Origin of the sequence: Phyllobacterium brassicacearum (assembly GCF_003010955.1) — a bacterium.
GTDB lineage: Bacteria > Pseudomonadota > Alphaproteobacteria > Rhizobiales > Rhizobiaceae > Phyllobacterium > Phyllobacterium brassicacearum.
Genome location: NZ_PGGO01000011.1, coordinates 1 through 114,248, shown reverse-complemented (window position 1 = coordinate 114,248; position 114,248 = coordinate 1). Strand labels below are relative to the sequence as shown.

Annotated in this window: 116 protein-coding genes and 2 pseudogenes (1 of these 118 running past the window's edge); 60 read left to right on the top strand and 58 right to left on the bottom strand. The window is 57.3% G+C overall.

Features of this window, described 5'->3' with window-relative positions; translation table 11 throughout:
- From uvrC to CU102_RS15790, 5 genes are all read left to right on the top strand, one after another.
- Positions 1-346: the end of an excinuclease ABC subunit UvrC gene (gene uvrC / locus CU102_RS15810; protein WP_245425367.1), read on the top strand. Its footprint begins 1,676 nt before the window's first position; the window shows 346 of its 2,022 coding nt (coding positions 1,677-2,022); its start codon lies beyond the left edge, outside the window; it ends in the stop codon at positions 344-346.
- Between the two features lie 99 nt (positions 347-445).
- A complete protein-coding gene (gene pgsA, locus CU102_RS15805; protein ID WP_106712063.1) occupies positions 446-1,030 on the top strand; it encodes a CDP-diacylglycerol--glycerol-3-phosphate 3-phosphatidyltransferase in 585 nt (194 codons plus the stop codon).
- A gap of 19 nt (positions 1,031-1,049) precedes the next feature.
- Entirely contained in the window at positions 1,050-1,304 is a 255-nt protein-coding gene (gene moaD / locus CU102_RS15800; protein WP_106712062.1) for a molybdopterin converting factor subunit 1, read from the top strand.
- A 3-nt stretch (positions 1,305-1,307) separates the two neighbouring features.
- The gene (locus CU102_RS15795; protein ID WP_106712061.1) at positions 1,308-1,781 is read left to right on the top strand and encodes a molybdenum cofactor biosynthesis protein MoaE; all 474 of its coding nucleotides are present in this window, start codon (positions 1,308-1,310) and stop codon (positions 1,779-1,781) included.
- Positions 1,778-2,203 carry an META domain-containing protein gene (locus tag CU102_RS15790; protein ID WP_106712060.1) on the top strand — a complete coding sequence of 142 codons (426 nt, stop codon included), beginning with the start codon at positions 1,778-1,780 and terminating at the stop codon, positions 2,201-2,203. Before CU102_RS15795 ends, CU102_RS15790 begins: the two co-directional genes overlap by 4 nt.
- Positions 2,204-2,260: 57 nt before the next feature.
- On the opposite strand, the gene ndk is transcribed toward CU102_RS15790, so the two are convergent.
- Both ndk and CU102_RS15780 read right to left on the bottom strand, forming a co-directional pair.
- Positions 2,261-2,683, bottom strand: a complete 423-nt coding sequence (gene ndk, locus CU102_RS15785; RefSeq protein WP_106712059.1) for a nucleoside-diphosphate kinase — start codon at positions 2,681-2,683, stop codon at positions 2,261-2,263.
- A 104-nt stretch (positions 2,684-2,787) separates the two neighbouring features.
- Positions 2,788-3,483, bottom strand: a complete 696-nt coding sequence (locus tag CU102_RS15780) for a glutathione S-transferase family protein (RefSeq protein ID WP_106712058.1) — start codon at positions 3,481-3,483, stop codon at positions 2,788-2,790.
- 66 nt (positions 3,484-3,549) lie between these two features.
- Here CU102_RS15780 and CU102_RS15775 point away from each other — a divergent pair, with 66 nt between their 5' ends.
- Positions 3,550-4,062: a DinB family protein gene (locus CU102_RS15775; RefSeq protein ID WP_106712057.1), complete on the top strand. Its 513-nt coding sequence runs from the start codon at positions 3,550-3,552 to the stop codon at positions 4,060-4,062.
- 81 nt (positions 4,063-4,143) lie between these two features.
- Entirely contained in the window at positions 4,144-6,042 is a 1,899-nt protein-coding gene (locus CU102_RS15770; protein ID WP_106712056.1) for an ABC-F family ATP-binding cassette domain-containing protein, read from the top strand.
- A gap of 17 nt (positions 6,043-6,059) precedes the next feature.
- Here CU102_RS15770 and CU102_RS15765 read toward each other — a convergent pair whose 3' ends face one another.
- Positions 6,060-7,487, bottom strand: a complete 1,428-nt coding sequence (locus CU102_RS15765) for an MFS transporter (protein ID WP_106712055.1) — start codon at positions 7,485-7,487, stop codon at positions 6,060-6,062.
- 117 nt (positions 7,488-7,604) lie between these two features.
- Here CU102_RS15765 and CU102_RS15760 point away from each other — a divergent pair, with 117 nt between their 5' ends.
- Positions 7,605-8,240, top strand: coding sequence for a helix-turn-helix transcriptional regulator (locus CU102_RS15760; RefSeq protein WP_245425361.1), 636 nt, complete (start codon positions 7,605-7,607; stop codon positions 8,238-8,240).
- On the opposite strand, the gene CU102_RS15755 is transcribed toward CU102_RS15760, so the two are convergent.
- From CU102_RS15755 to CU102_RS15735, 5 genes are read right to left on the bottom strand one after another with little or no spacing between them, the layout of a single operon-like run.
- A complete protein-coding gene (locus CU102_RS15755; RefSeq protein WP_106712054.1) occupies positions 8,219-8,779 on the bottom strand; it encodes a GNAT family N-acetyltransferase in 561 nt (186 codons plus the stop codon). The genes CU102_RS15760 and CU102_RS15755 overlap by 22 nt on opposite strands.
- Positions 8,767-9,357: a hypothetical protein gene (locus tag CU102_RS15750; protein WP_106712053.1), complete on the bottom strand. Its 591-nt coding sequence runs from the start codon at positions 9,355-9,357 to the stop codon at positions 8,767-8,769. The genes CU102_RS15755 and CU102_RS15750 overlap by 13 nt, the downstream gene beginning before the upstream one ends.
- A 1-nt stretch (position 9,358) precedes the next feature.
- Positions 9,359-9,808, bottom strand: coding sequence for a DNA polymerase III subunit chi (locus tag CU102_RS15745; RefSeq protein ID WP_106712052.1), 450 nt, complete (start codon positions 9,806-9,808; stop codon positions 9,359-9,361).
- Between the two features lie 12 nt (positions 9,809-9,820).
- A complete protein-coding gene (locus CU102_RS15740; protein WP_166648449.1) occupies positions 9,821-10,444 on the bottom strand; it encodes a glutathione S-transferase family protein in 624 nt (207 codons plus the stop codon).
- Positions 10,445-10,449: 5 nt separating this feature from the next.
- Positions 10,450-11,949, bottom strand: a complete 1,500-nt coding sequence (locus CU102_RS15735) for a leucyl aminopeptidase (protein ID WP_106712050.1) — start codon at positions 11,947-11,949, stop codon at positions 10,450-10,452.
- Between the two features lie 271 nt (positions 11,950-12,220).
- Between CU102_RS15735 and CU102_RS15730 the strand changes: the two genes are divergently transcribed.
- The 6 genes from CU102_RS15730 to rsmA all read left to right on the top strand — a co-directional run bounded on the left by CU102_RS15730 (position 12,221) and on the right by rsmA (position 19,816).
- Positions 12,221-13,423 (top strand): LptF/LptG family permease, encoded by a 1,203-nt coding sequence (locus CU102_RS15730; protein ID WP_106712049.1) that lies wholly within the window; start codon positions 12,221-12,223, stop codon positions 13,421-13,423.
- Positions 13,423-14,511: an LPS export ABC transporter permease LptG gene (lptG, locus tag CU102_RS15725; RefSeq protein ID WP_106712138.1), complete on the top strand. Its 1,089-nt coding sequence runs from the start codon at positions 13,423-13,425 to the stop codon at positions 14,509-14,511. The genes CU102_RS15730 and lptG overlap by 1 nt, the downstream gene beginning before the upstream one ends.
- A gap of 1 nt (position 14,512) precedes the next feature.
- Positions 14,513-16,855, top strand: coding sequence for an LPS-assembly protein LptD (locus CU102_RS15720; RefSeq protein ID WP_106712048.1), 2,343 nt, complete (start codon positions 14,513-14,515; stop codon positions 16,853-16,855).
- Positions 16,856-16,994: 139 nt separating this feature from the next.
- Positions 16,995-17,948 (top strand): peptidylprolyl isomerase, encoded by a 954-nt coding sequence (locus tag CU102_RS15715; RefSeq protein ID WP_106712047.1) that lies wholly within the window; start codon positions 16,995-16,997, stop codon positions 17,946-17,948.
- A 24-nt stretch (positions 17,949-17,972) separates the two neighbouring features.
- Positions 17,973-18,998: a 4-hydroxythreonine-4-phosphate dehydrogenase PdxA gene (gene pdxA / locus CU102_RS15710; protein WP_106712046.1), complete on the top strand. Its 1,026-nt coding sequence runs from the start codon at positions 17,973-17,975 to the stop codon at positions 18,996-18,998.
- A complete protein-coding gene (gene rsmA, locus CU102_RS15705; protein WP_106712045.1) occupies positions 18,995-19,816 on the top strand; it encodes a 16S rRNA (adenine(1518)-N(6)/adenine(1519)-N(6))-dimethyltransferase RsmA in 822 nt (273 codons plus the stop codon). Before pdxA ends, rsmA begins: the two co-directional genes overlap by 4 nt.
- On the opposite strand, the gene gmk is transcribed toward rsmA, so the two are convergent.
- The 7 genes from gmk to fabD all read right to left on the bottom strand — a co-directional run bounded on the left by gmk (position 19,813) and on the right by fabD (position 26,305).
- Complete coding sequence (gene gmk / locus CU102_RS15700; RefSeq protein WP_106712044.1) at positions 19,813-20,469, bottom strand: guanylate kinase; 657 nt, start codon at positions 20,467-20,469, stop codon at positions 19,813-19,815. The two genes, rsmA and gmk, sit on opposite strands and share 4 nt — an antisense overlap.
- 2 nt (positions 20,470-20,471) lie before the next feature.
- Positions 20,472-21,359, bottom strand: a complete 888-nt coding sequence (locus tag CU102_RS15695; protein ID WP_106712043.1) for a YicC/YloC family endoribonuclease — start codon at positions 21,357-21,359, stop codon at positions 20,472-20,474.
- A gap of 46 nt (positions 21,360-21,405) precedes the next feature.
- Positions 21,406-22,617, bottom strand: coding sequence for an endolytic transglycosylase MltG (mltG, locus tag CU102_RS15690; protein ID WP_106712042.1), 1,212 nt, complete (start codon positions 22,615-22,617; stop codon positions 21,406-21,408).
- Between the two features lie 103 nt (positions 22,618-22,720).
- A complete protein-coding gene (gene fabF / locus CU102_RS15685) occupies positions 22,721-23,983 on the bottom strand; it encodes a beta-ketoacyl-ACP synthase II (RefSeq protein ID WP_106712137.1) in 1,263 nt (420 codons plus the stop codon).
- A 110-nt stretch (positions 23,984-24,093) separates the two neighbouring features.
- On the bottom strand, positions 24,094-24,330 hold the full coding sequence (locus CU102_RS15680; protein WP_091880344.1) for an acyl carrier protein: 237 nt from the start codon (positions 24,328-24,330) through the stop codon (positions 24,094-24,096).
- Between the two features lie 279 nt (positions 24,331-24,609).
- A complete protein-coding gene (gene fabG / locus CU102_RS15675; protein WP_106712041.1) occupies positions 24,610-25,347 on the bottom strand; it encodes a 3-oxoacyl-[acyl-carrier-protein] reductase in 738 nt (245 codons plus the stop codon).
- Positions 25,348-25,360: 13 nt separating this feature from the next.
- Entirely contained in the window at positions 25,361-26,305 is a 945-nt protein-coding gene (gene fabD, locus CU102_RS15670) for an ACP S-malonyltransferase (protein WP_106712040.1), read from the bottom strand.
- Between the two features lie 414 nt (positions 26,306-26,719).
- On the opposite strand from fabD, the gene rpsF reads away from it, so the two are divergent.
- The 11 genes from rpsF (at position 26,720) to CU102_RS15610 (ending at position 38,131) form a co-directional block, all read left to right on the top strand.
- Positions 26,720-27,148 (top strand): 30S ribosomal protein S6, encoded by a 429-nt coding sequence (gene rpsF / locus CU102_RS15665; RefSeq protein WP_106712039.1) that lies wholly within the window; start codon positions 26,720-26,722, stop codon positions 27,146-27,148.
- Positions 27,148-27,396 carry a 30S ribosomal protein S18 gene (gene rpsR / locus CU102_RS15660; RefSeq protein ID WP_027229803.1) on the top strand — a complete coding sequence of 83 codons (249 nt, stop codon included), beginning with the start codon at positions 27,148-27,150 and terminating at the stop codon, positions 27,394-27,396. Before rpsF ends, rpsR begins: the two co-directional genes overlap by 1 nt.
- Before the next feature lie 200 nt (positions 27,397-27,596).
- Positions 27,597-28,568 (top strand): DUF2232 domain-containing protein, encoded by a 972-nt coding sequence (locus CU102_RS15655; protein WP_106712038.1) that lies wholly within the window; start codon positions 27,597-27,599, stop codon positions 28,566-28,568.
- A gap of 27 nt (positions 28,569-28,595) precedes the next feature.
- The gene (rplI, locus tag CU102_RS15650; RefSeq protein ID WP_106712037.1) at positions 28,596-29,165 is read left to right on the top strand and encodes a 50S ribosomal protein L9; all 570 of its coding nucleotides are present in this window, start codon (positions 28,596-28,598) and stop codon (positions 29,163-29,165) included.
- A gap of 190 nt (positions 29,166-29,355) precedes the next feature.
- Positions 29,356-30,636: a cyclopropane fatty acid synthase gene (locus tag CU102_RS15645; RefSeq protein WP_106712036.1), complete on the top strand. Its 1,281-nt coding sequence runs from the start codon at positions 29,356-29,358 to the stop codon at positions 30,634-30,636.
- Between the two features lie 268 nt (positions 30,637-30,904).
- Positions 30,905-32,398, top strand: a complete 1,494-nt coding sequence (locus CU102_RS15635; protein WP_106712034.1) for a replicative DNA helicase — start codon at positions 30,905-30,907, stop codon at positions 32,396-32,398.
- 118 nt (positions 32,399-32,516) lie between these two features.
- Positions 32,517-33,683, top strand: coding sequence for an alanine racemase (gene alr / locus CU102_RS15630; RefSeq protein WP_106712033.1), 1,167 nt, complete (start codon positions 32,517-32,519; stop codon positions 33,681-33,683).
- Positions 33,683-35,083 (top strand): DNA repair protein RadA, encoded by a 1,401-nt coding sequence (gene radA / locus CU102_RS15625; RefSeq protein WP_106712032.1) that lies wholly within the window; start codon positions 33,683-33,685, stop codon positions 35,081-35,083. The genes alr and radA overlap by 1 nt, the downstream gene beginning before the upstream one ends.
- 59 nt (positions 35,084-35,142) lie before the next feature.
- Entirely contained in the window at positions 35,143-35,742 is a 600-nt protein-coding gene (locus tag CU102_RS15620) for a CvpA family protein (RefSeq protein ID WP_106712031.1), read from the top strand.
- Positions 35,743-35,908: 166 nt separating this feature from the next.
- Positions 35,909-37,369 (top strand): amidophosphoribosyltransferase, encoded by a 1,461-nt coding sequence (purF, locus tag CU102_RS15615; protein ID WP_106712136.1) that lies wholly within the window; start codon positions 35,909-35,911, stop codon positions 37,367-37,369.
- Between the two features lie 9 nt (positions 37,370-37,378).
- Positions 37,379-38,131, top strand: coding sequence for an SDR family NAD(P)-dependent oxidoreductase (locus CU102_RS15610; RefSeq protein WP_106712030.1), 753 nt, complete (start codon positions 37,379-37,381; stop codon positions 38,129-38,131).
- Here CU102_RS15610 and CU102_RS30430 read toward each other — a convergent pair.
- Both CU102_RS30430 and CU102_RS30425 read right to left on the bottom strand, forming a co-directional pair.
- Positions 38,128-38,361, bottom strand: a complete 234-nt coding sequence (locus tag CU102_RS30430) for a helix-turn-helix domain-containing protein (protein WP_245425359.1) — start codon at positions 38,359-38,361, stop codon at positions 38,128-38,130. The two genes, CU102_RS15610 and CU102_RS30430, sit on opposite strands and share 4 nt — an antisense overlap.
- Positions 38,362-38,590: 229 nt before the next feature.
- Positions 38,591-39,091: a hypothetical protein gene (locus CU102_RS30425; protein WP_133624557.1), complete on the bottom strand. Its 501-nt coding sequence runs from the start codon at positions 39,089-39,091 to the stop codon at positions 38,591-38,593.
- A gap of 183 nt (positions 39,092-39,274) precedes the next feature.
- Between CU102_RS30425 and CU102_RS15595 the strand changes: the two genes are divergently transcribed.
- Together CU102_RS15595 and CU102_RS15590 are read left to right on the top strand one after the other, a co-directional pair.
- Positions 39,275-40,270 carry an alpha/beta hydrolase family protein gene (locus CU102_RS15595; RefSeq protein ID WP_166648448.1) on the top strand — a complete coding sequence of 332 codons (996 nt, stop codon included), beginning with the start codon at positions 39,275-39,277 and terminating at the stop codon, positions 40,268-40,270.
- A 56-nt stretch (positions 40,271-40,326) separates the two neighbouring features.
- Positions 40,327-41,370 (top strand): alpha/beta hydrolase family protein, encoded by a 1,044-nt coding sequence (locus CU102_RS15590; protein ID WP_106712135.1) that lies wholly within the window; start codon positions 40,327-40,329, stop codon positions 41,368-41,370.
- A gap of 19 nt (positions 41,371-41,389) precedes the next feature.
- On the opposite strand, the gene pssA is transcribed toward CU102_RS15590, so the two are convergent.
- The 5 genes from pssA to CU102_RS15565 form a co-directional block, all read right to left on the bottom strand.
- Positions 41,390-42,232: a CDP-diacylglycerol--serine O-phosphatidyltransferase gene (gene pssA / locus CU102_RS15585; RefSeq protein WP_106712026.1), complete on the bottom strand. Its 843-nt coding sequence runs from the start codon at positions 42,230-42,232 to the stop codon at positions 41,390-41,392.
- Positions 42,233-42,242: 10 nt separating this feature from the next.
- The gene (locus tag CU102_RS15580) at positions 42,243-42,941 is read right to left on the bottom strand and encodes a phosphatidylserine decarboxylase (RefSeq protein ID WP_106712025.1); all 699 of its coding nucleotides are present in this window, start codon (positions 42,939-42,941) and stop codon (positions 42,243-42,245) included.
- A 153-nt stretch (positions 42,942-43,094) separates the two neighbouring features.
- A complete protein-coding gene (locus CU102_RS15575; RefSeq protein ID WP_425351560.1) occupies positions 43,095-44,981 on the bottom strand; it encodes an ABCB family ABC transporter ATP-binding protein/permease in 1,887 nt (628 codons plus the stop codon).
- A gap of 2 nt (positions 44,982-44,983) precedes the next feature.
- The gene (locus CU102_RS15570; RefSeq protein ID WP_245425358.1) at positions 44,984-45,325 is read right to left on the bottom strand and encodes an ArsR/SmtB family transcription factor; all 342 of its coding nucleotides are present in this window, start codon (positions 45,323-45,325) and stop codon (positions 44,984-44,986) included.
- Between the two features lie 120 nt (positions 45,326-45,445).
- Entirely contained in the window at positions 45,446-46,726 is a 1,281-nt protein-coding gene (locus CU102_RS15565) for a LysM peptidoglycan-binding domain-containing protein (protein WP_106712023.1), read from the bottom strand.
- 174 nt (positions 46,727-46,900) lie between these two features.
- Here CU102_RS15565 and CU102_RS15560 point away from each other — a divergent pair, with 174 nt between their 5' ends.
- Positions 46,901-47,506: an LOG family protein gene (locus CU102_RS15560; protein WP_106712022.1), complete on the top strand. Its 606-nt coding sequence runs from the start codon at positions 46,901-46,903 to the stop codon at positions 47,504-47,506.
- 18 nt (positions 47,507-47,524) lie between these two features.
- A complete protein-coding gene (locus CU102_RS15555) occupies positions 47,525-48,535 on the top strand; it encodes a CorA family divalent cation transporter (RefSeq protein ID WP_106712021.1) in 1,011 nt (336 codons plus the stop codon).
- Here CU102_RS15555 and rarD read toward each other — a convergent pair.
- The 4 genes from rarD to cysS form a co-directional block, all read right to left on the bottom strand.
- Positions 48,532-49,497: an EamA family transporter RarD gene (rarD, locus tag CU102_RS15550; RefSeq protein WP_166648447.1), complete on the bottom strand. Its 966-nt coding sequence runs from the start codon at positions 49,495-49,497 to the stop codon at positions 48,532-48,534. The two genes, CU102_RS15555 and rarD, sit on opposite strands and share 4 nt — an antisense overlap.
- Positions 49,498-49,621: 124 nt before the next feature.
- A complete protein-coding gene (gene cimA, locus CU102_RS15545) occupies positions 49,622-51,235 on the bottom strand; it encodes a citramalate synthase (protein WP_106712020.1) in 1,614 nt (537 codons plus the stop codon).
- On the bottom strand, positions 51,232-51,738 hold the full coding sequence (locus CU102_RS15540; protein WP_106712019.1) for a GFA family protein: 507 nt from the start codon (positions 51,736-51,738) through the stop codon (positions 51,232-51,234). Before CU102_RS15540 ends, cimA begins: the two co-directional genes overlap by 4 nt.
- Positions 51,735-53,183, bottom strand: coding sequence for a cysteine--tRNA ligase (cysS, locus tag CU102_RS15535; RefSeq protein WP_106712018.1), 1,449 nt, complete (start codon positions 53,181-53,183; stop codon positions 51,735-51,737). Before cysS ends, CU102_RS15540 begins: the two co-directional genes overlap by 4 nt.
- Positions 53,184-53,628: 445 nt before the next feature.
- Between cysS and CU102_RS29910 the strand changes: the two genes are divergently transcribed.
- On the top strand, positions 53,629-53,796 hold the full coding sequence (locus tag CU102_RS29910) for a hypothetical protein (RefSeq protein ID WP_166648446.1): 168 nt from the start codon (positions 53,629-53,631) through the stop codon (positions 53,794-53,796).
- Here CU102_RS29910 and CU102_RS15525 read toward each other — a convergent pair.
- Positions 53,773-54,387 (bottom strand): LysE/ArgO family amino acid transporter, encoded by a 615-nt coding sequence (locus tag CU102_RS15525; RefSeq protein WP_106712016.1) that lies wholly within the window; start codon positions 54,385-54,387, stop codon positions 53,773-53,775. The genes CU102_RS29910 and CU102_RS15525 overlap by 24 nt on opposite strands.
- A 36-nt stretch (positions 54,388-54,423) precedes the next feature.
- Positions 54,424-55,188, bottom strand: coding sequence for an SOS response-associated peptidase (locus CU102_RS15520; RefSeq protein WP_106712015.1), 765 nt, complete (start codon positions 55,186-55,188; stop codon positions 54,424-54,426).
- A gap of 108 nt (positions 55,189-55,296) precedes the next feature.
- On the opposite strand from CU102_RS15520, the gene CU102_RS15515 reads away from it, so the two are divergent.
- The 7 genes from CU102_RS15515 (at position 55,297) to CU102_RS15485 (ending at position 59,904) form a co-directional block, all read left to right on the top strand.
- Positions 55,297-55,728 carry an NUDIX hydrolase gene (locus tag CU102_RS15515; RefSeq protein ID WP_106712014.1) on the top strand — a complete coding sequence of 144 codons (432 nt, stop codon included), beginning with the start codon at positions 55,297-55,299 and terminating at the stop codon, positions 55,726-55,728.
- A gap of 99 nt (positions 55,729-55,827) precedes the next feature.
- Entirely contained in the window at positions 55,828-56,181 is a 354-nt protein-coding gene (locus CU102_RS15510) for a TIGR02301 family protein (protein ID WP_425351559.1), read from the top strand.
- Positions 56,182-56,283: 102 nt separating this feature from the next.
- Positions 56,284-56,541: a hypothetical protein gene (locus CU102_RS15505; protein WP_106712012.1), complete on the top strand. Its 258-nt coding sequence runs from the start codon at positions 56,284-56,286 to the stop codon at positions 56,539-56,541.
- Positions 56,542-56,563: 22 nt separating this feature from the next.
- Positions 56,564-57,361 (top strand): hypothetical protein, encoded by a 798-nt coding sequence (locus CU102_RS15500; RefSeq protein WP_106712011.1) that lies wholly within the window; start codon positions 56,564-56,566, stop codon positions 57,359-57,361.
- A gap of 61 nt (positions 57,362-57,422) precedes the next feature.
- Positions 57,423-58,475, top strand: a complete 1,053-nt coding sequence (locus CU102_RS15495; protein WP_106712010.1) for a D-alanine--D-alanine ligase family protein — start codon at positions 57,423-57,425, stop codon at positions 58,473-58,475.
- Between the two features lie 96 nt (positions 58,476-58,571).
- Positions 58,572-59,027 (top strand): carboxymuconolactone decarboxylase family protein, encoded by a 456-nt coding sequence (locus CU102_RS15490; protein ID WP_106712009.1) that lies wholly within the window; start codon positions 58,572-58,574, stop codon positions 59,025-59,027.
- A 58-nt stretch (positions 59,028-59,085) separates the two neighbouring features.
- Positions 59,086-59,904 (top strand): sigma-70 family RNA polymerase sigma factor, encoded by an 819-nt coding sequence (locus CU102_RS15485; RefSeq protein ID WP_425351561.1) that lies wholly within the window; start codon positions 59,086-59,088, stop codon positions 59,902-59,904.
- An 11-nt stretch (positions 59,905-59,915) separates the two neighbouring features.
- Here CU102_RS15485 and CU102_RS15480 read toward each other — a convergent pair whose 3' ends face one another.
- A complete protein-coding gene (locus tag CU102_RS15480) occupies positions 59,916-61,253 on the bottom strand; it encodes a dihydroorotase (protein ID WP_106712007.1) in 1,338 nt (445 codons plus the stop codon).
- 81 nt (positions 61,254-61,334) lie between these two features.
- On the opposite strand from CU102_RS15480, the gene ygfZ reads away from it, so the two are divergent.
- From ygfZ to CU102_RS15455, 5 genes are read left to right on the top strand one after another with little or no spacing between them, the layout of a single operon-like run.
- Entirely contained in the window at positions 61,335-62,186 is an 852-nt protein-coding gene (gene ygfZ, locus CU102_RS15475) for a CAF17-like 4Fe-4S cluster assembly/insertion protein YgfZ (RefSeq protein WP_106712006.1), read from the top strand.
- A 28-nt stretch (positions 62,187-62,214) separates the two neighbouring features.
- Positions 62,215-62,853, top strand: a complete 639-nt coding sequence (locus CU102_RS15470; protein ID WP_106712005.1) for a YfbR-like 5'-deoxynucleotidase — start codon at positions 62,215-62,217, stop codon at positions 62,851-62,853.
- A 4-nt stretch (positions 62,854-62,857) separates the two neighbouring features.
- Positions 62,858-63,373 (top strand): tyrosine phosphatase family protein, encoded by a 516-nt coding sequence (locus tag CU102_RS15465; RefSeq protein ID WP_106712004.1) that lies wholly within the window; start codon positions 62,858-62,860, stop codon positions 63,371-63,373.
- A 2-nt stretch (positions 63,374-63,375) separates the two neighbouring features.
- Complete coding sequence (locus CU102_RS15460; protein ID WP_106712003.1) at positions 63,376-64,332, top strand: NUDIX hydrolase; 957 nt, start codon at positions 63,376-63,378, stop codon at positions 64,330-64,332.
- 10 nt (positions 64,333-64,342) lie between these two features.
- Entirely contained in the window at positions 64,343-64,855 is a 513-nt protein-coding gene (locus CU102_RS15455; RefSeq protein WP_106712002.1) for a cupin domain-containing protein, read from the top strand.
- Between the two features lie 9 nt (positions 64,856-64,864).
- Here CU102_RS15455 and panB read toward each other — a convergent pair whose 3' ends face one another.
- From panB to CU102_RS30110, 6 genes are all read right to left on the bottom strand, one after another.
- Positions 64,865-65,680, bottom strand: a complete 816-nt coding sequence (gene panB, locus CU102_RS15450) for a 3-methyl-2-oxobutanoate hydroxymethyltransferase (RefSeq protein WP_106712001.1) — start codon at positions 65,678-65,680, stop codon at positions 64,865-64,867.
- A 20-nt stretch (positions 65,681-65,700) separates the two neighbouring features.
- Entirely contained in the window at positions 65,701-66,546 is an 846-nt protein-coding gene (panC, locus tag CU102_RS15445) for a pantoate--beta-alanine ligase (protein ID WP_106712000.1), read from the bottom strand.
- A complete protein-coding gene (nadC, locus tag CU102_RS15440) occupies positions 66,543-67,430 on the bottom strand; it encodes a carboxylating nicotinate-nucleotide diphosphorylase (protein ID WP_166648445.1) in 888 nt (295 codons plus the stop codon). Before nadC ends, panC begins: the two co-directional genes overlap by 4 nt.
- Positions 67,427-68,986 (bottom strand): L-aspartate oxidase, encoded by a 1,560-nt coding sequence (locus CU102_RS15435; RefSeq protein WP_106711999.1) that lies wholly within the window; start codon positions 68,984-68,986, stop codon positions 67,427-67,429. The genes nadC and CU102_RS15435 overlap by 4 nt, the downstream gene beginning before the upstream one ends.
- A gap of 18 nt (positions 68,987-69,004) precedes the next feature.
- Positions 69,005-70,084, bottom strand: coding sequence for a quinolinate synthase NadA (nadA, locus tag CU102_RS15430; protein WP_106711998.1), 1,080 nt, complete (start codon positions 70,082-70,084; stop codon positions 69,005-69,007).
- Between the two features lie 223 nt (positions 70,085-70,307).
- Positions 70,308-70,541: a hypothetical protein gene (locus CU102_RS30110; RefSeq protein WP_146146470.1), complete on the bottom strand. Its 234-nt coding sequence runs from the start codon at positions 70,539-70,541 to the stop codon at positions 70,308-70,310.
- 145 nt (positions 70,542-70,686) lie between these two features.
- Between CU102_RS30110 and CU102_RS15420 the strand changes: the two genes are divergently transcribed.
- On the top strand, positions 70,687-71,925 hold the full coding sequence (locus tag CU102_RS15420) for an MFS transporter (RefSeq protein WP_106712131.1): 1,239 nt from the start codon (positions 70,687-70,689) through the stop codon (positions 71,923-71,925).
- Here the strand turns inward: CU102_RS15420 and CU102_RS15415 are convergent, their stop codons facing one another.
- The 11 genes from CU102_RS15415 to rpoZ all read right to left on the bottom strand — a co-directional run bounded on the left by CU102_RS15415 (position 71,926) and on the right by rpoZ (position 81,439).
- On the bottom strand, positions 71,926-73,104 hold the full coding sequence (locus CU102_RS15415) for a glycoside hydrolase family 5 protein (protein ID WP_106711996.1): 1,179 nt from the start codon (positions 73,102-73,104) through the stop codon (positions 71,926-71,928).
- Between the two features lie 67 nt (positions 73,105-73,171).
- Complete coding sequence (locus tag CU102_RS15410) at positions 73,172-73,690, bottom strand: PaaI family thioesterase (RefSeq protein WP_106711995.1); 519 nt, start codon at positions 73,688-73,690, stop codon at positions 73,172-73,174.
- On the bottom strand, positions 73,687-74,463 hold the full coding sequence (recO, locus tag CU102_RS15405) for a DNA repair protein RecO (protein ID WP_106711994.1): 777 nt from the start codon (positions 74,461-74,463) through the stop codon (positions 73,687-73,689). Before recO ends, CU102_RS15410 begins: the two co-directional genes overlap by 4 nt.
- Positions 74,464-74,481: 18 nt before the next feature.
- Positions 74,482-75,384 (bottom strand): GTPase Era, encoded by a 903-nt coding sequence (era, locus tag CU102_RS15400; protein ID WP_106712130.1) that lies wholly within the window; start codon positions 75,382-75,384, stop codon positions 74,482-74,484.
- 32 nt (positions 75,385-75,416) lie between these two features.
- Positions 75,417-76,130, bottom strand: coding sequence for a ribonuclease III (gene rnc / locus CU102_RS15395; protein ID WP_106711993.1), 714 nt, complete (start codon positions 76,128-76,130; stop codon positions 75,417-75,419).
- A 7-nt stretch (positions 76,131-76,137) separates the two neighbouring features.
- The gene (gene lepB, locus CU102_RS15390; RefSeq protein ID WP_106711992.1) at positions 76,138-76,920 is read right to left on the bottom strand and encodes a signal peptidase I; all 783 of its coding nucleotides are present in this window, start codon (positions 76,918-76,920) and stop codon (positions 76,138-76,140) included.
- Between the two features lie 90 nt (positions 76,921-77,010).
- Positions 77,011-77,415, bottom strand: a complete 405-nt coding sequence (acpS, locus tag CU102_RS15385; protein ID WP_106711991.1) for a holo-ACP synthase — start codon at positions 77,413-77,415, stop codon at positions 77,011-77,013.
- On the bottom strand, positions 77,412-77,972 hold the full coding sequence (locus tag CU102_RS15380) for a DUF2062 domain-containing protein (RefSeq protein WP_106711990.1): 561 nt from the start codon (positions 77,970-77,972) through the stop codon (positions 77,412-77,414). Before CU102_RS15380 ends, acpS begins: the two co-directional genes overlap by 4 nt.
- Positions 77,973-78,034: 62 nt before the next feature.
- Entirely contained in the window at positions 78,035-78,613 is a 579-nt protein-coding gene (pyrE, locus tag CU102_RS15375; protein WP_106711989.1) for an orotate phosphoribosyltransferase, read from the bottom strand.
- Positions 78,614-78,622: 9 nt separating this feature from the next.
- On the bottom strand, positions 78,623-80,842 hold the full coding sequence (locus CU102_RS15370; RefSeq protein WP_106711988.1) for a RelA/SpoT family protein: 2,220 nt from the start codon (positions 80,840-80,842) through the stop codon (positions 78,623-78,625).
- A 195-nt stretch (positions 80,843-81,037) separates the two neighbouring features.
- Complete coding sequence (gene rpoZ, locus CU102_RS15365; protein WP_106711987.1) at positions 81,038-81,439, bottom strand: DNA-directed RNA polymerase subunit omega; 402 nt, start codon at positions 81,437-81,439, stop codon at positions 81,038-81,040.
- A gap of 299 nt (positions 81,440-81,738) precedes the next feature.
- Here rpoZ and CU102_RS15360 point away from each other — a divergent pair, with 299 nt between their 5' ends.
- Entirely contained in the window at positions 81,739-82,311 is a 573-nt protein-coding gene (locus tag CU102_RS15360) for a LabA-like NYN domain-containing protein (RefSeq protein ID WP_106711986.1), read from the top strand.
- Between the two features lie 18 nt (positions 82,312-82,329).
- Positions 82,330-82,983: a uracil-DNA glycosylase gene (locus tag CU102_RS15355; RefSeq protein ID WP_106711985.1), complete on the top strand. Its 654-nt coding sequence runs from the start codon at positions 82,330-82,332 to the stop codon at positions 82,981-82,983.
- Positions 82,984-82,986: 3 nt separating this feature from the next.
- Here CU102_RS15355 and smpB read toward each other — a convergent pair whose 3' ends face one another.
- Both smpB and dapA read right to left on the bottom strand, forming a co-directional pair.
- The gene (smpB, locus tag CU102_RS15350; protein ID WP_106711984.1) at positions 82,987-83,475 is read right to left on the bottom strand and encodes an SsrA-binding protein SmpB; all 489 of its coding nucleotides are present in this window, start codon (positions 83,473-83,475) and stop codon (positions 82,987-82,989) included.
- A gap of 24 nt (positions 83,476-83,499) precedes the next feature.
- Complete coding sequence (gene dapA / locus CU102_RS15345) at positions 83,500-84,381, bottom strand: 4-hydroxy-tetrahydrodipicolinate synthase (protein WP_106711983.1); 882 nt, start codon at positions 84,379-84,381, stop codon at positions 83,500-83,502.
- Positions 84,382-85,993: 1,612 nt separating this feature from the next.
- Here dapA and CU102_RS15335 point away from each other — a divergent pair.
- Together CU102_RS15335 and CU102_RS15330 are read left to right on the top strand one after the other, a co-directional pair.
- Positions 85,994-88,054, top strand: a complete 2,061-nt coding sequence (locus tag CU102_RS15335) for a lytic transglycosylase domain-containing protein (protein WP_245425364.1) — start codon at positions 85,994-85,996, stop codon at positions 88,052-88,054.
- 5 nt (positions 88,055-88,059) lie between these two features.
- On the top strand, positions 88,060-88,950 hold the full coding sequence (locus tag CU102_RS15330; RefSeq protein WP_106712129.1) for an alpha/beta fold hydrolase: 891 nt from the start codon (positions 88,060-88,062) through the stop codon (positions 88,948-88,950).
- Here CU102_RS15330 and CU102_RS15325 read toward each other — a convergent pair.
- The 3 genes from CU102_RS15325 to CU102_RS15310 all read right to left on the bottom strand — a co-directional run bounded on the left by CU102_RS15325 (position 88,947) and on the right by CU102_RS15310 (position 91,860).
- Positions 88,947-89,594, bottom strand: a complete 648-nt coding sequence (locus tag CU102_RS15325) for an NADH-quinone oxidoreductase subunit E (protein WP_106711980.1) — start codon at positions 89,592-89,594, stop codon at positions 88,947-88,949. The two genes, CU102_RS15330 and CU102_RS15325, sit on opposite strands and share 4 nt — an antisense overlap.
- 227 nt (positions 89,595-89,821) lie before the next feature.
- Positions 89,822-90,487, bottom strand: a complete 666-nt coding sequence (locus CU102_RS15320; RefSeq protein ID WP_106711979.1) for a BON domain-containing protein — start codon at positions 90,485-90,487, stop codon at positions 89,822-89,824.
- Positions 90,488-90,789: 302 nt separating this feature from the next.
- Positions 90,790-91,860 (bottom strand): porin, encoded by a 1,071-nt coding sequence (locus tag CU102_RS15310; RefSeq protein WP_106711977.1) that lies wholly within the window; start codon positions 91,858-91,860, stop codon positions 90,790-90,792.
- Between the two features lie 404 nt (positions 91,861-92,264).
- Between CU102_RS15310 and CU102_RS15305 the strand changes: the two genes are divergently transcribed.
- From CU102_RS15305 to CU102_RS15295, 3 genes and pseudogenes are all read left to right on the top strand, one after another.
- On the top strand, positions 92,265-92,594 hold the full coding sequence (locus tag CU102_RS15305; RefSeq protein WP_106711976.1) for a DMT family transporter: 330 nt from the start codon (positions 92,265-92,267) through the stop codon (positions 92,592-92,594).
- Positions 92,595-92,699: 105 nt separating this feature from the next.
- The gene (locus CU102_RS15300; RefSeq protein ID WP_106711975.1) at positions 92,700-93,746 is read left to right on the top strand and encodes a porin; all 1,047 of its coding nucleotides are present in this window, start codon (positions 92,700-92,702) and stop codon (positions 93,744-93,746) included.
- A 385-nt stretch (positions 93,747-94,131) separates the two neighbouring features.
- Positions 94,132-95,017, top strand: a pseudogene (locus CU102_RS15295) (tyrosine-type recombinase/integrase).
- A gap of 62 nt (positions 95,018-95,079) precedes the next feature.
- On the opposite strand, the gene CU102_RS15290 reads toward CU102_RS15295, so the two are convergent.
- The gene (locus tag CU102_RS15290) at positions 95,080-95,706 is read right to left on the bottom strand and encodes a DUF2380 domain-containing protein (protein WP_133624555.1); all 627 of its coding nucleotides are present in this window, start codon (positions 95,704-95,706) and stop codon (positions 95,080-95,082) included.
- 204 nt (positions 95,707-95,910) lie between these two features.
- Here CU102_RS15290 and CU102_RS30860 point away from each other — a divergent pair, with 204 nt between their 5' ends.
- Complete coding sequence (locus CU102_RS30860) at positions 95,911-96,033, top strand: hypothetical protein (protein ID WP_280951905.1); 123 nt, start codon at positions 95,911-95,913, stop codon at positions 96,031-96,033.
- Positions 96,034-96,162: 129 nt separating this feature from the next.
- On the opposite strand, the gene CU102_RS15285 is transcribed toward CU102_RS30860, so the two are convergent.
- Positions 96,163-96,516, bottom strand: a complete 354-nt coding sequence (locus CU102_RS15285; protein ID WP_106711973.1) for a hypothetical protein — start codon at positions 96,514-96,516, stop codon at positions 96,163-96,165.
- A 145-nt stretch (positions 96,517-96,661) separates the two neighbouring features.
- On the opposite strand from CU102_RS15285, the gene CU102_RS15280 reads away from it, so the two are divergent.
- The 3 genes from CU102_RS15280 to CU102_RS15270 all read left to right on the top strand — a co-directional run bounded on the left by CU102_RS15280 (position 96,662) and on the right by CU102_RS15270 (position 99,357).
- On the top strand, positions 96,662-96,952 hold the full coding sequence (locus CU102_RS15280; RefSeq protein ID WP_106711972.1) for a DUF1236 domain-containing protein: 291 nt from the start codon (positions 96,662-96,664) through the stop codon (positions 96,950-96,952).
- Positions 96,953-97,380: 428 nt separating this feature from the next.
- Positions 97,381-98,478 (top strand): porin, encoded by a 1,098-nt coding sequence (locus tag CU102_RS15275; RefSeq protein WP_106712128.1) that lies wholly within the window; start codon positions 97,381-97,383, stop codon positions 98,476-98,478.
- Between the two features lie 189 nt (positions 98,479-98,667).
- On the top strand, positions 98,668-99,357 hold the full coding sequence (locus CU102_RS15270; RefSeq protein WP_106711971.1) for a MarC family protein: 690 nt from the start codon (positions 98,668-98,670) through the stop codon (positions 99,355-99,357).
- Between the two features lie 22 nt (positions 99,358-99,379).
- On the opposite strand, the gene aspT (CU102_RS15265) is transcribed toward CU102_RS15270, so the two are convergent.
- From aspT (CU102_RS15265) to aspT (CU102_RS15255), 3 genes are all read right to left on the bottom strand, one after another.
- Positions 99,380-101,077, bottom strand: coding sequence for an aspartate-alanine antiporter (aspT, locus tag CU102_RS15265; protein ID WP_245425357.1), 1,698 nt, complete (start codon positions 101,075-101,077; stop codon positions 99,380-99,382).
- 73 nt (positions 101,078-101,150) lie between these two features.
- Positions 101,151-103,862: an aminotransferase class I/II-fold pyridoxal phosphate-dependent enzyme gene (locus CU102_RS15260; protein ID WP_106712127.1), complete on the bottom strand. Its 2,712-nt coding sequence runs from the start codon at positions 103,860-103,862 to the stop codon at positions 101,151-101,153.
- Positions 103,863-103,989: 127 nt separating this feature from the next.
- Positions 103,990-105,681 (bottom strand): aspartate-alanine antiporter, encoded by a 1,692-nt coding sequence (gene aspT / locus CU102_RS15255; protein ID WP_106711969.1) that lies wholly within the window; start codon positions 105,679-105,681, stop codon positions 103,990-103,992.
- A 403-nt stretch (positions 105,682-106,084) separates the two neighbouring features.
- Between aspT (CU102_RS15255) and CU102_RS15250 the strand changes: the two genes are divergently transcribed.
- The 4 genes from CU102_RS15250 to CU102_RS15235 all read left to right on the top strand — a co-directional run bounded on the left by CU102_RS15250 (position 106,085) and on the right by CU102_RS15235 (position 110,062).
- The gene (locus CU102_RS15250; protein WP_106711968.1) at positions 106,085-107,695 is read left to right on the top strand and encodes a bifunctional aspartate transaminase/aspartate 4-decarboxylase; all 1,611 of its coding nucleotides are present in this window, start codon (positions 106,085-106,087) and stop codon (positions 107,693-107,695) included.
- 69 nt (positions 107,696-107,764) lie between these two features.
- Positions 107,765-108,856: an AI-2E family transporter YdiK gene (gene ydiK, locus CU102_RS15245; protein WP_106711967.1), complete on the top strand. Its 1,092-nt coding sequence runs from the start codon at positions 107,765-107,767 to the stop codon at positions 108,854-108,856.
- A gap of 230 nt (positions 108,857-109,086) precedes the next feature.
- A complete protein-coding gene (locus tag CU102_RS15240) occupies positions 109,087-109,791 on the top strand; it encodes a DUF1194 domain-containing protein (RefSeq protein WP_170115304.1) in 705 nt (234 codons plus the stop codon).
- Between the two features lie 31 nt (positions 109,792-109,822).
- A complete protein-coding gene (locus CU102_RS15235; protein ID WP_106711965.1) occupies positions 109,823-110,062 on the top strand; it encodes a hypothetical protein in 240 nt (79 codons plus the stop codon).
- Positions 110,063-110,076: 14 nt separating this feature from the next.
- Here CU102_RS15235 and CU102_RS15230 read toward each other — a convergent pair whose 3' ends face one another.
- Positions 110,077-110,724 carry a tetratricopeptide repeat protein gene (locus tag CU102_RS15230; protein ID WP_280951906.1) on the bottom strand — a complete coding sequence of 216 codons (648 nt, stop codon included), beginning with the start codon at positions 110,722-110,724 and terminating at the stop codon, positions 110,077-110,079.
- A gap of 766 nt (positions 110,725-111,490) precedes the next feature.
- Between CU102_RS15230 and CU102_RS29430 the strand changes: the two genes are divergently transcribed.
- Entirely contained in the window at positions 111,491-113,263 is a 1,773-nt protein-coding gene (locus CU102_RS29430) for a calcium-binding protein (protein WP_133624553.1), read from the top strand.
- Between the two features lie 520 nt (positions 113,264-113,783).
- Positions 113,784-114,101 (top strand): nuclear transport factor 2 family protein, encoded by a 318-nt coding sequence (locus tag CU102_RS15215; RefSeq protein ID WP_106711961.1) that lies wholly within the window; start codon positions 113,784-113,786, stop codon positions 114,099-114,101.
- Here CU102_RS15215 and CU102_RS15210 read toward each other — a convergent pair.
- Positions 114,062-114,248, bottom strand: a pseudogene (locus CU102_RS15210) (IS630 family transposase); the annotation flags it as partial. The gene CU102_RS15215 and the pseudogene CU102_RS15210 sit on opposite strands and share 40 nt — an antisense overlap.

The window sequence follows — 114,248 nt, the reverse complement described above, 5'->3', positions numbered from 1 at the left end:
CGTCGCCAAGGGCGTCGATCGCGACGCGGGGCGCGAACGGTTTTTCATGGAGGGTAAGCCCTCATTTACCCTTCCACCGCGCGATCCGGTTCTGTATTTCCTGCAGCGTCTGCGCGACGAGGCACACCGCTTCGCCATTGGCACGCATCGCGCCAAGCGCAAGAAGGAGATGGTCAAGAACCCGCTCGATGAAATCGCCGGAATCGGCCCTTCACGCAAACGTGCCCTGTTGCATCAGTTCGGCACGGCGAAGGCGGTTTCGCGGGCTGCTGTCGAAGATTTGATGAAGGTCGAGGGTATATCTGAAGCGATGGCGATCACAATTCGCGATCATTTCCGAACGTAGCAACTCATTCCGACATAATTGCGCCGGACTCCCAATTGATGTGCTTGACGGATCGCGGTCGAACCCCTTTGATCGGCGCTGATTTGATTGGTTGGAAACATGCCCAGAAACAACGCCTACTCACTGCCGAATATCCTCACCTATGCTCGTATTATCGCGGTTCCGCTCGTGGTCCTTTGCTTCTTCCTCGAGGGCCGGCTGCAATCCAGCGACGCAGCCCGCTGGGGAGCGCTGGCGATATTCCTGATCGCCAGCATTACCGATTTCTTTGACGGCTATCTGGCACGCATCTGGAAACAGACGTCGACGATCGGCCGCATGCTGGATCCGATTGCCGACAAGCTGCTTGTTTCGGCCGTACTCCTGCTTCTGGCTGCTGACGGAACCATCGCCGGCTGGTCATTGTGGGCCGCCATTATCATCTTGTGCCGCGAAATCCTGGTTTCGGGTCTGCGCGAATATCTCGCGGAGCTCAAGGTCAGTGTTCCCGTGAGCCGGCTTGCCAAGTGGAAGACTACAATCCAGATGGTTGCCATCGCATTTCTGCTGGCAGGACCGGCCGGTGACAAGATTGTGCCGATCATCACGATCTTCGGCATCATTCTGTTGTGGATTGCCGCCCTGATAACGCTGTACACTGGCTGGGATTATTTCCGGGCCGGATTGAAACACGTAGTGGATTAAACGTGTGGTGGATTCAAAAATGACAAAACTTGTCTATTTCGCATGGGTGCGCGAGCGCATCGGCAAGGGTGAGGAAAATCTCGATCTTGAGCCATCCATCGTGACGGTCGGCGATCTGCTTTCCCACCTTAAAACGCGCGGCGAGGAATATGAGGCGGCATTCGAGTATCCGGAGGTGATCCGCGTTGCGATCAATCAGGAGCATGTCGATCACGATGCGCCGATCAAGGGAGCGACCGAGATCGCACTCTTCCCGCCGATGACCGGGGGATGAGGCATGAGCAGGGTCAAACCGCTCATTGTTATCCAGAGCAGCGATTTTGATACGGCCGCCGAGATTGCCCGCATGACCCAACACCGCCGCGACATTGGAGCGGTGGTAACATTCAGCGGGCTCTGCCGCGATGAGGGCGGGACGCTGTCGGCACTTGAGATCGAACACTACCCCGACATGGCCGAAGCGGAAATCGGCCGCATTGCCGAAGAGGTGCTTGCGCGCTGGACCCTTACCGGGCTGACCGTCATCCATCGCTACGGATTCATCAAACCCGGTGAAAACATCGTCCTTGTCGTCGCCGCATCCGCACATCGCCAGGCGGCATTCGAGGCAGCGTCATTCCTGATGGACTACCTGAAAAATGCCGCACCTTTCTGGAAGAAACAGCATCTCGTCAGCGGCGAAGCAAGCGGCTGGGTCGAGGCAAAGGCAAAAGACGAGGAAGCGCTCAAGCGCTGGACAAAGGCCAAATGAACCGCATCGCCATAGGATCGCTCATCATCGGCTTCGTTGCCGTACTCGTTTTGCTGGTGTTGTCTTTGTCTGCCCGAGGTGATGATCTGAAAGACATCAACTGGCTTGCAGAAGACATCAACAGTGGCGGTGTAATTGACAACGCGCAGACCACGCTGATGGTCAATGCCGACGGATCGGTGACGGGATCGGGCGGATGCAACCGCTTCATGAGCAACGCGTCGATTGATGGCTCAAAGATCACGTTCAACCCGACGGTAGCGACTCGCATGATGTGTGCACCCGCGCTGATGGACCAGGAGCAAAAGTTCTTCTCGGCCTTGGAGCAGGCGCGGTCCTATGCAATTGACGCCCCGACGGGAAAGCTTCTCCTGCATGATGAGGCCGGAAAAGTCGTTGCGCGGCTGGCGCGGCAAGATTAATCCCGAACATTAAAAAAGCCGGGCAAGCCCGGCTTTTTCTTATCATTTTATGTCGGATCAGCCGACGATTTCTGTGCCCGAGAACCAATAGGCGATTTCTTCAGCAGCGGTCTCAGGGGCATCGGAACCGTGAACCGAGTTCTCGCCGATCGACAGCGCAAAAGTCTTGCGGATCGTGCCTTCGTCAGCGTTTGCCGGGTTGGTCGCACCCATGATTTCGCGGTTGCGGGCAATGGCGTTCTCGCCTTCGAGAATCTGAACGATCGTCGGACCCGACGACATGGATTCGACCAGCTCGCCGAAGAACGGACGTTCCTTGTGCACAGCGTAGAAGCCTTCGGCTTCGCGGCGGCTCATCCAGACGCGCTTGGAAGCAACAACGCGAAGACCAGCTTCTTCAAACTTCTGGGTGATAGCACCGGTCAGATTGCGGCGGGTCGCGTCGGGCTTGATCATCGAAAAAGTACGTTCAATTGCCATGGAATGAAACCTTGTCATTAGGGGGAATGGTGGCGGCTCTATAGCGGGAGCAGGCCCATTTGCCAATAGACCATTTGCCTTTCCACCCTGATGGGCCTGTGGTGCTATGCCGCCGCAGCCTTGATCTCGCGGGCGATGCCGCCGTGGAGATCAAGGCAACGTTGGAACCAATCCTGCACGGGATCGCCATCATCGAACAATTTGTACGGCGTGAGGACTCGAACCCATTGGAATGCGCCAAAGATGATGTAGTCACCAAACAGAGGGCCATCGCCACCGATGAACGGCTGCGACAGCAGCATCTTGCGGATGGGCTCGAGGCTCCTGGTAAATGCACCGCGCTTGGCATCGCGTTCGGCCGCCACATCCTCAAGCTTGCGGCCAAACATCTTCTCACGGCTCTCGCGAAAATAAGCCTTGTTGGGCTCGTCAAGCAGATCATGCACGGGCATGAGGATCACGACATTGATGAAGGGATGGAGGATCATCTGCGAGTAGCCCTCGACAAAGCGCGCCATGGCACGGCCGCCCTCACCCTTGAAGAGCGATGGCCGGTCCGGATACTTATCCTCCAGGTAAAGCGCAATCGCAAAGGAATCGGCCACCACGCTTTCGCCATCGCGGATAATCGGCACCTTGGCGGAATAGCCATTCTCCAGCCGCGGAATGTCCTTGAAGGAGATGGTGTTCCGGTCAAATGGCAGCCCTTTGTGCGCCAGTGACATGACAGTTTTCCAGCAATGCGGGCTGAAAGGACGGCCTTTGTCAGCACCGACGAGTTCGTGCAGAATAATTCCCATGGAAAGACGCCCTCCTTCAGATAATATGTCAGCAAGACTGACTCTTATCGACAGAAAGTCAATGTGATGGAACAGCATTTCCGCATGTTCGCCGCCTATAATCGCTGGGCAAACGAGCGGCTATACGCGGCAGCGGCTGATCTCGAAAATGATGAATACCGGCGCGACATGCGTGCGTTCTTTTCATCATTGCACGGAACGCTGAACCATCTCCTCGTTACCGACCGCATCTGGCTCTACCGCTTTACTGGCGAAGGCGAAGCGCCAAAGGCTCTCGATGCAATACTTTTCCATATGCTTGAGGATTTGAAGGCTGCACGTGTCAAAGAAGATGCGCGCATCATTGACTGGGTCAACAGGCTGGACAATGCAGCCATTTCCGGGCGGTTCACGTATACGACAGTCAGCGACATGCGGACGATCAGCCAGCGGCTGGCGCCGGCGCTTGCACACCTCTTCAATCACCAGACGCACCATCGCGGCCAGGCTCACGCTATTTTGACCGCGCTGGGAAAATCGGCTCCTTCCTTCGATCTCATCCAGTTTCAACGGACTGAGGAGGGTCGCCCCTTCTCTTGAGGCCATTTTCCGGCCTTCGCGGCACATATCTGCAACAGGAGCGGCTTGCGGAAAAGCCAATTCCCGTGCAAAAGCGCGGCCATGCTTATTCTTGACGACATTTCCGTGCGCATGGCCGGCCGCCTGCTGATCGATCACGCCAGCCTGAACCTTCCCTCTGGCACAAAGGCAGGGTTGGTCGGGCGTAATGGCGCGGGGAAATCCACGCTGTTCAAGGTGATCACCGGCGAGCTTCACGCAGAAACCGGCGATTTCTTCCTGCCGAAGAATGTTCGGATCGGTCAGGTGGCCCAGGAAGCGCCAGGTACAGAGGATTCGCTGATCGAAATCGTACTTGCCGCCGACGCAGAACGTACAGCCTTGCTGGAAGAGGCCGAGACCGCCACCGATCCGCACCGCATTGCCGACATCCATATCCGCCTTGCCGATATCGACGCCCACTCGGCCGAAGCTCGCGCAGGCGCCATCCTTTCCGGCCTCGGCTTCGATGCGGAGGCACAGAAGCGGCCCGCCTCGTCCTTCTCGGGCGGCTGGCGCATGCGCGTCGCACTCGCCGCCGTTCTCTTCGCAGAACCTGATCTTCTACTTCTCGACGAGCCGACCAACTATCTCGATCTCGAAGGCACCCTGTGGCTCGAGGATTATGTGCGGCGATATCCGCACACAGTTATCCTCATCAGCCATGACCGCGATCTGCTGAATTCGGCTGTCAACTCGATCATCCATCTTGACCAGACCAAGCTCACCCTTTGGCAGGGCAATTACGACCAGTTCGAGCGGCTGAGGTCGGAAGCACTGGAATTGCAGCAGAAGCAGCGCACCAAGCAGGAAGCGCAGCGCAAGCATATGGAGGCGTTTGTCGAGCGTTTCCGGGCAAAGGCATCCAAGGCCAAGCAGGCGCAATCCCGCCTGAAAGCATTGCAGAAGCTGAAGCCCATTTCGGCCCACATTGAAGACCACGTGATGCCATTTCATTTTCCGGAACCGGAAAAAGTGGTTGCCTCGCCGATTATCGCCGTCGAGGGCGGCGAAGTAGGCTACACGCCGGGCAAGCCCGTGTTGCGTCACCTCAACCTGCGCATCGATGCCGATGACCGCATTGCCCTGCTCGGTTCGAACGGCAATGGTAAATCAACGCTCGCCAAGCTCATTGGCGGACGGCTACCTTTGCAAAACGGCCGGATGACCGTTGCGCCGAACCTGAAGATCTCGTTCTTCGCGCAGCATCAGCTCGACGATTTGATCCCCGAGGACAATGCGATCGAGCACGTGCGCAAGCTGATGCCGGACGCACCGGAAGCCAAGGTGCGGGCGCGCGTTGCGCAGATGGGCCTGGCGACCGTCAAGATGAACACGGCGGCGAAGGATCTTTCCGGCGGCGAAAAAGCGCGCTTGCTGATGGGTCTTGCGACCTTCCATGGTCCGAACCTGCTCATCCTCGACGAGCCGACCAACCATCTCGACATCGACAGCCGTGAAGCGCTCATGTATGCGCTCAACGATTTCAATGGCGCGGTGATCCTGATCGCCCACGACAGGCACCTGATCGAAGCGACGATGGACCGGTTATGGCTGGTGCGGGATAGCGGCGTTGCTCCCTACGATGGCGACCTCGATGCCTATCGTTCTTTGGTGCTGGCCGATGCCAAGGCCGAGCGGGCGGGCAACGGCAAGGCCATTGCCGATGAGGGCCAGAAGCTGACGAAGGCCGAGCAGCGCAAGCTTGCGGCGCAAAAGCGCGAGGCACTGAAGCCATTGCAGAAGAAGATCCAGGAAGCCGAGACACAGGTGCACCGCTTCCAGAAGAAGATCGACACACTGCAGACGCAGCTCGCCGATCCGATCATCTATACGCGCGAACCTGCCAAGGCGACGCAGATCGGCAAGGAGATCGGCTACGCAAAGACATCGCTCGCCCGTGCTGAGGAAGAGTGGCTGACACTTTCCAGCGAGTATGAAGAGGCGATGGCGGATCTGTAGAGCCATCGCCGCCTTTTTCACTGCTTCGGCATTTCGGCCAGCAGTACCTTTCTCCGCATCGGCAAGGCGAATCCGGCCACGAATGCACCAAGCCCGATCATCGTCGAGACGGCGAAGATGATTATCGTAGCGTCACGCAGGGCGTCGGGTGTCGTGGCCTCAGGGTAGCCCACTGCGTTGGCAACGAGACCGGCGACAGCGGCGCCGATCGCGTAACCGGCGGACTGCAGGGTTGGCAGCAGGGCCGAGGCACGGTCGCGTTCACCGCTGCGCGCCGATTCCATGACCGATTGGCTGAGGAAACCCCAGCTGACACCAAAGCCGGTGCCAATGCCGATCTGGCCCAGCATTACGACCAGCGGCAGATCGGCGAAGAAGCCGAAGACGATGGTGGCGAGGCCGGCAACGAGAAGAGTCGGTCCGAGCCGGATCAACCATGCACGCTTACGCGGATCCTGAATATTGGCAACGAGGATAGCAACTGTGCTCCATGCAACGGCGAACGTGGCATTGAAGGCACCTGCCTTGGTGGGTCCATAGCCCCAGAGATCCTGCAGTGTCATAACCAGATAAACCGACGTAGATGCCTGGGCGACCGGCATAAGCAGGACGATCCATAGGCCGATGCCAACAATGGAATTCAGCGCGAAAGCATCGGAGGGAAAGAGTCGTATGCGGCTGCGCCTGTCCACCATAACGACTGACGCCAGGACAATCGCGGACCCAAGAACGAGCAGCACCTCTACCGTAAGCGTCTGCATGATACTGGCAAGGGCAACCAGCATAATGCCGCAACCAATTGCAGTTAACCGGAGGAAGGGCACGGAAAGGCGTGCGATCTCACCGGAAAACTTGGGCACGATGCGGAAGACCAGCGCGATGAAGATCAAAGCCAGGGGTACATTGACAAGGAAGGCAGCGCGCCATGACAGATGCTCGGTCAGGAGTCCAGATACAAGCGGTCCGCCAAATGCAGCGACGGCCCAGACCACAGCCTCCGCACCGAACACCTTGGCAACGAGCCGCGAGGGGAAAAGTTCAGGAATCAGCGCATAGCAGATCGCCGCAATGATGCCCTCGCCCAAACCCTGAAAGGCGCGTCCAATCAGGACCTCTGTCATCGACGATGCAAAAGCTGCGATAAGCGTTCCGGCAAGGAACACAAGCGCCGAACCGGCCAGTGCCGTTCTTGCGCCGACTCGGGCCTTCAGCAATGCGCCGCTGGCGCCGCCGACAATGGAAAGGACGAGATAGAGCGTGAAAGCCCAGGAAATCAGCTCAAGTCCGCCGATTTCACGCACTGCCGTCGGAAGAGACGTGGAAACAAGGAAACCATTGAAGGCGAAGAGCGCCACTCCAAGGCATAGCGTCAGTGTTGCCGCCGAATAGGAGGGGCTCAGGAGTTCCGACCAGCTGGTACTGCCGGCTTCTTCTGTATCGTGCATGGCATTTCCTCAATTTAACAAGCTTTTTGTTTTTATATTCCTCTTAATAAAACAAGCAATAGCTTTTTAAATTTTTCTTGCTATCTTATGTCCATGCAGGATCGCACGACAAATCGCATGCTCTATTCGCTCAAGGTTTCCGGGCCACAGACCGCGGCCGCCCTGGCCGACCGGCTTGGCGTTACTCCCGTTGCGGTGCGGCAGATGCTTGCCCGTCTCCACGAGGACGGCCTCGTTGATTTCGAAGACAGTCGCGAAAGCGTGGGCCGGCCGAAGCGGTTCTGGCACTTGACTAATGCCGGAAATGGACAATTTCCCGATAACCATGCCGGCTTGACCGCAGATATCCTGGCCTCCGTATCGGCTGTATTTGGCGATGACGGTCTCGACCGGCTGATCTCCCACAGGGAAAAAACGACCCTTACTCAATACCGCACGGCGCTTGAGCCGTTGGATGGCGTCGAGGCCAAAGTCAACCACCTCGCGGAAATACGTTCGGCCGAGGGTTATATGGCTGAAGCCAGTCGGGATGAAAGTGGCGCTTTTATACTGATCGAGAACCACTGCCCAATCTGCGTCGCAGCCAGAGCGTGCCAGAAATTGTGCAGGTCCGAGCTGGAGGTGTTTCAGGCAGTGCTTGGCCCAAATGTGGAGATCAAGCGCTTCGAACACATACTGAAAGGTGCACGGCGCTGCGCCTACCGCATCACCGAAAAGCCAAAGAACGAGCGTCAGTTTGCGATGAAGCTGTAGAGCATCGGGCTCATATAGTTGCTTCCGACGCGCCAATAATCGCGCAGCGGTCCGCCCTCACATTCGAATCCGAGACGCTTCACGAGCCTGATGGAGGGCGTATTGTCAGGATGGATGATCGCCGTAATCCGGCGCGTTTTCAGATTGTCGACGCAGTGCGCCACCAGTGCTTGCGTTGCCTCGCTCATGAAGCCGTGCCCATGGCATCTGGCGCTGAGAATATAACCAATCTCCAGCCTGTGGTTGCGTGCCTCGCGATGATGGTAGTTCACCATGCCGATGCACTCATCGGTTTTCCTGTCCGTGACAGCCCAGGCAAGTGAGTCGTATGGCGATGTTGTCTTGGCAAGAATGCGCACCCAGCGGCGGGTTTCCTGGATGGTCTCGCAGGCGGTGAAATCCCAATAACGCATCAGTTTTTCATCGCCGAGGCAGGCGTGCAGGCCGACATCATCCTTCGCCTCGAACTGGCGCAGGCGCAGCCGCTCTGTGACGATCGTTGGAAAAGTGCTGGACTGATCCGCCATCATCTGCCCCATTTCGGGGGTGGCGTCTCATTCGCCGCCACCTTGCGGCCACGGCGCAAACGAATCAGGCCGAAAATGCTGATGACAATCAGGGCGATACCTGCGGGCACGATGCGCCAATCGACTGCGATGACGCCCCGGCGCAACACGAGATCGACCTGCGCAACTTCCAGACCGTCATAATCGCCCGGACCGATCGTGAACGTGAAATTACCATCTTCAACCGAGTCGATGTCACCGATGCTGTCGCGATAGACCTGCGGACCCTGAGGCGAGCCCTTGTTGGTCGATTTGGAGCTGGCATAGCTCAAAGTCTTGACCAGAATGTCCTTGCCCTGCCGGGTTACGACTGCAGTCAGCGCTGTACGTCCTTCCGTCGGAACAAAGTTGCGCAGAGGCTGCATATCGACAAATGCGCGTACCGTCGCATCGTTTTGCTTCAGATTGAGAGTGACGGGCTTGTATGGCCCCGGGCGATCGTAGACGCGCCACGTACCGATCTCCTCGCCGGAGAAATTCGTGGCTACCCATGGATATCCAATCCCGAGCAAGAGACCAATGATCAGGAGAAGCAATAGAAACAGACGCATCTCAAGCCTTCTTCTCCCACCGCCCTTCGGCGTTCTGCTGCCAGTAAGTCAGCGTATGGCCCTGGGTCTTCAACAATTTCCATTGTGCCCTCGCCTGCTCCAGCTGTTGCTGGTCATGGCCATCGAACATCAGAACGAGCCGTTCATAGACTTCGACATTCCGTGGTTCGGCCCCATCAACGAGGAACCGCACGGTTGCATTATTCGGATTACCGTCGCCGGTCGTCAGGATGATGGGCTGTTCTTCCGGATGTGGCTCCTGATCGGTGGCATGAGCCAGAAAGGAAGTATCGGACCAGGTCCACAGATGATTATCCAGGCTGTCGCGCCGCTCCTCCGAACCGGTCTGAATGACTACCTTCCACTGCCGCGCAAGGGAACGCTCGACCAGACCAGGCAGCGCATTTTCCAGCGTCGATTCTGTCAGGTGGTAGAAGAGGATTTCGGTCATTATCGCCCAAGGTCAGAATTTCGTGTGTTTCGATCTGGTCTTTGTCATGATTGGTGTCATTCGAAAGCCATTCCACCATTCACGCAAGCGGAGCCGTTCGTCAATCAGAGCTGTGCCCTGCGTCACGCTGTCGGCCGCAGCGAGGACGATTGCGAGATAGAATGTGGCCAACGTCTGCTGGTTGAAACAAGCATCGGGTGAGGAATCAAGGAAACCCTCAATGACGCCCAGGACATGCCTGGCTTTTCCTACGGCCTCGTCTGACGGCTCAAGCCCGTCTCGCCACCAAACTGGAACATAGATGCCCCAAACCAGCGGCGCATAGGCGTAATTGTCGACAATCCGCATGATCTGGCGCATATGCGCCGCGACAAGGGAGTCGCCCGGAGTGAGTTTGGGATCGATGATCGCATCAACATAGTGGACGATGGCATCCGTCTCATAGAGACGAACGCCATCCATTTCGAACGCTGGAATCCGCTTGAACGGATGCCGAAGATCGTAGTCTTCCGGCAAAACGCCCCCTTCAAACGGATCGGCTTCGATGAGCGCGAACTCGACCTTTTTTGCCAGAAGGACGAGCCGCACGATGCGCGTGTAGACGCTTTCTTCGGTGCCGTAGAGTTTGACCTCCACTGGATCTAGCCTTCGAAGTGATCTCGAACCAACCGGTCGAGCAACCGCACACCAAAACCGGATGCCCAGGACTGGCTGTATTCCGTGGCCGGCGCGCCCATCGCCGTGCCGGCGACATCGAGATGCGCCCAAGGGGTGTCGCCGACAAAACGCTTCAGGAACTGCGCCGCGATGATCGCTCCGCCGTGACGGCCGCCGATGTTCTTCATGTCGGCATTCTTGGTGTCGATCAGCTTGTCATATTCGTCGCCGAGCGGCATGCGCCAAAGCTTTTCACCCGTTGCCTGGCCGGCCTCGAAAAGTTGTCCGGCAAGCGTATCGTCATTGGAGAAGAGACCGGCGTGATAGACGCCCAGCGCTACCATGATTGCCCCAGTCAGGGTCGCAAGATTGACCATGAACTTCGGATTGAAGCGTTCATTGCAATAATACAGCGCGTCGGCGAGGACGAGGCGCCCTTCTGCATCGGTATTGAGGACCTCAATGGTCTGGCCAGACATGGACGTGACAATATCGCCCGGACGCTGGGCGTCGCCATTGATCATGTTTTCAACGAGACCAATAATGCCAACAGCATTGACCTTGGCCTTGCGAGAGGCAAGAGCATGCATGAGACCGGTCACAGCGGCGGCGCCGCCCATGTCACCCTTCATTTCGTCCATGCCGGCAGCAGGCTTGATCGAGACACCGCCTGAGTCGAAGGTGACGCCCTTGCCCACGAAAGCGATTGGCTTGTCTTTGCCCTTGCCGCCATGCCACTCCATGATAGCAAGACGCGCCGGGCGTGCGGAGCCCTGTGCGACGCCAAGAAGCGAGCCCATACCCAGCTTCTTCATGTCCTTCTCAGTAAGAATTTCCACCTTGACGTCGAGTTTCTTCAATTCTTCGACACGTTCGGCGAATTCGACGGGCCCGAGGATATTGGCGGGCTCATTGACCAGATCGCGTGCGAGAACGACGCCGTCCGCCACTGCCTCGGCATGAGCATATGACTTCTTCGCTGCACCGGGATCGGCAACCTGTATCGTGATCTTGGCTGCAGATTTGTCTTCCTTCTCCTCGCTGTTGTCCTTACCCTTTTTTGTCTTGTATTTGTCGAAGGTGTAGGAGCGCAGGAGCATGCCGAGGGCGAAGTCGGCAACATTCTCAGCCGATATTTCAACGCCGGGCAGAGCAAGGATGGCTGTAACATTCTTGGCCGTGCCGATCTTCGAAAGGGCGGCGCCGCCGATTTTCAACCAGTCATCTGCCTTCAGCTTGGCTGGGTCGCCGCTGCCTACCAGCACGAGGCGCTCCAGTTCCGTGCCCGCGGGCGCAATCGTAGAAAGGCCCGCGGCCATTTTTCCCTTGAATTCCGAGACATCAATGATACGCGACAGCAATGCTGGTCCGACAACAGATTCGGCTTCCGCAGCGGTTCGGCCTTCAGCGGCGACGAGCAAGATTGCAGTGCCGCTTTCGACGGGCGCAAATTTGGCGAAACTGATGGATGGGCGTTTGGACATGATATCTCCAGATGAACAAAAATGTGACTTTCCTAATCACCAGAACTGGTGAATGGAGGGGTTAACGGCGAAGAGGTTGGCTAAGGCCTTGTTAACCAGCTTTCTTCGCCTATTTTTAGCCAAGCCTGACTAGACTGAACATATGTCGGGTTTTTTGAACATGTAACGGGTTCGTCCCATAGTGCGGCAAAAATAATGCCCTATATCCCAGGGCATAGATGAATGGTCGGCTAGTCGAACAAGGTGGCGGAACTCTTTTGCGAAACATGACATGCGCCTGATTGAGATATACATCTTGCGACGGATCGTCGTCATGTTTTTTGCCGTTCTGCTTTCAGCGGTCGGAATCACATGGATCGTCCAGGTGCTAGGCCGCATCAACTTCCTCACCACCAGCGGTCAGAGCTTCTTCTACATCATCAAATTCAGTTCCAACCTGCTGCCCAACGCATTCCCGATCGTGATGCCGTTTGCACTGGTCATTGCAGTGACCCAAGTCCTTTCCACGATGAATCAGGATTCGGAGCTTGTCGTCATCAATGCAGCGGGCGCGCCGCGGTCAGCAGTGATCCGGCCGGTTTTGCTCTTTGCGATTGTCATTTCCGTTGCTTCCTTTCTGATCGCCAACTTCGTAGTCCCCTATTCCCAGATGAACATGCGCCAGATGGTCGCCGATGCGCGCGCAGACGTGATCAATCTCGTGGTCCAGCAAGGCACCTTCAAGGAACTCGACACCGACCTCTATCTTCAAATCGAAAGCCGTGATTCCAATGGAGCCATCAAAGGGTTGTTCGTTTCGGATTCGCGCGACAAAACCACGGACCTGATTTATTACGCCAAGGACGGCCTTGTATTTGAGACCGGCAATCAGAGCCTGCTGATCATGAAAGATGGCGAAGTTGACCGTCGTGACGTCCAGACCGGCAACGTATCGATCATTAAGTTCAATACCTATGCGCTTGATTTGGCAGCATTCCTGTCATCGGACGACAAGGAAGCCGCCATTTTCCCAAAGGACCGTCCGCTTGACTATCTCTGGAACCCGGATCCGAACGACAAGCAATTTCAGCAGAAACCACTCCGCTATAAGACGGAACTCTATAAGCGGCTGACCGATTGGATGTATCCGATCGTCTTTGCCCTTATTGCGCTGGCGGCAGCAGCAGATTCGCGTTCGCATCGCGAAGCACGCATATCTGCATCATTCACCGCCATCACCTTGTGCCTCATCGTTTTCTGGCTGGGGTATTCAACCGGCCAGAGCGCCGACAAGAATGCTACCATGTTGCCGCTTCTCTTCGCCATCCCAATTCTCACAGCCCTCGCCGCGATCTACGCGCTTGCAACGAATCGCCAGGTTGGCGTGCCGGTCAAATGGAGCAACTGGTTCAGAAACACCTTTGAATCACAACAGGAGGCGTTCGCCAGGGCTGGAGCGAAATGGTTCGGTCGCAAACGCGGAGCGCGAAGATGATGATAGGCTGGACCCTCGGACGCTATTTCTTCCTGCGCTACGCCAAGATCACGGCGTATTTCCTCTTGGGCAGCTTTGCTCTCGCCCTGATTCTCGACTTCACCGAACTGTCAGGTAAACTGTCATCTTTGCCTGACTACTCCGCAATCCAGGCGTTCGGCCTGTCGGCGATGCGCATTCCCTACATCATGCAACAGGTGTTCCCTTTCATTGCCCTGTTTGCAGCCATGGCAACGCTCATATCCCTCAACCGGAAATATGAGCTGGTCGTCGCCCGCTCGGTTGGTGTTTCGGCGTGGCAGTTTCTCCTGCCGGCCTGCACGGGCGCCTTCCTTTTCGGCCTTGCAGCGGTGCTGGTGGTCAATCCGCTTGCTGCCTGGGGGTTTGAAAGGAGTGAGCAGATAACTGCAAACTGGCGAGCCGGAAAAGCCAACGATGTACAGGCTGATCGCGTACCCTGGCTGCGCCAGAAAACAGAGGATGGCGAGACGATCATCGGCGCCAAGACAGTCGTCAACCGGGGCTTGCGACTAGTCGATTCCACGTTCATTCGTCTCGACAAGAATCAAGATATTCTGGAACGTCTGGATGCCAAGATCGCCGATCTCGACGATGGTTTCTGGCGGTTGACCGAGGTGACGAAATTCGTGCAGGGCGAGAAACCGGTTTCCCTCGATGAGGTGCGCATTCCGACTCATCTTCGCCCTGAATTCGTTGAAGAAAGCCTCGCCCGCCCGGAGACGATTCCTTTTTTTGAGCTGCGTAACAAAATTGCCGCAGCTCGCTCTTTTGGCTATCCAGCCAACGCTTTTGACATGCATTTCCAGTCTTTACTGGCTTTGCCGGCTCTTCTGATGGCGATGACTTTAATAGCCGCAACCGTTTCGCTGAAATTTGTGCGCTTCGGACAATCCGGCACGATGATTCTGGGTGGCGTCCTCGCAGGCTTCGTGCTTTATGTCGTCACTGTTGTGGTCAAGGCATTTGGCAATGCGGGATTCGTCCCGCCTTTCATTGCCGCATGGACACCCGTGTTGATTGCAACGTTTTTTGGGGTCTCCTTTCTGTTGCACAAGGAGGATGGTTAGAGTGGGATTGAATGTAACGCGCTCGGTGTTGCCGACGTGGTTCGCACGGCTTGCGTGCGGGACGGCGCTGCTATGCCTTGCGGGCGGGATTTCACTCCCAGCCTATGCCCAGACCGGCGATGCGCTCGTCGGCAATATCGAGACGAATCCAAACGCTCAAATGCTGCTGGAATCGGACGAGCTTATCTACGACATCAACGCCAAGACCATTTCAGCGGTCGGCGGCGTTCAGATCGACTATGACGGAAACCGGCTCGTCGCGCGCCAGGTTACCTATGATCAGAACACTGGCCGTCTCAAGGCCATGGGCAAAGTCGAGATCGTTGAGAAGGACGGCAACCGCATCTATGCCGACAATCTCGATATCACCGATGATTTCCGAGAAGGGTTCGTCAATGCCTTGCGTGTCGAAGCAGCGGACAATACGCGCTTTGCAGCCGAGAGCGCCGAACGCATCGGCGGTGAACTGACGACTTTCAACAACGGTATCTACACTGCGTGCGAGCCCTGCCGCTCCAAGCCTGACAAGGCACCACTATGGCAGGTGCGCGCACAGAAGATCGTCTGGAATGGCAAGAAGAAAACCATTCGCTTTGAACGCGGCCGTTTTGAGATGTTCGGCATGCCATTGGCATTCCTGCCAGCATTCGAGATCGCGGATCCGACCGTCAAGCGCAAGAGCGGCTTCCTCATGCCGAGCTACCGGTATGAATCTGAACTCGGCTATGGCGTCAGCGTTCCGTATTTCTGGGCCTTGGCTCCGAATTACGATCTGACGACGACAGGCACTTATTACAGTAAGCAGGGTTTTCTCGGCGAGGCCGAGTGGCGTCACCGGTTGGCGAATGGTGCGTACACCATCAAGCTTGCAGGAATAAACCAGCTTGATCGCCACGAATTCGATAACGACGATCAACTCGACCGCGGCAGCACGACGCGCGGAATGATCGCGACGACTGGCGCTTTCCGCATCAATCCGCGCTGGACCTATGGCTGGAACGCCATGGTGCCATCGGACAAGGCCTTTGCATACCGGTATGGTATCGAGGGCTATGATGCCTACAACATTACAAACCAGCTCTATTTGACTGGCCTTAACGGCCGGAACTATTTCGACGTAAGGCTTTATCAATTCCTGGTCCAGGAGAGCTGGTTTAACTCCAACCCCAACGCGTCCCAACCCAAGCAGCCTTGGGTTCTGCCAAGTCTGGATTATGCCTATACGCCGACGCAATCTGTCGCCGGAGGCGAGCTTAATTTCGATGTGAACCTGCAGGCATTGCACCGCGACCGCGAGGATGGCACGACGCCCATCGGATTGGAACGCGCCGGCTACCTCTCAGGTGTCGAGGGCAATGACGGCCGCATCACCGCCGAGGCGGAATGGAAGCGGACCTTCATAGCGGACAATGGTCTGGTTATCACCCCCCTTCTCGCCTTGCGCGGCGACGGTATGTATGTCGACTCCGACTCAATTGGCGTGACACGCTCCGAGGCCTTCCGCGCCATGGCAACCGCTGGCCTTGAAACGCGATGGCCAATTCTGTTTTCGAGCACCAGTTCGACCCATGTTCTCGAACCGACGGCTCAGCTTTTTGTGCGGAACAACGAGCCCTACGCCGGCGAAATGCCTAATGAAGACGCGCAGAGCTTTGTCTTCGATGCATCAAGTCTGTTCGATCGTGACAAGTTCTCGGGTTATGACCGGGTCGAGGGCGGTACGCGGGCCAATCTTGGCGTTCGCTACTCTGGAACATTCAACAATGGCTGGTCGCTCAATGGTATTGCGGGCCAGTCTTTCCAGCTAGGCGGCCTGAATTCATTCGCAACGGCCGATTTCGTCAATGCGGGCGCAGAATCCGGGCTCGAATCGTCGCGTTCCGACTATGTCGCCATGATCGGCGCGAGCCGAGGCGCGTTCAACGTCACCACGGGCGGCCGATTCGACAAGGAATCGTTGGAAGTGCGGCGCGTCGAAGTGGCGAGTACAAACACTGGCAAATATGGATCATTGTTTGTGAAGTACGCCTTCATCGACCAGCAGCCAACCTATGGTTTCGAAGATGATAGACATGAGGTCACGCTTGGCGGTTCGGCAAAAATGACGCCGAACTGGCGCCTGCTCGGCTCTGGTACCTACGACATTGTTTCGGAGACTCTTGTAAAGCAGACCGCTGCGCTCGCCTATGACGACGAGTGCTTCACCTACATGATGTATTATACGCGGGAAGAGCCTGTTACCGCCGACGGTAGCCAAGGCGACCAGACGACGACGTGGGGCTTTAACATTTCCTTCCGGACCTTGGGGGAAATCGGCAAGCCAGTCGATATTGGTGGGATCTAATCACTTTGTCTGAACTGGCCGTACTTGCGGCCAGTCATGCTTTTGCCTTAGTAAAGCGACAATAAAGTGGAATTGAGCACTCCAAACACACTGCAAAACCCATTCGTATAGAATGGTATATGATCGGAAATAGTGAGAAATGATGGTGAGGAAGCATATTCTTGCAGCGGCGATCGCCACCGCATTGAGTTCTGCACTGACGGCTGGCGCGGCCTTGCCTGCTGCGGCGAGCGAGATCAAAATTGTCGTCAATGGCGCTCCTATCACCGATTACGACATTGCCCGACGTGCCGCGTTCCTGAAGCTGCAGCGCAAGAAGGGTAACCTTACGCAACAGGCGCGCGATGAGCTAACGGACGAGGCATTGAAACGCCAGGAACTGAAGCGCCTTAACATGCTTGTTTCGGACAATGAGGTGAACGACGCCTTCGCGCGATTCGCCACCAACAACAAGATGACCCAGGATCAGCTCACGGGTGTGCTCGAAAAGTCTGGTGTCACATCCGGCCACTTCAAGGAATATGTCCGTCTTCAGATGAGCTGGGGCCGTGCACTGTCGACTCGCAACCGTTCACAGGGTGGCGCCAAGGTCAGTGAGCAGGATGCCGTGCAGCGCATGCTCAAGGATGGTGGCAAGAAGCCCGTGTCTACTGAGTATCAGTTGCAACAGGTCATATTCGTCGTGCCAGCCAACAATCGCGGTATCTTGCCGAAGCGTCGCAGCGAAGCGAGTGCCCTGCGCGCTCGATTCAGCGGGTGCAACACGACACGGGATATCGCCAAAGGTACACTGGACGTGACAGTGCGCGACCTCGGTAAATTCATCGAACAGGAATTGCCACCGGAATGGTCCAAGCAAGTCATTTCCACTCCGGTGGGCCAGGCGACTGCAATCCAGGATACGGACAAAGGCGTTGAATTTCTAGGCGTTTGCGCCACCCGCCAAGTGTCCGATGACCGTGTAGCGCGTATGGTCTTTTCGCAGGAAGCTGCTGCAGCGTCAGCTGACGGCAAGCAAGACGCTACCGTACAAGCAGTCGACAAGAAGTATCTCGATGAATTGCGCAAGAAGGCGACCATCGTCAATCAATAATGCCAACGACTGGATTGCCTCCGCATGAACGCCGCACTCGCCGTCAGTTCTGGTGAACCGTCTGGTATTGGACCTGACATCGCCATATCCGCGTGGATGTTGCGTGAGAAAACTCAGCTACCGGCCTTTTTCCTCCTGGCAGACCCGGAGTTTATTGCGTCGCGCGCGATGCGACTCGGCCAAAAGTGTCCCATTGAGATCACGACACCGGAAGAAGCAAGCCATGTGTTTGGCCGTGCCTTACCGATCGTGCCCCTCGAGAATCGCCAGACGGATCATCCGAGTCTACCGCTCGCCAATAACGCTGCGGCGACTATTGAAGCCATCGAGCAGGCCGTTGCCCTGACACTTGCGGGACGGTCACGCGCGGTCGTCACCTGCCCGATTGCCAAGAAAGCGCTCTATGAGGCCGGTTTCGATTTCCCCGGACATACGGAGTTTCTGGCGCATCTTTCTGGCGCTCACCTCGGCTATGAGGTGACACCGGTAATGATGCTGGCAGGACCGCTGCTTCGGGCCGTTCCCGTAACAATTCACATCGCATTGAGCAAGGTTCCGGCTGCTCTCGACACCGCGAAGATAGTTTCTGTATCGCGGATCACCGCCACCGCGCTGAAGGACCAGTTTGGAATCGCCAATCCAAGGCTGGCCGTTGCGGGCCTCAATCCTCATGCAGGTGAAGGCGGCAGCATGGGCGAGGAGGACGAAAAAATTGTCTGCCCTGCTGTAGAGACACTGCGGGCAGAAGGCATCGATGCACGCGGACCACTCCCTTCCGATACGATGTTCCATGCTGCTGCCCGTGCCACCTACGATGCTGCGATCTGCATGTATCACGATCAGGCATTGATCCCTGTGAAAACACTTGGGTTTGACGACAGCGTCAATGTCACGCTCGGCTTGCCATTTGTTCGCACGTCACCGGATCATGGCACGGCATTCGACATTGCGGCGACCGGCAAGGCAAAACCGGACAGCCTCATTGCTGCCCTGCGTCTTGCCGATGAACTTGCATCACATGGTGTGCAGCAAAAGCGCCCCGCGGCATGAGCATCGACAGCCTCCCCCCATTGCGTGAAGTCATCGATCGTCATGAATTGATGGCGAAGAAATCACTTGGCCAAAATTTCCTGCTCGACCTCAATCTTACGGCCAAAATCGCGCGCCAAGCGGGCGATCTGCATGGGCAAACGGTCATCGAAGTCGGGCCAGGGCCTGGCGGTCTCACACGTGCCCTCCTGGCGCAAGGCGCCACTGTCATTGCGATAGAGCGCGATGAGCGTTGCCTGGCCGCCTTGGCGGAAATATCCAGCCATTATCCAGGGCGTCTTCGCGTCATCGCCGGCGATGCACTCGAAACTGACTTTGCCGCGCTGGCGGGCGGCGACAAAGTGAAAATCGTTGCCAATCTCCCCTATAATGTCGGTACCCAATTGCTGATTGGCTGGTTGTTGAGCGAGCCCTGGCCGCCATTCTTTGCATCGCTGACATTGATGTTCCAGCGCGAGGTGGCCGAGCGCATCGTCGCTCGCCCCGGATCCGAGGCCTATGGCCGGCTCGGTGTTCTAGCGGGCTGGCGGACGGAAGCAAGGATTACGTTCGACGTCCCGCCGCAAGCCTTTACGCCGCCGCCGAAGGTCACATCGTCCGTGGTCCATCTTGTGCCACGAGATGCGCCGCTTGCCTGCGATGCGGCGACGCTTGGCCGCCTCACCCAGGCCGCCTTTGGCCAGCGGCGCAAGATGTTGCGCCAGAGCATCAAGTCCCTGGGCGGGGAAGCTCTGCTCACACGCGTGGGGACCGATCCAACCCGTCGCGCCGAAACGCTGTCGATCGACGAGTTTGTCGCGCTCGCGAATGCACTTTAGTCGAGCTTCTCGTCGAGAAGACTACTGACGAAGTCGAACAGACCGGGACAGCGGTCACGCCGCAGGCGCTCGGCCGTAACAATCGACACAACCTGATGAAATGCCTTGTCGAGATCCTCGTTGACAATGACGTAGTCGTAGGAGCGCCACCGCTCGATTTCGTTGCGCGCATTGCGCAAACGCATCTCGATCACTTCTTCGGTGTCTTCTGCACGCCTGTGCAGGCGCTGCTTCAAGTCGGCCATGGATGGGGGAAGGATGAAGATGCTGACGACATCGCCCTTCATCTTGTCCTGCAGCTGCTGCGCGCCCTGCCAATCAATATCGAAAAGCATGTCCTGGCCGTCGGCGAGCGCATTTTCCGCAGCCTCGCGAGGGGTGCCATAGAAATTGCCGTGGACTTCGGCCCATTCAATCAATTCGTCATTGTCACGCCGGCGTTCGAATTCACGCACCGAGATGAAATGGTAATGCACGCCATCGATCTCGCTTGCGCGGCGCGGACGGGTCGTCACGCTGATCGAAAGCGACAGGTCGAGCTCTTCCTTGTCAGTGAGCAGCATTCGGGCAAGCGTCGACTTTCCCGCTCCCGACGGCGACGACAGGACAAGCATGAGACCGCGTCTTTTGATGCTGTGCGATGGGTTGAGCATATCTACTCCAGATTCTGTATCTGCTCGCGCAATTGATCCACAACGGCTTTCAGGTCAAGCCCGATCGACGTGATGGAGACAGCATTGGCTTTGGAGCAGAGCGTATTCGCCTCGCGGTTAAATTCCTGTGTCAGAAAATCGAGCTTGCGGCCAACGCCGTTTCCTTCCTTGAGGAGGGTTCGGGCCGACGCGATATGCATTTCCAGCCGGTCAAGCTCTTCCTGAATATCGGCCTTGGTGGCCAGGAATGCCGCCTCCATATGTAATCTTGCTTCATCCAAAACCGGGGCGGCATCGAGCAATAGCGCAACCTGTGCGGCAAGACGAGCACGAACAGCATCGATTGATCGGCTAGGATCGAGCTTTGCCTGTTCTACCAGCATTTCTATTGTAGCGATCTGGACAGTCAGAATCTCGCCAAGGGCCTTGCCTTCGGCCTGACGATTATGCGCCAACTGAATGAGCGTCTCATCCAGAATGGCCAGAACAGCACTTTCGACCTCCGTCTGATGCTCGGGCGCAGTCGCTTCCTGCGGCACTTCCAGAACGCCGCGGAGTGCCATCAGGCCCTCCGGCGTCGACGCCGTAAGGCCATATTCCTCGCGCAAGTGGGCAGCTATAGTGGCCAATTCCCGCAAGAGCGGCTGATTGATCGTCGCCTTGGCGCTACCGGTACTCGTGTCGACAGACAGGGCCGCCTGAAAATTGCCCCGCTTGAAATGTTGATTGAACAGGGCCCTGGCTTTCTGCTCCACGGCCTCGAAACCTGCAGGCAGGCGAAACCGCACGTCCAGGCCTTTGCCGTTCACAGACTTGATTTCCCACGAGATCTGCGCCCCGGCGCTATTCCGGAGGTGACGGGCAAATCCCGTCATGCTCTGCAAAGACATATGTCCCCCCTACGATAAAGGCCCGATCGCAATCAGGCCTTTCGTTCTAATTGCCGCTGTCCGCGTCCGGCGAGGCATTCTTATCTCCGGTCGCCGCCTTGGCTGCTTCATCCAAACGGTTTTTCTCGACATCGCGCCAACGCTTCACATTATCATTATGTTCTTCGAGCGTCTCGGCAAACACGTGACCGCCGGTGCCGTCGGCAACGAAGTAAAGCTCCTTGGTCTGCGAGGGATGGGCAACGGCTTCCAGTGCATCGCGGCCAGGATTTGCGATCGGACCTGGTGGGAGGCCATTCACCGTGTAGGTGTTATACGGCGTCGGCTTCTCCAGATCCGATTTGAGGATAGGCCGATCAGCAGGCTTTCCCTTGCCGCCGAACAGGCCGTAAATGATCGTCGGATCGGATTGCAGGCGCATCTTCTTGTTCAGTCGATTGATGAAAACGGCGGCAACGCGCGGCCGCTCGTCGGCCTTCCCGGTTTCCTTCTCGACGATGGATGCAAGCGTTATAAACTCCTCGATCGACTTGAGCGGAATATTGGGGTCACGGCGTTCCCAGATATCCTCGACCAGCTTTTTCTGGTCCGATTGCATCTTCTTCACGAGTTCTTCGCGAGTCGTACCGCGAGAGAAACGCATTGTATTGGCGAAGAGTGAGCCTTCACTCGGCATGATGGCTGGCAGGTCGCCCGTCAGTACGTCGTCCTCCTGAACGCGCTGGAATATTTGTTCGACAGTAAGACCCTCCGGAATAGTCAGCGAATGAAGCACTGACTTACCGCTGCGCAAAAGGTCCATGATGTCGCGCATGGATGCCCCAGCCCTGATCTCATACTCGCCAGCTTTCATATCGCGCTGGTAGCCATAGGCCTGAACGCCGTACATGAAGACGCGCGCGTCAGAAATGATTCCGCGTCGCTCGAGCCCGTCGGCAATCTCCGTTATGCCAGTACCGCTCTTGACGACATAATTGGTGGCGACGTCGGTGGGGCCTGGCTCGTTGAACGCGACCTTGCCAAAATAAACCGCTGCTGCGGCCGCAATCACCACGAGCACGACAAGCGATAACATGAAGTTGGCAAAAACGACGATCTGGCTGCGAGCGCGGCGGGAACGCTTCTTCGGAGCAGGGGGCGGCGTACCGGGCTCAGGACGCAGCGCTTCGGAGGCCGATTGCGGCACAATCGGCTTGCGATCCGGCACGTTAGCCGCGGCTGAACCGTTGGTCTCTTCAGACGGCTGATCTGAGCTCACGCAAGCACCTCGGAATATGTTAACCGGCTAGAATAGTGGTCTAGCCGGTAGAATCGATTGTGAATATGGCGAAAGCGCGAAAGCGCTGTCGCAAGGGGATCAATCACTGTTGATAACGCCGAAGAACCAGCGAGGCATTGGTGCCGCCAAATCCGAAGGAATTGGACAGTGCGATATCGATCCTGCGTTCACGCGGCTTGTGCGGAACCAGATCGATCTTGGTTTCCCTGGACGGCTTATCCAGATTGATCGTTGCCGGAGCGATATTGTCGCGGATCGCCAGAGCGCAGAAGACCGCCTCGGTCGACCCGGCCGCACCAAGAAGGTGACCGATCGAAGACTTGGTGGACGACATCGATATCTTTGATGCCGCATCGCCAACGACACGTTCGACGGCGCCGAGCTCGATGGTATCTGCCATCGTCGAGGTGCCATGCGAATTGATGTAGTCAATATCGTCTGGCGTTATACCGGCGCGCTTCAACGCCATCTCCATGCAGCGCTGGGCGCCCTCACCGTCCTCGGAAGGTGCAGTGATGTGATAAGCGTCACCCGACAGGCCATAGCCAATCACTTCGGCATAGATCTTGGCGCCGCGTGCAAGCGCATGCTCGAGTTCTTCGAGCACGACAACGCCTGCACCCTCACCCATGACGAAACCGTCCCGGTCGTCGTCATAGGGACGGGAAGCCGCAGTGGGATCGTCATTGCGCGCAGTCGAAAGCGCCTTGCAGGCGGCGAAGCCGGCAAGCGAGATACGGCTCACCGGTGATTCCGTCCCACCGGCGACCATGACATCAGCATCGCCGAACGCGATCAACCGCGATGCGTCGCCAATGGCGTGCGCACCTGTCGAGCAGGCTGTGACGACGGCATGGTTGGGGCCGCGAAGCTTGTGCTTGATGGAAACGTGTCCAGAGGCCAGATTGATCAGACGACCGGGGATGAAGAAGGGAGAGATGCGGCGTGGACCCTTGTCGCGCAGGGTGTAACCCGCCTCAACAATGCCTTCGAGACCACCAATACCCGATCCAATCAAAACACCGGTGCGGATTTGATCCTCATCGCTTTCCGGCGCCCACTTGGCATCCGCAAGCGCCTGATCGGCAGCCGCAACAGCGTAGATAATGAAGGGATCGACCTTGCGCTGCTCTTTAGGCTCCATCCAATCATCCGGATTGAACGTGCCGTCCGTGCCATCGCCGACCGGAATACGGCAGGCAATCTTGCAAGGCAGATCATCAACTTCAAATTCAGTTACACGCCGGGCACCGCTCTGGCCAGCAAGAAGCCGCGACCAGGTGGCTTCAACACCGGATGCAAGAGGAGACACCAGCCCAAGGCCGGTTATGACAACACGCCTCATGGCCGATCCTTCAATGTCATACGCAACATGATTGTTTCCGGCCCCATGCATGAATGAGCAAGGCAGAACACCTTATATCACGATCCATGCGATGGCGAGCCGAACGAAAATCAGGCAGATGCTTTGTCGATGAACTTAACGGCATCGCCGACTGTCAGAATGGTCTCAGCAGCATCGTCCGGGATTTCAACGCCGAACTCTTCTTCGAAAGCCATCACGAGCTCGACAGTATCCAGGCTGTCTGCGCCCAGATCGTCGATGAAGCTCGCACCATCGGTGACTTTCTCGGCATCAACGCCCAGATGCTCAATAACGATTTTCTTGACGCGTTCTGCAGTATCACTCATGTGGAAACCTCAACCTGTTTGTTTTTCCCTATGCCTTGGTTAGCGGCACGGATGACTCTAATCAAGCAATAAGATGGTTGTTTCACCCTGTTCAGCAGCTAAAACACCCATTCCTTGCGGTTCTTTCCTTGCGGAATTGAAAGGGCATCAAATCGGTTTGATTGCCCAGACTGGAGCGCGACTTATCACGCTTTATTCACGGCCTCAATCTCATAAATGTGATTGGGGACGATACCCACTGATACCATCGGGCACAACATGTAGCCCAATGCAGCCGGGTTAGATCATTGCCATGCCGCCATTGACGTGAATTGTCTGGCCGGTGACATAGGACGCCTCGTTGCTGGCCAGGTAAATAACCGACGAAGCAACCTCGGCGCCCGTGCCCATCCGGCGCATCGGAATGGCGGACATGATGGCTTCCTTCTGCTTGTCGTTGAGCTTGTCGGTCATGGCCGATTCGATGAAGCCGGGCGCAACGCAGTTGACCGTAACATTGCGGCTGGCGATCTCCTGCGCCAGCGACTTGGAAAAGCCGATCAGACCAGCCTTCGATGCCACATAATTTGTCTGGCCGGGATTACCGGTTACGCCAACCACCGAGGTGATATTGATGATACGGCCATAGCGGCGGCGCATCATCGGATGGGTGAATTCGCGGGTCAGGCGGAACACAGCGGTCAAATTGACCTCAAGCACACTGTCCCAATCCGCATCGCTCATACGCACGAACAGGCCGTCCTTGGTGATGCCCGCATTGTTCACGAGGATTTCGACACCCTCGAGTTCAGCTTCCGCCTTTTCGCCCAGTGCCTTGACCTCGTCCCTGCTGGAGAGGTTGGCCGGGAAAATCTTCACGCGGTCGCCAAGTTCGACAGCCAGAGCCTCGAGCTTTTCAACGCGGGTGCCATGCAGGCCAACGACGGCACCCTGGGCATGCAGTGCTCTGGCAATTGCCTCACCAATTCCACCTGTCGCACCTGTGATGAGAGCCTTGCGGCCTGTGAGATCAAACATTGCGCGTTCCTTTTCAAGCGTTCAGGGCAGCTACAGCCGCGTCGATATCCTCGGGAGTGCCGATGGCGACACCGGAAATGTCTTTATTAATACGGCGTGCGAGGCCGGTCAGCACCTTGCCGGCACCGATCTCATAGAGTGTGGTCACGCCGTTCTCGCCAAACCATTGCACCGTCTCGCGCCAGCGTACCTGTCCGGTCACCTGTTCGACCAGAAGAGCCGCGATTTCATCCGCGGATTGCACTGGAGCAGCACGCACGTTGGCAATCAGCGGTACAACGGGATCATTCTTTGAAACTTGGGCCAGGGCCGCACGCATGGCTTCGGCAGCCGGCTCCATCAGAGCCGAATGGAAAGGTGCCGAGACCGGCAGCATCAGCGCGCGCTTGGCGCCTTTTGACGTTGCGAGCGCTGCGGCCGCCTCGACCGCACTTTTCGCGCCCGAAATAACCAGCTGACCCCCACCATTGTCATTGGCGATCTGAACGGCACCTTGCTTTGACGCTTCGGCGCAGATGGCTTCGACATCCTCGTGCTCAAGGCCGATGATGGCTGCCATCGCTCCTTCGCCCGCCGGGACGGCCTTTTGCATGGCATTGCCGCGGGTACGCAGCAGCCGTGCCGTATCAGGAAGCGAGAACGTGCCGGCCGCACACAATGCCGAATACTCTCCGAGTGAGTGGCCCGCGACGAAAGAGACCTTGTCCTTCAAGGAAATACCCTTGGATTCCAACACACGGATGGCGGCAATGGATACTGCCATGAGGGCTGGCTGGGCATTGGCGGTGAGGGTCAACGTTTCCTCTGGCCCCTCCCAGATGATCGAAGACAACTTTTCACCAAGCGCCTCATCCACCTCATCGAAGACGGCGCGGGCCTCGGCGAAGTTGTCGGCCAAAGCCTTGCCCATGCCAACGGCTTGACTTCCCTGACCCGGAAAAGTGAATGCAATGGGCATCGGGAGCCCCCTCCAATCGTTGCTTTACAAATGCCAATCTGCCGCGATGTGCCTACAGCCAAGCACGAAGTCAAGCTTTGTTGCAAACTGTCCTACCCTGTGGCAGTGGGTGAGAGGCTTCTTTCCTTTGAATCGAGCCTCAGCCCGATTTACAATAGCCGGACCGATATAATTTCCTGGCGGGTTGCTTATTTGGCCATTTGCCCGTATAGAGCGCCCGTTCATTGCTCGGCGTCAGCTGGGGGCTGAACGGAGGGCCGGATGAAAATCCGTCGAAGCGTAACGCTTCAGCCTCCCGTGTCTCCGCTCTCGATCGTCTCCATCAGCGTCCTTTCTTCCCCGGTTATCCGGCAGAGAGATTCGCAGAGGTTTACCGTTGACACCGGGCAATACTAACGAAGAAAGGCAAAGACAATGGCTCTTTATGAACATGTGTTCCTTGCCCGACAGGACATTTCGCAGCAGCAGGTCGATGCGCTTGTAGAACAGTACAAGGGCATCATCGAAAGCAATGGCGGATCAGTCGGGCGCATCGAAAGCTGGGGACTTCGTGCCCTCACCTATCGTATCAACAAAAACCGCAAAGCGTATTACTCCCTGCTCAACATCACTGCTCCTGCAGCAGCTGTTGCCGAGCTTGAGCGCCAGCAGCGCATCAACGAAGACGTCCTGCGTTTCATGACGATCCGCGTTGAAGAGCACGAGGAAGGCCAGTCGGCCATGCTCGCACGCCGTGACGATCGCCGCGACCGCGATGACAACAAGTTCGGTGGCCGCGATGACGACCGTCCGCGCCGTCCACGCCGTCCGCGTGACAACGAAGCCGGTGAAGGAGCAGAATAATGGTTGATATCAATCAGATCCCGACCCGTCGTCCGTTCCATCGCCGCCGCAAGACCTGCCCGTTCTCGGGTGCCAATGCGCCGAAGATCGACTACAAGGACATCAAGCTCCTGTCGCGCTACATTTCCGAACGTGGCAAGATCGTTCCTTCCCGTATTACGGCTGTCAGCCAGAAGAAGCAGCGCGAACTCGCCCAGGCGATCAAGCGTGCCCGCTTCCTCGGCCTGCTGCCTTACGTTGTGAAGTAAGATATCCGAAGGCGGCAGAGCCAGCTCCGCCGCCTTCATCTCTCCATCCGCGATGGGCGCGGGTCTGGTGAACCAAAGCAATTCCAGGAAACGTGGAAACCGGTTTTCCGTCCGGAATTGCGTTAAAACAAGAAACCCAAGTTGAGGCATTGGTTTAAGAACCACCTCTAACTGCTTCGGCAAGCAGGACAGCGAGTGAAATGAAACCGACTGCAAAAGATATTGGCGTTGGAGTGCTGGCGGGCCTTTCGGCCGCGCTGCTCTCAGTTGGCGTTATCACGCAGTCGACCCTTGCCATGGCTCTCCTGCTCTTCTCGCCGCTGCCGATCTTTGTGGCTGCGCTTGGATGGGGCACTGCCGCAGGCTTTATTGCCGCCCTGTCGATGGCCGTGGCTGTTTCCGTTCTTGCTGCACCGACAGCCGCACTCATCGTAGTGCTGATCACGGCCGTTCCCGCTGCCGCAGCGGCTTATTTCACCGGTCTTGCGCGTCCTGCGGAAGAAATCGGAGGTCCCAAGGACGTCTACGTCTGGTACCCGCTTGCAGACACATTGTTGCGGCTCGCACTGATCGTTGGCGCAAGCTTCATCGTCATCGGCATGCTGGTTGGCTTCGGCGACGATCTCGCGGGCGAACTCGCGAAATCGCTCGGCCAGCAACTTGCCGCCAATAACCCGGAACTTGCTGCAAACGCTGATGTCGCCCAAAACATGGCAGACTTCGTCGTACGCGTCCTGCCAGCCCTGCAACCGGCCGTCTGGGTGATGATTATCGTCGCCAATCTTTATCTCGCGCTGCGTCTGACGGCAGCCTCCGGCCGATTGCGCCGTCCGAAAGACGACTGGCCGCGTGCGTTGCGCATGCCGCGCCCGGCTCTCATCATTTTTGCAGTCGCTTGTGCGGCTTGCTTTCTACCTGGCGGCATAGGCTACGCGGCCACCGCCATTGCCGGCGCGCTTGGCGCAGGCTTCATGATGGCGGGTTTCGCCATGCTGCATGCAAGGACACGCGGCGCGCCCTGGCGCCCGGTGGCCCTGTGGTTTGCATACCTCGCGGTCATGCTTTTTGCTTTCGCGCTCTTTCTCTTCCTTCTGGCCGGGTTGTTCGACACGTCGCGCAACGCCCCGGTCTCGAAGGCTGCGAATTCAACACCACCCAATAATGACAATTGAACACCAGAACAGACAAGGAAAACTCAAATGGAAGTCATTCTTCTCGAACGTATCAGCCGCCTCGGCCAGATGGGCGAAACAGTCAAGGTAAAGGACGGCTTTGCCCGTAACTTCCTCTTGCCGCAGGGCAAGGCTCTTCGTGCCAACGAAGCCAACAAGAAGAAGTTCGAAGGCCAACGCGCCCAGCTCGAGGCCCGTAATCTCGAGCGCAAGACCGAAGCTCAGGCAATCGCTGAGAAGCTCGACGGCAAGACATTCGTCGCCGTTCGCTCCGCAGGCGAGACCGGCCAGCTTTACGGTTCAGTTTCGACGCGCGACATCGCGGACCTGATCACGGCTGAAGGCTTCTCGCTCAACCGCAACCAGGTTGAATTGAACACGCCAATCAAGACGATCGGCCTGCACAATATCGTTCTGGCGCTTCATCCTGAAGTCGAAGCAACGGTAACGATCAACATTGCACGCACCGCCGATGAAGCAGAGCGCCAAGTAAAGGGTGAAGACCTCACCTCCGCCCAGGCGATCTACGGCATTGAAGAAGCACCGCTCTCGGACGAGTTCTTTGATGAGGACGAAGAAGGCGAAGAAAACGCCTGATTTATTTGGATGTATCATTCAAAAGAATGATCCCATCAATATTTTGAAACACCCGGCAGCGATGCCGGGTGTTTTTTTGCTTTTCAGGAACAAAAAAACGATTAGATTTGTTTGTCCTCCCTATGCCCGACCTAGACTCCTCCCGAGTCTTTCTATGGCCGAGCTCTATCGTCAATGATGGAGATTGTTCATGAATGCCATTCTAAAGGCTACACTTTCACGGCTGATACACACTGGTACACTGATCATAACGGACTCTTCCGGCAAATCGCGAACCTTCGGCGATGGAACCGGTGACCCCATCCACTTTCGCATCAACAGTGCCGCTGCGGAGCGGAAAATCGCTTTCGATCCATCGCTGCATTTTGCCGAAGCCTATATGAACGGTGAACTCGATGTCCTTGACGGCGACATCTATGACGTTCTGAAGATCATCTTTGAAAACACCGGCGCAACCGTTGCCAGGGAACCCTGGATGCTGGCGATTGAAGGGATCCGCCGCGCCACCCGCCGCTTGCATCAGATGAACACCTTGACGCGCGCGTCCAGCAACGTTCAGCGGCACTATGATCTTTCGGAAGACCTCTACCGACTGTTTCTTGATACGGACATGCAATATTCATGCGCCTATTTTGAACGGCCGGACGCAACGCTCGAAGAGGCGCAAATGGCAAAAAAACGCCATATCGCGGCCAAGCTGCTGGTTGAAAAGGGTCACAAGACCCTCGACATCGGCAGTGGCTGGGGTGGCCTCGGGCTTTATCTCGCCAAACATCTTAAAGCCGATGTCACCGGCGTGACCCTATCTCAGGAGCAACACGGCATCGCCAACGAGCGTGCCTTCGAGGAAGGTCTGACAGCGCAGGCGCGGTTTGATCTGCGCGATTACCGCACAATCGAGGAAAGTTTTGACCGGATCGTATCTGTCGGCATGTTCGAACATGTCGGCATTGGCCATTTCCCCGAATATTTCCATCATACGGCGCGGCTTTTGAAAAAAGATGGTGTATTTCTGCTGCACACGATCGGGCGCTCCGACGGGCCGTCCTATACCAATGCCTTTATCCAGAAGTACATCTTCCCGGGCGGGTACATTCCGGCATTGTCGGAGGTCATTCCACATATCGAGAAGGCCGGTCTGATCGTCACGGATGTGGAAATCCTTCGCCTGCATTATGCCGACACGCTGCGGATCTGGCGGGAACGCTTCATGGTCAACCGCGAAATGGCCAAGGCGATCTATGACGAACGCTTCTGCCGGATGTGGGAATTCTATCTTGCAGCGTCGGAAGCAGCATTCCGCTGGCAGAATCTTGTAGTGTTCCAGATCCAGCTCGCTCACCGCCAGGAGGCCGTCCCTTTGACGCGGAACTACATCGAAAAGGAAGAAAAGCGGCTGAAGCGGCTCGAATGCGAACGCAGCTCCGCCAACAGCCAGGTTGAGACCAAGGAAACAGCGGCCGGGCGTTAGCCGCCCGTCTTTCTCTTGCAAGCCTCAACTATCCGCTCTCCCGGGGCGGATAGTTTTCGTTTGCTTTTCCACAGCCGGCGGAATTGCGACCTGCAATAGGCAGGGTGTACATTGAGAGTGGCGAATCGCCGTCGAATCAGCGTCTCTGAGTCAAGCCTTAAACCGTCAGTCAGCTTCTTGTTGTTGTGGATTGAAATGTATGTTTCGACCCCGCGTTGCGCGGTTAATTGCGCCATGACCATAGTGAAGGAGAACGGGGAAACACGAGATGGCAGAAGCAACGGTACGCAAGATCAATGAGGCGCGGGACGCATTCTACCGCGAGGCCCCGAATAATATCGAGGCCGAACAAGCGCTTCTTGGCGCAATCCTCGTCAACAACGATGCCTTCTACCGCGTATCTGATTTCCTGAAGTCGACCCACTTCTACGAGCCGCTGCACCGGAAGATTTTTGACGTCTCATCTGACATGATCCGCATGGGCAAGATGGCCAATCCCGTCACGCTGAAGACATTCCTGCCGGCCGAGGAAAAGGTCGGCGAGATGACGGTGATGCAATATCTCGCCCGTCTTGCTGCAGAAGCCGTGACCGTCATCAACGCGGAAGACTATGGCCGGGCAATTTACGATCTTGCCACACGCCGCGCGCTGATCACGATCGGCGAAGATATGGTCAATATCGCCTATGACGCGCCGGTCGATGTGGCGCCTCAGGGCCAGATCGAAGATGCCGAGCGGCGGTTGTTCGAACTTGCCGAGACCGGACGCTACGATGGCGGATTCCAGACATTTACCGATGCGGTCAAGACCGCTGTCGACATGGCCAACGCGGCCTTCATGCGCGACGGTCACCTTTCCGGCATTTCTACTGGCATTCGGGCGCTCGACGCCCGAATGGGCGGCCTGCAGCCATCCGACTTGATCGTGCTGGCAGGACGTCCGGGCATGGGCAAGACGTCGCTCGCCACGAACATCGCGTTCAACATTGCCGCCGCCTACGAGCCGGAGCAACTGGCGGATGGGACCTTCAAGGCGAAGAATGGCGGCGTTGTCGGGTTCTTCTCGCTCGAAATGTCGTCCGAGCAGCTGGCAACCCGTATCATCTCGGAGCAATCGGAAATCAGTTCCTCGAAAATCCGACGTGGCGAGATCAGCGAGGCCGATTTCGAGAAGCTGGTCGCCTGTTCGCAGCACATGCAGAAGGTACCGCTCTATATCGACCAGACCGGTGGTATCTCGATTGCACAGCTCGCAGCGCGTGCGCGGCGGCTCAAGCGCCAACGGGGACTCGATGTCCTCGTCATCGACTATATTCAGCTGATGCAGGGCTCGTCGAAGCGCGCGTCGGAGAACCGCGTGCAGGAAATCACGGAAATCACCACGGGCTTGAAGGCGCTCGGCAAGGAACTGAATACGCCGATCATCGCCCTTTCCCAGCTCTCCCGTCAGGTGGAAAGCCGCGAAGACAAGCACCCGCAGCTGTCCGACTTGCGCGAATCGGGTTCGATCGAACAGGACGCTGACGTTGTGCTTTTCGTTTACCGCGATGAGTATTACATCAAAAACAAGGAGCCAAAGGCGGGCACTGAGGAGCATTTCAAGTGGCAGGCCGATCTCAACGAAGCCATGGGCAAGGCCGAAGTCATCGTGGCCAAGCAGCGTCATGGTCCGACGGGCACTGTGCGGCTAGCGTTCCAGGCGGAATACACGCGCTTTACCGACCTTGCCGAAGACTCGCATCTGCCAGAACGCTTCGAGTGATCGGGTTTCGTGCTGGCGGACACCCACTTTGTCAGGTAGCTTCGCCCGATGCACACACATCGGCCTCGCCACCTCCGCGTGGATTGTCTCGCCATCCGAGAAACAGAACTGATCCAACATGACTGCAACCCGCTCTAACATCACGACCACCGGCGCCGATCCCAGGCTCGCGGGCGGGCGGCTCACAATCGACCTCGACGCTCTTGTCGCGAACTGGCGGCTTCTCGCAGAAAAGTCGCCGGCGGATACGGGAGCCGTGGTGAAGGCTGACGCCTATGGCCTGGGTATCGTGCACGTCGTACCAGTGCTGTGGCAGGCGGGATGCCGCACGTTCTTCGCGGCGCTGCCCGAGGAAGGTTTGCGCGTGAAAGCTGTCGCGCCCGATGCCCGGGTGTTCGTCCTCAATGGTTTCTTCGCTGAGGCTTTTCCGGTTTATGAACAGTCCAATCTGATCCCGGTTTTAGGCTCTCTGCATGAACTCAGCCTGTGGAAAAAGCTGAATAAGGGCCGCAAAGACAAGCTGCCTTTTGCGCTGAATGTCGACACGGGCATGAACCGGCTGGGCCTCAACGTCGATGAAGGGCTGGCGTTTGCCGCGGATGGACGGGCCGAAAAGCCGATCCTTTTGATCACGCACCTGGCAACGGCCGATGATCGGGCTCATGCATTGAACCAGAAGCAATTCGAATCTTTTCAAGAGCTTCGCGCCGCCTTTGCAGGAATTGAATCAAGCATCGCCAATTCTCCTGGCATCTTTCATCCGGCAAGTAGAGAATTCGATCTCAACCGCCCAGGTGTTGCGATATATGGCGGAGAGCCGCTTTCGGACACGCCCAATCCTATGCGTCCGGTGGTGACTCTGGAGGCACGTATCGTCCAAATCCAAACTGGTGTGAAGGGTGAAACGGTTGGCTATGGCGCGACGACGACTCTGCAACGCGATACGCGCATCGCCATTTGTTCAGTGGGCTATGCGGACGGTTACCTTCGATCTGCTTCAGGCAGCGGGGTACCCTTGCGCAATGCGGTGCCTGGCGGCGGTGAGGGTTTCGTGGCCGGCAAGAAAGTACCGATCATCGGCCGGATTACCATGGACCTCACCTCGTTCGATATTACCAATCTCGCCGAGGATGCCGTAAAGCCGGGCGACTATATTGAGCTGTTCGGCCCGAACATTGCGCTTGACGATGCCGCCCGTTCGGCCGGCACCATAGGTTATGAATTGCTGACAAGCCTCGGAAATCGTTACCACCGCCGCTATCTCCATTCCGGACAGAGCGACTGATGGCAAAAACGAGAATTCAATTCATTTGCCAGAATTGCGGCGCTGTTCATGCGCGCTGGGCGGGAAAGTGCGACGAGTGCGGCGAGTGGAACACGCTCGTCGAGGAAGGCACATCCGGCGGCATCGGCAGCGGGCCAGGCAAACTGTCGAGCCGCAAGGGCCGCGCGGTCGCTTTGACCACCCTCTCCGGCGAGATCGAGGATGCACCGCGCATCCAATCCGGAATCAACGAGCTTGATCGCGTCACCGGCGGTGGTTTTGTTCGCGGTTCGGCCATCCTCGTCGGCGGCGATCCGGGCATCGGCAAATCCACCCTGCTCACCCAGGCGGCCGCCGCATTGGCGCGCAAAGGCAATCGCGTCGTCTACGTTTCCGGTGAGGAAGCGGTGGCACAGATCAGATTGCGCGCCCAGAGATTGCATGCTGCCGATACGGATGTGCTGCTCGCCGCGGAAACCAATGTCGAGGACATTCTGGCAACGATCTCCGATGCAAAGCGGCCGGACCTGATCATCATTGATTCGATCCAGACGCTTTGGACCGACGCCGCCGATTCGGCACCGGGCACGGTGACCCAGGTGCGGGCCGGAGCCCAGGCCATGATTCGTTATGCCAAGCAGACCGGCGCGGCGGTGGTTCTCGTCGGCCATGTGACCAAGGAAGGCCAGATCGCCGGGCCACGCGTCGTCGAGCATATGGTCGATGCGGTGCTCTACTTCGAGGGTGAAGGCGGTCACCACTACCGGATTCTTCGCACCGTCAAGAACCGCTTCGGGCCGACCGACGAAATCGGTGTGTTCGAAATGTCGGACCGGGGATTGCGGGAAGTCGCCAATCCTTCCGAGCTTTTTCTCGGCGAACGCAATGAAAAGTCGCCTGGAGCCGCGGTTTTTGCCGGCATGGAAGGCACGCGGCCGATTCTCGTCGAGATCCAGGCCCTCGTCGCACCCTCTACGCTCGGCACTCCCCGCCGCGCCGTTGTCGGATGGGATGGCAACCGGCTGTCGATGATTCTCGCGGTGCTCGAAGCGCATTGCGGCGTTCGCTTCGGTCAGCATGATGTTTACCTGAATGTGGCGGGTGGATACCGCATTGCCGAGCCTGCAGCCGACCTTGCCGTTGCATCTGCACTGGTTTCCTCTATTGCCGGTATTGCCCTTCCCGCAGATTGCGTCTATTTCGGCGAAGTCAGTTTATCTGGCGCGGTTCGCCCGGTGGCGCACGCAGTGCAGAGGCTGAAGGAAGCAGATAAGCTTGGGTTCAAACAGGCTGTTCTTCCCAAGGGAAGCAACGATGTCTCAAAGAACGGCAATGCTCGTCTGACCGAGACGGCGTCGCTGCCGGACCTTGTGGCCCGGATTGCAGCGTCGGGACCCGGTAAAAGACAACGCGAAGACTGACCACCAAGCCGATCTAACGAGGCTTTGGCTGATCAGGTTTGAATTGGGGACTGTAAATAATGCCGATTACGTTGCTTGACGGAATTCTATTGGGCATCACCCTCGTTTCGGCGGTCCTTGCCATGGTGCGCGGCTTTTCCCGGGAGGTGCTATCGGTTGTCTCCTGGGCAGCTGCCGCTGCGGCTGCTTACCTCTTTTACAAGCCCGTCGTGCCCTTTCTCACGCCATATATCAGCAACGACACCATCGCGCAGATCGCTGCCGCCGGCCTCGTCTTTGTGGTCACGCTGATTGTCGTGTCCATCATCACCATGAAGATTGCAGATTTCATCATCGATAGCCGCATTGGCGCGCTGGACCGGACGCTCGGCTTCCTCTTTGGTGCAGCACGCGGCGTGCTCCTGGTTGTCGTTGCCATGTTGTTCTTCAACTGGCTGGTGACTGACAACCAGCCGGCCTGGATCGCCCAGGCGAAATCCAAGCCGATGATCGATTCACTGGGGGCAAAACTGATCGGTCTGTTGCCGGAAGATCCGGAATCGACCATTCTCAACCGACTGAAGCCCGGTACAACGACGGCACCTGATACTGCCCCAGACGGCACCGCAGCGCCGGAACCCAAGGAAGACATTCCTCCGGAAGGTACGACAAACCAGTAATTGGGCGCATGAACGACATAACTGCGTCAATATTGGCACTTATCGGCACTTGGCGTTTGTTTGGTAATGCTCCATATAGTGTGGCATAATGCAAGCTAGACACAATTGAATCTGCGGCGAAAGGCTGGCGGTAATGACCGACATTTCTCGTAACGATACCCAATTGATGTCCCTCGATGATGACACACTGCACGAAGAGTGCGGTGTGTTTGGCATTTTGGGGCATCCCGACGCTGCAACCCTGACAGCGCTCGGGCTGCATGCCCTGCAGCATCGCGGGCAGGAAGCAGCCGGTATCGTCTCCTATGATGGCCGGCAGTTCTGTTCGGAACGCCGAATGGGTCTCGTCGGTGATCACTATACCAACCCGGCCACCCTCGCCCAGTTGCCCGGCGACCGCGCAATTGGCCATGTCCGCTATTCCACGACTGGCGATACGGTCCTGCGCAATGTCCAGCCATTGCTCGCCGAACTCGAAGTTGGCGGTATCGCCATTGCCCATAACGGCAATTTCACCAATGGCCTGACACTGCGTCGCCAGTTGATCGCCGATGGTGCTATCTGCCAGTCGAATTCCGATACGGAAGTCGTGCTACATCTCATTGCGCGTTCACGCAGTGCCTCGTCCAGCAACCGTTTCATCGATGCGATCCGCCAGATGGAAGGCGGTTATGCTATGCTCGCACTGACCCGCACCAAACTTATTGCTGCGCGCGACCCTATCGGCATCCGCCCGCTCGTCATGGGCGAACTTGACGGCAAGCCGATCTTTGCATCTGAGACCTGTGCACTCGACATCATCGGCGCCAAGTTCGTGCGCGACGTGGAGAATGGTGAAGTGGTGGTTTGCGAGATCCAGCCAGATGGTTCGATCAGCATCGATGCGTTCAAGCCACAAGTTCCCAAGCAGGAACGGCTGTGCCTGTTCGAGTATGTCTATTTCGCCCGACCCGATTCCATCGTCGGCGGCCGCAACGTCTACACCGCACGCAAGAACATGGGCATCAATCTTGCCAAGGAAGCGCCGCTTGAGGCCGATGTCGTCGTCCCAGTTCCGGATGGCGGTACGCCCGCAGCGATCGGTTTTGCGCAGGCTAGCGGCATTCCCTTCGAACTTGGCATCATCCGCAACCATTATGTCGGACGTACCTTTATTGAGCCTACCCAATCGATCCGGGCATTCGGTGTGAAGCTGAAGCATTCGGCCAACCGTGCCGTAATCGAAGGCAAGCGCGTCGTGCTCGTCGATGACTCGATCGTGCGTGGAACTACATCGGTCAAGATCGTGCAGATGATTCGCGATGCTGGTGCACGCGAAGTCCATATCCGCGTGGCCAGTCCGATGATCTTCCATCCTGACTTCTATGGCATCGATACGCCGGATGCCGACAAGCTGCTGGCCAATCAATATGCCGACCTGGCCGCCATGTGCGATTATATCGGCGCCGATTCGTTGGCGTTCCTGTCAATTGACGGGCTGTACAAGGCTGTCAGCGGATCGCCGCGTGATGCGCGCGCGCCGTTGTTCACCGATCATTATTTCACTGGCGATTACCCGACACGGCTTCTCGACAAGGACGGCCCCAGCAACGTCCACAAACTATCGCTTCTCGCAAATAACGGTTGAGCATAACTCATGATTTCTGACGGCAGTTTTCGGCTGGACGGCAAGCTTGCGCTTGTCACCGGCGCATCCCGCGGCATTGGCTATTCCCTTTCCAAAGAACTTGCAGCCCGCGGTGCTCATGTGATTGCTGTTGCCCGCACAGTTGGCGGGCTTGAAGAACTCGACGATGAAATCAATGCGGCTGGTGGCACGGCAACGCTGGTGCCCTTGGACTTGACCGATATGCCAGCGATTGACCGTCTCGGCGGTTCTATCCATGAGCGTTGGGGCAAGCTCGACATCATGGTGGCAAATGCCGGGGTACTCGGGACGATTTCGCCTATTGGTCATGTCGAGGCAAAGGTTTTCGACAAGCTGATGGCGATCAATGTTTCCAGTGTATGGCGGCTAATTCGCACCACCGACCCGCTTCTGAAGCTCTCTGACGCCGGCCGCGCCATTCTGCTGTCATCAAGCGTTGCGCACACGGCACGCGCTTATTGGGGTCCCTATGCAGCATCCAAGGCAGCTATCGAAGTCATGGCGCGCTCATGGGCAGAGGAATCCCGCCAGACGCGTCTGAGGGTGAACTCTGTCAATCCCGGCGCGACTCGAACGGCATTGCGGGCGCAGGCCATGCCGGGCGAAGACCCCGACACGCTGCCAACACCAGCCGAGGTTGCCGCCAAGATTGTATTGCTCTGCGATCCCGCACTCGACGCAACAGGCAAGCTCTACGACGTGCGGTCTGACAAACTGTTGAGCTACAACGACCCGAGCTAACCGGCCAGGCGTACGACGCTATCACTGGTTACATTTGCCGATGACGTCCGCGCACGCCATGCCTTCGGACTTGTACCGGTCACGCGCAAAAATTCGCGGTTGATGTTTGATTTTGTCTGAAAACCCGCGTCAAACATGATCCGGGTGATCGGCTCATCCGTGCCGGCCAGCAGGCGGCAGGCTTCCTTCACCCGGTAATCATTGACATATTGCGAGACGCTCATCCCCATCACTCGATTGATGGCAGTCGAGACTTGTCGAGCCGAAACGCCCATTTTGCGGGCGAGGCGGTTGAGGTGGCGGCGACGCTGTCTTGGGGCTCTTCGGAAGGCGCGCTAGTGCCAGCGACAGTTGCCGCCGTGCCCAGAACAAGCAACGCTAATACGTTGCCGAATGCAACAATGCCACCCGAGTAGACACCGCCGGTTTCGGCAAAGTCGAGACTGATTACAATATCGATCAGGCCCGAGAGAGTATGGCGAACGCTGTAACCTGCAATGCCCGGTAGGTGCTGATCACGCCATCAAGCCTCGACGAGGCGAGCGCATTCGGTCCTGCCCATGCCAGCGCCGCGAGCGCGATGCCATAGCCGAGAAAAATCAGAATGAGTGCAAGCGAAATAGGGGCTGGCCAGAACGCAATGAAGCCAACGATCATCAGGGCCGGAAGCGCATGCAACAGCAGGAGCGGCCGCCTCGCTGGCGACCGCCCGTCTCTCAGCCCTACGAAACTCAGCCAGGCCAGTGCAGGAACGATCGCCGCCAGAACCGCCTGAACTGGCAGGATCTGGGTGACCCCGTAACCCCAGCGCACACCGATCACGACCGACTGCAAGACGTAGAAAGCAATCAAGGCGGTAAAGAACAGGTTGCGAGCATTGCCGTCGTTCCGCCGGACCATCTGGACCAGCAGGATGAGAAGCAGAAAGGCTACGACAAAAGGCAAAGGGACAAAGAGCATGGCAACTACCGGCAAATTGATTGGCGCCACAGTGTCCTGAAACACGTTTCGGGACGACCTTGAATGCGATCAAGGTCGAAATTCCCAAAGAAAGCAAGCTTCTTGGTCGCAACGGCAATCAACACCGTGACATCCGTTGGTACGGGCCGATCGCTCCAACCATTAAATGGCAAGGACGTTTCCATGAAAATACTCACACTCTCAGCGATGCTTTCTTTTCTTGCTTTCAGCATTCTTCCCGCTCAGGCTGCGGGATTGCAGCTTATCGAAGTGCCCGAAGACACTCTTGGACCCGCCATTGCTGGCGCGGTCTGGTACCCGTGTGCCGGTACACCGACTGAAATCAATATTGCCGGTTTTGATATGAAGGCGGTACAAGACTGCCCCATCAGCGGGACCAAACATCCATTTGTTGTTGTCTCACATGGCGCGGGTGGCACCTTTGGCAATTACCACGGACTGGCCGAACTCCTCGCTGACAACGGCTTCATCGTCGCAGCCATCAATCACCCGTTGGACAGTGGCCAATCCAAGGTGAGAAATCCCGGCGATATTGCCTCGATGGTGCAGCGACCCATGGACATTTCCCGGTTGATTGATTTCATATTCTACAATTGGCCGGAAGGAGCAAGAATTGACGCGATACGCGTTGGTTTCATCGGCTACTCAAGGGGTGCCTTCACCGGCCTTGGATTGGTCGGCGCTGATCCCGATTGGAAACGTCTGCTCGACAATTGCCCTGTATATCCCGGAAACCGCTTTTGCGAACAGATCCGGTCCGGTCCAATCGCTCCCATGTCTCACGATGGAAGAATCAAGGCCGCTGTCATTGTCGACTCACCGGCAGGGCCGCTTTTCCCGAGCTCTGGACTGCGCGATATAACAGTGCCGCTACAGTTCTGGGCATCGGAGCGTGGCGGAGACGGCGTATCCCCCGACGATGCAGCAATGATTGTAGAGAACCTTCCTATCAAGGCGGATTTGCGCGTCGTTCCCAATTCCGGTCATTTCTCCTTCCTTCCCCCTTGCACCATGGAATTTGCGCGACGCACTGCGGAGGATGAACCTGAGCTCTGTACGGACAAGACGGGCTTTGACCGCGCTGCCTTCCATAAGCAGTTCGACGCGGAAATCCTGGCCTTCTTCCGCAAAAATATAGTCGAAGTCACGAAACCCTAAGAGAAATACTCCCCCCGAACATATCCAAATGTAGCGTTAGGACGATGGAGATTCCGATGAAATTCTGGACAACGCTTTGTGTTGCCGTCATTTCGATTATCACGCAGTCAATGGCCGATGCAGACGTTAATGTGGGCGTTCGCCAAATCCTTGCGCCGTCGAAGGAGCGTGGCGTCGATCTGGATGTGACCGTCTGGTATCCGGCGCAAGCGGGAGGCGAGGAGGTTCTGCTCGGCGACAATGCGTTCTTCGTCGGAACGTCTGCTATGCGCGACGCGCCGATCTCAGATGGGAAGTATCCGCTCATCCTGCTTTCGCATGGTGCTGGGCTTGCGGGCAGCGCGCAAGCCTTGAGCTGGATTGCAACGCCGTTAGCCGAGCACGGCTTCGTTGTTGCCGCTCCTACTCATCCGGGAAACACCGGAAGAAATAGATCAGCCTTTGAAACAATGAGAATATGGTTGCGACCTGCCGGTCTCATCGCAACTTTTACAATAGAGACAGACGCATTTTTCCAAAACCATCTTGATCAAGACAAGATCGGTGTTCTTGGTCTTTCCTTGGGTGGCAACACAGCTTTGGCCATAGCGGGTGCTCGCATAGACCCACTACTCTTGGCGGGCTATTGCGATACGGACTTGCTCAATCCTTCGCTTTGTGGGTGGGTCAGACAGAGCGGTGTTGATCTTCATGCGATGAATTTGGAATCTGCAAATCGTGACAATAGAGATGAACGCATTCGGTTTGCCATGGCAATTGATCCTGCCCCATCCGATATCTTTGAAGTCAAAAGCTTTGCCAGCATTAGAATTCCAGTTGATATCATTAATCTCGGTCAACCGGGGAAAATCCCCGGGGCGGCCCAAGCCTCCGGGATTGCAAAAGCAATCTCAAATGCGAGGTATGCAGTGGTCGAAGATGCGAGTCATTATAGCATGTTTGCCGAATGCAAGCCGAACGCCTCCAACATTATTGCTGCTGAAAAGATTGACGATCCGCTTTGCGGCGATGGTGGCGGGCGGTCACGCGCCGAAATTCATGCACAGCTCATCGATATGATCAGCAAAGCCATCGAACCGACGCTGAAACCCGACAATTAAAAACAGATCGGCTGGGGAGTCAGGAAACGGCTTCGGAGCCATCCTTTTCAGAACTCATAAGCGACGCTGCGTCGGCCGCTTCAAAACGCTTCCACGCCCTGGCGCTGAAGGGCAGCGTGATGAAGAATGCTATCGTCGTCAGCGTCAGCGTCTCCCATGTAAAGCTCATCAAGAATGCCACATAGACGACAATGAACAGGAACGTCGGCATCACCCAATCCGAACGCAGCTTCGTGCCCGCAGCCTTGCCGCTGTAGACCGGCAGGCGGCTGATCATCAGGATCGCGACACCCACCGTATAGGCGGCCGCTGTAAAAGCCAGCGTGCGGGTCGGCGCAAGGCCGAGGAATCCGAGATAGACCGGCAGCATCACCAGCATGGCGCCGGCCGGCGCCGGAACACCGGTGAAGAAGTTATTCTGCCACAGGGGCTTGTCCACCACGTCCAGCATCACGTTAAAGCGGGCAAGGCGCAGACAGCAGGCAATGCAATAGAGCAGCGCGGCAATCCAGCCGAATGAACGCGCCTGATCGAGCATATAGGCGTAGAGAACCAGAGCTGGTGCTACGCCGAAATTGACGATGTCAGCAAGCGAATCCATCTGGGCGCCAAATTTCGTCGATCCCTTCATCATCCGTGCAATGCGGCCATCGATGCCGTCGAGAAATGCAGCCAGAAGTACCATGGAAACCGCGAGTTCAAAGCGGTTTTCGAAAGCGAGCCGTATCCCGGTCAGCCCGGCGCAGATTGCCAGAACTGTAATCACGTTGGGAGCGAGATAACGCATGGGGATGCGCGAGCCGGTCAGCCCCCGTACCTGCGGTTTCTCGTCGAAGAGTGGATCGGCTTCGTGTTCGCTCATTCCGGTTGCCTCAGCTGATGCGAACGAGTGGAGCGCTGGCCGCGCCGCCGAACTCTGCGATCACGGATTCGCCGCCGACGGAGATCTGGCCAATCGCGACGCGCGGGGTGAAGCCTTCCGGCAAATAGACATCGACGCGCGAGCCGAAGCGGATCAGACCAAAGCGTTCGCCGATGGCAATTGCAGTGTTTTCATCGGCCCAGCAAACGATACGGCGTGCCACAAGACCAGCGATCTGGACGACTGCCACCTCCCCGTTCGGACTGTCGATCAACAGGCTGTTGCGTTCGTTTTCTGCGCTCGCTTTGTCGAGTTCGGCATTCAGGAATTTGCCGGGCTTGTGAACGATCGTTGAAATACGTCCACGCACCGGAGCGCGATTGATGTGGCAGGAGAAGACATTCATGAACACCGAAATACGGGTCATTTCCTTCTCACCAAGCCCGAGTTCGCGCGGCGGCACTGCAGGTCCGACTGCCGAGACGATGCCATCGGCCGGGCTGATCACCAGCTTGTCATCGGTTGGTGTGACGCGCTGCGGATCCCGATAGAAATAGATGCACCAGGCGGTAAGGATGACACCGATCCAGAACAGCGGTTCCCAGAAATATCCGAGGATGATCGTCGCGCCTGCAAAACCGGCGATGAACGGATAGCCTTCCCGATGAATAGGCACCAGTGTGTTACGGATGGAATCGACAACGCTCATTCGTTTGTTCCTGATTGTGCCGGTAACTTAGCAAGGGACATCCCATGAAACGGCAACTACTCCAAAGGATTTCGAGCGTTACTTATCGGAGATCAACGAATTGGGCAAACCTTTCACGCGGACCGATCCGCGTGATCTCCAGGTTTTTCAGCGTTACGCTGGCAGAGCAGGTTTGCCGCGGATGACGACGCCAAGATCGTCTTCCGCCTGAACCCGGCGCAGCCGCTCCTCGGCCTCGGTGGCTTCGCGCTGGCGATTCCACATGGAGGCGTAGAGCCCATGCTTGGCAAGCAGCTTCAGGTGCGTCCCGCGCTCGGCGATCACGCCGTCCTTCAGGACAATGATCTCATCTGCGCCGATGATCGTCGAAAGCCGATGCGCAATAACCAGTGTTGTACGGTTGCGGCTGACCAGATCGAGTGCTGACTGGATCTCATGTTCAGTCGCGCTGTCGAGCGCCGATGTTGCTTCATCCAAGATAAGAATCGGCGGGGCTTTCAGAATGGTCCGGGCAATTGCAACACGCTGTTTCTCACCACCAGAAAGTTTCAAACCACGCTCACCAACCATGGCGTCATAGCCTTCAGGCAAGCTTTCGATGAACGGCCCGATCTGCGCAAGTTCCGCAGCATTGCGCATTTCCTCGTCGGTCGCGCTGATGCGGCCGTAGCTGATATTATAAGCAATGGTATCGTTGAACAGGACGGTATCCTGCGGCACCATTCCGATTACCGAGCGCACACTTTCCTGCGTCACGTCGCGAATATCCTGACCGTCGATGCTAATGGATCCACCCTGAATGTCGTAGAAGCGGAACAGCAGTCGTGACAGTGTGGACTTGCCCGCACCAGAGGGGCCGACAATGGCCACAGTCTTGCCAGCCGGTACATCAAAACTGACGCCCTTCAGAATGGGGCGTTTCGGATCATAGGCGAAGTGCACATTGTCGAAGCGCACAGAACCGCGATCGATCGTCAACGGTTTTGCGCCTGGCTTGTCCATCACTTCCTGCTCAACGTCGAGGAGGTCGAACATCTGCTCGATGTCCGTCAGGCCCTGACGAACCTCGCGATAGATGAAACCAATAAAGTTGAGCGGGATGGATAGCTGCATCAGCATGGCATTGATGAAGACGAAGTCACCTATGGTCTGTGTTCCGGCAAGGACCTCCCTGCCCGACATGATCATCATGACGGCCATCCCTGCACCGAAGATCACTGCCTGACCAAAGTTCAGCCAGCCAAGCGAGGTCCAGATGCGGGTCGCGGAGATTTCATAACGCGCCATGGCCGTGTCGAAGCGCTTCGCTTCCATCGCTTCATTGCCGAAGTATTTTACAGTCTCAAAGTTGAGCAGCGAATCGATCGCCTTGGAATTGGCATCAGTATCCGAGGCGTTCATGTCTCTGCGGATACTGATGCGCCAGTCGCTGGCTCGAACGGTAAACCAGGTATAGAGCCACACCGTCGCAACTACCACAGCGAGGTAAGACAGGCCGTATGTGACAGCGAAGATGACAGCAGTCAGCAAGAATTCGATGATCGTTGGTGCCGTGTTCAGAATGGTGAACCGCACGATCGTTTCAATGCCCTTCGTGCCGCGTTCGATGATGCGAGAGAGCCCGCCGGTGCGGCGCTCCACATGGAAGCGCAGCGACAGGTCGTGCATGTGCACGAATGTCCTGTAAGCCAATTTTCGCACTGCATACTGGCCGACACTAGCGAAGAGCGCATCGCGCAATTGATTGAGCCCCGCCTGAACGATGCGGGCTACATTGTAGGCGGCCACCAGCATGAGCGGGCCGATCAGCAGCACGGGCACGAGCTCGGACGTCTCGAGTTTGCCATTCAGCGCATCGGTTGCCCATTTGAAGAAATAGGGCACCAGCATCAGGACAACCTTGGAAATCAACAGGTATACGGTCGCCCAAACGACCCGCATTTTCAGATCCGGACGTTCGTCGGGCCACATATAAGGCCAGAGATTGCGAATTGTCTGGAGTGTCTTTCCAGACTCGGCCGAGACGGTTTTATTAGCCACGATTAATCCTTGTGAACAATTTCGGGCTGAGGCCGCGCCACTTCCCCGACCATTGTCTCTGGCGGACAGCACAGATTGGCCATGTCGTTGATGAACGACGCGACATCGGCAAATGCTTCCGGATTGATGCTGTAATGGGAACTCTGACCTGCTGGCCGGTAGTGCACTAAACCGGCATCGACGAGAATCTTGAGATGTTGCGACACGGTCGATTGCGCCAGGTCAAGTTGTGCAACGATGTCCTTGCAGCAGGAGGCGTCGAGGCAAGCCAGTTGCCGGACGATGCGCAACCGTGCCGGGTGCGCCAGCGCGGCAAGCACACGCGCCGTATCAGCGTCTGCCACAGACCATTCAAAGCGATTGGTGCACTTCATCGTTCATCGGCGATAAACGATACAAGTTTCCAATGCAAGCAGGAAACACGAATGACCTACTCCGAAACGGGTGACCGCAGGTCGATTTTTCTATTGCTGTACCGGCTTGTCCTTCTTCGGCAAGCTAAACACCTGCCCGGGGAAAATCATGTTCGGATTGCGGATCTGTTCTTTGTTGGCCAGATAGATTGTCGTGTAGCGCATTCCCTCGCCGTAAGTGCGGCGTGAAATTCGCCAGAGATTGTCACCCCGACGGATGATCACCGATCCCTCGACATTCTTCAAAGGTGCTTCGACGTCGGGGGCTTGCACGGCCTGGGCATCCGTCTGCGGTGCAACGGCACCTGTCGAGGTCTGCGAACCATCGACCGAAGGCGCCGGAGCCGGATCCGCAGACGCCACGGCCGAAACGCGGTCGCCTGCTTCCCGTTTGAACGGAACAGCTGCCCGGGCAGCAACGGTCACACCATCTTTGCCGATCATATCAGCGCGCACGATGTAGTCACCAACGGCCAGTTCGCGAACCGCCTGTACGAGAAAGCGACCGTTTGGCGAAGTCTTTGTGACGCCAACCAAATCGTCATTGGCATAGACTTTGACGGTCGAACCTGCCTCGGCCGTCCCGGCAATGAAGAGTTTGTTGCCCTCGATCTCCACTGCTTCAACGGCGATCAACGCTTTTTCATCGGGTGCGACCACCGGCTTGTCTCCCTTCGGAGCAGCGGCGGTTGCTGTTTCAGTCGATGCAGCCGGCGGTTCAACAGCTTGTGGTTTGGTGATCATGCGGCTTGGCTGGCCGGACTGCTCCACCAGCGCCAACACCTGGCCGGTCTTTGTCTCGGGAATTGAGACAATTGCTGTCTCAAGCGATGTCATTGCTGTTCCGTCCGGCAGTGTCGAACGCAGAACAAGCTGATAGTCACCAGGCTTCAACGGATCATCCAACACGATGACGAAGTCGCCGCTCTCCGACGATTTCGTTGAACCGATTACGTTGGAGCGTGCAAGGAGATCAACGGTTGCATTCTTGCCGGCCTTGCCGGCGATGACCATTGCGCCCGAGGGTTCGACGCGCAAGACATCAAACGTCGGTGCGATTGGCTTTGCCTCCGCCACCTCACCTTGCGGCGCAGCTGCTGCAGGAGGAGTTTGCGCAGCCTGAGGGGCAGGAGCCGTTGTATCTGGAGCCGGGGGCGTTTGGGTACCGGGTGCTTGCGGTTGCGGCGCAGTTTCGGTCTGCGCCGTGCCGCTGACGGGCGCGACTGGTTTATCCAAAGTTGGCTTGCCTGGCAGGTATCCCATGTAAGCAGCCGCGAGCCCCACCGCCACGACTGAACCTAACCCCAAGAACGCAAATTTATTGTTGATCATTGTTCCCCGATCCTCTTGTTCTTTTTGCTCTAGCGCCTTTTGTACCAAGCTACAAGAAAACCCTTTAGATTCAGCCCTATTCTTTAGACTTACTCACCAGAAATCTCACTCGAGCATTTTGTCGCCTTTGTATCGGGCTTGACGTTTTGCGATGCACAAGGCACCACTCATCGAATGAGCAAGATTCGATCCATTTGCGTCTATTGCGGTTCCTCGCCCGGCCGCGATCCAATTTACAAACAAAGTGGCAAGCTTCTCGGCAAGTCTATCGCTGAGCACGGGCTTGAGCTTGTCTATGGCGGCGGCACCAAAGGCATCATGGGCGCAGTCGCAGACGGCGTCATGTCTGCGGGCGGCAGGGTCACCGGGATCATTCCGAAGTTCCTGATGAACAAGGAAGCCACCGAACACGCGCTTGGCCAGCTTTCCGAATTGATTGTTACCGAAGACATGCACGAGCGCAAGCACAAGATGTTCGAACGGTCGGACGCTTTTGTCACCCTGCCCGGCGGTATTGGCACAGTTGAAGAGATCGTGGAGATCATGACCTGGGCGCAGCTCGGTCGCCATCGGAAACCTATGGTCTTCGCCAATATCAATGGCTTCTGGAACCCCATGCTGGCGCTCATTGATCATATGAAGGCAGAGGGCTTCGTTCATACGTCACATTTGGTCAACCCGCTCGTGGTAGAAGCTCCCGAAGAAATCGTGCCTGCCGTCCTGAGTGCCTCAGCAAAGGGCGATCGCGAAGGCAACGAAGCGATTATCGGGCGGATGTAGGAACCGAAAAGGGATCTCATGGCGGACAGTGTAACCTCCGATCCCGCATCCATCGTCCCCAAGCTTCATAATGATGATTTTGTTATAACCCACGGTTTTGACCCGGATGGTGCGCTGTTGCAAAAGGCGGTTCCCTCCGCGCAGGCGGCTTGGATGTGGAAGAGCTACGCCCTTGCCGATGCCAGAGCGCGACGCTCAATCGAAACAGACGAAAACCTGCCGGAATTGGTCAAGGAGACATTTCTCGCCACAGGGGACCAATACCAGATCAGCTATGAGGATGGGTGGCTGTTCGGCGAATTGCCCGACCTTCAGCACGAGCACTATGGTGATCCGCGTGAACTGGGTTATTTCCGGTTTGCCTTCAACGACCGGCTTTTCATCAGCGGGCGGCGCCATCCGCTCCAATCGGTCGACGACGTGCGGCAGTCCATCAGCCGTGGCAAGATCAAGCCAGCATCGCCGATTGCGCTGTTCAATGCCATCTTTCGACGCTTTCTCGAGCTTCTGAAAGCCGAAATCGCCCAACTTGCTGAGACGCTCGATTCAATCGAAGATCACATCGTCGGCGAAAACTGGCAGGGCGAGCGCGAACGGCTCGTGCCGGTCCGGCGCCAGATCGTTGTCTTTCACCGCTACCTGACGGCAGCGACAAGTCTGTTCCGCCACATCGACCATGCGGATCGCCGCGCCCTCCCCGAAGACCTGGACGACCTGATCGAAGGCTTGTCGCGCAGGGCCGCAACGTTGCACGCCGAAGGAGAACAACTGCAACAGCGAGCGCGATTGTTGCAGGACGAACTGCTGGCGAAGCTCACCGATCAGTCGAACCAGTTTCTTTATGTCCTATCGGTCATGACGGCGGTGCTGTTGCCGACAAATGTCATAACTGGCCTGTTCGGCATGAACACGGAGGGCCTGCCCTTTTCCGGCAATCTGCACGGATTCTGGGTAGTTGCATTCATTGCCTTGGTGATCTCGGCAATCGTCTATCTGCTCGTACGCAGGATCGGCGGCTCGAGAAACTAGGCCGTTTCCACTGATCTTGCTTTGCGTGCTTCGTTCAACATGGACCAGGTATAGATCGCTAGTGCTGACCAGATCAGCGCGAAGGCGATGAACTGGATATGCGAGAATGGCTCGCCGAAGATGAATATCGCGCTCAGGAAGACGATCGTCGGCGCGATATACTGCATAAGACCAATCGTTGTGTAGCGCAGGAGCTTCGCACCAAATGCATATAGAATGAGCGGTACCGCCGTGGCTGGGCCAGCAAACAACAGCAGGGCGATGTCATGGGCGTTGCCATTGAAGAAATGGCTGGTTCCCTGTGACACCGTCCAGAATATATAGCCGAGCGCAGGTACAGAGAGGAGCAGAACCTCCAGCATGAAGCCCTGTGTCGGACCGATCGGCAATGTCTTGCGGAAAAAGCCGTAGAAGCCAAAACTGAAGGCGAGGACCAGCGAAACCCATGGCAAACCGCCGGACGACACCGTCAGCAGGATCACGGCAGAAGCTGCCAGCGCGACGGCCAGGATTTGCGGCTTCGACAGACGCTCCGAGAGGAAAATGCCGCCAAGGACAACGTTCACCAGAGGATTGATGTAATAGCCAAGCGCCGTATCGATGGCATGGCCGCTGCCGATAGCCCAGACATAGGTGCCCCAGTTGAGCGTAATGAGCGAGGCCGTCAGCACAGCCATGGCAAGCATGCGCGGGGTCGTGAGCGCGACTTTCAGATCACCGAACAGACCGAGCCACCAGAGCAGCGCACCGGCGATCGGCACAGACCAGATGACGCGGTGAGCCACCACCTCGAGCGCGGGCATATGGGCAACTGTCTTCAGGTAGAACGGCAGGACGCCCCATAGCAAATAGGCCGAGAGCGCGAAGACGAACCCTTTTTTGCCGTCCGACATGTGAACTGTCGATTCCGTTGTCACGGGGCAAACAGTCACGGCGCCGTTATGGTTGATTTGCTCGGTCATGACGCGAAGTCCTATTCTTCGGGCCACGCGCCGTCCATTGAATTCGGCTGATCAATCGATCAAGACGGTTGATGTTTTTTGCGCCATTTCGCACGCCATTTGTGCAATGCCCGATCGAATTCACTCATTCGGCAGCAATTTTGCCTGCCAGATCGCGGTTTTTCATCAGTTTGTAGACGACTGAGTCCATCAAGGCCTGGAATGATGCATCGATAATGTTGTCGGACACGCCGACCGTCCACCAGCGGGCGTTACTGGAATCGGTCGACTCGATAAGAACCCGCGTAATGGCTTCCGTGCCGCCATTGAGAATACGCACCTTGAAATCCGCCAGCACGAGGTCATCGATCTCGTGCTGATAACGGCCCATATCCTTGCGAAGTGCGAGGTCGAGCGCGTTGACCGGACCATGGCCCTCCGCAACGGACATGCGGGTCTCGCCGTCTATCTCCACACGCACCACCGCTTCGGAGACCGTCTTGATATTGCCATTGGCATCGAAGCGGCGCTCGACCATACAACGGAAGGAGTCCACTTTGAAGAACTCCGGTACAGTGCCGAGCGTGCGCCGCGCAAGCAATTCGAAACTCGCATCCGCGCCCTCGTAGGCATAGCCTTCCGCTTCATGCTCCTTGACCAGTGCGATCAGCGTGTCGAGCCGCGGATCGGACTTCGCAACGGGAATACCGCGACGTTCCAGTTCATTGATGAAATTGGATTTTCCGCCCTGATCAGAGACCATGACCTTGCGGCGGTTACCAACCGTTTCCGGCGGAACATGTTCGTAGGTTGCGGGCTCCTTGATGAGGGCCGAAGCGTGGATGCCGGCCTTTGTGGCGAAGGCAGACGTACCGACAAACGCACCTTGAGGATTGGGCGCGCGGTTCAGCAATTCGTCGAAACTGCGTGACAGGCGGGCGAGCCCCTGCAATTTCTCCAGACTGATACCGGTCTCGAAGCGATCCGACCACGCAGGCTTCAGCATCAGTGTCGGGATGATCGTGACGAGATTGGCATTGCCGCAGCGTTCGCCGATTCCGTTGAGCGTGCCTTGCACATGCCGAACCCCGGCATCGATCGCGGCGAGCGAATTGGCAACGGCCTGCTCCGTATCGTTGTGAGCGTGAATACCCAGGTGATCGCCAGGGATGAGTTTTGTCACCTTGCGGACAATCTCCGCCACTTCCGCAGGCTGGCTTCCGCCATTGGTATCGCACAGGACAATCCATCGCGCGCCCGCGTCATAAGCCGTCTTCGCACAGGCGAGTGCATAGTCCGGATTGGCCTTGTAGCCATCGAAGAAATGCTCGCAATCGACAATAGCTTCCTTGCCAGCTTCAATGGCCGCCTTCACGGAAGCATCGATAGACTCGAGATTTTCTTCATTGGTGCAGCTGAGTGCGACGCGGACATGATAGTCCCAGCTCTTGCCGACGAAACACACCGTGTCCGCTGACGAGCGAATGAGCCCGGCAAGACCGGGATCGTTGGAGGCTGATACGCCCGCACGTTTCGTCATGCCGAAGGCTGCAAATTTCGCGCGCTTGGTGCGTTTTTCGGCAAAGAAGGCTGTGTCGGTCGGATTCGCGCCAGGGTAGCCGCCCTCGACATAGTCGAAGCCGAACTCGTCCAGCATATCGGCGATGACCTTCTTGTCCTCAACCGAAAAGTCGATGCCCGGCGTCTGCTGGCCATCGCGCAATGTCGTGTCGAAGAGATAGATCCGTTCTTTTGTCACTCGCCCGCCTCCCCTCGCGGCCCCATTGGCGGCCACTGATCCGTATCATGGTCCGGGTGCTGGTAGGATATCATTGTTTTGACGAATTCTGCCGATTCCGGATCGTCTTCGGTCGTGTACCCTGGAAGGGCGGACAAATCGTCGACATAAGGAAGCTTTCCTTCCAGCCCCCACTGGACGGTGGGACCCAACTCCTCCGGGTGATCGAAGGCGGCAATGGCAAGCGCCATGCCGTCCGGCGCTTCGTAAGTCAGAGGGGTCCCGCAGTTTGCGCAGAAGCCCCGTTTGACGTGATTGGACGACTGGAACCGCTTCGGCTCTCCCCTTGTCCATGAGAAGTCAGCACCTCGTACCGATGTCAACGGCGCGAAGAAATTGCCGAATGCCTTTTGACACATCCGGCAATGACAGATCGACGCGTCACCGAGCTTGCCTTCGACCCGGAAGCGGATGGCACCGCACTGACACCCGCCGGTATAGACGGGCCTGTTGTCGAGACTCATCGCTTCACCTCCCAGGTCGTCACACGCTCGCCCGTCTCCGGGTCCTTGCCATCCTTCAGCTGGATGCCCTTTTCGAGCAATTCCTCGCGGATGCGATCGGCTTCTGCAAAGCTTTTTGCAGCCAGCAAAGACAAACGGTTGTGAATCTTGGCGTTGATCTCACTCTCTAGTTCAGTCGAAATCGAAGCAGCGTGCAGATCAATGCCCAACAGGCCAAACGCTGCCCGGTAGTCCGCAGGTTCGAGAGACCGCGATCTCCTGATCGAAGCCAGCCAATTGATCAGGCCTGGGGTGGCGAGATCGTCCGACAGGATTTCGACAGCTTCGTCGGGGATAGTACCAACGCCGACATCGCCCACATATTCGCGGGCCTTGGCGAGGATATTTTCCGCCTCTTCCAGTTTTCTCACGCTAAAGTCGATCGGTTCCCGATAATTGGTCATGAGCATGGCAAGACGCAACACTTCGCCCGGCCACTTACGGTCGCCGAAAGTGGTCGTCTCCAGCAACTCGTGGATTGTCACGAAATTGCCGACGCTCTTCGCCATCTTCTGGCCCTCGACCTGCAGGAAGCCGTTGTGCATCCACACATTGGCCATGCGGTCCGTGCCAAAAGCGCAGCATGACTGGGCGATCTCGTTCTCATGGTGCGGGAAGACGAGATCGATGCCGCCGGCATGGATGTCGAAGATGTTCTTCATCGGATCGTCGCAATGCAGACCGCCGCCGAATGGCGCGAGCAGCTTGGCCATCGACATGGCCGAGCACTCGATATGCCAGCCAGGACGCCCGAGCCCCTCGATGCCCGCCGGAGACTGCCAGCCGGGTTCTCCTTCCCTGGACGGCTTCCACAACACGAAATCCATCTCGTCCCGCTTATAGGATGCAACATCCACCCGTGCGCCAGCCAACATGTCGTCGGCAGAGCGGCGGGAAAGCAAGCCATAACGCGGGCCTTTGACGGCGTTCATTGCCGACGGGGAAAACAACACATGACGATCGGCCACATAGGCAACGCCGCGCTCGACGAGGCGGTCGATCATCGCGACCATCTCGGCAATGTATTCGGTTGCGCGTGGCTGGTCCGACGGCTGAAGGTTGCCGAGCGCGGCAACGTCGGTCTGGAATTGCCAGTTCGTTGTTTCCGTGACCTTGCGGATTGCTTCGTTGAGAGGCAGGTCCGGAAAATCGCGGGCCGCGCGCGCGTTGATCTTGTCATCGACGTCGGTGATGTTGCGCACATAGGTGACATGCTGTTCGCCATAGAGATGGCGCAGCAGGCGGAACAGGACGTCGAAGACGATCACCGGCCGGGCATTGCCGATATGGGCATAGTCGTAAACGGTCGGGCCGCAGACATACATGCGCACATTCTTCGGATCGATTGGCGCGAAGGTTTCTTTCGTGCGGGTGAGCGTGTTGTATAGGCTCAATTGCTGCGGCATGTCCTGGATCTCAAAATTTGGGGTTCATCGTCAAAACGCATATCATCGCACTGGCCTGGCGACCGGAGCGTTTCACATCTTTGGTAACGATTTTTGAGACGAAAACGGCCGGGCCAGCAAGTGCTAGCTGATAATAATCCGACAGGTAATAATAATCGTGACGGGCAACGTTTTCATGCGGGCATTTATGGGCGAGCGCGCGGCAATCGTCAAGCGCCGAACACGTTGCATTCCATCGCAATTGCAGATGGAAAACCGCCCCAAACTTTCCAGCAATCGCTCCTTACGCGCGGTGTTGCATTTTTGTCGCCTTCTCCATGGTTAATCCATATTAACCGAATAGCCCAAAATCCTCCCGGAAAGTGCCTTTTTTCCGGCCAATTTGACCGGGAATCCTCAAGGCTTAGACAAAAGGGGAATAGGCCCCGCCAAAAGGACCAAACCCATGACCACCAAACAGCAAACGGCAAAGCCGCGTGAAAGCGCCCGCGCCGACAGTCTTGCCTCACAATACCGGGCGATCGGCCCGGCCGCCATTCTGGCAGCAGTCCTCAGCACCGTTCGCCAGCGTCCGCAGTTGAAACTGGCTTCAATTGTTCAGGAAACTGACTAACAGGCTCAAGGCAATACCGGCCATCACGAGGCCGATCAGAACGTCAAGCACGCGCCAGGCAGCCGGCTTTGCAAATACCGGCTGCAATAGCCTCGCACCATAGCCGAGGCCAAAGAACCAGATGAAGGATGCAAGTGCTGCGCCAGCGCCATAGGCCGCGCGGTTGACGCCTTCAAAGCGGGCCGAAAGCCCGCCAAGCAGAACGACCGTATCGAGATAGACATGCGGGTTGAGGAAGGTCAGCGCCAGAACGGTGCTGATCGCCACCTTCAAATTGCCATTTCCTGACGTCGCAGCCTGCAGAACTTCCGGATGAAAGGCACGCCGAAAGGCAATAGACGCGTACCAAAGCAGGAAAACCGCGCCACCGAGCGTCACGAAGGAAATCAAGGTTGGTGATTGGGCAATCAGGGTACCGAGCCCGGCAACCCCGGCGGCGATCAATAGCGCATCAGAGAGCGCGCAGATCAGGCTCAGAATAAAGAGGTGCTCGCGCAGTAGTCCCTGACGCAATATGAAGGCGTTTTGCGCGCCGATCGCAATGATAAGCGACGCGCCAAGAAGAAAACCGGAGAGTGCGGCTGAAAACATCGGATGGAATTCCTGGAGAATTGGGGGATGGGTAGCCTAGAACAGTTTCATCTGGTCATCGGGCTCCGGCGGTTTGGCACGTCCCGGTTTCTTGCGCACTTCCTGCGTTTCGGTCACCCGCTCCTGTATCTCCGGTCCCGTGTTTGCGAAATTGTTGACCTTGTCCGACACCGGAATGGCCTCGAAGAAATCAGCCTGCGCAGGCTTCAGCAGGTCAGCAATATGGCGGGGCTCCTGCGTCTTGCAGTCAAGCCAGCGGGCAAAATCCTGTCGTTCGATGACCACCGGCATGCGGTCATGGATGAAACGAAGATTTTCGCTGGCACCGGTTGTCAGGATTGCACCCGTATCCATCTCCGACCCCTCAGCGTTCGCCCACGGCTCGTAGAGCCCGGCAAATGCGAAAATCCCTCCATCACGCGGCCTGACCCAGTAGGCCTGGGACTTTCGATCACCGTCTCGCCGCCATTCATAGAATCCCGACGCCGGGATCAAAGCGCGCCGGTGACGCATTGCGGTTTTGAATGAGGCTTTCTCGATGGCTGTTTCCGAACGGGCATTGATCATCAAGGGATAATTTGCGGTGTCCTTTACCCAGCCAGGAATAAATCCCCAGCGTACCAGCAATGCCCGGCGGTCCGGCCGATTGCTACCCGGCGGTGGCGTTTCACCGCTGACCACCATGAGGATCGGCTGCGTGGGGGCGATGTTGAAGCGCGGCGGGAAAGTCCCGATGTCCATCAAATCGAACAAGGCTTCGATCTCATCCGGTGTTCCAAGGAGTGAAAAACGTCCGCACATGCAATTGGGGCCTGGTTTGGTTTGGAGGTGGCGATCATCCGTATTTGTGATACCGGGTCAAGTCTTAGACCGCTTGTCAAAGGCTGCACCAACACTTACCCCTGATATATGGACCAGATTCCCCTCTCCGCAACTGTCGACGGTGTTTCAGCTGTCTGTATTCGCGATCAGGCATTCCTTCTGGTCGAGCGTGGACGTGAGCCGTCGAAGGGCTGGCTTGCATTCCCGGGCGGACGACGCGAGGAAGGCGAGACGCCACAGGAAGCGGCGATCCGGGAGCTCCTTGAAGAAACCGGCCTGGTTGCGACAGAGGTTTCCTACCTCACGACGGTGACATTCGACTATTCCACTGCTGAATTCCCGTCGCCGAAGCCTTTCCGCCTCGCCGTGTTTCTCGCCCATGATCCCATGGGGGAAGCCGTGGCCGCTGACGATGCAGCATCAGTGCATTGGTTGCGCGTTGAAGACATGGCGGCATTCGACGTGACGACAAGCGTGTTGGAAGTTGCCCACCACCTCGCTCGCTCCTTCAAAAGTTGAGGGTATTAACCATCAGCGCCTTGAAGACGCCTTGCTTTCGAGCAACATGCTCTCAAAGGGGAAGTCAGCGTTCAAGGTTATCTCGTGCGGCGTACGGCATTGATCACAGCGTTCTTGGCAGTATTTGCCGCGGCGGTACCGGCCCATGCGGTTGATCCTCTGTACGAGGCAAAATTGCTTCGTCTCGCCGAGGTGATTGGGTCGATTCATTCGTTGCGTAACCTGTGCGGGGAAAAAAGCAGTCAGTGGCGGGATCGCATGGATTCACTACTTCTGGCGGAGAACCCTGACCCTGCCCGCAAGGCGCGCCTCATCGCGAGTTTCAACCGCGGTTATCGCACATTCAACGAGACTTATTCGAGTTGCACGAGCCAAGCGATTGCGGCGATTGACCGCTACCAGGCTGAAGGAATGAGACTTTCTTCTGAGATCGTATCGGGCTATGGAAATTAACTAGGCTTTAACTGTTGGAGCCAATGAACCGCATTTTAAACAAAACGTATGGTATTGTTTAGCGGCAGTTTAAGAATTGGCCTCGGCCAAGGATGGTATATCATGAACATGACATCGACGGACCTTGATAGGCTGGTTGCAGAAGAAAAAAAACTGGTTGCGATCGAATATCAGAATGAAGTCTGGGCAGATGGCACGCTTGAAGGTATCGAACCCGAAATTATGGCCGAAGCCGCTTTCGCAACCGCGCTGACCGAATTGATCCGCGATAACGGCGAAGTGTCTGCATTGGCCTTGCTTGAGGCGCTGCGTGAACGTATTTCTGCGGGTGAGTTTTCATCGAATCGCGTTCTGCAATAATTCAAATTCCGGGTGATGCTGTATGCTCGAAAAGCACTTCTCCGCTTCGGTGATCGCCGGAACAATTTGTTTGGCAGCGGCAGTCTGTGCTTTCAGCTTTCCTGCAATTTCGGCTGGCCGCGACGTGCCGGTGCAACTCGCTCTGAGTGAGATCAAAAAAGAAGAACTCCCCAAAGCCGCAGAGCCGGCGCCCGGGAAACCTGCAGGCGAGACGCAAGGCGAGCCAGGTTCGGATGAGCCGGCCGCGGCCCCCGACAAGCCTGCCGCTGCGCCGAAGGAGCCAGCGGCGGCAGATGATGGCGGCGCTGCAGCGGCCAATCCCGCAATGCCCAACGCCAAGGAAGGCGCGCCCGTACCGCAGGTTGAGTATGATGTCAGCAAACTGCCCTTCCCTGTGCAGAAGATGCGCGAGCTGATACTGACCGCCGCCAAATCCGGATCGATCGAGGCACTTCGTCCCCTCATTGGTTCGGGCGATGATGTGACCATGCTCTCACTGACCGATATCGATGGCGATCCGTTGGCGTATTTGAAGAGTCTTGCCGGCGATCAGGACGGACAGGAAATCCTGGCAATCCTGGTTGATGTGCTGGAGTCGGGCTATGTCCATCTCGATGCGGGTACCGCAGATGAGCTTTACGTATGGCCGTACTTCTTCGCCTACCCGCTCGACAAGCTCGATGCGAAGCAGAAGGTGGAACTCTTCCAGATTGTCACTGCCGGTGACTATGACGAGATGAAACAGTTCGGAACCTATGTGTTCTATCGCCTCGGTATTACTCCAAAGGGCCGCTGGCGGTTTTTCGTGACGGGCGATTGAGGCCCAAAGTTATCTCGTTTTCAAGTTGTTCTTGGCTCCTTTCAGAGAGAGACGTTTCAGTATGTCCAGGATACGCGTTGCAATTTTGTTTGGTGGCAAGTCGGCCGAGCATGATGTTTCTCTGATGTCGGCCCGCAACGTTGATCGAGCCATCGACCGCGAAAAATATTACGTTGTGCTGATCGGTATCACGCGACAGGGCAAGTGGCTGCTGATCGATGGCGAGTTTCCGCAATCCGTCCCCGACAATGGCACGCTGATCAGCCTGCTACCCGGCGGCAAGGGGCGAGCTATTGTTCTTCCCCCATCCGGGCCTGCCTATGAAATTGCGCCTGTTGACGTACTGATGCCGGTCCTGCACGGGCAGTTCGGCGAAGACGGCTCCGTTCAAGGCCTGGCGGAAGTCGCCGATATCGCATATGTGGGCTGCGGCATTTTCGGGTCCGCAGCCGCCATGGACAAGCACCAGGCCAAAAGTCTGTTCGCGCAAGCGGGTCTGCCTGTGGCCCGCGGGTTGACGGTCAGCCGTCACGAACCGGTGGATGTCGAAGCAATCGCGCTGGATCTCGGACTGCCGCTGTTTGTCAAACCCGTACGGCAAGGCTCCTCCGTCGGCGTGAGCAAGGCAAGGACGACGGCGGAGCTGCGATCGGCAATTGATGACGCCCTGAAGTACGATAGCCGCGTTCTGATCGAAGAATTCATCGAGGCGCGTGAAATCGAACTCGGTGTGCTGGAGGAAGAGTATGGTAGGCTGCGCGTGTCTGTTCCCGGCGAAATAGCGCCTGCAGCGGCTCACGGCTTCTATTCCTATGAGGCGAAATATATTGATGCGGACGGGGCGGCATTGTTCGTGCCGGCCCATCTTGACGAAGGCACGACAATGGACCTCCAGGAGATGGCTAAACGGGCATTCACAACGCTCGGTTGCGAAGGCATGGCCCGTGTCGATTTCTTCCTGCGTCCTGACGGGCGTATCGTTATAAATGAAATCAACACGATACCCGGTTTCACTGATATCAGCATGTACCCGAAGGTGTTTGCCGAGAGCGGCATTCCCTATCCGGAATTGATCGATCGGCTGATCCGCCATGCATTGAAGCGGGCTGCTTAGGATTAATTGTCGAAATAATTTCGGCCCAATGTCACGTTCAAGTTCGCTACCTCGTCTTGTGTGCAGGCAACTGAGTGCCGCACAAGGAGATACATCGTGAAAGCAAGACTGAATCCCTACAACCACGAAGCAATCAAGCCAATGCTCAAGATGGAAGAGAGCGTCGTCAGCAGCGGGCTGGAAATGAGCCTTATAGAGCTCGTCAAAATGCGCGCTTCGCAAATCAATGGCTGCGCATTCTGTCTCGACATGCATTCCAAGGATGCGCGCAAGCGGGGAGAGACCGAGCAGCGACTCTATCTGCTGGATGCATGGCGGGAATCGCCGCTCTATAGTGAGCGCGAACGCGCTGCGCTGGCGTGGACGGAGGCACTGACGCTGGTATCGAAGACCCATGCTCCGGACAGCGTTTATGACGTGCTGAAGGAACAGTTCACCGAAGAGGAGATCGTCAAGCTGTCCATGTTGATCGTAACCATCAATGGGTGGAACCGCTTGGCTATCGGCTTCCGCTCTGTCCATCCAGTGACAAAAGACAGTGCCGCTGCCTGACAACTCGGCTGATACGTTCAACCGCCTCAGACCGCGGCTGATCCGCATTGCCTATCGCATGCTCGGATCGGTCGCGGAGGCGGAAGATATCGTTCAGGAGGGCTTCATTCGCTGGCACCAGGCCGACCGGTCCGCGGTGCGCAACGAGGAAGCCTTCCTGGTGCGCACTATCACGCGGCTTTGCCTTGATCATTTGAAGTCTGCGCGCGTTCGAAGGGAAACTTATGTGGGAAGCTGGCTGCCTGAACCTATATTCGACCCGAGTGAAGACGAGTCGGATAATGACATCACACTGACCCTGATGATGGCGCTGGAGCGGCTTTCGCCACTCGAGCGAGCCGCATTCCTGCTGCACGATGTTTTCGGCCAGGACTTCAACCAGATTTCCAAAGCCATCGGCCGCGATCCGGCGACTTGCCGGCAGCTTGCCAGCCGGGCCCGCAGCCATGTCCAGCAGGCAAAGCCGCGTTTTCCGGTGTCGGATGAACAGGGTCAAAATATTGCGAAGGCTTTCTTCGATGCCTCGCGCAGCGGCGACATGCAGGCGCTGCAATCCCTATTGGCCGACGACGTCGTCATGTATGCGGATGGTGGCGGCATTCGTCCCTCCACAATCAACCCGATTTATTCAATGGCGAAGGTCAGCCGTTTCTTCGATGGAATTGCCCGCCATGTGGAATACCAATCCCCGCCCCTCTTGTATGAGGGGATGATCGACGGCTTGCCCGGTTTCGTGACGACCGAATTCGACGGAATGCCACAGACGACGGCCCTCGAAATCGAGAACGGCAAGATCAAGACGATCTATATCGTGCGCAATCCGGAAAAACTCGGACATCTGACATTTGCGAAATCGTTGCCTCAGGGTACGGCTTGATGAAATCCCCGTTACATGGATGCTGGAAGGGCTTCGCCAAACAGCACCGGTTCGCCCTGCGATAGCGTGACGATTTCACCTTCCCACATGACTTTGCGGCCGCGGATGATCGTTCCGACCGGCCAGCCGGTGACGATCTTGCCGTCATAGGGCGTCCAGCCAGCTTTGGAGCCAACCTGCGCATTGGTGATGGTATCGCGCCGCTTCATGTCGACGATCGTCAGGTCAGCATCATAGCCGACCGCGATGCGCCCCTTGCTGGCCATGCCGAATAGACGGTTCGGACCATGCGAACTCAAGTCAACGAAGCGCTCTATGGACAGGCGTCCGGCATTCACGTGATCGAGCATGATCGGCACGAGGGTCTGCACGCCGGTCATGCCTGAAGGTGAGGCCGGATAGGGCTTTGACTTTTCTTCGAGCGTATGTGGTGCGTGGTCGGAGCCAAGGACGTCAACGATCCCCTGCCCTATACCTTTCCAGACGCCGTCGCGGTGGCGCGCATCACGCACCGGCGGGTTCATCTGGAGGAGCGTGCCAAGCGTTGCGTATTGGCTGGCATCGAGCGTCAAATGATGCGGCGTCGCTTCACAACTCGCCACATCCTTGTGATCCTTCAGGAACTCGATCTCCTCGGCCGTTGAGATATGCAGGACGTGAATGCGCGCACGGGTCTCCCGGGCGATCCGAACCAGTCGCTCGGTGCATTTGAGTGCCGCGATCTCGTCACGCCAGACAGGATGAGAAGATGGATCATTCGGAACACGCAGTCCCTCGCGTTCGCGCAGCCGGAACTCGTCTTCCGAGTGGAACGCCGCGCGACGCCGTGTATTTCTCAGGATGGAGCGTACGCCTTCATCGTCCTCAACAAGAAGATCGCCCGTGGATGAGCCCATGAAGACCTTGACGCCGGCTGCACCGGGCAGTCGCTCAAGCTCTGCCACGTCGTTTGCATTATCTCGGGTGCCTCCAACCCAGAATGCAAAGTCGCAATGCATGTGATGACGGCCACGACGTACTTTGTCCTCAAGTGTTTCGGCCGACGTCGTCAGTGGCTTGGTGTTGGGCATCTCAAAGACTGCCGTGACACCGCCGAGAACAGCAGAGCGCGAACCGCTCTCCAAATCTTCCTTGTGCTCAAGCCCCGGTTCGCGGAAATGTACCTGGCTGTCGACCACGCCCGGAAGGATGTGCAACCCGGTCGCATCGATCATCTCGCCCGCGGAAGCGCCGCCAAGATTGCCGATTGCTGCGATGCGGCCATTGCTGATGCCGATATCGCGCAGCCCGACGCCATCCTGGTTGACGACAATACCGCTCCGGAAAATCGTGTCGAACGTCTGAGCCATTGTTTCTGCCCTCCAATCCAGCCTTGCGAACCCTTCAGCAGCGGATTACGTAACAGGGAAGCGAAAGGCAAGGGTGATGCAATGCCATCGGCAAGTTTAAACGGAAGAGCGATCCTCAAGGTGACGGGTGAGGATGCCGAAAATTTCCTTCAGAACCTCATAACGACCGACCTCGACGCGCTGGAACAACACGATCTGAAACCCGGCGCCCTGCTCAGCCCACAGGGCAAGATCCTGTTCGAATTCCTCGTTTCACGCGACGGCAATGGGTTGCGCCTCGATACATTGCGGACCTCTGCTGACGATCTGCTGAAGCGACTGACGCTCTACAAATTGCGAGCCAAAGTTCAAATTGCCGTGGATTTAGAGTCGCTTGTCCAGGTTTCCTGGGAGAATGATTCCGGGACTTCGGAAAGTGATTCAACATTGCATGACAGGCGCTTTCCCGATGCGCTGAACGTTCGGCGACACTATGGCGCAACACGGACGGCTGGAAACGACGAGATCGAATGGACTAAACTGCGTATCGCCCATGGGGTCGCGGAGGCACCATTGGATTATCTGCTCGGCGACGCGTTCCCGCATGATGTCAATCTAGATCAGACCGGCGGCGTTTCATTTAGGAAGGGCTGCTTCGTCGGTCAGGAAGTCGTCTCGCGCATGCAACACCGCGGCACCGCACGGCGGCGCATCCTCATCGTATCCTGCGCATCGGAACTGCCCGCGACTGGAACATCGATCACCGCCGATGGCCGGGAGATCGGCACACTCGGGAGTGTCGCTGGAAATGCCGGGCTCGCGCTTGTCCGCATCGACAGGGTAAAGGAAGCGACCCACAAGGGCATACCTATTCTGGCAGGAGAAGTTGCGGTCCACCTTGCCATTCCGCCCGAACACCGGTTTACATTCCCGGAGGCAACGCAAGAGGCCTAGGGTCTTGTGGCCTAATCGGGGAGCATTCATGCCGGCTAAGCCGCAAACGATCGTACTGAAGAAAACCGAACTGCGCGCCTGGCAACGCATGCTGTCCGGGCGCCGGCTGGATCTTCTTGACCCCTCGCCGCTGGACATTGAGATCGAGGACATAGCCCAAGGGCTGTCGCGCGTCGCACGCTGGAATGGCCAAACAGTCGGCGAGCACGCCTTTTCGGTGGCGCAGCATTCGCTGCTGGTCGAGCAGATCTTCGGCAAGATCCTGCCGGAAACAACGACGGAGCATCGTCTGATCGCTCTTCTCCATGATGCGCCCGAATATGTGATCGGCGACATGATTTCACCATTCAAGGCCGTGGTCGGTGGCGATTACAAAAGCGTCGAGCTTCGCCTGCAGCATGCCATCCACTTGCGGTTTTCGCTGGCGCCAGTCGTCAAACCGGAACTTCGCGCGTTGATCAAGCGTGCAGACGCAATTGCCGCATATTATGAAGCTACACGGCTTGCCGGGTTCGCCGAGAAAGAAGCGGTGCAGTTCTTTGGCCGTCCGCGCGGTATAGACCCGCAAGGGCTCGACCTGACCGCCATGCCCACCCAAGATGTACAGGATGCTTTTCTGCAGCGTTTTGCATTTCTTGACACGCAGCGTGAGCAGAATAGAGGATAAGAACATGCCGCATATTATCGTCTCGCCACTCTCGCGCCTTGCCGAGTCCGCAACACGTTTCGGAGCCCGCGATATGGTTACCCTGATCAATATCGGTACGTCTGTGGTTCGACCGGCCGAGATTGCCGAGGACCGGCATCTGTTTCTGGGTTTCAACGATATCATCGAGCCGACTGAAGGAATGACGCACCCAGTCGCTGATCACGTCAGCGACTTGCTCGCTTTTGGCCGGCGCTGGGATCGCAAGACCCCGCTCCTCATCCACTGTTTTGCCGGAATTTCGCGCTCAACCGCTGGTGCCTACATCACAGCGCTCGCGCTCAATCCGGAACTTGACGAGGTGTGGCTGGCCCAGACGCTGCGCCGTAACTCACCCTCCGCCACACCCAACAGCCGATTGATAGCGCTCGCCGACGACATGCTCGTCCGAAAGGGCCGCATGGTCGATGCGATCAACGCGATTGGACGCGGCGAAGAGGCTTTTGAAGGCACACCATTCATGCTCCCGCTTGTGGTTTAGTCATGACCGGCGCGCCAAATGCCGTTGAAATCAACCTGAGCGCTGCCATCGTCGCCGTGGCAAACAACGATCCCCTGATCTTGACCACCCCGTCCGGCGACGATCCGGAGCGCGACGAGTTGCCGTTCGGCCCGTTCAATCCCTTGCAGCACCGGACCTTCGAGACTGGTCTGCGCGAGTGGGTTGCTGAGCAGACGCCGTTGCGGCTCGGATATGTCGAACAGCTTTACACTTTTGGCGACCGGGGCCGCCACAAGACAGCCGAAGATCGGGACTTGCACATTGTTTCAGTGGGTTATCTCGCCCTCACGCGCATCGTCGACGACAGAGAGGCGCTCAGCAAATCAGGTGCACGCTGGCGCAGCTGGTATTCATTCCTGCCTTGGGAAGACTGGCGCGTCGGCAAGCCGGTGATGATCGACGAGACGATCCGCCCTGCGCTTCTTGCCTGGGCGAAAAACGGCGGGGTCCCGGCGCAGCTCAGCCGATTCCGGCTCGCTTTTGGCGACGATGGTATTGCCTGGGATGAAGAGCGCGTGCTGGAGCGGTACGAACTTCTTTACGAGGCCGGGCTGGTCGAAGAGGCGGCACGGGACGGCCGGGCTGACCGAACAGAGCTTGCGCGGGTACTTGGCTTACCGATGAGTTTCGATCACAGGCGCATCCTTGCGACGGCAATCTCCCGGCTGCGTGCAAAGCTGAAATACCGGCCAGTGGTCTTTGAACTGATGCCGCCGACCTTTACACTGACCGCATTGCAGGAAACTGTTGAGGCGATATCCGGGAGGCACCTGCACAAGCAGAACTTCCGCAGGCTCGTCGAGACAACTGAACTTGTCGAGCCCACCGGCGCCGAACAGACGCAGGCGCGTGGACGGCCGGCAGCGCTTTATCGCTTCCGCCACAACGTGCTGGAGGAGCGCAGCGTGGCTGGACTGAGGGTTGGCGGACGAGGATAGGGAGAGAGAAATGAGCGATAAACCGATGTCATTGAATGCCGATGGTATTTCCGAACCGTTCGCTTCCGACACCGTTCCGTGGGAAGAATGGTCCGAAGGCAGCCGCTATGGCACACGCTATCGATATCTGTCAGGCTTTGGCGGGGCAACTCATGTAGGTGTAGCCCTGGAAGAGTTGTCGCCCGGCAAAGAGTCGAGCCTCAATCACTATCATATGCTCGAGGAAGAGCAGGCTTTCATCCTTCAAGGTGAGATGACGCTACGGCTTGGCGACAAGACCTATCCAATGAAGGCCGGTGACCACGTCGTCTTCCCAGCTGGACAGAAGGCGGGTCATTCCTTCTACAATCATAGTGATGCGCCCTGCCGATTCATCATCATCGGCGAAAAAAACCCCAACGATGTGATTTTCTATGCGGAGACCGGCCGCATCGGCGTTCGGTTGATGGGCGAAGGCTATGACAGATCAGCCACCATGGAATACTGGCAAGGCGCTGATACAGAACAGAAAAGGCGCGTATGAACGGGAAACCTATTTCAGCGGATAGATGTTCTCGTCTCCGGGAAACGCGCGTGACCGCACGTCTTCCGCGTAGGCTTTGACAGCATCGTCTATGGCCGTACCGACAGCGCCATAAACCTTCACGAATTTCGGCGGCTTCGGATTATAGCCGAGCATGTCCTCGAGCACGAGAATCTGGCCGTCGCATTCTCTCGACCCGCCGATGCCGATGGTCGGAATGACGCTCTGGCGGGAGATTTCCGCAGCAAGCGGTTCAACGATACCCTCGAGCACCACCGAGAAAGCGCCGGCTTCGCTCACCGCCTGCGCGTCGGCCTTGATAAGCGGCCACAAGGCCGTATCGCGGCCCTGAGTCTTGAAGCCGCCGAGGGTGTTGATCGACTGTGGTGTCAGTCCGATATGCGCCATGACGGGAATGCCGCGCTCGGTCAGAAACCGGATGGTATCAGCCATACGGATCCCGCCTTCGAGCTTGACTGCTCCGCAGCCGGTTTCCTGCATGACCCGGGCTGCATTGCGAAATGCCACCGCCGGGCTCTCCTCATAGGAGCCGAAGGGCATGTCCACCACCACCATCGCCCGCCTGGAGCCGCGCACCACTGCGCGGCCATGAGTAATCATCAGATCAAGCGAAACACCAAGCGTTGAGTCCATCGCATAGAGGACCATGCCGAGACTGTCGCCAACCAATAGAATATCCGCATGGTTGTCGACGATACGCGCGGTATTGGCATGATAGGAGGTCAAGGCGACAATCGGCTCGCCGCCCTTGCGGCCACGGATTTCTGGAGCAGTGATTCTGCGGGTGACGACTTCCTGACTCATGCAACCCTCCCTTGATCCTGTCAGCCTACGACGCGCTGATCGATCAGCCGCACCTTGCCGAAGCGAACAGTCAATAGAATGACCACTGACTGCTTGAACTTGCCCGAGACCGGATCGAGTGTCTCGGCATCGCGAATGTCGACAGATTCGAGCTCGCCGCGTTTTTCGCTTCCCAGGACGGCACGGACCGCATTGCGGATGGCCGGAACGGAGCGCTGACCCTTAGCGACCATCTCTTCGGCCTGCGCCAGCGACTTCGACAGGACGACTGCTGCCCTGCGGTCGGCAGGCGTCAGCATCGCATTGCGTGATGAACAGGCAACGCCATCATCCTCGCGCACCGTCGCTACACCGGTAATTGCAATCGGCATATTGAGGTCGGCTACCATCCGGCGGATGATAGTCAGCTGTTGGTAGTCCTTCTCGCCGAAGAATGCCCGGTCCGGCTGCACGATATTGAACAATTTGGTGACGACGGTCGTCACACCGCGGAAATGCCCGGGGCGGATCTTGCCGATCAGTATCCGCGACAGGACAGGGTTGTCGACAATCGTATTGGCGCCGGGGCGGTAAATTTCCGCAACCTCCGGTGTGAAGACATAGTCGACACCTTCGGCCCGGAGTTTAGCAAGGTCGCCTTCCATGTCGCGCGGATAGGTGGATAGATCCTCGTTCGGTCCGAACTGGGTCGGATTGACGAAGATGGAGACCACGGAGATATTCGCGGCTGCCTTCGACTGCCGGACCAGTTCCATATGACCGATATGCAGATAGCCCATGGTCGGCACAAGGCCGATGGACTTGCCGGCCAAGCGTTCCGATTTCAATGCAGCACGCAGTTCGTCAATCGTTGCGATGACTTTCATGTCAGTTCAATGTCCAGTCCGATATCCAGCGTTGGTGCTGCCATAGTGATCTTTGATGTCGAAATATAGTCGACGCCGGTTTCTGCAATCGCCTTGATCGTATCAAATGCAATACCGCCCGACGCCTCGAGCCTGGCGCGGCCGCCATTGATTTTCACCGCCTTTTCAAGCAGTTCCGGCCCCATATTATCAAGAAGAATCACATCCGCACCGACGGACAGTGCCTCCTCGAGTTGCGTTAGCCCATCCACTTCGACCTCGATCTTCACCAAATGTCCGGCATAGGCGCGGGCGGCGAGGATGGCTTTTGCAACCCCGCCGGCGACGGCTATGTGGTTGTCCTTGATGAGGATCGCATCGTCGAGGCCGAAGCGATGATTAGCGCCACCGCCGCATTTCACCGCGTATTTGGCGAAGGCACGCATGCCCGGAATGGTCTTGCGGGTGTCGCAGACTTTTGCGCCGGTGTGGGCGATCAAATCTGCGAACTTTGCGGTGTAACTTGATATCCCGCTCAGGTGCATGAGGTAGTTCAGCGCAACCCGTTCTGCAGACAAAATAGCGCGCGCATTGCCTTCGACGCGGGCGATTGTGTCACCGCGTTCGACCCGCGCACCGTCTTTGACGAAAGCGGTAAACTTCAGTGAAGGCTCAACCAGCGCAAAGGCAGTCTTTGCAAAACCAATGCCGCAGATCGCGCCCGCTTCGCGGCTCGAAAGAACCGCAGCGGCGGTCGCATCTTCCGGCAAGGTTGCATTGGTGGTGATGTCACCTGCCCGGCCGAGATCTTCGAGCAGGGCGGCGCGCACCGCATCTTCGATCATCAGTCGCGGCAAGTATGGCGCAAACGCCTTCTGCACTTCTTCCGGGCGACCCGTCATCATGCCAGCTCCATGATCTCGTCAACTGTACTTGTCGCATCGCTCAGGGTCAGGAATGTCCGGTGCTGCCACTGTTTCCGCTTTTCGGGGAAATCTGTACGGAAATGGCCGCCGCGGCTTTCCTCGCGGCGCAAGGCACTGACCGCAACCAGCTTGGCGGTGGCAAGCACGTTGCGGAAAGCAGCGTCGCGATTGGCCCTCTCCAATTCGAGGATGGTTTTGAGCCCCTGCAACATACCTTCACGGTCGCGGATCACTCCGAAACTTGCGCTCATCATTTGGCGCAGCGTGCTCATTGCAGCCGTGTCGGGTTCCGGTTGCAAATCGTCCCGGTCAACCGAGCCCCTCGACCAATCGCCGTCGTGTTTTTCGTCGCCCTTACCGATCTTGGCCGCAATGCGGGCCGAGAAAACCACCGCTTCGAGCAGCGAGTTCGACGCCAGACGATTTGCGCCATGAGCACCTGTCGATGTGCATTCGCCGCATGCCCACAGGCCGTCGATGGACGTGCGCCCATCCTGGTCAGTCAGGATGCCTCCCATGAAATAATGGGCTGCCGGAACAACGGGAATGGGCTCGACGACCGGGTCAATGCCGGCATCGCGGCAGTATTTGTAGACCGTCGGGAATTCTTCGGCAAACGTCGCGCCCACGGCCTTGGTGCAATCGAGCCAGGCGCCGCGCCCGCTCGTGACCTCGGCAAAGATACCGCGCGCAACAACATCACGCGGTGCAAGCTCAGCGTCTGGATCGATCTTCAGCATGAAACGCTCGCCGGCGCGATTAATCAGCGTTGCCCCGTGGCCGCGCAGCGCCTCGGTTGCCAATGGCGCCGGATCCTTGTCGACATTGAGCGCCGTTGGATGAAACTGCACGAACTCCATGTCCGCCATCATTGCCCCCGCCCGCGCCGCCATGCCGATGCCCTCGCCGCGCGCTTCAGACGGGTTTGTGGTGACGGCATAGAGGTGGCCAATTCCGCCCGTCGCAATCACCACTATCCGTGAGGCTAGCCTGATCTGCTTGCCGCGTCCCGCCTCGCTTCGCGCGATAACACCGGTCGCCGCGCCGTTTTCGGTCACGATGTTTTCGACCACATAACCTTCCATCACCCGGATTGACGGCGTGTCTTCAACCGTTTTCACTAGCGCCTGCATGATGGCGCGGCCGGCCATATCGCCACGCACGCGAACGATACGGCTTTCCGAATGCGCAGCTTCGCGCGACACCTGAAGCCTGCCCTCCAGATCCCGGTCGAAGGGAACGCCATATTCAAGCAGGTCGTGAACGCGCGCCGCGGCCTCGCTGGCCATCAGACGGGCAATGCCCTCGTCGACAATGCCATCGCCCGCTGCAACCGTATCTGCGACGTGCTTTTCCATAGTGTCACCTTCGGACACTGCTGCCGCGATACCGGCCTGCGCCCAGGCTGAGGAGGCACCACGACCGATGGGTGCCGCTGCAAGGACCGTAACTGGCCGGGGGGCGAGTTTCAGGGCGCAGAAAAGTCCGGCAAGACCGCCACCGATGATAATGACGGGATCGGTTTGAATGGACATGAGGTTCGCCCTCCGGTGTCAGTTCTTGAGATTGACCATGCGTTCGACCGCGAGCCGCGCGCGTTTTGCGACCAGCGGATCAACATGAATTTCCTCACGCATGAAGACGAGGCTTTCGAGAATGTTCGGTAGCGTAATGCGTTTCATATGCGGGCACAGATTGCACGGCTTGATGAATTTCACATCCGGTACTTCCGATTCGATGTTGGAGGCCATCGAACATTCGGTCACGAGAAGCACCTTGGCCGGACGATTATCCTTCACATAGTTGATCATGCCGCTGGTCGAACCAGTAAAATCGGCGACGGCAACCACATCCGGCGGGCATTCAGGGTGGGCGATGATCTGGATGTCCGGATCCGCGGCCTTGTAGGCCAGCAATTCGTCTGCCGTGAAGCGCTCATGCACCTCGCAGTGTCCCTTCCAGGCCAGCACTTTGACGTTGGTCTGTGCTGCAACGTTCTGGGCGAGAAATTCGTCGGGGATGCACAGAACACGATCAACACCGAAACTCTCGACGATCTGAACCGCGTTAGCTGAAGTGCAACAGATGTCGCTCTCTGCTTTGACCTCAGCGGACGTGTTGACATAGGTAACAATGGGAACCCCAGGATAGGTTTCGCGCAGCAGCCGCACGTCTGCGCCGGTGATCGACTCGGCTAGCGAACAGCCAGCCTTCATGTCCGGGATCAGCACCGTCTTGTGCGGATTGAGTAGCTTTGAGGTCTCGGCCATGAAGTGCACGCCGCACTGCACGATGATATCCGCGTCGACCTTGGTCGCTTCCTTGGCGAGTTGCAGCGAGTCGCCAACAATGTCGGCAACGCAGTGAAAAATCTCCGGCGTCTGGTAGTTGTGAGCGAGAATGACCGCATTGCGAGGTTTCTTCAGCCGGTTGATCGCAGCCACATACGGCGCGTAAACAGGCCATTCGATGCGCGGGATATGGTGAGCGACACGCTCGTAGAGATGCTCGGTTTCGGCCGCAACCTCCGGCGTAAAGGAAAGGTCCGGCATTTCGAGAATGCCAAATCGGTCTGCCGCTGTTTGCCCTTTGGTACGAACCTTGACGTTGGTCGTGCGAGCAGTGCTGGTCATATCCACTTCCTCCTGGACACTCTCCACGGGTTGAGCCGTTCCTATTCGGCCCCTGCCCGCCGATCATTTATACTCACATTGAGCATATTTATGATCAAAAGAAAAACGGCAAAGCCGTCGCGAATTACATAGGGGAATATTTAGATGGCTTCAAGGGGCATTTCGTCAAAAGAAAAATGGCCGCAGAATCGGCGGCCATTCGATGCGGGGCGAGATTTTCATCTCAGCGGCCATAAACACCACCGAGGATAATCCTCCGGTCATCACTGAAACGGCGACTATCCCTGGCGCTCCTGGCAGGACTGTCGCCACCGACACGCGGGGTGCAATCGGTGAAAACCTTCGCGCCGAAATCGCTTGGCCGATCGCAGAAAACCAGCGGGCTGACGCTACCGGAATTCGCGCAACCCGCGAGAGTTACGGCACCCAGCGCCAGCATCGGCAGTAATAGTCGCATATTATCAATCCTTTATTCGAATGGCAGGCTGTACAGCCTCACCCGGCTTATACTCATCAAACTCATTTAAGTACCAATCAACTCAATTCAATTGATTGAGATGGCAAATGCGCTAATCCTGCATTTTCAAAAAAAGGAAAGCGCCATGCCGCAGAACACAGCAAGTGACATCAAGCAACCCGGCATTCCGTGGCTGATCATTATCGCCGGTTGCCTTATTGCGCTTCTGACGTTCGGCCCGCGGTCCGCGATGGGCTTTTTCCAACTGCCGCTCCTCGCCGAAAAGGGCTGGGATCGCACAACCTTCGGCATGGCAATGGCCTTGCAGAACCTTTTCTGGGGTGCAGGACAACCGTTCTTCGGTGCCATCGCCGACAAGTACGGCACCTGGCGTGTGCTGTTCATGTCAGCGATCCTCTATTGCAGCGGTCTCTTGTTGATGGCATGGGCAACATCGCCAGGCCTGCTCTATCTGGGCGGCGGCGTGCTTGTAGGACTTGGCGTTGCATCAGGCTCGTTTGGAATCATTCTCTCCGCCTTTGCCCGTAACGTTTCTGCCGCTAACCGCACATTCGTCTTCGGCATCGGAACTGCGGCGGGCTCGGCTGGCATGTTCGTTTTCGCACCGATCAGCCAAGGCCTGATTGATCGCTTTGGATGGTCCGACGGCTTGGTGTATCTCGGGCTTGCGATGCTGATCATCCCGGTTCTTGCCATTCCGCTGCGGGGTAATTCCTCAAGTGGCAGGGTGAGTGAAATGCAGTACAAGCAATCGATTGGCGAAGCCTTGCGCGAGGCCCTTGGACACAAGAGCTATGTTTTGCTGACGACCGGCTTTTTTGTGTGCGGCTTTCAGGTAGCCTTCATCACGGCGCACTTCCCCGCCTATATCGGCGATATCGGCATCGATGCGACCTATGCCGTGCTTGCCCTCGCCCTGATCGGCTTTTTCAATATTATCGGCTCACTGGCGTCCGGCGTTGTAAGCCAGCGCTACTCCAAACCGAAATTCCTGGCTTATCTCTATCTTGGCCGGTCCGTATTGGTCACCGCCTTCCTGCTGTTGCCGCAGACTGGCACTTCGGTCATCGTCTTTTCGATCCTCATGGGTCTGATGTGGCTGTCCACGGTACCGCCGACTAATTCATTGGTCGCCATCATGTTCGGCACGCGCCATCTCGGCATGCTGGGCGGCATTGTGTTCTTCTCGCACCAGATCGGTTCGTTCCTCGGCGTCTGGCTCGGCGGCTATCTCTACGATCAGTTCGGCAGCTATAACGCCGTGTGGTGGCTGGGCGTAGCGCTTGGCGTCTTCGCAGCGATCGTCCACTGGCCGATCCAGGAAACTGCCGCCTACCGACCTGCCCTCCAGCCTGCAGAATAATTAGGGCTGGAGCCGCTTGCGGATCGGCTCGAACGCCGGTGTGGCCTTGCGCTTCACCGGATCGGGCTGATTGGCATCAATCGCTTCCCAGTATTTCCAGTTCACCTTGCCTGCACCGAGTTCGTAGTCCATGCCATCCCAGCTGTCCTCGCGGAAGCTGTAGAACGCCCAATGCAGCTTGTTGCTATCGAGCGCCGTCAGGACATCGTCGAGATAGGTCGTGCAACCAGCCAGACGGCGCATGCAGCCGAACTCACCTGCTACAAGGCGATTGAGCGGAACGCCATGCGTCTTTGCCCATTCGACGGGCCGGGCCAGATATTCCGCAACCTTTTGAGCATCCCACTTAACGGTTGAACCGGCATAGGGCACCGCGCCGGGATAGGCGTAGGGCTTGTCCCGTTTCATGTTCGGCGCGCTGGTCGCCTCATAGGGCTCATACATGTGGAAGCTGTATAAGACATTCCTGTCGTTTAGTGCGGAGGGCCAATAGCCGAAAGCGTCAGCCGCCGCATACCAGCCCGCATCGGCCATGATCGGTGTCACTGGATCAACCTTCCGAATTTCGGCGATCACCAACTCATAGAAAGCCATGAGATCGCGCGATCCGCCTTTCTGCTGCTGATACCAGGCTTGCATATCCGAAACGTCCGTATGTTCCTGCAGCCCGCCCTTCTTTTCCGGGGCCGGTTCGTTGATCAGATTATAGGCGGCGATTGCGGGGTGATCCTTCAGAGAGGACGCCAGATCACGCCAGAAGCGGGCAGCATCCTGCCAGTTTGCCTTGTCCTGCCATAACCGGTCGTCAAATTTGCCGTTGTTATTCTGAGACCATCGCATCGAGGGCAAGGACAAAGGGGTAATCACAACCTTGAGACCGGCTTTGTCGGCGCGGTCGAGCGTTGCCCTCAGCGTTGCGAGATCACTCGCCGGAATGGCTTCGTAATGATCCGCGTCACCGAGGAGGAAATCGCGCTTGGCCGGTTTCCATTTATCATAGGAAAGTCGCACCCAGCTTGCGCCATATTGCTTCAGGGCATCGAAATAGGCCTGGTCGGGTGGCAGGCGATTGAAACTGTTGCCGCCATGTTGCGGCTTGTCCCAGAAACTGGCGAGGTCTGCGGCATTTGATCCACATGTCAGGCTCAGAGAAAAAAGAAATGTCGTCAAGATACGCATCAAGAATCGCCCAGCGTTAACAGAGCTTGCCAATTGCTTGAACAGTAAGGCGTTATTTGGTCGGCGATTACTTGCCCCGAACGAAATTTTCCAGCGGGAAGATTGCACAGGTTTCTGTGCCATGCGCGAGCAGCTTGCCGTTAGCGTCCTTCATGAAAGCCTCGGACGTCGCCAGGGTACGGCCGCGATGGATCAACCGCCCTTCACAAAAGACAACGCCCATATCTGCGCTCAGCGGACGCACCAGGTTCACTTTGAATTCGGCCGTGGTGTAAGCCTCGCCGGGTTTCAGCGTGGTCATGATGCAGCAGGCGAGCGCCGAATCCATCAATGTGGCGATCCAGCCGCCGTGAATGCCACCCAGCGGATTGAGGTGTTCGGGCCTCGGCAAGCCTTTGAACACCACGCGATCCTGCTCGACCTCATGCAGGGTAAACGAAAGTGTCCTCGCGATTGGCGGCGCGGGATAATCGCCGCGCAGCATCGCCTGAAGAATGTCGAGACCACTGCGGGTGGCGAGATCGCCAAGCGGCAGCAAGCCAACACCGCCGGGGAATTCGATCGCGGACGCATCATCATAGCTCATGGAAGAACGGACCTTTCCTGCGCGGCAGATCCCTGCCCCGGCACATTTGATAATGATCGCGAAACAGCGGTCAGAAAGCCATCGCGCGCTTCCGGCGCCTTTTGGCCCCGTGGCTCCCAGAGATGGCGGTTGAAAAAGAAGCCAGTAAGGCGGAATGCAGCCATGACCTCGCCAAGGGATTCAGCGCGCACGTTCGAACTGATCATGAAAGGCGGCATTTCCAGAAGCTTGCCGGCCCAAGGCAAACCTGCATCGCGCGAGACTGCGCGTCCAGACTTCGGCGAAACATAGGCGAGGTTCTGGTCGCTGCCGGTGGCGGCGCAGCGCTTCAAATCAAGACCAAACCCCAGCTCTTCGAGCATCAACACTTCGAATCGCAACATCAGTTCACCTGCGATCAGCGTGTCCTCGCAATGTTCGAGAATAACCGCCAGGATTTCAAAGAGATTCTGATGCGGATCGCGCTCGGGCAAGAGCCGCAGATGGGCGGCCGCAAGCTGCAGGCCATAGAGAGCGACCGGCTGCTCGATCAGCCGTGCGGCGGCAAAGCTGACGGGTTCGACCTGCATCATGCCGAGGTGCTCGTCCATGCGCGCGCGCCAGATCACGTCGACGCGGTTGCCCGGCTGCAACAGCGGCTGCATGCGGCGGGAACGCCCGCCGCGCACAAGACCGAGATGGCGGCCATGTTCGCGCGTCATCAGCTCAAGGATGGCGCTGGTTTCGCCGTGCCGCCTCGTTCCAAGGATGATACCTTCGTCTCGCCATTCCATAAGCCGAGACTTGCGCTATCAGTGCGGGAATTCAAGGCCCATTTCGCGGTAACGCTCAGGATCATTGCCCCAATTGTCACGAACCTTGACGAAGAGGAACAGGTGGACCTTCTGCTCGAGGATTTCCATCAGTTCCTTGCGCGCCGCCTGGCCAATCGACTTGATCGCCTCGCCCTTGTGGCCGAGAACGATCTTCTTCTGGCTGTCGCGCTCGACATAGATAACCTGGGCAATGCGCACGGATCCATCCGGCTTTTCTTCCCAGCTTTCCGTCTCGATCGTCGAGGAATAGGGCAATTCATTGTGCAGGCGCAGATAGAGCTTTTCGCGGGTGATTTCCGCCGCAAGCATGCGCATCGGCATATCGGAAATCTGGTCTTCAGGATAATACCACGGCCCTTCAGGCAGATTATCAGCGAGGTATTTCAAAAGATCCTTGCAGCCATAGCCCTTCAGCGCCGAGATCATGAAGGTCTTGTCGAAATTGACCTTGTCATTGGCTTGTCGGGCCAGCTCCAGCAATTTGGGCGCTTCGATACGGTCAACCTTGTTGAGAACAAGGATCACCTTGCGCTTCTTTTCGTGCAAGCTGTCGAGGATGGCTTCGGCTTCCTCATTGATCCCGAGTTCCGCATCAATGAGCACAAGAATGAGGTCAGCATCCTTTGCGCCGCCCCAGGCAGTCGTCACCATGGCGCGATCAAGCCGGCGCTTCGGCTTGAAAATACCTGGCGTGTCCACGAGCACCATCTGAGCCTGATCATGAATGACGATGCCGCGAACCAATGCGCGTGTCGTCTGCACCTTGTGCGTGACGATGGACACCTTGCTGCCAACCAGTTGGTTGACCAGGGTCGATTTCCCGGCATTTGGTGCGCCGATCAAGGCAATGAAGCCCGAGCGCGTTGGTGCGTCAGGCATGGTTTGGGCCCCGGGCGTCTGTTCCTGGTCGGTCATTTCATGTCTTCTTCCTGCGCCTTCTGACGGACGCCTTCACGATAAAGCAATGCGACGGCAGCTTCCTGCTCGGCGATCCGCTTCGAACGCCCCATTCCGGTGGCCGGTTCGAAGCCTTTGACATCGACCTTCACCGTAAACTGCGGATCATGGTCCGGGCCGGTGCGGTCGACAACGGTGTATTGGGGCTGTGCACCATTCTGCTGATGCGCCCATTCCTGCAATTCTGTTTTCGGATCGCGCTGCGCGGAATTGATTTCGCGCGAGCGGGCGTTCCAGTAGCGTTCAATGAAAGGTTGCGCCGCTTCCAGCCCGCCGTCCAGATAAATCGTGGCGATCAGCGATTCAACGACATCGGCGCGCAAGCTCTTGAGACGCTTGTCCGCCAGTCCCTTCACGTCGGAACCGGTGCGAATGAATTCGTGCAGGCCGATTTCATCAGCAACGGCAGCACAAGTATCTGCATTGACGAGCGAGTTAAGCCGCAATGACAATTCGCCTTCGCTGGCGGTCGGATAGGCCCGAAAGAGCAGCTCTGCGATGACCAGGCCAAGAACACGGTCGCCCAAAAATTCGAGACGCTCATAGTCGGATCCTGCCGAAGGACGCGCACTTGCATGGGTAAGCGCACGCTCCAGACGGCCGAGATCGCGAAATGTGTGCCTCGTCTTTTCTTCCAGTCTGCGAACGGCGTCGGCGGACAGCGTCATTGGCCCATCAATTGCTTTGCACTGAGTCCGGTGCGCCGTTGACGCTGTGCAACAAGCGGTCGAAGCGCAATTCCGAAGGCCAGCGCCAGAGTTCGAGCGGGCTCGCCTTACCGGCGATTGAGAAGAAGATGATGTTGGCGCGACCGATAAAGTTTTCGAGCGGCACGTAGCCAACGTCAAAACGGCTGTCGCTGGAGTTGTCGCGGTTGTCACCCATCATGAAATAGTGACCTGCCGGTACAACGAATTCCCTGGTGTCATCGCCGAGGCCGTTTTGCGTCAGGTCAAGCGTGTCGTAGGTGATCCCGTTCGGCAGGGTTTCGCGATAAACATCGACCGGGCGGTTGACTTCGGTCACGTCGGAGTTGTCGATCTGACCGACTTTCTCGCGCGGCACAGCGACGTCATTGATGTAAAGGACGCCGTCGCGCATCTGAATCTTGTCGCCGGGGAGGCCAATGACACGCTTGATGAAATCCAGCGATGTATCATTCGGCTTGCGGAAGACGGCAATGTCACCGCGCTTCGGCTCGCCGCCCCAGATGCGGCCCGAAAAGAGGTCAGGTGCAAATGGAATCGAATATTTCGAATAGCCGTAGGAGAATTTGGACACGAAAAGGTAATCGCCCTCCAGCAGCGTCGGTCGCATGGAACCGGACGGGATATTGAATGGCTGGAACAACAATGTCCGGATGACCAGTGCGAGCAGCAACGCCTGCACGATAACGCTGATCGTCTCGCCAAGACCACCAGAATTCTTCACAACAGCTTTGTCGCTCACGTGTCTCATATCTCCAAAAACCAAAATGTGCCCCCTCATAACCGTTGAAGGCTCGGGGAGCAATGCCACTTAGTCGCGCTGAATGCCGCTTGAATGCGGCTATTCTTCGATCTTGACTGCTTCGATGATCACGAATGCTTGTGCGAGCGGAAAATCATCAGTGATCGTCAGGTGGATTCGGGAGGCATAGCCGGAGGGAATGATTGCGTTCAGGCGTTCTGCCGCGCCATTGGTAAGCCGCATGGTCGGAGCGCCACTCGGCAGGTTGACTACACCCATGTCGCGCCAGAAAACTCCTTGGGCCAGGCCGGTGCCAAGTGCCTTGGCGCAGGCTTCCTTCGCGGCAAAGCGCTTGGCATAAGAAGCCGCACGCTGCTTTCTGCGTTCCGATTTTGCCTGTTCGACAGGCGTATAAACCCGGTCGATGAAGCGTTGGCCATGACGTTCAAGCGTCTTTTCAATACGCCTGATGTCGATCAAATCGCTGCCAATTCCGATGATCATGTTGGTTCGGCGACTTTCTCAAGCCGAAACCCGGATTTGCGCCGGTCTTGAAAGCTGGTGGCTGCCCAGCGAACGGGAAAATAAACAAGGAGCGCCGCGGCGAGACCGAGCGGCACAGCACCAATCAACATGGGCTTGATCAGCGGCCCCCACAGAACCGCGAAATCCAAATGACGAAGCATGGAACCGAGATGATGCGGCAGCGGATCTGCGCTCAGGCTGCCTGTCATGACGAAGCTACCAGCTTCCAGTGTCGCGGCCCAGATGAAGGGCAAAATCAGCGGGTTGCCCAGGGTAGTGCCGATAATGGCTGCAGCAAAATTTCCTCCGATCAGCCAGGCGACCGTCACGGCCACAGCGATATGAATACCGAGTAAAGGAATGAAGGCAGCAAATATCCCGCAAGCGAAGCCGGCAGCGATTGCGTGTGGCGTCGCTCGCAACCGCAAGACCCGCTTGCCGAAGTAACGCAAGGACCTGCCAACAGAACGGCGCGGCCACAGTGCAATACGCAGCCGCTCACGAATGCCCGGGAGTTTACGCCGTCTGAAGAGCATTTCTATGCAAGTCCTTCAATACCAGCGTGCAGGGCGAATTGCGCGCGGTACGTTCCATTGGATCAAATGTTGCGACTACCGGGCTTAACGGGCGGAATTGCGGCAAGTTCCGGCGGAAGTTTGTCTGCAGGATAAGCCGGCACTTCATATTCCGCCAGTGCGATCAGCGGCACGCCGACGTCACTTTTCCCTGCGGACCTGTCGATGATGCAGGCGGCTGCCAGCACATTGGCGCCCAATTCCTGCAGACAGGTGACGGTTTCGCGTATCGATAGCCCCGTCGTCACGATGTCTTCGACGATGACCACACGCGCGCCCTTGGCAATTTCAAACCGGCGAAGCTTGAAGATGCCATTCTCCCGCTCGACCCAGATCGCTGGCACACCAAGATGCCGCGATGTCTCATAGGCAGGAATGATGCCGCCGATCGCCGGGCCAACCACGTAGTCAATGTGGCCGAGGCCGGCGTCTCTGATCTTATCGGCAAGGCCGCGGCAAACACGTTCCGTCTTGTCGGCATGCATGAACACGCGTGCCTTCTGTAGAAAGACCGGGCTCCGTAGTCCTGACGTCAGGATAAAGTGCCCTTCGAGGACGGCGCCTGCCTCACGAAAAACATCGAGAACTTCATTGGTATTCATACAGATCCCCTATCCATTGACGCGCTGCGCATCGCTGACACATTTGCTCTCTTTAAGTTTCGATAATATCCGATTGAGATGTTTCAGGTTCCACACTTCCAGGTCGACGATCATCTGCGTGAAATCCGGCGCTGTGCGAACCATCGAGAGATTGTGAATATTGGTTTCATTCTCGGCAATGATCTGCGCAATTTCCGCCAATGAACCAGGCGCATTGATTGCTGAGATACTGATCCGCGCCGGAAAGCGGTCGCGCCGGCTCTCATCGATATCCCAGCGCACATCAATCCAGCGTTCAGGCTGATCGTCATAGGCCATCAGGGCCGAGGACTGGATGGGGTAGATGGTCATGCCCGCGCCGGGCTGAAGAATGCCGACGATCCGATCACCGGGTACAGCACCTTCCGGCGAGAAATGCACGGGCATATCGGGACTGGCACCGCGGATCGGCAGGGCATTCGGGCCGCCGGGTTCAAAGCCGGCGGCTTCCCCGCCCTCAGGCATCTTGAAGATCATGCCTGACGTGTTGCGGAAATTCACCCAGCCCTCCTCGCGCTCGCTGGGGCTCGGCTTCGGCTTGGCGTCCTGATATTCGGGATAGACGGCCTTCATCACATCCGATGACGGCAATTCGCCGCGGCCAACCGCAGCCAGAACATCATCAAGCTCCTTGCGTGCAAGACGCGGCAGGCCTTTCTTCAATTCATCGCGGGAGTACACTTTCCCTGCCCGCTCAAACGCCCGCTCCAGGATCTGCGTCCCGAGCCCGGAATATTGCTTGCGCACGGCAAGACGGGTAGCACGACGGATCGCGGCACGCGCCTTGCCGGTGACGACAATCGATTCCCAGGCGGCCGGCGGTGTCTGCGCCTTGGAGCGGATGATCTCCACCTCATCGCCATTATGCAGTTCGGTCATGAGCGGCATGATGCGGCCATTGACCTTGGCACCGACGCAGCTGTCACCGATGTTGGTGTGCACTGCATAGGCGAAATCAATCGGCGTCGCGCCGCGCGGCAGAGCGATCAAGCGGCCCTTTGGCGTAAAGCAGAAGACCTGATCCTGGAACAGTTCGAGCTTCGTGTGCTCAAGGAACTCTTCCGGATTATCACCTTCGGCCAAAGCTTCGATCGTCTGCCGCAACCATGCATAGGCATTGGTTTCCGTTGAAATCACATGCGGATTCTGTGCGCTGCCGCGATCTTTGTAGATCGAATGGGCAGCCACGCCATATTCGGCAATGTCGTTCATTTCACGCGTGCGTATCTGTAGTTCGACGCGCTGGCGCGATGGCCCAACGATGGTTGTGTGAATTGAACGGTAATCGTTCTGCTTCGGTGTCGAGATATAGTCCTTGAACCGTCCCGGAACCATCGACCAGGTCGTGTGAATGATACCGAGAGCGTTGTAGCAATCGGCAACCGTATCCACGACGACCCGAAACCCGAATATGTCCGACAACTGCTCGAAGGAGAGGCCCTTGCTTTCCATCTTGCGGAACACCGACCATGCCTTCTTCTGCCGGCTTTTAACACTGGCCTTGACGCCGTGTTTTTCGAACAAGCTGGAAAGGTCGGTTTCGATCTGCTTCAGCGTCGCCTTGTTCTTCTCCATCAATTCCGCGAGCCGGTTGGTGACTGCGTTGAAGGCTTCAGGGTTAATGTAACGGAATGCGAGCTGCTCCAGCTCCTCGCGCATGTCCTGCATGCCCATGCGCCCGGCGAGCGGCGCATAAATATCCATCGTCTCTTCCGAGATGCGCAGCCGCTTGTCTTCGGGCACGTGGTGGAGCGTGCGCATGTTGTGCAGGCGGTCGGCGAGCTTGACCAGCAGGACGCGCACATCATCAGAAATTGCCAATAGCAGTTTGCGCAGATTCTCGGCCTGAACGGCCTTTTTCGAAACCAGATCGAGTTTCTTGAGCTTGGTCAGTCCTTCAACGAGCTTGCCAATATCAGGCCCGAACAGCGTATCGATTTCCTGGCGCGTGGCCGAAGTATCCTCGATCGTATCATGCAGCAGGGCAATCGCGATGGTCGCCTCGTCAAGATGCATGTCCGTGAGAATCGCGGCGACTTCAAGGGGATGCGAGAAATAGGGATCGCCCGACGCGCGCTTTTGATGCCCATGCTTTTGCATGGCGTAGACGTAGGCCTTGTTGAGAAGTGCCTCATTGACGTCAGGCTTGTAACGCTGAACACGCTCGACAAGCTCATACTGACGCATCATGGGCGGGGGCCTCCGGATTCACACACACACACAGAAAGTTGGTCACAAATTGAATTGTTATTCGCCTATATGGTAATTCTCATTCGCCTATATTGTAATTGCGTTACTAAGCCGCAAAAATAATGCGCCGCAGAAACTGCGACGCATCAAAAGCCTGATCGGCTATTTATCGCGCGTGAGGCGCGACGTTTGATTTTAGTAGTCGTCGCTTTTTTCCGGGGCCACCAGGCCTTCGATACCGGCCAACAGCTCTTCTTCCGACATCGAATCGAAGGAGACATTGTCATCAGCATCCATATCGGCAGTTTCAGTGATATCGCTGTCACCAGCGGTCACCTGCGGAACAGCAACTGCTTCCGGCTCGTCGACTTCCACATGCTTCTGCAGCGAATGGATCAGATCTTCCTTGAGGTCACCGGGAGACAGGGTCTCTTCCGCGATTTCGCGCAGCGCCACTACAGGATTCTTGTCATTGTCGCGATCGATGGTGATCGCTGCACCTTGCGAAATCAGGCGCGCACGATGACTGGCAAGCAGAACCAGTTCGAAACGGTTCTCAACCTTGTCAACGCAATCTTCAACAGTTACGCGGGCCATGAACTGCCCCTTTCATTTTTTACTGAATTAGCGGATTAATGCGGACATAACGCGGTTGTGTCCAAAAGACAAGCAAAAGCGCTCGACGCATTTTGACGCCCTGCATCAGCTTCGCTGCAGTAGTCACGCAATGTTGAGCACTTCTGTCCAGAAATGTATACAAAATTTCAACGAAGGTATTGGCTTTTGCTCCAACCCGACGTACTAAATATCCTACTTTCGTATAAGTTCAGATCGGGCTTTATTACCTTCAAGCTGATTTGAAATTGAAGCTCAGATTTTTGAAATGGAACCTTATTATGTTTGATCCACGAGAAAAAATCGTCTTGTTCATCGACGGTGCAAATCTCTACGCAGCCTCCAAGGTACTCGGTTTCGATATAGACTATCGGAAATTGCTCGCAGCTTTTCAGAAGCGCGGCTACTTGTTGCGCGCGTATTACTATACTGCCTTGGTTGAAGACCAAGAATACTCTTCCATTCGTCCGCTGATCGATTGGCTAGACTACAATGGATACAAAGTTGTGACAAAGCCAGCCAAAGAATTCACGGATTCTGCTGGCCGCCGCAAGATCAAGGGCAATATGGACATCGAACTTGCTGTCGATGCGATGCAATTGACTGACACGGTCGACCATTTTGTGATTTTCTCCGGCGACGGTGACTTCCGCTCGCTGGTGGAGGCGCTGCAGCGCAAGGGCCGCAAGGTCAGCGTCGTGTCCACCCTGTCGACCCAGCCGCCAATGATATCCGATGAACTGCGCCGCCAGGCTGACCACTTCATCGATCTGACGTCACTGCGGGCTGAAATCGGCCGTGAAGCTTCCGAGCGCGCACCGCGCCGCGTCGAAGAGGAACAGGTCGACTACTGACCTCTGTTCTGCCGGCGCATGAGTGTCGAGCCCTCTCCCGACTGCCCGATCTGCACGCGCCTGCACGATTTCATCGCGGCATGGCGCGTGAAGGAGCCCGGCTGGCACAACGCGCCGGTGCCCACCTTCCTGCCGATCGGCGGGATCAATCAGGTGCAATTGCTGGTTGTCGGTCTGGCGCCAGGCCTGCGCGGAGCCAACCGCACGGGGCGGCCGTTCACCGGCGACTATGCCGGCGATCTCCTCTACAGCACATTGAATGAATACGGTTTTTCACGCGGCACGTTCGCAGCGCGCCCTGACGATGGCCTGCAGCTGATCGATGCGGCGATTACCAATGCCGTGCGTTGTGTCCCGCCTGAAAACAGGCCGGTTGGCGGAGAAATCAGCAATTGCCGGCGGTTTCTGACGCCAACGATCGAGCAGTTCGCCAATCTCCGCGCCATCGTCACCCTCGGCACCATCGCGCACCAATCGACGATCCGGGCCTTTGCGCGGCCTGTAGCGAAGTTTCCCTTCAGCCATGGCGGGCAATCGAACATCGGCAATGTCCGGATCTTTTCGAGCTATCATTGTTCGCGCTACAACACCAATACCGGCCGGTTGACCGAGCCAATGTTCAAGGGCGTTTTTGCCGAAGTGAGACGCTATCTTGATGGAATCGCTGGATAAAACCTAGCCGCGATCGCGCAGCAGCCGCGATTTCTCGCGGTTCCAGTCGCGCTGCTTTTCCGTCTCGCGCTTGTCATGCAGCTTCTTGCCGCGAGCGACGGCGAGCTCAAGTTTCGCCCTGCCCTGATCGTTGAAATAGAGCTTGAGCGGCACCACTGTCATTCCCTCACGGTCGACAGACTGCGCGAGCCGCGACATTTCCCGCTTTGAAATCAACAACTTGCGATGACGGCGCGGCTCATGATTGAAGCGATTGGCCTGCAGGTACTCCGGAATATAGGAGTTGATCAGCCAGAACTCGCCGTTCTCCAGGCTTGCATAGCTCTCGGCAATGTTCGACTGGTTGTTGCGCAGCGACTTGACCTCGGTCCCATGCAGCACGAGGCCAGCCTCCAGCGTGTCGAGAATCTCGAAATTGAAGCGCGCTTTACGGTTTTCCGCAATGATTTTGCGGACCGTGATGGGTTTTGAGGCAGTTTTTGGCTTGTTCATGCAATTTATATGGGATTCCGAACCTTAATTGACCAGACCGGCATGCCGCATCGCCCGGTCGATGCGCTCGGCTGTCGCCGCTTCAACGCTAACCATCGGAGAACGCAGGGCATTTTGCATTTTGCCGAGCTTTGCCAAGGCATATTTCGGGCCGCTCGGATTGGGTTCGATGAACATCGCCTTATGCAATGGCATCAATTTATCCTGCAATAACAATGCCTTGTCATATTCACCGGCGAGCGTTGCTGCCTGAAACTCCGCACAAAGCCGCGGCGCAACATTCGACGTCACCGAGATGCAGCCATGACCGCCATGGGCGTTGAAACCGAGCGCCGTCGCATCCTCGCCGGAGAGCTGGATGAAATCCTTGCCGCAGGTGATGCGCTGTTCCGACACGCGTTCGATCTTGCCGGTCGCGTCTTTGACGCCCACTATGTTCTTGAAATCATTGGCAAGTTGGCCCATCGTCTCCGGTGTCATGTCGATGATAGACCGCCCCGGAATGTTATAGATGATGATCGGCAGCGACACGGATTGGGCGATCGCCGCGTAATGGGCGTAGAGACCGCGCTGGCTCGGCTTGTTATAATAGGGTGTGACGACGAGAATGGCATCGGCACCGGCCTTCTCAGAAAACTCAGCCAATTCAATGGCTTCACGCGTATTGTTGGAGCCAGCGCCCGCAATCACCGGCACTCTCCCGGCGGCTTCCTCGATGCAAACCTCGACGACGCGCTTGTGTTCCGCATGGGACAGCGTCGGAGACTCGCCCGTGGTGCCAACAGGAACCAACCCATTGGTTCCATTGTCTATTTGCCAGGAGACAAAGCCACGAAAGGCTTTCTCGTCGAACGCGCCGTCCTGATCGAAGGGCGTGACGAGAGCGGTGATTGAGCCTTTCAGCATGGGAAACTCCGAAATGATAATGTTCCTGCCCATAACCTACCCGGTCATGAGGTGGCGCACCATAATCGCGCGAGGCGCATGGAGCAAGTTCATTTCCCTGATGAAATTCATCAACCTGATACATGTAAAATTCCCGCGCAAATTGAGATACCTGTACCGGATTCGTGAATTTCAGGACAGGAATCGCCAGGGTTGGTACAGATTCGGGATGAGTTCGTACGAATCGCTTGCCAAAACGGGGTTCTGGCGTCGCAAAACATACCAATTTCGGCCTTGGAACCGGATCTCAGACGAAAATTAAAGAAACAATCGTTCAATTAAGCTCTGGTTCATATGAGAACGCTTTTTCCGAATTCTTGCAACTTTGCGTTATTGTCAGGTTGAAGCCAGCCTCTTGCACGCGGAAAATGCACAAGTAACGATGTCGCTCGCTCAAGAATAGAGTGCGACGCGTTGAAGTATAGCATCGTGCGCCGAGGTGCCCCCTGCCTCCGTGGATAGGTCCGGACTTATCCACGGATTGCGTCTTTGGAGAAGTTGTCAAAGCAGTCGAACCACGCAACTCCCCCATACCACCCAGACACATAACCAGCCGCGCCGAGTTCCGGCAGGAGCACGACGCAGTTCCACGCGTGATCTCAGGAGGAGGCGGCAAGACTTGTCCGCGCCGCCTCCTCCGCGCGCGTCCCTCCCCCGGGGAACGAGCACCCCCGTCCATTTCGCCAGATCCCTGGCGTTCGCGAGCGTGAAGCCGGCTGCATTCGGCCACCGTTTCGCGCATCACCGCCCATGCAGGATTGTGGGCGAAATTTTCCTGCACGGGCGATGATTGCCATGGAGCAGCCGCCGTCTGAACAGAGGCATGCACACAGCATTTCAGTATTGCCAATTGATTTGGCTGAGGTGAATTGGAATGAGGCCTTCCAAGGGATGCCTCGAGCTGCGCATGAGCGCGCTTCCGGCACATTCGCGATGACCCCTCCCGCGCGGCGAAGGCCGCGCGGTTTTCATTTCGTTGATGGGAGTTGGCGCAAATCCGTGTCGCTGGCCTCTCCTACGCAACTCACTGCATCGGTGGCGGCTTCCAGCTGCCATCGAGCGCGTCAAGCTTGGGCCAGTCGAGCCGCGTGGTGATGAGGAACGGGCCCGATGGCGCGGGTGGCCAGTTCGGCTCGTTGTCTTTGGGCAGGCTCTCAGAGTAGAGCGTTTCAGGTTTTGACTGAAACGCGCTGCCCTCTCCGTCATCCTCGGGCTTGACCCGAGGATGACGGAGAGGGTGACGCCTTCACCGCTCAAATTCGACGCTTTCGGCTAACCCTTTGTTAAGAGTGCTTTCATACGTCCGCTATTATTATGCTATTGTCTTCGGATCAGGGGCCTCCAAGCGACTTCATGCGAATGCGCCCTGATGGACATCTGATGCGATTTTCTCCGCTCCGGTGCTCATGGACGAAAATGTCCACTGCGCTCCGGTTCTCGAAAACCACACCAGCTGCCTCATCAAGCTGCATTCTCAAAAAAGTCGCCGATCCGCTTCAACATAACCGGTAGTTTTATGCTGAGAACTTCTGTTTTGCGTCATGTTCTTCTCGCGTCGGCCTTTGCGCTGCCAATGGGCCTCGATGCGCTGCCTTCCCATGCCCAGAAGTCCACGCCTTCGGCGTCCGTTCCGGTACCGGGGCTGAAGCCCTTCGCCGCCACGCAAACGCGGGTGAGTCCTGCGATGCAGGCCGTCACGCGGCCAGACCCGGTGACCACGGCGGGCATCAAGCCCGCCAAGCCCAGCGCCATTGCCGGTAGCCTGAAGACCGGTCTCGACGCGATTGCCTCCGGCGATGTGAACCGGGCGCTTGGCATCCGCAACGGTCTGCCGGTCAATGCCCTCGACCGGCATATCCTGACCTGGGCGATCGGTCTTTCCAATGCGCCGGGCGTTCCGAGTTCGGAGATCGCCCATGCCGCCGCGGAATTGCCGGGCTGGCCGGGCATCGCGACTTTCCGCAACAATTCCGAACGGGCGCTCTATAAGGAGAACCCCGCCCCTTCCATCGTCATCAACGCCTTCGGCAACACGCCGCCGCAGACGACGGAAGGCGTGGTGATCCTTGCCCGCGCCTATGTGGCAAGCGGCAGCACCGCGCGCGCACGGCAAGTTCTCGCGCCCTTCTGGCGCACGAAAAAGCTGGACGACAATCAGGAGAGCATGATCCTCAAGGAGTTTTCGCAGGTGATCCCGCGTGACGACCACCTGACCCGCATGTTGACCATGCTCTACGAGGGCAAGGTCAAATCCGCCGGGCGCGTCGCCAAGCTTGCCAATGCCGACTCGCTGTTCCAGGCGTTCGCCGCCGTGTTACAGAAGTCGCCGGACTCGGCCAAGAAGCTTGCACAGGTGGACGGGTCGTGGTCGCGCAATGCCGCCTATATCTTCGCCAAGGCGCAATATTTGCGGCGCCAGGAGAAGTTCCGGGAAGCCGCCGACGTGATGGCAACTGCGCCGCGCGATGCGGCTTCGCTGGTCGATCCGGATGCGTGGTGGACGGAGCGGCGGGTGCTTTCGCGCGAACTGCTCGACATTGGCGACGCCAAGCGCGCTTACCGTATCGCGGCGATGCACAGCGCCGAGACGCCGAGCGTCGCGGCGGATGCGGAGTTTCACGCGGGCTGGGTTGCGCTGCGGGCGATGAACGACCCGAACACGGCGCAACGGCATTTTGCCCGGATCGCGGAGATATCGTCGAAGCCAATGTCGGCGTCGCGCGCCTATTACTGGCTCGGCCGCGCGGCGGAGGCCGGCAGCAGCGGCAGCGCACGTGACTATTATGCGCGCGCGTCGCGCTACGGTACAACGTTCTATGGCCAGCTTTCGGCGGCGAAGCTCGGACAATCCGGACTGCAACTGCCCTACCCCAAGCCGAGCGACGCCGACCGCGCACGCTTTGCCCAGCGCGAGGCTGTGCGGGCGATCCAGCGGCTCGAGGACACGGGTTACGATTCACGCGCCGCCATGCTCTATACGAGTCTGGCGCAGGAACTCGACAGCCCCGGTGAGCTGGCGCTGCTGGCGGTGATGGCCGAGCGCAAGAACAATCACTACGTCGCGCTGCGCGTCGGCAAGGCGGCAGCACAGCGCGGCATCGATGTCGGCGCATTGTCGCATCCGATCGGCGCTATCCCCGGCAATGCCAATATCTCCGGCTCCGGCACGGCACTTGCCTATGCGATCGCCCGCCAGGAAAGCGAGTTCAACCCCGCTGCCGTATCCAGCGCCGGCGCACGCGGTCTGCTGCAGCTTTTGCCCGGAACTGCCAAGGGCGTCGCCACCCGCGCCGGCATGAGCTATTCGAAGGACCGTCTGACCACCGATGCGGCCTATAACGCCACGCTCGGCGCGAAATTCCTCGGCGAGCAGATCTCGAAGTTCGATGGTTCGTATGTGCTTACCTTTGCCGGCTACAATGCCGGCCCGACCCGCGCCAATGAGTGGGTGGCGAAATATGGCGATCCGCGCGGCAAGCCGCTCGACGAGGTTGTCGATTGGATCGAGCGCATTCCCTATACCGAGACACGCAATTACGTGCAGCGGGTGATGGAAAACTACGAGGTCTACAAGGCGCGGCTTACCGGAAAAGCGCAGATCGAAAGCGATCTGACCGCCGGGCGCCGGGGTTGATCGGCTTGGCAGGGTCGTTCCGCGAAGTCACCTACGACGCGCCGGATGGATTGAAGCTCTATGCACGAATCTATGATCCGGCACAGAAGACGGAAGCTTTGCCGCTCGTCTGCCTGCCGGGCATGACACGCAACAGCCGCGATTTCCACGAACTGGCGCTGTCGCTTGCTGCTCACCCGGAAACACCACGCCAGGTGATCAGCTTTGACTATCGCGGGCGCGGCATGTCGGCCTATGACCCCGAGTGGTCACATTATAATATCGGCACCGAGGCGGGCGATATCATTGCGGGACTTGCGCATCTCAGGATCGACCGGGCGGTGTTTCTCGGCACCTCGCGCGGCGGGCTGATCACCCATGTGCTCGCCGCGATCGCCCCGCAGCTTCTGGCGGGTGTGATCCTCAATGATATCGGTCCGGAGATCGCACTGCCGGGATTGGTCGAGATCAGCCAGTATCTAAGGAGCCCGCGCGAGCCGAAGACCTGGGCCGAGGCGGCGGATCTGCAGTGGACAGTGCATGGCCCCGACTTCCCCGCTCTGACAAGGGCGGATTGCGAGCGCTTTGCGCGGGCGATATACCGCGAGGAAAATGGCGTCATCGTCCCGGACTACGATCCGAACCTTCTAAGGACGATGGAAAGCGTTGACCTGACGCAGAAGCTGCCGGATCTATGGGCACAGTTCGATCTGATGGCGGAATTGCCGCTGCTACTGATCCGCGGGGAGAATACCAAACTGCTGGCCCCCGAAACGGTGGAGGAGATGACGCGCCGTCACCCTGCCCTGCAGGTCATCAACGTCGCCGGCCAGGGGCACGCGCCGCTGTTGGAGACCGCGCGATTGCCGGAGTTGATCGCAGCGTTTGTCGCGGGCGTTGATCTGCGGGCGGTTTAGGACTGTGAATTACGCCGCTTCGTGGTTGCTGGATTCGCGGCTGCTTTCCTTGGTGCGGGCTTCGTCTTCACAGCTTTCGTCGCCGGTTTTGCAAATGCGGCTGCCTGCTTGATCCAATTTTCACGATGGGCACGCCCGGGAAAGCCGATCTCCTCGCTGACCCACGTGGCCTGCTCCGCAGACCATGCGGCGATCTGATCGTGATGGAAGACACCGAGTTCGAAGAGCTTCGACTGGATAACGTTGCCAATGCCATCGATCGCGGTCAGCTGGTCCGGCCTGGCCCGGCGGGCCGACTTCAATACGGGCGGGCGGTGCCTGTCGTCCTGTCTCGGATTTTGTACCCTCACCGGTTTGGCGGCGCTTCTTCTAGTGGTCTTGCGCGGCGCTTTCGCGCTGATCGCCGGGACGGGTTCGGCCGGAGGAATCATGGCCGCCGCCTCCCGCGCAGACTTGGCAACATCGTCATTGGCCGGGACACCCAATGCCGCCTGTGACGCCAGGCGGGCATCGGCAGCTCGGGTCGAATCCTCAGATACTGATTCTTGTTTTCCGGCGAACCTTTTGAATACACTACCTACAATTGCACCGGCGATGAAGGCTGCAGCAATGAGAAACAGCGACTGAAGAATGAATACAAGCATCGTTCCCTATCCCGCTTCGATCCAGTGGAACGAATTTGACATTTGAGTCCACCCATTGCGGTAACGCACATACTCAAGTGTCAAAAGCGGACCACAAGTTTCAGCTGCGCATCCCGTCATAGGTCGACCAGCCGACATAGAAGCCAACAAGAGCAGCTATCAGCAGAAAGAGCCATAGCTGACTGAGCAGATACCACATGCTTTTCCCCTCAGAGCGTGCAAACGACCTAATTGCTGCTGGCGCTGGCCGGTGCCTCCAGTTTGATCTCCCCCGGTTTGCCATTGCCCGGAAGAGCGAGGCGCAGCGCAGCATTGATGGATTCGTAGTCGGCAGCATTGGCTGCCGTTCCGCTGATACTATAGGTTTCACCCGAAACTTCCACCTCGCCATTGGTCAATTGGGCCGCCTGCATCAAGGCAAAATTGGCAAGGTCGAAAAATCCTTGCGGTTCACCGCGTGCAACCGCCATTTCGTCGAGGATCTCGATGCCGGGCATGGCCGTTTCCGCCGCAGCCAGGATCTTTGCACGGGCGTCACCATAGGGAACATTGCCGGAAAGCAGAATCCCATCATCGGATTTGGTGACGACAAAGGAGAATGGCTCCGCCAGGGGAAGAAGCGTGGCGGCGTTCTCAACGACACGAACACCAAAGGTTTCCCTGGCAATCTTCAGCGCTTCGGCGAGCGCTTCTTCAGAAGGAGCAATGCCCTTGAGGATCAGATCACGCCCGTCCACTTCGGCACTCGCCCACGCGTTTTGCGATTCGAGCGCCGCATTGACCGTATCGGTCAGCTGCTGATCGACCGGCCCGGCGAGAAACCATCCTGCCAGGGCAGTAAGCAGCGCAGTGGTAATTACGCCTGGCCAGAACCAGCTCTTGATGACGTGCATATTTCCGGACTTCTCTTCCTGTTGCTTGGGCTGATCTTTGCTTTTACGCAATTCCAGACGGAAAACCGCTTCACACTTTTCCTGGAATTGCTCCAGTCTTGCCCAATGTTTATTGCCATTTCAACACAGCGATGTGTCGCTTTGCGCTTTGTCTTGTCGCAATTCCCGACAGAAAACCGCTTCACACTTTTCCTGGAATTGCTTTAGGGATTCATTGCGGCAGAAGTGCCGTCCAAAAGGTAGGCAAAAGAAAACCCGGCAGCTCGCGCTGCCGGGTCTCAATCAACCAATCCAGTGAAGGATTAGAAGTTACGCTGGAAGCGGATGATACCCGCAACTGCATCGTCTTCAACGCCACGGTCGCCGTCGAAGGAGGTGTATGCAACTTCAGGAGTGATCGTGAAGCCAGGAACCAGCTCGTAAGCTACGTTCAAAGCAGCAGCGACTGTGCCTTCGTCTTCGTAAGCAACCTGACCGTTGATGGTAGCCTTCTCGGTAACCTTGAAGGAAGCGCCACCCCACAGAGCCCAATCACCGTACCAAGCGCCGTAGAACTGGTTAACTTCGTCGGCTGCGTCGAAGTCAGACTGATAACCACCCATGATGAAGGCAGAAATTGTGTCAGTGAACTTCACGTCCAAACGGATCTTACCAGCGAATTCTTCGGCAAGAGCGTCATAACCGGCAACACCGGAGATTGCGCCCCAACCCTGCTCCCACTTCAGACCAGCAACAACGTGCGGCATGTAGTCGTCGATGATGTGATCGGAATCACCCTGTTCCAGACCGACCGTAGCCGAGAAGCCATTGCCGCCAGCAAAAGTGTAGCTGATCTGGTTCGTACGTCCGCCACCGTAATCGATGACATCGTCGAAGATCACGTTACCAGCAGAACCGGTCCATGTGTCGAACTGCGAGTCCGTCACACCAACGCGGAAGCCGCCGAGTTCGATGTAGCCATGGGCCAGAGTTTCGGTCTGGTCAGCGTAGGACGGATTGAAGCCGTCTTCGTCTTCACCTTCACGACCAGCAGTGTAATCGAAACGGGTTTCGATGTACGAACGCAGCGTGCCGAGTTCGGTTTCCGAACGGGCATCGAAGCGGAGCGTTGCACGAGTGTGCTTGGTCCATGTTTCAGTGTCGATACCAGTGTAGGGATCATCGCCACCCTGCGCATCATAACGCAGATAGCCGCTGATCTTCAGGCAGGTCTCGGTCCCCGGAATGTAAAAGAAGCCTGCGCCGTAAGCGTCGCAAACGCGAACGTATTCGACGGGCTCTGGTTCAGCGACAACGACTGCGTCTGCAGCACGTGCGCCGGTTACTGCAACGAGGGCTGCAGCGGAGCCGAGAAGAAGGCTCTTAATGTTCATTTTCTGACCTCCAGTCAAAGTTAAAAATGGGTCTGGGCATTCCAATTTGGCTGAAGGACAACCTGTCCCCATCCCCTAAGTCCAAGAAGAAATGCGATGAACGCCCTTCCTCCTGACCGACCATACTCGCCAGCGTCCGCGTTTCAACCATGAATGTCGGGTCAGGCGACTTGTGGCGGCTCTATGGCGGAGCGCTGTTGCACAAATGACACGAAATCGCTTCGGGGCCTGCAATATCTTTACCACTCATTAATATAGGTAACCCGGTTTTTAATAAAATTCTTCATCGCCATGGCGGTATTGGAACTGCAATTACCCACGGAATCGGCCATGACACTACTGTTCACGGCCGATGCGTGAATCGAATCAATGATTTGCCGACTGATTCTGAATGGTGATTTGACATGACATATCTTTACCTCGTTATCGCCATAGTCTGCGAAGTGGTCGCGACATCGGCCCTCAAACAGGCTGACGGCTTCACGAAGCTCTGGCCGTCACTGATCTGTGTGCTTGGCTATGGCGCCGCCTTCTATCTTCTGTCGATTCCCATCAAGACCATCCCCGTCGGCATCGTCTATGCGATCTGGTCGGGCGCCGGCATCGTGCTGATCGCCGCTGTCGGCTGGTTCTGGTACAGGCAAACGCTTGATTTTGCTGCAATCGTCGGCCTGACGATGATCGTCACCGGGGTTCTCGTCGTCAATCTGTTTTCAACCAGCATCAGCCACTAACCGGGCACCCGCGAGCCGCCAACCCGGCCGTATCCAGGCGCGCCCCTGAACCCCAGGGCGGCGTTTTCATACCGGCCTCCAGCGAATCTTGACTGGAGGTCAGAAATGAACATTAAGAGCCTTCTACTCGGCTCTGCTGCAGCTCTCGTTGCAGTAACCGGCGCACGTGCTGCTGATGCAGTCGTCGTCGCCGAACCAGAACCCGTCGAATACGTCAAAGTTTGCGACGCATACGGCGCAGGGTTTTATTACATTCCGGGAACTGATACCTGCCTGAAAATCAGCGGCTACGTGCGTGCTGATGTTAAGGGTGGTGATCTGTGGGAATTTCATCCGATAACTGCCGTCGATGAAGATGGCGAGCCAACAGATTTCGGCGATACCTACGATTTCCACACGCGCGCAACACTGCGTTTCGATGCACGCTCGGAAACCGAACTCGGCACACTCAAATCCTATATCGAGGCACGGCTCGATTATCAAAACTCGGTGCAAAGCCAGACACTGGCCCATGGCTACATCGAACTCGGCGGCTTCCGCGTTGGTGTGACCGATTCACGTTTTGACGCATGGACGGGCGGCGGTCCAGTAATCGAGGATGGTATCGTGCCTTACGCCGGGGGACGTACCAACCAGATCAGCTATACATTTGCGGCTGGAAACGGTTTCTCGGCGATCATCTCCCTCGAACAAGGTGATTCTTCCCATCTGATTGTCGACTATGCTCCGCATGTTGTTGCTGGTGCCAAATTCGAACAAGAGTGGGGCTCAATCTCGGCGGTTGGCGGCTATGACTCGGTCGTTGAGGAATTTGCCGGCAAGCTGCGCGCTGACGTGAAGTTTAACGACACCATCTCAGCGTTCATCATGGCCGGTTACCAGTCTGACCCCGATAAGCCCAACTATTACGGCGCTTGGCTCGGTGACTGGGCTGTTTGGGGTGGAGGATCCGCCAAGGTTGCCGAAAATGCGACCGTCAACGGACAGGTTTCTTATTCCGACGCGGGTGCCCTTGCTGCCTCACTTAACGTTGATTACGAGATCGTTCCTGGTTTTGTCATCACGCCAGAAATCGATTACCTCAAAGTTGATGCAGACGATGGTGACGATGACGCATTCGGCGGTATCGTCCGCTTCCAGCGCAACTTCTGATCCCTTGATCATCTGACAATACCAACGCCGGGTTTTTCTCCGGCGTTGGCTTTTCCCGAATTCATTTGAACCACAACCAATTTTCAGCGTTCGCATGAGCGGCCGCACAGACATTTAAGCGGAGAAAGGGTTCTTAACCGGTCGCGGACCGAGGAGACGGTGAAATGTTTGGACAACAGCCCTTGCGGTTGAAGCTAGGTGGAGCCGGTGATGGCTTTATCGAACGGAATGCTGTTAGCCTAAAGTGCTATGGTGTCCCGGATTGCGCTTTTCCGAAAGACGGGTACAACTTGTCGCATATTTTTCCGATGCATATTTTATCAATCAGAGCGCAACCATCATGACGTTTTCACCAGCAAGCATTGCTCCTCCTCAGCCAGAATCGATGTTTTCGGTCGGATTCAAATATGATCTCCGTTATGCATCGTCCGATCAGGCAACCAGACGACTGGTCAAGGAACATTCTCTTAAAGACCTGACTGCGCAATATATCGGTATCCTCTGGGATGAAGGCTCGCACAAGACCAATGTCCGGTCTTTCCTTGGAGAAATCAGCGAAATATTGATCGGCGAGCGGTTCAGCGTCTTCACGCAGGAAATGCTTGATTCTGTGATCGGCACGCTACGCGAACGCGGCAATAGCAATGAACCATCAATAGAAAGATGGCTGCTTTGAGCAAGCTGCTGCGGAAGGCGTGCAAGATGGGCGATATCTACAATTTGCCGGAATTCCGCCGCCAAAAGGAGCGGCAAGGGCGCATCCGCTTCCTGGAAGCCGAGGAAGAACAGCGGTTATTCTCGGCGATCCGTGCGCGGTGCGAAGACAGCTACAGGTTGAGCGTGTTTCTGGTCGACACGGGCTGCCGGCTTGGCGAGGCGATCGGTCTCTCGTGGAATGACCTGCAGGATGCGCTTCAACGTTCTGGCTGACGAAGTCCGGCCGCAGCCGCACGGTTCCCCTCACCGCCCGGGCCAGGGAAGTCATCCAGATTCCGCACGGCCGGTTGAAAGGTCCGTTCGCCATGCATAACCAGGTGCGCTTCCGCGCCATCTGGAACGATGCCAAGGCGGAAGTCGGTCTGGCGACAGACGACCAGGTTGTCCCGCATATTCTGCGTCACACCTGCGCTTCGCGGCTGGTGCGCGGCGGCATCGATATCAGACGCGTGCAGATGTGGCTCGGCCATCAGACGCTGCAGATGACGATGCGCTACGCGCACCTGGCGACAAACGATCTCGATTCCTGCGTGGCTGTGCTGGAGCGCGGCTGACGCGAGCGACGGGCCGCCGGCTGCGATCTGATCCGGAGCCATGGCCGGGGCCATGAGCCCTGTCACTGGGCCGGAACACCGAATGCACAGCGTTTCAGGATCTGGCTGGCCGAAAACCGCGCGGCGCGACGCCAGGACTCATCGGTGTCGTCTCGATAGCTGACCAGTTCGCCACAAATAGCGCGCTGATCGTCGACGCCGAGCACCGAATATTCAATCCAGCCGATCAAGGTGCTGGTCTTCTTGACGATGCCGATAATGAGGAAACGCGCGCCGGCCTGTTTGGCCTGCTCCGACAGTTTCTCGAAGCCCGGGTCTGTCGCCGTGCATTGGGCCGATTGACACGGCAGGTCGACAATTTCGAGCTTGCCGCTGCCGGACAACTGCTGGCGCAGATAATCTGAAAGTGCGGTCAATCTCCGGTCGTGCGTGTCTTTCTGGTTCTTGATTTCGCCGGATGTGTCGAGGAAATCGAAGTTTGCTACAGCAACAACCATACTTGGGTCCGGCCACACGGGCGATGCAACCAGAACGGCGCCCAACAGAATTGCCACAGAGGGCACCAACATTTTCACGATCGAGAACCTCCCCATACACCCTAAATTTGCGGCGCCGCGAAATGTTCCCCAACGGGCGCGGCCGGCGCAGCAGAAGCCAAGCCAGCTACAAACAAAATTGATCTGGAACAATGTTGCGCGACACCCGGGCCTGACGCATTCTGACGAGGCTGGAGTATATCCAGCAGAGGCTTGGCTCTCTCCGTCGTAGTGACATGCAATGGTTAAAGTCGAGCCTCACCGCCGGGATGCGAGGGGGCACGCAGACACATCGTGACTTGACATCCAACTGTCATATGTCCCTGATAGCGACGGCTCAAACTTGAAAGGCCGTCCATGTATGAAGATGAAGACGAAGAAACCTACATGCATTATACGACACCAATGTGGTGTCACCTGCTCATCTTCGGCTCCGCCGTCTCCCTCGCCGTATTGATCTGCCAGCTCTGCTCCAGCTAAGCGTTTTATCCTGATAATTCAGGAGCTTACGATCAGATCCCTGAGCTTTGCCCGGCCATCCCGTTCCGGCTAATAGCCGATGTCTTCATCAAGGCTGCGCCTGTGCTACGGGGCCCAACGACGGCGCGGTTACTCTGATTGGTGCGGCGGATTGGCTTCGGTGGCAATCTCGACAGGCGGGATGTTCAGCGACACGGAGTCGCCGACCTGGTTCGCGTTGTGCAGCTGCACTACCATCCATTCAGTAATTTGATTGACGACTGCAACGCCGTTGCTCGCTATGGCATCCGCCCTCAAAGGCTGGCACTGAGTGTCGGCAGTAAAGATGGCGTAGGACAGTGTTTTTCCTGAAACGCCGTTGGTGTTGATCACAGCCGACGACGCATTCGCCCAGCACTTCCGGTACTTGTCCAGATTCTGGCTGGCCTGCGCCGTGCAAACCAGCAAACCAGAGGCGATAAAGGTGGCGATACAAAGTTTCATCGCGTCCTCATAGGTGCGAAATCAGCTTCACCTGTTCAAGCTATACCCACAAAAGTATTTCAAATCTGTTTCACCCAGGGGCGCGGAACCAAATTGCACATCGTCTGTTTCCCACAAGAAGGGAAGTCTCCAGGGAGAAAAACCGATGAAACGAATACTTCTTATTACCACTGCAATGATGTTTACCACATTGGGTCCGCTATTTGCACAAGACGCGGTTATCGTCGAAGTGCCGCAACCGGCCCGCGACTATGTGATTGCCCATCCGTCTGACCCGATCGTGATCGAAGGGGATGTGGCTGTAGGGTCCGTGATCCCGCAAGACATCGAGCTTGTTCCTATACCTGACACCCCAGACTACGCCTATGTCTATGTGGACAAGCAACCGATCATTGTTTCGACAAGAGACCGGAAGGTCGTGTATTTAACCAAGTGACCTGCGAATGACAGGCGTCGCGGTCGCGTTGAAGCTCGATATGCCGCTCTCTGGCTGTTTCATCCCTATCGCGACGTAACGGGGTTCGTCCCATTAGCCAATGTTCCTTCTCACCTCGAAGCCCCCATCTGGAACAAAACAGCGCCGTGCACGTTGATCAGCGCCGACATTTCTTTGTCAGCAGAGGCGCGATCGATTGGATGAGTAGGCAATCGATCGCGCCTCGATCCAATCAATCCGAATATTATTGCCGGGTGGGCTTCACAGGCTTGTCACCTGTTCTTGCTTAGGTTGTGTCCAGTGGAATGCCGCGTGGGTGTGGCCATGGCGCGACAGTATTGACGCCCCTGCCATGTTATGTGTTGCCTAGGTTGTTTGAGGAGCTGCCGCGACTCACTGGTTCAGCAATTTATTCGATGGGGGATGCCATGGATTCTCGAACTCTTCTTCTCGCCTCGACTGCAGCCATCCTCGCGACGTCCGCAGCCCGCGCTGCAGATGCCGTCGTTGTGGCTGAACCCGAACCCGTGGAATATGTCCGCGTCTGCGATGCCTTTGGCGCCGGCTTCTTCTACATCCCCGGTACGGAAACCTGCCTCAAGGTGAGCGGGTATCTGCGTTTTGACGTGGCCGGCGGGGATGACGTCTTCACCGGTGGCCCGGTCGGCGCCGACGAAAACGAGACCTGGTATGCCCGTTCGCGCGCCGAACTTCGTTTCGATGCCCGCTCCGAGACCGAATTGGGCACCCTGCGCTCCTTTGCAGATACCCGTGTTCAGAATACCAACAGCGATAATGTAGCGTCGCTGCATCAAGGGTACATCGAGCTCGGCGGTTTCCAGGTCGGTCTCAACGATATGCTCTTCGGCTCCTGGTTGGGCTATGCCGGAAGCAGCATCATCCAGGACGACGTGATCCAGTACGGGTCCGACAGTATGAACACCAACCAGATCAGCTATACGTTCAAGGGCGGCAACGGATTTTCGGCCATCATCGGCGCCGAACAGGGCGAAATATTCAACGGCTATGACTACATCATTGACGATTACATGCCGCACGTCCTCGCCGGCGCGAAACTGCAGCAACAATGGGGTCAGATCGGTGCAGTTATCGGCTACGATTCCGTGCAGGAGAATGTAGGCATCAAGGCGCGCCTGGATGTGAGCCTGACCGACTCGATATCGGCTTGGGTGATGGGCGGGTATCAGTCAGACTATGACTCCGATTCCTTTGTCACCAACGAAAACCGCAACTGGTATGGCCCATGGGAAGGCGACTGGGCGGCCTGGGGCGGCTTTGCCTTCAAGGTCACCGAAAAGGCGACGATTAACGGCCAGGCTGCCTACGAAGAACAGGGAACCTTCGCCCTCGCCCTCAACGTGAATTATGAAATTGTCCCGGGTCTCATCATCAGGCCGGAAATCGACTACACCAATTTCGGCGGCGCGCGGGAGGACCAGGCTGTGAGCGAGTTCGGGGATGATGACGCACTCGGCGGTATTGTCCGGGTTCAGCGCAACTTTTAACCGTGGGTACCACGCCTTTCGTGCAGCGGTAGCAACGTATTTGGTCTATTCTGCAAGAGCAGAGCTGAAGCGTTACGTTGCGCACTGTTCGAAAGGCAATGAAATGACCGACGCGGCCAGCTGGTCGGTTGCCATGAGGATTTCCGAGAGCCTCGGCACCGCCCGCCCGATCAAGATGGATCCGCCCGAATGAACGCGGCCATCAACACATTCGTCCTGGTGCTTGCATCGATCTTCCCGGTGGTCAATCCGCCCGGCTCTGCACTCGTTTTTCTTGGATTTACAAGTGGGGCCACACCCGAGCTCCGCGCGCTCATCGCGCGGCGTGTCGCCCTGAATTCGTTCATCCTCCTGGTGTGCTCGTTCCTGCTCGGCGCCCTCATCTTGCAATTTTACGGAATTTCGATCCCGATCCTTCGCGTCGGCGGCGGATTCATTGTCGCGGTATCGGGGTGGAAGCTTCTCAATGAAGGAAGCCACAAGGAACTGGAGACGCCGGCAGACGGAGCTCCTGGCACCAGGTTGCTTGATCAGGCCTTCTACCCTCTGACTCTCCCGCTCACCACGGGGCCAGGCTCAATGGCAGTAGTCATCAGCATCGGACTTTCGGAAGCAACAATTTCGACCCCGGCTGACAGGCTCATATTCGTCATAGCCAGCGTCGTCGCCATTGCTGTTCTGGCACTGACCATCCTGCTTTGCTTTACTTATGCGGATCGCATTCAACGCATTCTCGGGCCGGGCGGCACTGACATTGCCGTGCGGCTGTCCGCGTTTATTCTGTTCTGCCTCGGCTTGCAGATCCTCTGGTCGGGCGGAAACGAGCTGTTGAGATCCGTTATCGCCGCAGGTCCTGCGCCGTTGCTGCACACCCAGTAATCGCTAGCAAGGCAGGTCGGATTCAGCCGGCTATAATGCCCACGATTACCGTTCCCCAGGTCGTGAGCAAGATATGGCCGATGGGGACTGCCGGGGTGTAGCCGAGGACGGCCACGGGACTCCCCGACCGTTCCTGTACGGCGGCCATGCCGGCGGTCATTGTCTGTGCCCCAGCGAGGCCACCGAGAAGCAGTATCGGGTTCATGCCAAGCAGGTAGCGTCCTACGTAGAGCCCTACGATCAAGGGCATCATGGTAACGACCATACCGCCGAACAGCAGGCCGACCCCCGCCTCCGCGATGGCTGTGAAGAAGATGGGCCCGGCATGGAGGCCGGTCATCGCAACGAAGGCGGCAAGGCCGAGTGCCGTCATCAGCGAGACGGCTCCGTCCGGTATGCGGCCGAAAAGCGGAAAGCGCGTGCGCAGGTGCCCCACGACCAGCCCCGCCAGCAAGGTTCCCACGCTGGTGCTCAAAGAGATCCGCATGTCCCCGACTGGAATGGTGACAAACACGCCGACGAGCCCGCCGAGGAAGATTGCAAGGCCGAGAACGAAGAAGTCGGTCGCGGTCGTCGGTGCGATAATGACGCCTACCTTCTTTGCGGCGCGCGAGACGACAGCTTCCGGCCCAACCAGCCGGAGGATGTCGCCACGTTGCACCGAGATCCCGGGGGCAAGCGGCAGCTCCTGGCTCCCGCGGGTGATGGCTCGCAGATAGAGGCTGCGTGTCCAGTCCTCCTTGGCCGCGTCACCGATACTCCGGCCGTCGATCTCTTTGTTTGTTACCAGCACGTCCGCGACTGAAACCGGTATATCGAGGAGCTCGCGATCTTCTACCTCCGCGGCGCGCTGACCGAGTATCTCCACCAGGGTCTCTCGCCTGCCAGACACTGCGACGACGTCTCCTGGGCTCAATACGAGATCCGGGGTTGCCTCGATAATTCGCTCCCCGCGTCGCACGCGCTGAATGAACAGCCGGTGCTCCGGAAGTTTTGCCTCAGCTGCCGCTATGGACAGACCCGCGACCGGCGACCCCTCCGCGATCCGGTAGGAACGCAGCTCGAACCTGTGCCAGGCGGAGGTGACTCCGGCCGCCGTCCGCTTGATACCGAGCTCCTCTTCGAGCTTGAGCGCCTCGGCAGCGAGGTCGATGCCTAGCAATTTCGGTCCCACCACGCTGCAGAACATAATGACGCCAACGGCGCCGAAGACGTAGCAGACAGCATCGGCCACCGCGACATGTGCCACTAACCGTGCACGTTCATCCTCCATGAGCGGAAGCGCGTTGATGGCTTCTGTCGCCGTGCCCATCGCCGGACTCTCCGTGAGCGCGCCTGAAACAAGTCCCGCAGCAAAGCCCGGATCAAGCCCGAGCGCTCTCGCGATGACGATGGCAGTGAGCAGGCCGGTCACACAGACGACCACGGCAAGCAGCACGGGCTTCAACCCGTCTCGTTTGAGCGCCTGCAGGAACTGCGGCCCGACCGAATAGCCAATTCCGAACAGAAACAGAAGGAAGAGAAACGATTTTGCCATGCCGGCAATTGGAACATGCGCGAACTGACCGATCAGGATACCGGCGAAGAGGGAGCCGGTAACAGGTCCAAGGCTGAAGCCCTTGACCTTCACGCCACCGATCATATAGCCGATGCTGATCGAAAGAAACACGGCGAGCTCCGGATATTTGACCAGAAACTGCTCCAACCAAACCATAGCCATACCCCTCCCCGCGATGACCCTCGCGCGCTTGAACACGATCAGTCAGTATCAAGGCGCGCCGTGGCGCACGCGTTTAACGCTTCGCTCTTGCGGCGATCGCATCAGGTAGCAGCAGCTTAAGGCCCTTGGCTTTCTCGTAGCCGTGGATTTCCTTCACATCGAGCTTTCGCATAAAATCGATCGTCTCCTGGGTCAGCACCTGACCCGGCACCATGATCGGGAATCCCGGCGGATAGGGTATGACGAAGTTGGCGGAGACCATTTCCGGTCCCTCGCTCAGCCTGCGGTCGCACTCTGCCCCAAAAAGCGGAACATATTCGCAAATCGTGGGATCGTAGGCGCCAAAAAATGCGGTGCGGATATCGCCCTCCGGCGTCGTTTTGCCGGCGTCGCCGCGAAACACATCATGGAAGCGGCTGAAATTGGGCAGATCCGGAACGTCGGTCATCAGCGACTTCACCCGCGCCTCGAATGCGGACCGCTCTGCCTCTCCCCCGTCGGCCAGACGCTTCTCGATGGCGTGGCAGATCTCTACCAGAACCCGGACGAGATGGGCGACATCGCTGCGTGTATTATTGATGTTCGATTGCAGCAGCACACTGTTGCGCGATGTCTTGTTGAGCTGGATGCCGTACCCGCTCGCCAGAAGGCCCTTGAATTGCGTTCCGTCAAAACCGGCGGTGCCGCAGACCAGCGTCATGCGCGTTGGATCGAGATAGAACTCGTCCTCCCGCATCGCCTTGACGGCCGTTGCCCAGGTAGAGCCCGGCGCCAGGTAGTCCGTGAAGCCCGATTGGCGATAGGATGCAGGCATCATTGCGTCGGCACCGAGCACGCGAAAGTATTTCGAGATCAGCGGGTGCTCGTTTATTGCCCGCCGGATCTTGAGCGCAATCTCGATTGCGTTCATGACCAGACCATAGCCCTCGAGCTCCATCTGCCGGCGCGCGACATCGAGACTTGCGATCAACTGCTGGTTCGGACTGGTCGAGGCGTGGGTGAACACAGCCTCGTGGAACTGAGCTTCGACCGTGGGGAAATCCACATCCTTGACGAGCAACATGGACCCTTGCCGGATCGCCGACATCGATTTGTGCGTGGAGTTGGTCTGATAGACACGCAGCCGTACCTGGCGCGGGTCCGGGATCAGCCGGGTTGCGAGCAGTGTGTCATCGGATGGTTTCTTGCCCAATGCCTCCTGCTGTTTCTCATACGCCGTGACAGACGCCGGATCGCGCAGCCATTCCTCGATTTCCGCCGCAGCGCCCATAGCCGTGCGCGGACGCAGGAAGGGCGAGAAGCGGGCAAAGCCAGACCACGCCTCGTCCCAGAGGAAGATGAGGTCCGGTTTGATGGCGAGGCATTCCTCCATTACCCGCCTGACGTTGTACATATGACCGTCGAAAGTGCAGTTCGTCAGGTCGAGGAGCTTCACGCGATTGAGCCGCCCCTCCGCCCGCAGCGCCAGCAGAGCGCGCTTTATCGTGTCGAGCGGCACCGCCCCATACATCGAATATTCCGTCATCGGGAAGGCTTCGACATAGTAAGGCTGCGCTCCGGTCAGCACCATGCCGTAATGGTGCGATTTGTGGCAGTTGCGATCCACAACCGCGATGTCGCCGGGAGCCAGCAGGGCTTGCACCGCCATCTTGTTTGACGTGGAGGTGCCGTTTGTTACGAAGAAGACGTGGTCGGCGCCAAAGGCGCGAGCGGCCATCTCCTGCGAGCGCTTTATGTTGCCTGTGGGCTCCAGGAGACTGTCGAGGCCACCTGTGGTCGCGCTGCTTTCCGCAAGGAAAAGGTTGATGCCGTAGAATTCGCCCATGTCGCGTATCCAGTCAGAATGGAACACCGACTTGCCGCGAGCGATGGGCAATGCGTGGAAAGTGCCGATCGGCCGGCGGGCGTAGTTCTTCAGATTGTCAAAGAAGGGCGTTTCGTAGCGTGCCTGTACCCCCTCCAGGATGGCAAGGTGCAACTCAAGCGGCTCCTCAACCGCATAGAAGATGCGCCGCACAGCGTCCGCTGCCGAGTCGCCGGCAAGCTTTTCCACCTCGCGGTCAGAGAGCAGATATATGTCGAGTTCCGGCCGGATCTTCTTCAGTGTGCGTGCAAGCCGGAGCGCAGATTTGTCGGGCGTTTCCGACTCCGCAAAAGGATCGAGTACGGAGCGCAGCACCGGCACGTCATGACGTGAGCGGTAGGGGAAGCCCTCAGCGAGTACGACCGAAACGATGTCGGGGTTCACGATTGCCGCGCACAGGGCATCCTCGAAAGAGCCAATGAAGATCGGCTCATAGATGAAAGTATCCTCCGGCCGGCGCAGCCGTCGAATTTCGCCTGCAAGCGCAGGCCAACGGGCCGCCGGCTGGCTGTTGACGAAGAGCACTTCGAAATAGGGCCGGCGAGCCCCCGTTTCGGCCGTTGAGATCGGCATGATGTCCGCCACCTCGCCGGGCGACATCTCATCATGGATATCCCATTCCGCCGGGCGGCCGCGATAGGCTCGGGTCAAGAGCCCATTGGAGATGCGCCGTGCGAGTTTCGCCGCGCCTCCAGCGTCGTTGGTAGCAATGCGTTCGTTCAGCGCGCCGAGCAGCCGTGCGCCCGGGTAGGCGTGATATTCCTCGCTTGTCGACAAGGCCGCGAGCGCGCTCTCCAACGCCGCCCGCTCGCCTTGCTTGGCGGCCCAGGCATCGGCCAGCGTCGTGATCTCGCGCCAGTTGTCAGCCCGCGCAGAATGAATGAGTAGAAATTGATCGTTGCGTTTGGTTTCGCGGGGCACGGTATCCTCCCTTCGCGTCTCTGTTCGAGTGAATCCATCTGTCGTCGTCATGCCGACTGCGTCGCATCCAATACTCTCGGTCGATGTTAAATCCCCAACGAGTTTCGTTGGGGAGCTGGACTCGCACTTACCCCATCAGCATGACGAGGACCATACCCCAAACGGTCAGGAGGGTATTGCCCACGGCATAGGTGACGGTATAGCCAAGTCCCGGGATTTGGCTTTTCGCCCGGTCATTGATCATGCCAAGCGAGGCAGTCGTTGTGCGGGCGCCCGAGCAGCACCCCAAGAGGATAGCCGGGTGAAAGCGGAAAACGTATTTTCCGACATACATCGCCAGTATCAGCGGGACGGTCGTGGCGAAAATGCCCCAAAGGAACAGGCTGAAGCCCAATTGCTGCAGGCCGGCAATAAAGCCCGGCCCAGACGAAATGCCCACCACAGCGATGAAGATGTTCAAGCCGACCGAATTCATGAACCACACGGTGGACGACGGAATCCGTCCAAATGTCGGATGGACCGACCGCAACCAGCCGAAGACGAGCCCGGAAATGAGTGCGCCTCCCGACGTGGAAAGCGTCAACGGTATGTCGCCGACCTTGTAGACGAAAGCGCCAACCAATGCGCCGATCGCGATGGCAGCGCCGATGAAGGCAACGTCGGCGATATCGCTCGGGCGGTCGGCAACGCCAAGCGCCTTCGCCGCGGCGGAGGTGTCCTGGGTGCGGCCGACCAAGGTCAATATATCGCCACGGTGAATTTTGGTGTTGGGCAGGATCGGGATTTCGGTCGCTGTGGCTCCACGAACGATCCTGCGCAGGAACACACCGCGGGAAGACGGCAACTGGGCGAGTTCGGCCAGCGTTTTGCCATCGGCGTGCTTGCTGGTTACCAGCACGTCCACACCTTCAACGGGCACCGCCAGAAGCTCGCGATCGTCGACCTCTTCGGCGGCAGCGCCGACCAGACTGACCAGTACTTCGCGGCGTCCGGCGACGGCCACGATATCACCCGCCTGAATCACGGTGTCTTCGGTCGCGTCGAGGACTTTTCCGCCCCGCCTGATACGCTCCACAAAGACCCGCTGCTCGGGGATCAACCCTTCGGCCTGCCTCGCCGTGAGTCCGACAACCCTCCCGTCTTCCTTGACGCGAAACGCCCGCAGTTCGTAGTTGTGCCAGGCTGTTCCCGCGCCGCCGATTTCCTTCTTGCCCCCATGCTCTTCCTCGTAGCGCTTGCATTCCGCCTCGAGGTCGATGCCCAGCAATGCCGGTCCCAGCAACGCCAGCACGATCGCCGATCCAACCGTGCCGAAAATGTAAGTAACGGCATAGGCAACCGGCATGGCGTCGAGCAGCCGCTTGGTTTCCTCCGGTGCCAGCCCAAGACGATTGATTGCGTCGGTAGCCAAACCCATCGAGGCCGAAATCGTCTGCGAACCTGCGTAAAGCCCTGCCGCTGACCCGATATCATAGCCGGCTACCTTGGCAGCTATGAAAGGTGCGCCAAGACAGAACACGCAGACAACCGCCGCGAACAATGCTTGCGGCACGCCGTCCTTGGCAATGCCGCGGACGAATTGCGGCCCCACCCCATAACCGACGGCGAACAGGAACATGAGGAAGACGGTTGCCTTGAGCGGCGGGGAAATGGTGATGCCTAGCTGGCCAATGATAACGGCGGCGATAAGGGTCGCCGTCACAGCACCAAGACCGAGCCCTTTATAGGTAAAGGAACCGAAGTAATAGCCCAGGGCCAAAGATAGAAAGATAGCGATTTCCGGATAGCTGCGGAGTGTGTTTGCGAACCAGTCGAACATATTGTCCCCCCATCAGCAGAACGGCACGCTGCTGCTCAGCAAGCAGCATACGTCGTTCACCCCGAATACCCAACTGTATTGACAAGATTACATGGTTGTGTGCACGATTCCAAGTGCAAGTATCAGTAAACTATTATAAATATGACGTCTAGACACGACCGAAGATAGTTACTTTCTGACGCCGTGGGATTCTGTGCATACATTTGGGACGGATTGACTATGTCTTTCCGCCTTTTGATTATTTATGTTCTTAAAAAGGGATGGAAGTATCAACACATCCCGCACGCGACAACGTTGCAGCTGCTGTGTGCGAGCAGTGGATTTGGCCACTGGTCCCACGCTGGATGGAGAGAGGTGCGTACGGTCTTAGCTTGGTGCGAATGTTAATTGTGGGAGAAATATCATGACGACGATCGACTACCGCGACTATGAGAAAATGAGCCCATTCGAGATCAAGGACGCCTTGATCAAGCTGGCTAAGCGCAGTTCTCAGAAGTCGACTCAGGTCCTGCTCAATGCAGGGCGTGGCAATCCAAACTGGATCGCAACCAAGCCACGCGAAGGCTTCTTCCTGTTCGGCCAGTTCGCGCTGTCCGAAGCCCGTCGTGCGCTGGATAATCCTACGGCCGGTGTCGCCGGGATGCCGCAACAGAAGGACATCGCGGAGCGCTTTAAGGTCTGGCTCGAGAAACATGCGGAAATGGAGGGCGCGGAGTTCCTGTCGAAGATGGTCGACCACGCGGTCAAGGCATTCGGTTTTGACGCGGACGCGTTCGTCTTTGAGCTGACGGATTCAATTATCGGCGACAACTATCCCGTGCCCGACCGCATGCTGGTCCACGCAGAACAGATCGCGCACCGCTACCTGATGTGGGCGATGTGCGGCGACAAGGTTCCGCCCGGCAAGTTCGACCTTTATGCGGTGGAAGGCGGCACTGCCGCCATGTGCTACATTTTCAAATCGCTGATTGCCAATCGCATCCTCAAGAAGGGCGACACGATCGCGCTCGGTACGCCGATATTTACGCCTTACATCGAGATCGCCGAACTGGAGGATTATGCCTTCAAGGCCGTGCATATCAAGGCGAAGCAAGAGAATCGATTCCAATATTCCGACGAGGAGATCAAGAAGCTTGAGGATCCGAAGATCAAGGCCTTCTTCGTGGTCAACCCGGGCAATCCGACATCGATGGCAATCGATGCCCCGACGCTGAAGAAAATCGTGGACCTTGTGAAGAAAAAGCGGCCGGACTTGCTGCTGCTTACTGACGATGTCTATGGCACCTTCGTGCCTGGCTTCCGCTCGCTAATGGCCGAACTGCCGGAAAACACCATCGGCGTCTATTCCTATTCGAAATATTTCGGGTGCACGGGCTGGCGACTGGGCGTCATCGCCATTCATGAGAAGAACATTCTCGACAGCACGATTGCCAAGCTGCCCGCCAAGGACCTCGAAGCGCTCGACAAGCGCTATATCTCGATCACGCTTGAGCCGCGCAAGCTCAAGATGATCGACCGCATCGTCGCCGACAGCCGCGACGTCGCGCTCAACCACACGGCTGGTTTGTCGCTACCGCAGCAAGTGATGATGACCATGTTCTCGATGAGCGAGTTAATGGACACGGAAAAACTCTACCAGAAGGCCTGCATGGACATTTGCCACAGCCGCGTGGACAGCTTGCTCGAAGGGTTGCCGCTCGATGTCCAGCCAAACCCGAACTTCGCGTACTACTACGGCACGATCGATTTCGAGTTCTGGCTGCGCAGATATGTCGGCGAAGATATGGTGAAGTGGCTGAAGAAGAACGTCCATCCGCTCGATCTCGTCTTCAAGCTCGCCGAGGACCATGCGATCGTGCTCCTCAATGGCGGTGGATTCGACGCTCCGAACTGGAGTGTTCGCGTCTCCTTCGCCAACCTGACCGACGATGTTTACGATGATATTGGCAGAGCAGTGCGTGCAGTCGGCCGCAGTTATGTCGATGCATTCAACGCGTCCAAGAAGGGGAAATAGCTTTCTGCAACGTCACGCTTGAGAGGCGTTGCCACAGTGCAAGATGCATCTGAATTGAAGACGAGGAACATGGCCCAACCGCGTCAGGACATAACTCGGGTGACGCTCGCCGTCCTGTTCATTGGCGGCCTCCTTGTCAGCTCGATCTGGATCATGTTGCCGTTCCTTGCGGCGATCATCTGGGCCTTGACCCTGGTGATCGCCACGTGGCCGCTGATGCTCTGGGTGCAGCGCCACACCGGCAACAGACGCGGCATCGCCGTCCTGGTCATGACGATCACGCTGCTGCTGGTCCTCATTGTGCCGTTCTGGCTGGCGATCGGCATGATCATAGACAACATGGACAATATCACCGACTTCCTCCGCACTGGCCTGACGTTCAGATTGCCGCAGCCGCCGTCCTGGCTGGGAGACGTGCCTCTGATCGGTCCGCGCATGCACGAGATCTGGGTAAGGCTGGCGTCGATCGGGATGAACGAGCTGGCGCCCAGGCTGAGACCCTATGCCGGGGCGTTGGCGCAATGGTTCGCGACAGCAGCTGGCAGTCTCGGCGGCATCTTTATCCAGTTCCTGCTGACGACCGCCATAGCGGCGATCATGTATTCACGCGGCGAACAAGGCGCTGCGATGGCCATCCGGTTTGGCCGGAGACTCAGCGGCGATCGCGGCGAGATGGCCGTTCGCCTGGCGGGCAAGGCAATTCGCGGCGTTGCTCTCGGTGTCGTCGTCACCGCAGTCGCGCAGACCGCGTTGAGCGGTGTTGGGCTCCTTGTCGTGGGCATACCGTTTGCAGGGTTTCTGACTGCAGTGATCTTTGTGCTTTGCTTGATGCAGATCGGTCCAGGCCTCGTTCTGGTGCCGACGGTCATCTGGATGTACTACATTGGCGACACGCTGTGGGCGACAGTCTTGCTGCTGTTCACAATCGTCGCCGGAACGATGGATGGTTTTCTGCGGCCGATCCTGATCCGCAAGGGCGCCGACCTGCCCTTGCTGCTCATCTTTGCCGGCGTCATTGGCGGCCTTATCTCTTTCGGCATCCTCGGTATTTTCGTCGGACCTACGCTGCTCGCGGTCGCATACACCCTATTGGACGCCTGGATGGAGGAAAGCGACAAGGATGAGCAGACGGAGCCGCAAGCGGGACTACCTCACCATTAACAGCTCCGGATAGATTGAATGGGGAGACGTTTGGTTTGCGGCCATCGCTCTCCATCGTTCTTCCATCGCTGCTGTTGAGACGATGGATTAGGCCAATGAGATGAGGTCGGCATAGACACCCGTGTCTAACCCGATCGGGTGAAAAGCTGATCCCCACGACGTGATACCGTCTTTGTTTGGATTATTTCAAACGAAGTTCGGGGGGTAAGATGCGCAAGACATTGCTTAGCATGGCTTCAGCCTCATTTTTGTTTGCGGCCATGCCACAATCGAGCGCTTGTGTCGACATCGCGCTCGTTCTCGCCGTCGACGGATCTGGCAGCGTCAATGAGGTAGAATACGCATTTCAAAAATTTGCGATTGCCAGCGCCTTCCGGGATCGGGATGTTCTCGCAGCCCTCACAAGCGCCGGTGTGGTCGCCATTTCGGCCGTCTTTTGGGGCGATGGCGAGTTCGCTGTGCAAAAGCTCGACTGGTTCATCATCAACGGCGGAGAAGGAGGCGAGCCCTTCGCGCGCGAAATCGAGGGCAATCAGCGCATGGTTTTCGGCAATACGGACATTGGCAGCGGGATCTGGTCCGCGCTTGATTTGCTTTCCGACCCCAGATTATGCGCGACCAAATCTGTCGTGAACGTCTCAGGCGACGGCGAGGAGACGATAGCACCAAAACGGCGGAAAGTGGCATCCTTGTATCAGGCACGCCTGCGTGCTGAGACAATGGGGGTGACCGTCAACGCACTTGTTATAGCCGATGATAAGGGCGACCTCGCCAGCTATTACTCGAACAGAGTAATCGTCGGAGCCAGCGCATTCGTGATGGATATACGAAACTATGCCGACTATTCCACCGCAATCAAAATGAAGCTGATCAGGGAGCTCTCGCCGCGAATTGTGGCAACCCTGTCATCAGGCAAGAGCCGCCCAACGGAATGACTTTTCAGTTCAAGTGGCAGGATCGTCATCCATGACCCCTGCCCGCCTCATAGTAGTTGTTGCATTCAAGCGAACGGCCAATGGGCTGCTTGTGCCGGCATATGATCCGATGCAGTTCGATACCGAAGACGACGCTATCCGCATGGCCCGTACACTGGCTAGAAGGTGCGCGGGCGTGTTGGCTTGGAGCCGTGAGACCAATCCTGACAATGGGACTTATGGGCCGCCGACAATCCTGTTTCAGTCTGGCGACGTGCCGGACATGGAGTGAGAGTTCTTGGCTGGTCAAAGCCTGGAGGTGACACCCTGATCGTTCATTTGATCGAGTAACTCCTGGGCTCTCATATCGCCCTGTTCTGCTGCCTTTCGATACCATTCTGCGGCTTGGGCATGGCTTTTCTCCACACCTCGTCCCAAGATGTATAGGGAGCCAAGATTATGTTGGGCGTAGGCGTTACCCTGAAGCGCCGCTTTCCGGTACCACTCCACCGCCAGCTTATCGTCTTGTGGCACGCCTCTTCCATCAAGATACATCCCGCCAAGAGAATTTTGGGCAATTGCGAGGCCCTGATCGGCGGCTTTGCGAAACCATTCGGCCGCCAGCCGTTCATCCTGAGGAACGCCCTCGCCTTTCAGGTACATGGCGCCAAGGTCATTCTGAGCCTCGGGCATATCTTGCTCCGCGGCCTTGCGATACCACCAGGCCGCCATAACGTCGTATTGCACCACGCCGCTGCCCGTCTTGTACATGTAGCCGAGATGGTATTGAGCAAGAGCAAACCCCGTCTTCGCAGCTTTTCGGTACCAGCCGACAGCAATTTTGTCGTCCCGCAAAACGCCTCTCCCAGCAGCGTACATCCTACCCAAACTAACCTGCGCAAACGGGTGCCCTTGCTCGGCGGCACTTCGAAAAAAATCCGATCGCCCTGGAATCGTCCGGCGTATATATAACCAAGGCCATATTGGGCGCCGGGTACTCCCTCACCTGCAAGCGGCGTCAGTATTTCGATTGCATCCGCGTAATTTTTTGCGTCGAGGGCAGCTTGCGCTTTGTCCAGTGGCCCCGGCATCACGATCCAGGCTATCACCAGCCCTACCAGGAATATGGCGGCCCCGATGGCAACATGGACCGGTTCCTTTCGCTTTCTGGTGACAACCGGCGTCTCAGAATTATGCACCTCGTACTCAGTATGTGTGTCGCTCAATTGTCCCCTCCAGATCCCCAAGCCAATGCACCGCGCCCCTGGCGAAGGGGCGTCCGGAATGAGAAAGCGCTTCGAATGTACAGCGTTCCGGGTACTAAGTATTTTACCAGTACATCGTGCAATAAAAACTGCACATAACACAGCATTACCGAGAAATACCGGTGCATCGACGCTTCAACTGGAGGCTTATGACTGCAGCTCACCGTACTCTCGGCCCAGATATTTCAATATTAATTTACTATGAAATTTGAAATATATTGGAATAACAATAACTGCCAGAAACAAATTTTTACTGCATCTGGCAATCAATAACCTTTCATTGTCATGGCAAGTCCGAACAATATCACCAGAAGTATCGCAGCAATCGAGGTTATGTATCGCAAGTTTTGCCCGCTTCGATATTGTCAATATACCGGGCTGTACCATCATTCTTGTTTCTTCATGTCAATACTATTGACCGAGTTCATGAGGCCAGATCCGAGGAGGAATGGAAGATGACTGTTTCACATGACAGACAAGGAGCTATGTCGCTCAGTATCAGTACAGGCTTGAGCAATCCGGAGATCGCTCCAACCGTGTTGATCGAAGGTACCGAGAACGACGATGTCCTCAACGGAACCGGTCAGGACGACTCGATTCTTGGCCTCGGAGGGAACGACAGGCTGAACGGCCAAGGCGGCGATGATGCCTTGATAGGCGGCAGCGGGGCGGATGTGCTCGATGGCGAAGCAGGCGACGATTGGCTGGATGCAGGTTCAGGTGACGAGTGGGATAGAGATACTCTCTATGGACGCGAGGGGGACGATACACTCTCGGGCGGTTACGGCAAGGACCGGCTATATGGAGGTGCGGGAGACGATGTCCTCGTCGGCGGTCATACGGAACCCGTTCCCGGCGATATTGGGGGAAACAGCGACGGGGACGTGCTTTCTGGCGGCGCAGGCAATGACACTCTCATCGGCAGCGGCCGCAGTGACTCGCTGTACGGAGGCGCAGGAGATGACACGGTGTTGGGAGGGGATGGAGGAGACCGGTTCTTTGGTGATTGGGGCGCCGACCTGTTGGATGGCGGGGATTCCACAGACACTATCGATTATCGCGGCTCCACCGCCGGGGTCATGGTGAACCTGGCGACCGGAACCGGCCGAGGCGGCTTTGCTGATGGCGACGTGATCCGAAATATCGAAGAAGTCCGCGGCACGGCATTCTCCGATGCAATATACGGTCATGGCGAGGACAATGACCTGTATGGTTATGCCGGCAATGATTTCCTGAGCGGCGGAGCCGGTGCGGACGAACTGCTTGGTGGCGAAGGCAACGACGGTTTGAACGGCGGCTCCGGGGACGACACCCTCACGGGCGGAAGCGGTATGGACCAGATCGACGGCGGCGAAGGAACGGACACAATCGACTTCCTCTCGTTCGGTGTTATGAATCAGAGCGTTGTCGTCGACATGGCGGCGGGGACCGCCTCTGGCGGCGAGGCCGGAACCGGCGAGACGTTTCGCAACATTGAGAACATAGATGCGACGCCCTATGACGACGTCCTGCGCGGCGACGGCGATGACAATGTGTTCGACACGGGTGGCGGCTCCGATCAGGTCGACGGCGGCGGAGGAACCGATACGGCAGTGATCAGAAGCGGCGGCAGTGTGTTCGACACAGGCCTGACTGTCGATCTCGCGACCGGCACGGTCGCTGGCGGCTATTCCGACGGCAGCACATTAACCAACATTGAAAATGTCTCCGCTGGCTTCAACCGTGACATCCTGCGCGGGGATGCCAATGACAATGTGCTTTACGGTAATGACGGCGCCGACACCATTTCGGGCGGCGCCGGGAACGATACGATCATCGGCGGAATAGGCGCCTATTTCACCAACAACTTCGCTCCTGCCGCCTCGATTCCGGGAATTCCTCCGAACGACACCCTTAGCGGGGGCCTCGGGGCCGATGTCTTTGTCTTCAGGGCAACCCAGGACAGCGATATTCCTCGCGCCGATGTCATCACGGATTTCAGCACATCGGAGGGCGACAGGATCGACCTGAGTACGTTCCATGCCGATTATCCGGGACAAGGCGATCCGATCGACCTCACCTTCATTGGTTATGGCGATTTCTCGGGCGAGATTGGAGAACTGCGTCTTGTGCAGAACGGAACCGCAACGGAGATTCAGATCGACGTGAATGGAGACGAGGCCGCGGATTTCCTCGTCAAACTGGCCGGGGTTACGGACGTGCTCGATGGCGACATATTTGATCTTTGAGGCGATGGTTGTTGCCCGGATTTACGGGCAACAACCACTATGCTCGAACGATAGTTGCGGATAATCGCAGAACGCCGATTGACAATTTGCAATTCCAATTATCGGCGTTGTTAAATTTCTCGACTCTGCGTGCAATTTGCATAGAATGGGCAGCCGTCGGAGGAGCCAAGGCAGATGTCTTGGAGGACCAATGAGTTCGCATTATGTGGAGGGCGCCATGCCACAACGACTCAACTTCAAATCAGATTGCCCGACATGCGGGGTGACATACCTCTATATTCCAACCGGGGTGACCAATTCCACCGTCATCCATTGCAGTTCCTGCGATACTCCACTTGGAATGTGGTCGCAGCTTGACACGTCCTTTGTTGCACAAGGTGGGGAAAGCATACCCAGGGTGGACGACGAGCAGATCATGCGAGAGGCATAGCTCCTTCCCATAATAAACATGAGCGAATGGAATCCTATGGGGCCACTATGGTTCTGTAGCCAAGCGGCGCTGACTGAATGGAGAGCGGCGATGGACATTCGATCGACACTGAACGAGATCTGTGACGCCTTCAATGCGCACGATCTCGATCGCATCATGACGTTCTTTGCTGATGATTGCGTCCTGGAAATGCCGCGGGGGAACAGGCCCTGGGGTTCTCGTTTCGAGGGAAAAAGCAACGTCCGCGACGCGCTGGCAACGCGCTTTGAAGGACTGCCTGATGTTCACTACGGCAACGGGCAGCATTTTGTCGATGCGGCTGCTGAGACCGGCATCTCGAAATGGACCCTGACAGGCACTAGAGCGTTTCATGTTTTCACCGAAGCGTATCCTGCGTTGGTAAAGTAGTTGGCGCATTCGTCTGGTTTGATGGTGTTGGCGAGGTAGCCGAGATGGCGCCAGGTGTCGTCGACGGTTCGCTTTTGAGCCTGGCGCATCCAGTGCTTGATCTTGGCAAAGACCTGTTCGATCGGATTGAGGTCGGGGGAATATTTC

Coding starts and splice junctions, on each gene's coding strand:
- pgsA (WP_106712063.1), top strand. CDS start 446: ATGCCCAGAAACAACGCCTACTCACTGCCGAATATCCTCACCTATGCT.
- moaD (WP_106712062.1), top strand. CDS start 1,050: ATGACAAAACTTGTCTATTTCGCATGGGTGCGCGAGCGCATCGGCAAG.
- CU102_RS15795 (WP_106712061.1), top strand. CDS start 1,308: ATGAGCAGGGTCAAACCGCTCATTGTTATCCAGAGCAGCGATTTTGAT.
- CU102_RS15790 (WP_106712060.1), top strand. CDS start 1,778: ATGAACCGCATCGCCATAGGATCGCTCATCATCGGCTTCGTTGCCGTA.
- ndk (WP_106712059.1), bottom strand. CDS start 2,683: ATGGCAATTGAACGTACTTTTTCGATGATCAAGCCCGACGCGACCCGC.
- CU102_RS15780 (WP_106712058.1), bottom strand. CDS start 3,483: ATGGGAATTATTCTGCACGAACTCGTCGGTGCTGACAAAGGCCGTCCT.
- CU102_RS15775 (WP_106712057.1), top strand. CDS start 3,550: ATGGAACAGCATTTCCGCATGTTCGCCGCCTATAATCGCTGGGCAAAC.
- CU102_RS15770 (WP_106712056.1), top strand. CDS start 4,144: ATGCTTATTCTTGACGACATTTCCGTGCGCATGGCCGGCCGCCTGCTG.
- CU102_RS15765 (WP_106712055.1), bottom strand. CDS start 7,487: ATGCACGATACAGAAGAAGCCGGCAGTACCAGCTGGTCGGAACTCCTG.
- CU102_RS15760 (WP_245425361.1), top strand. CDS start 7,605: ATGCTCTATTCGCTCAAGGTTTCCGGGCCACAGACCGCGGCCGCCCTG.
- CU102_RS15755 (WP_106712054.1), bottom strand. CDS start 8,779: ATGGGGCAGATGATGGCGGATCAGTCCAGCACTTTTCCAACGATCGTC.
- CU102_RS15750 (WP_106712053.1), bottom strand. CDS start 9,357: ATGCGTCTGTTTCTATTGCTTCTCCTGATCATTGGTCTCTTGCTCGGG.
- CU102_RS15745 (WP_106712052.1), bottom strand. CDS start 9,808: ATGACCGAAATCCTCTTCTACCACCTGACAGAATCGACGCTGGAAAAT.
- CU102_RS15735 (WP_106712050.1), bottom strand. CDS start 11,949: ATGTCCAAACGCCCATCCATCAGTTTCGCCAAATTTGCGCCCGTCGAA.
- CU102_RS15730 (WP_106712049.1), top strand. CDS start 12,221: ATGCGCCTGATTGAGATATACATCTTGCGACGGATCGTCGTCATGTTT.
- lptG (WP_106712138.1), top strand. CDS start 13,423: ATGATAGGCTGGACCCTCGGACGCTATTTCTTCCTGCGCTACGCCAAG.
- CU102_RS15715 (WP_106712047.1), top strand. CDS start 16,995: ATGATGGTGAGGAAGCATATTCTTGCAGCGGCGATCGCCACCGCATTG.
- pdxA (WP_106712046.1), top strand. CDS start 17,973: ATGAACGCCGCACTCGCCGTCAGTTCTGGTGAACCGTCTGGTATTGGA.
- rsmA (WP_106712045.1), top strand. CDS start 18,995: ATGAGCATCGACAGCCTCCCCCCATTGCGTGAAGTCATCGATCGTCAT.
- gmk (WP_106712044.1), bottom strand. CDS start 20,469: ATGCTCAACCCATCGCACAGCATCAAAAGACGCGGTCTCATGCTTGTC.
- CU102_RS15695 (WP_106712043.1), bottom strand. CDS start 21,359: ATGTCTTTGCAGAGCATGACGGGATTTGCCCGTCACCTCCGGAATAGC.
- fabF (WP_106712137.1), bottom strand. CDS start 23,983: ATGAGGCGTGTTGTCATAACCGGCCTTGGGCTGGTGTCTCCTCTTGCA.
- CU102_RS15680 (WP_091880344.1), bottom strand. CDS start 24,330: ATGAGTGATACTGCAGAACGCGTCAAGAAAATCGTTATTGAGCATCTG.
- fabG (WP_106712041.1), bottom strand. CDS start 25,347: ATGTTTGATCTCACAGGCCGCAAGGCTCTCATCACAGGTGCGACAGGT.
- fabD (WP_106712040.1), bottom strand. CDS start 26,305: ATGCCCATTGCATTCACTTTTCCGGGTCAGGGAAGTCAAGCCGTTGGC.
- rpsF (WP_106712039.1), top strand. CDS start 26,720: ATGGCTCTTTATGAACATGTGTTCCTTGCCCGACAGGACATTTCGCAG.
- rpsR (WP_027229803.1), top strand. CDS start 27,148: ATGGTTGATATCAATCAGATCCCGACCCGTCGTCCGTTCCATCGCCGC.
- CU102_RS15655 (WP_106712038.1), top strand. CDS start 27,597: ATGAAACCGACTGCAAAAGATATTGGCGTTGGAGTGCTGGCGGGCCTT.
- rplI (WP_106712037.1), top strand. CDS start 28,596: ATGGAAGTCATTCTTCTCGAACGTATCAGCCGCCTCGGCCAGATGGGC.
- CU102_RS15645 (WP_106712036.1), top strand. CDS start 29,356: ATGAATGCCATTCTAAAGGCTACACTTTCACGGCTGATACACACTGGT.
- CU102_RS15635 (WP_106712034.1), top strand. CDS start 30,905: ATGGCAGAAGCAACGGTACGCAAGATCAATGAGGCGCGGGACGCATTC.
- alr (WP_106712033.1), top strand. CDS start 32,517: ATGACTGCAACCCGCTCTAACATCACGACCACCGGCGCCGATCCCAGG.
- radA (WP_106712032.1), top strand. CDS start 33,683: ATGGCAAAAACGAGAATTCAATTCATTTGCCAGAATTGCGGCGCTGTT.
- CU102_RS15620 (WP_106712031.1), top strand. CDS start 35,143: ATGCCGATTACGTTGCTTGACGGAATTCTATTGGGCATCACCCTCGTT.
- purF (WP_106712136.1), top strand. CDS start 35,909: ATGTCCCTCGATGATGACACACTGCACGAAGAGTGCGGTGTGTTTGGC.
- CU102_RS15610 (WP_106712030.1), top strand. CDS start 37,379: ATGATTTCTGACGGCAGTTTTCGGCTGGACGGCAAGCTTGCGCTTGTC.
- CU102_RS30430 (WP_245425359.1), bottom strand. CDS start 38,361: ATGGGGATGAGCGTCTCGCAATATGTCAATGATTACCGGGTGAAGGAA.
- CU102_RS30425 (WP_133624557.1), bottom strand. CDS start 39,091: ATGCTCTTTGTCCCTTTGCCTTTTGTCGTAGCCTTTCTGCTTCTCATC.
- CU102_RS15595 (WP_166648448.1), top strand. CDS start 39,275: ATGAAAATACTCACACTCTCAGCGATGCTTTCTTTTCTTGCTTTCAGC.
- CU102_RS15590 (WP_106712135.1), top strand. CDS start 40,327: ATGAAATTCTGGACAACGCTTTGTGTTGCCGTCATTTCGATTATCACG.
- pssA (WP_106712026.1), bottom strand. CDS start 42,232: ATGAGCGAACACGAAGCCGATCCACTCTTCGACGAGAAACCGCAGGTA.
- CU102_RS15580 (WP_106712025.1), bottom strand. CDS start 42,941: ATGAGCGTTGTCGATTCCATCCGTAACACACTGGTGCCTATTCATCGG.
- CU102_RS15565 (WP_106712023.1), bottom strand. CDS start 46,726: ATGATCAACAATAAATTTGCGTTCTTGGGGTTAGGTTCAGTCGTGGCG.
- CU102_RS15560 (WP_106712022.1), top strand. CDS start 46,901: ATGAGCAAGATTCGATCCATTTGCGTCTATTGCGGTTCCTCGCCCGGC.
- CU102_RS15555 (WP_106712021.1), top strand. CDS start 47,525: ATGGCGGACAGTGTAACCTCCGATCCCGCATCCATCGTCCCCAAGCTT.
- rarD (WP_166648447.1), bottom strand. CDS start 49,497: ATGACCGAGCAAATCAACCATAACGGCGCCGTGACTGTTTGCCCCGTG.
- CU102_RS15540 (WP_106712019.1), bottom strand. CDS start 51,738: ATGAGTCTCGACAACAGGCCCGTCTATACCGGCGGGTGTCAGTGCGGT.
- cysS (WP_106712018.1), bottom strand. CDS start 53,183: ATGCCGCAGCAATTGAGCCTATACAACACGCTCACCCGCACGAAAGAA.
- CU102_RS29910 (WP_166648446.1), top strand. CDS start 53,629: ATGACCACCAAACAGCAAACGGCAAAGCCGCGTGAAAGCGCCCGCGCC.
- CU102_RS15525 (WP_106712016.1), bottom strand. CDS start 54,387: ATGTTTTCAGCCGCACTCTCCGGTTTTCTTCTTGGCGCGTCGCTTATC.
- CU102_RS15520 (WP_106712015.1), bottom strand. CDS start 55,188: ATGTGCGGACGTTTTTCACTCCTTGGAACACCGGATGAGATCGAAGCC.
- CU102_RS15515 (WP_106712014.1), top strand. CDS start 55,297: ATGGACCAGATTCCCCTCTCCGCAACTGTCGACGGTGTTTCAGCTGTC.
- CU102_RS15505 (WP_106712012.1), top strand. CDS start 56,284: ATGAACATGACATCGACGGACCTTGATAGGCTGGTTGCAGAAGAAAAA.
- CU102_RS15500 (WP_106712011.1), top strand. CDS start 56,564: ATGCTCGAAAAGCACTTCTCCGCTTCGGTGATCGCCGGAACAATTTGT.
- CU102_RS15495 (WP_106712010.1), top strand. CDS start 57,423: ATGTCCAGGATACGCGTTGCAATTTTGTTTGGTGGCAAGTCGGCCGAG.
- CU102_RS15485 (WP_425351561.1), top strand. CDS start 59,086: ATGCTCGGATCGGTCGCGGAGGCGGAAGATATCGTTCAGGAGGGCTTC.
- CU102_RS15480 (WP_106712007.1), bottom strand. CDS start 61,253: ATGGCTCAGACGTTCGACACGATTTTCCGGAGCGGTATTGTCGTCAAC.
- ygfZ (WP_106712006.1), top strand. CDS start 61,335: ATGCCATCGGCAAGTTTAAACGGAAGAGCGATCCTCAAGGTGACGGGT.
- CU102_RS15470 (WP_106712005.1), top strand. CDS start 62,215: ATGCCGGCTAAGCCGCAAACGATCGTACTGAAGAAAACCGAACTGCGC.
- CU102_RS15465 (WP_106712004.1), top strand. CDS start 62,858: ATGCCGCATATTATCGTCTCGCCACTCTCGCGCCTTGCCGAGTCCGCA.
- CU102_RS15460 (WP_106712003.1), top strand. CDS start 63,376: ATGACCGGCGCGCCAAATGCCGTTGAAATCAACCTGAGCGCTGCCATC.
- CU102_RS15455 (WP_106712002.1), top strand. CDS start 64,343: ATGAGCGATAAACCGATGTCATTGAATGCCGATGGTATTTCCGAACCG.
- panB (WP_106712001.1), bottom strand. CDS start 65,680: ATGAGTCAGGAAGTCGTCACCCGCAGAATCACTGCTCCAGAAATCCGT.
- panC (WP_106712000.1), bottom strand. CDS start 66,546: ATGAAAGTCATCGCAACGATTGACGAACTGCGTGCTGCATTGAAATCG.
- nadC (WP_166648445.1), bottom strand. CDS start 67,430: ATGATGACGGGTCGCCCGGAAGAAGTGCAGAAGGCGTTTGCGCCATAC.
- CU102_RS15435 (WP_106711999.1), bottom strand. CDS start 68,986: ATGTCCATTCAAACCGATCCCGTCATTATCATCGGTGGCGGTCTTGCC.
- nadA (WP_106711998.1), bottom strand. CDS start 70,084: ATGACCAGCACTGCTCGCACGACCAACGTCAAGGTTCGTACCAAAGGG.
- CU102_RS30110 (WP_146146470.1), bottom strand. CDS start 70,541: ATGCGACTATTACTGCCGATGCTGGCGCTGGGTGCCGTAACTCTCGCG.
- CU102_RS15420 (WP_106712131.1), top strand. CDS start 70,687: ATGCCGCAGAACACAGCAAGTGACATCAAGCAACCCGGCATTCCGTGG.
- CU102_RS15415 (WP_106711996.1), bottom strand. CDS start 73,104: ATGCGTATCTTGACGACATTTCTTTTTTCTCTGAGCCTGACATGTGGA.
- CU102_RS15410 (WP_106711995.1), bottom strand. CDS start 73,690: ATGAGCTATGATGATGCGTCCGCGATCGAATTCCCCGGCGGTGTTGGC.
- recO (WP_106711994.1), bottom strand. CDS start 74,463: ATGGAATGGCGAGACGAAGGTATCATCCTTGGAACGAGGCGGCACGGC.
- era (WP_106712130.1), bottom strand. CDS start 75,384: ATGCCTGACGCACCAACGCGCTCGGGCTTCATTGCCTTGATCGGCGCA.
- rnc (WP_106711993.1), bottom strand. CDS start 76,130: ATGACGCTGTCCGCCGACGCCGTTCGCAGACTGGAAGAAAAGACGAGG.
- lepB (WP_106711992.1), bottom strand. CDS start 76,920: ATGAGACACGTGAGCGACAAAGCTGTTGTGAAGAATTCTGGTGGTCTT.
- acpS (WP_106711991.1), bottom strand. CDS start 77,415: ATGATCATCGGAATTGGCAGCGATTTGATCGACATCAGGCGTATTGAA.
- CU102_RS15380 (WP_106711990.1), bottom strand. CDS start 77,972: ATGCTCTTCAGACGGCGTAAACTCCCGGGCATTCGTGAGCGGCTGCGT.
- pyrE (WP_106711989.1), bottom strand. CDS start 78,613: ATGAATACCAATGAAGTTCTCGATGTTTTTCGTGAGGCAGGCGCCGTC.
- CU102_RS15370 (WP_106711988.1), bottom strand. CDS start 80,842: ATGATGCGTCAGTATGAGCTTGTCGAGCGTGTTCAGCGTTACAAGCCT.
- rpoZ (WP_106711987.1), bottom strand. CDS start 81,439: ATGGCCCGCGTAACTGTTGAAGATTGCGTTGACAAGGTTGAGAACCGT.
- CU102_RS15360 (WP_106711986.1), top strand. CDS start 81,739: ATGTTTGATCCACGAGAAAAAATCGTCTTGTTCATCGACGGTGCAAAT.
- CU102_RS15355 (WP_106711985.1), top strand. CDS start 82,330: ATGAGTGTCGAGCCCTCTCCCGACTGCCCGATCTGCACGCGCCTGCAC.
- smpB (WP_106711984.1), bottom strand. CDS start 83,475: ATGAACAAGCCAAAAACTGCCTCAAAACCCATCACGGTCCGCAAAATC.
- dapA (WP_106711983.1), bottom strand. CDS start 84,381: ATGCTGAAAGGCTCAATCACCGCTCTCGTCACGCCCTTCGATCAGGAC.
- CU102_RS15335 (WP_245425364.1), top strand. CDS start 85,994: ATGGGCCTCGATGCGCTGCCTTCCCATGCCCAGAAGTCCACGCCTTCG.
- CU102_RS15325 (WP_106711980.1), bottom strand. CDS start 89,594: ATGCTTGTATTCATTCTTCAGTCGCTGTTTCTCATTGCTGCAGCCTTC.
- CU102_RS15320 (WP_106711979.1), bottom strand. CDS start 90,487: ATGCACGTCATCAAGAGCTGGTTCTGGCCAGGCGTAATTACCACTGCG.
- CU102_RS15310 (WP_106711977.1), bottom strand. CDS start 91,860: ATGAACATTAAGAGCCTTCTTCTCGGCTCCGCTGCAGCCCTCGTTGCA.
- CU102_RS15305 (WP_106711976.1), top strand. CDS start 92,265: ATGACATATCTTTACCTCGTTATCGCCATAGTCTGCGAAGTGGTCGCG.
- CU102_RS15300 (WP_106711975.1), top strand. CDS start 92,700: ATGAACATTAAGAGCCTTCTACTCGGCTCTGCTGCAGCTCTCGTTGCA.
- CU102_RS30860 (WP_280951905.1), top strand. CDS start 95,911: ATGTATGAAGATGAAGACGAAGAAACCTACATGCATTATACGACACCA.
- CU102_RS15285 (WP_106711973.1), bottom strand. CDS start 96,516: ATGAAACTTTGTATCGCCACCTTTATCGCCTCTGGTTTGCTGGTTTGC.
- CU102_RS15280 (WP_106711972.1), top strand. CDS start 96,662: ATGAAACGAATACTTCTTATTACCACTGCAATGATGTTTACCACATTG.
- CU102_RS15275 (WP_106712128.1), top strand. CDS start 97,381: ATGGATTCTCGAACTCTTCTTCTCGCCTCGACTGCAGCCATCCTCGCG.
- CU102_RS15270 (WP_106711971.1), top strand. CDS start 98,668: ATGAACGCGGCCATCAACACATTCGTCCTGGTGCTTGCATCGATCTTC.
- aspT (WP_245425357.1), bottom strand. CDS start 101,077: ATGGCTATGGTTTGGTTGGAGCAGTTTCTGGTCAAATATCCGGAGCTC.
- aspT (WP_106711969.1), bottom strand. CDS start 105,681: ATGTTCGACTGGTTCGCAAACACACTCCGCAGCTATCCGGAAATCGCT.
- CU102_RS15250 (WP_106711968.1), top strand. CDS start 106,085: ATGACGACGATCGACTACCGCGACTATGAGAAAATGAGCCCATTCGAG.
- ydiK (WP_106711967.1), top strand. CDS start 107,765: ATGGCCCAACCGCGTCAGGACATAACTCGGGTGACGCTCGCCGTCCTG.
- CU102_RS15240 (WP_170115304.1), top strand. CDS start 109,087: ATGGCTTCAGCCTCATTTTTGTTTGCGGCCATGCCACAATCGAGCGCT.
- CU102_RS15235 (WP_106711965.1), top strand. CDS start 109,823: ATGACCCCTGCCCGCCTCATAGTAGTTGTTGCATTCAAGCGAACGGCC.
- CU102_RS29430 (WP_133624553.1), top strand. CDS start 111,491: ATGACTGTTTCACATGACAGACAAGGAGCTATGTCGCTCAGTATCAGT.
- CU102_RS15215 (WP_106711961.1), top strand. CDS start 113,784: ATGGACATTCGATCGACACTGAACGAGATCTGTGACGCCTTCAATGCG.